Origin of the sequence: Pseudomaricurvus sp. HS19, from assembly GCF_009857815.1 — a bacterium.
Lineage (GTDB): Bacteria > Pseudomonadota > Gammaproteobacteria > Pseudomonadales > Cellvibrionaceae > Pseudomaricurvus.
The window spans coordinates 1-115,343 of the sequence record NZ_WVVW01000010.1 but is presented as its reverse complement, the minus strand read 5'-3'; the positions used below and the strand labels follow the sequence as shown (position 1 = coordinate 115,343).

Sequence of the window (115,343 nt, the reverse complement as noted above, 5' to 3'; positions counted from 1 at the left end):
TGCTTACTCGACACCGAACTTGTCGTGGTATTCTTCTTTCACATCTTTCAGCTGCGGAAACAGAGCCTTGGCAGCCGCTGCATCACCGGCTTCCAGTGCCGCCTTCACCTGCAGAGCCAGCTCTTCCACCTCTTTCAGGCCCTCTTCAAAGGTGGCCTGGTCTTCGGGATTGACCACCTGGCTTTTGGCTTTTTCCAGCGCCACAAAGAAGGCATCGGTCTGGGCCTTCATCTCATCCAGAGATTCGGTCTGGTAGATCGCCTTCAGCGAACCGCCCATATCCTCCATGGCGACATGCAGTTCGCTTTTGGAGCACCCCAGCAGGGCCGCGGACAGAGCGATGGCGGCAATCATTGGTAACTTTTTCATACGACTTCCCTTAAGTTAATGGTCATGGTTGATTCAGAATTCGATCAGGACACAGGCGCCCGGTGTTTACGGGCCGTGCGAGATGGCAGCAGGCGGTATCCCAGTAACAACAGCGTCAGCAGCGCATAAACCAGCGCCTCGGCGTAGTTGGAACGCACCAGCCAGACCACATGCACCACCCCTAAAATGGCGATAACGTACACCAGCTTGTGCAGTTTGTTCCAGCGCTGGCGCAGGTGCCGCAGCGACCACTGGTTGGATGTGGCGATCAATGGCAACAACAACAGCCAGGCGAGGATACCAACTGCCATATAGGGGCGTTCGCTGAACTCCTCGAGAAAGCGACCCCAGTTCCAGCCGACAACATAGGTCATCACCGCGGTGAAGTGCAACATGGCGTAGAAGCCGGTAAACAGCCCCAGCATACGGCGATAGGCCAGCAACTGCGGTTTGTGCAGCAGGCGCCGGGCCGGCGTCACAGCGAGGGTAATCAGCAGCATGCGTATGGTCCAGTCACCGGTGAGGAGCACCAGATCCTTACCCGGATCCGGGCCGCCACCGCTCACCAGCTGCTGCACCACAAAGCCCAACAACGGCAACAGTGACGCGCCAAACAGCAGTTGTTTTTTACGGGTGAGTGAGAGAGTCATCGCCATTGCCATCAGTAGTATTTGCGCAGGTCCATTCCCTGGTAGAGATGGGCCACCTGCTCGCCATAGCCATTAAACAGCTGCGTATCAATGCGATTGGGATTGAACAGGGTGGAGGGCAGCCGACGCTCGGTCTTCTGGCTCCAGCGCGGGTGATCCACCTGGGGATTAACGTTTGCGTAGAAACCGTACTCCCGCGGCGCGATCTGCGCCCAGGTGGTCTGCGGCTGCTTTTCGGTAAAGCGGATACTGACGATGGACTTGATGCTCTTGAAACCGTACTTCCAGGGCACTACCAGACGCAGCGGGGCGCCGTTCTGGTTGGGCAGGCTGCGGCCGTAGAGGCCGGTAGCCATAAGGGTCAGCGGATGCATAGCCTCATCCATGCGCAGCCCCTCCACATAGGGCCAGTCGATGGTGCTGAAGGCCGAGCGCTGCCCGCGCATCTGTTTGGGACGGTAGAGGGTCTTGAACTCCACGTAGCGGGCCCTGGAGGTGGGGCCCAGCTGCCTGATGAGGTCCGCCAGCGGAAAGCCCACCCAGGGAATCACCATGGACCAGGCCTCGACGCAGCGCAGCCGGTAGATTCGCTCCTCCAGCTGCACTTTGGCCAGCAGGTCTTCCAGCGCATAGGCGCCCGGCTTCTCCACCTCACCACTCACCTCCACGGACCAGGGGTCGGTGACCAGACTACCGGCATACTGGGCCGGGTCCGATTTATCCATGCCAAATTCGTAGAAGTTGTTGTAGCCGGTAACGTGTTCGTAGGGGGTTCGCGCCTCGCGGGTGTCAAATCCCTGATCGGTGGCGTCTGCCGCCACCGGTGAATACGTCAGTGCCTGCCCCGCTGGCGCCGTCGAGTCTTCAGCCATCAGGCTGCCGGGCAGCAACCCGGCGGCGATGCCGGCCAGGGAGCCACGCATAAAGTCGCGGCGACGCAGGTAGATGGCCTCCGGGGTAATTTCAGAGGACGGGATGTCAGTTGGGCGCTTGATAATCATAACCAGTCTCGCAATGGGGTCAGGCCTCTGCCGCTTTGTGACCCGGCAGCAGGCGGAAAATTCCTCTCTTTTTCCCTTTGTCGCCCGAGGTTAGCAAAACCTTACACCCGGGTCTTTAAATGCTCCCGGTGCCGCGGCCAGCGTTGCAAGTCAGGGGCAAAACCGGTAGCCTTCCACCCGCTTCTTAGGGGAGTAGTCTCTCAGCCTGACTGAGATGGCCGTCAACAGTCTCCGAACCCTCCGGTTCGTGGCGGTCATGTCCTGGTAGTACCGGATTGACAAGACCTAAGGCACTGCACTGGCGCGGGGTGGCGTTGGCGCGTGCCTTGGTATTGGCCAACCACCCCAGCGGACATGATCGTGCACCACTCGCTTCTCCAATACTTCGCCGATCCTGCCCGTACCGCACGGCTGCGTCCTGTGTCCCTGACCGCCCTGCACAACATACATTGATGAGGTGAATATGATTCTGGCTTTAATTGCCATCCTGGTTGGCTTTGCCATTCTGGTCTGGAGCGCCGACCGTTTTGTGGATGGCGCCGCGGCTACCGCGTTGCACGCCGGCATGCCATCGCTGCTGGTGGGTATGGTGATTGTGGGCTTCGGCACCTCTGCGCCGGAGATGGTGGTCTCCGCCATGGCGGCACTGGACGGCAATCCCGAGCTGGCTCTGGGTAACGCCCTGGGCTCCAACATCGTCAACACCGGCCTGATCCTCGGCGCTACCGCCATGGTCACACCACTGGTGGTGCACTCGAAAATCGTTCGCCGCGAACTGCCGCTGCTGCTGGGCATTGGCGCCCTGTTCGGCGCCCTGCTGTGGAACGGCTCCCTCAGCCGCACCGAATCCCTGTTGCTGCTGGCGGGCTTTTTCGCCCTCATCGGCTGGTCCATCTACTCCGCCCTCAGTGGCCGCGGTGACGCCCTGGAGCAGGAGACAGAGCAGGAGCTGGCCGAACCCTCCATGTCATTGGGAAAAGCCATTTTCTGGTTGCTGGCGGGACTGCTGTTACTGGTAGTCAGCTCCCGTATCCTGGTGTGGGGAGCGGTTGAGATTGCCACGGCGCTGGGTGTCAGCGACCTGATTATCGGCCTCACCATTGTCGCTCTCGGCACCTCCCTGCCGGAACTGGCGGCCACTGTAGTGGCCGCGCGCAAGGGCGAATTCGACATCGCCATCGGCAATGTGGTGGGCTCGAACATGTTTAATATTCTGGCGGTCGCCGGTATCGCCGGCTCCATCATGCCCATGCCGGAGCTGCTGCCGGAAGTGCTGACCCGCGACTGGCCTATGATGATGGGACTGACCGCTGCCCTCTTCCTGATGGCCTACGGATTCCGCAATAAGGGTCGTATTACCCGCCTTAACGGGGCCCTGCTGGTAGTGGCCTTCACCATCTACAACGTCTGGCTGGTGCTGGATGTGATGGCCAGCCGCATCGCCTGAGGCCGGCCACTTTTACCCTGTACGCAGGGGCTCAACTGAGCTCCTGCAACATCTCCTTGGCGTAAGCCTGCAACTGATCCGTCTCCCCCTCACGCACCTTGCGGGCCCAGTCCGGGTTGGCAATCAGGGCCCGGCCTACCGCCACCAGGTCAAACTCTCCACGATCCAGCCGCTCCAGCAAAGTGTCCAGGCTGGCAGGCGCCGCATCCTTGAAGTCACTGGAGCCCTCCGGCAGGAAGTCATCGTTTAGTCCCACACTGCCAACAGAGATGGTGGGCTTACCGGTGAGTTTTTTCGTCCAACCCGCCAGGTTGAGATCACTGCCCTCAAACTCCGGCTGCCAGAAACGCCGTGTTGAGCAGTGGAAAATATCCACGCCGGCATCGCAGAGCGGCTGCAGGAAACTCTCCATTTGCTGTGGCGTTGTCGCCAGGCGCGCGTTGTAGTCGTGCAGTTTCCACTGTGACCAGCGCAGGATAATGGCAAAATCCGGTCCCACCCGGCGGCGCATGGCACTGACAATTTCCGTGGCAAAACGGGTGCGCTGCACCAGGTCTCCACCATACTCATCGGTGCGCTGGTTGAGCTGGTCCCAGAAAAACTGATCGATCAGGTAACCGTGGGCGCCATGAATCTCCACTGCGTCAAACCCCACCTTTTGGGCATCCGCCGCCGCGTCGGCAAAGGCGTTAACCACGGCTTCGATATCGTCGAGAGTCATGGCATGACCGTTCACCTTGCCCGGCATGGACATACCTGAAGGGCTGTAGCCCGGTGTGTCGCCGCCAGGCAGGTTAGCGCCCTTAGCGGGACGACGCACACCACCCACGTGCCAGAGTTGCGGGGCAATTTTGCCACCGGCACCGTGCACGGCATCCACTACCTCGCGCCACCCCTCCAGCGCCTGCTCGCCATAAAAATTGGGTACATCCGGATAGCCGTGGGCAGCCACATGATTTACACAAGTGCCTTCGGTAATGATCAAACCCACATCGCCTTCGGCACGGCGACGGTAGTACTCGGCCACAGCCGGGCCGGGAATGTTGCCCGGCGACGCGCTGCGCGTCATGGGAGCCATCACCACGCGATTGGAGAGGGAGAGGTTGCGACTGGTGAAAGGGGTAAACAGACAATCTGCAGAACTCATGGCGATGCCTCGCTGCCGTTAAAAGTGCCGCCTACCTTACTGCGTGACAATTTCAGAATTCAAGCGCGAAATGCAAAGCCGACGCCGCCGGACAAATTCGTAAATCCTTCTGATCGGATTTGCCATTGTGCCCGGCGGACACTGTTTTAAGCTGTTTACCTGCGATTCCTGCGTAAGTTGTGGCACTTGTTGTGTCCGGCTTGTGCCGCTCCGAACCGGACCGGTTGGTCTTCACACGTTGATCCTGCGCAGCGCAATCTCCGTCACAATAACAATATCGCGGGGCCAGACATGCAGCCGTTTACTTTTTCCAGCGTGCGTCAACTCATCAGTGAAATTGGCGCCCTGCGCCGGATAGGCGAGATCTGTCGCCACTACAACATCCACAAGCCTCTGGTAGTGACCGACCCCGGTATTGTCTCCCTGGGCCTGCTGCAACCACTGCGCAACGCCTTGCATAACGCCGGCCTGCCCTTACTGGTCTACGACCAGGTCTGCGCCGATCCGCCCGACACTGTGGTGGAGGAAGCACTGCAGGTAGCACTGGAGAGTGGCGCTGACGGCGTCATCGGTTTTGGTGGTGGCAGCTCCATGGACACGGCCAAACTGGTGGCACTGCTGGCACGTTCCGGCGAGCGTCTGGAACAGATCTATGGTGTGGAGCAGGCCCGCGGTCCGCGCCTGCCCCTGATCATGATTCCCACCACCGCCGGCACCGGCTCCGAAGTAACCGCGGTGGCCATTGTCACCACCGGCGCCACCACCAAAATGGGCGTGGTCTCTTCACACCTGTTCGCCGACTGCGCCCTGCTGGATGCCGAACTGACCCTGGGATTGCCGCCACACATCACCGCTATGACCGGCATCGATGCCATGGTGCACGCGGTGGAAGCCTATACCAGCATTCACAAAAAAAACGCCTACACTGATATGTTGGCGCGAGAAGCGCTACGCCTGTTGGCGGCAAACCTGCTGAAAGCAACACGTCATGGTGAAGACATCAACGCCCGCCAGGCCATGTTGCTCGGCGCCTGCCTGGCGGGGCAGGCGTTTGCCAATGCACCGGTGGCGGCAGTTCATGCCCTGGCTTATCCCCTTGGGGGCCATTACCACATCCCCCACGGACTGAGTAACTCGCTGGTGCTGCCGGAAGTGCTGCGTTTTAACCGGCCGGCGGCCCAATTCTGGTATGCAGAGCTCGCCGCGCTGCTGCTGGAGCCTGCACGACTGCATCCCGGCGAGGCTACCCGCAGCGAGCAGCTGATCGACTATTTCGAAACGCTGATTGCACAGCTGTCACTGCCAGCGCGGCTCCGCACCGCCGGTGTCCAGGAACAGGATTTGCCCATGCTGGCCGCGGCCGCCATGCAACAGCAACGATTACTGGTCAACAATCCGCGCCCCCTGCAGGAGAGCGATGCACTGGCCATTTATCGCAGCGCATTCTGAAGGATTCATCGCTCCTGTGACTTCTTGCCCCAATCATTTTCTTGTCCCTTGCCCGGAGCCAGGCTTATGACACAGAACAGCTCAAGCACTAATAACTCTGAAAAAAGCCCGGGAAACAACCCGGCAAATGATCCGGCAAATTTGTCGCGACAGAACTATCGCTGGTTTCTGCCCATCACCACCCGCTGGATGGACAACGACATCTACGGCCACGTCAACAACGTGCACTACTACTCCTACTTTGACAGTGTCGCCAACACCTTCCTGATTCAGGAGTGCGGACTGGATATACATCAGGGTGAAGTGATCGGCTACATCGTTCACTCACAATGCCACTACAAACACGCCATTGCCTTTCCCGACCAACTCGAAGGTGGCTTCCGCGTTAACCGGCTGGGCAACAGCTCGGTGGAATACGGTATCGCCATCTTCCGGCAGGGGGAGGAGCAGGCCGCCGCCTGCGGCACCTTTACCCATGTATTTGTCGACCGTCACAGTGAACGTCCGGTACCCATACCCGGGCCACTGCGCCAGCGACTGCAGCAGGTGCTTGTCGGTTAAACAGCCAAAAGCGCCTTAAAAAGAATCACTCAGAGAGAACACAGACATGAAAGCCGATGCCATTCCCCGCAACAAAGATAATGATTACAGCCGCGAAGCCGCGGCTGAACGCCGCCGCTTTGTGGAAGAAGCCACTGGCGCCAGCCTTGAACACACCGGACGCTTCTCGTTTGATCCCGCCATCCTGCCAGGTAATATCGAGAACTTTTCCGGTGTCGTGCAAATGCCACTAGGCTTCGCCGGTCCCCTGAGGGTTAACGGTGAATATGCCCAGGGGGATTTTTACGTGCCCATGGCCACGACCGAAGGCACCCTGTTGGCCAGCTACAGCCGCGGCATGAACATCACCCGCGCCGCCGGCGGCATCACTACCACGGTAGTCAACGACGCCATGCAACGGGCGCCGGTCTTTGCCTTTGACAACGCCCGCGATGCCCGCGCCTTCAGCCACTGGGTCACCGACAATTTCGAAGCCATCAAGAGTGCCGCGGAAACCACTACCCGTATCGGCAAACTGCGTAACATTGAACAGTATGCCGCCAGTCGCATGCAGTACCTGCGCTTCAACTTCACCACCGGCGATGCCGCCGGCCAGAACATGACCGGCAAAGCCACCTACGCCGCCTGCCAATGGATCAGCAATAACTACCCTGGCCCCATCGGCTACCACTTCCTGTCCGGCAATATGGACACTGATAAAAAACATTCACAGCTCAACACCCTCAATGGACGCGGCAAGCGGGTGATTGCTGAAGTCACCCTGCCCCGGCAGCTGATCATCGAGCGCCTGCGGACCTCACCTGAAGCCATGTACGCCGCGCGCCGCACTTCCCAACTGGGCGGCCTGATGGCCGGCGCCGTGCACAACGGCGTACACCCGGCCAACGGCATCGCCTCGGTATTTATCGCCACCGGCCAGGACGAAGCCAATGTGGCCGAGTCCCACGCCAGCCTGGTCTACGCCGAAGTGACTCCGGATGGTGACTACTACTACTCCGTCACGCTGCCCTCACTGATTGTCGCCAGTTACGGTGGTGGCACGGGGCTGGCGACCCAGCGCGAATGCCTGGAAGTGCTCGGCTGCTACGGCGAGGGCAAGGCCAAAAAGCTGGCCGAGATTATTGCCGCCACCGTGCTCTGTGGCGAGATCTCACTGGGGGCCGCGGTGGTCTCTGAAGAGTGGGTCAGCAGCCACGATGAACTGGGACGCAATCGCCCCTGAACCAACGCGAGGAGTGAAACCTATGGGACGTATCGATAAACAACGACTGATCTTCGGCGCCTTTCTGATTGTTCTGATCATCGCGGTGGAACTGTTACTGCACCAATGGCACCTGCCGGGGTGGCCACTGTTTCTGCTGATGATCTTCTTTTTTGAGATGCACATGGATCGCAGTCGGGCTCACCACCTGATCTGCGGCGGTGCCGTTGGTATTCTCTGTTATGTGGCGACGGTGGCGTTTGTGGGAGCTGCGCAGGAGTGGCTGCCGGTAAGCAGCGCGCGGCTGTTGTTCATCTGCCTGGTGGTTTACGCCATCGTTGCCTTTGGCACCGTGATTCCCGCGGTGTTTAACAACTACGCCTTTATGTTCTACCTGATCAGCGGCGTTGCCGCCAGCGCCGGCAATCCCGCGCCCTGGTTATGGCTGGGTATGGTAGTGGTCGGAGGACCGCTGTTGCTGCTGGCTATCATGGCCATTCCCAAGCTGATGCAGTTGCTGTTAGCTCCCACTGCTCCGGCGGAAGATCACCCGTCCAACTGATTACAGAAAGATAATCCCCTGCGGCCACGGCAGGATAATGTGGTCCGGGGCTGTGCCACACCCGAAAAGATCGCTCACAGAGTGAGCTCCTACAAGGGAACGCGGACAACCCGTAGGAGCGCACTGGCCCAGACCATCCTCTCTTTCGGCACAGCCAAAATTCACCTTATCCCGTGCGCGATCTTTTTCGGCTTCATATTGAAAGGCAAAAAAAAGGCCGGCACCAGGTACCGGCCAAGCGCCTGACTCCGAGCGTTATCGCAGCGGAGGAGTGAGGTAGAGAGAGGTTTCAGCCAACTGACCGGCGCTGTTCTTCAGTTCCAGCCTGGCAATGGTTTGCAGGTGTACTTCGTCCGGGCCGTCAGCAAAGCGCAGGGCACGGCCAGTGATAAAGATGTCTGCCAGCGGGGTATCCGGGGTCAGCCCCATGGCACCAAACACCTGAATGGCCCGGTCTGCCACGGCCGTGTGCACGGTCGGCACCACCGCCTTGATCATGGAGATCTCCTTGCGCGCGGCCCGGGCACCGTATTTGTCGATCAGCCAGGCCGCCTTCAACACCAGCAGCCGCGCCTGCTCAATCTCCATGCGCGAGCGGGCAATCCACTCACCCACAGTGCCATGCTGGTGCAGGTATTTGCCAAATGCCTTGCGCTCCTGGGCGCGGGCCGTCATCAGTTCCAGCGCCAGCTCCGCGGCACCGATGGAACGCATGCAATGGTGTATGCGACCAGGTCCGAGACGAGCCTGCGCCAGTTCAAAGCCGCTGCCCTCCTCACCCAGGCGATTGCTGACAGGAACCCGTACATTGCGGAACAGAATCTCGCAGTGGCCTTCGGGGGCAGTGTGATGGAATACGGTGGGATTGCGCACCACCTCCACACCGGGCGTACCGACCGGCACCAGTACCATGGTCTGCTGGTGATGGGTGTCGGCTTCGGGATCGGTCTTGCCCATCACAATGTAGAGCTTGCAGTTGGGATGAGCGGCATTGGTGATAAACCACTTGCGCCCGTTGATCACATAGTCATCACCGTCGCGGGTGATGGAGGTGGTGATGTTGGTGGCATCGGAGGAAGAGACGTCCGGCTCCGTCATACAGAATGCGGAGCGAATCTCGCCATTCAGCAGTGGTACCAGCCACTGCTGGCGCTGCTGCTCGTTGGCAAACATGTGCAGCAGTTCCATATTGCCGGTGTCCGGCGCATTGCAGTTAAACACTTCGGAGGACCAGCTCACCCGACCCATTATTTCTGCCAGCGGTGCATACTCGAGGTTGGTCAGCGCCGTGCCCGGCTCGTCATCGCGCAGGTGAGGCAGGAACATGTTCCACAGGCCCTGCTCCCGGGCCAACTGTTTCAGGTCTTCCATAAAGGGCACAGGCAAGTGCCCGTCATGTACGGCATCGTTGTACTCGCGAATACGGGGCACGATGTACTGGTCCATAAACCGCGTCAGCTGCTGACACAGCGCCTCGGTTTTGGGGGAATAGGAAAAATCCATAAAGGGCTCCGGAATCAAAATGCCGATACACCACCATCCACCGCAATGGCCTGGCCATTGAGGTAGCTGTTGGCGGGATCAATCATGGTGAGCATGGCGTGAACTATCTCTTGTGGTTCTCCCAGACGCTTCAGCGGTGAGGCAGAGGCGAACACCTCCTGACGCTCTTCAATAGGGCTGTTGGCGATCAGCGGCGTGGGGCTGAAGTAGGGGCAGATGGCGTTGCAGCGAATGTTCTTGCTGCCGTACTCAATGGCGGCGGTTTTGGTGAGACCTACCACCGCGTGTTTGGCCGCGCAGTAGGGCGCAATTTTCGGAGCACCACCCAAACCGGCCATGGAAGAGACGTTGAGGATAATCCCTCCCTGCTGAGTCAGCATCTGCCGGATCTGGTACTTCATCCCGAACAGGACACCTTTGGTATTGACCGCAAAGTTAATGTCCATGTCTGCTTCGGTGGTTTCGATCAGCGGCTTCATGGCAGAGGAGATACCGGCGTTGTTAACAGCGATATCCAGGCGACCAAAGTTTTCCACCGCGGCATTGACCAGCGCCTTGCAGTCCTCCTCCACTGTAACGTCCAGCGCCTGGGCCACCACCTCTGCCGAGTACTGATCACGCAGCTGTTGTGCCAGTGCTTCCAGCCCGGTCAGGTTGCGATCTCCCAGCGCCAGCTTGGCCCCCTGTTGTGCCAGCGCTTCAGCCAGCAATTTACCGAAGCCGCTGGCGGCCCCGGTGATCAGTACTACCTGTTGATCAAATGGGTTCATGTCTGCACATCCTTACAGGGTGAGTCCGCCATCCACCACCAGGCACTCGCCGTTGGTGTAGGAGGCTGCGTCCGAAACCAGATAGAGCACCGCACCGGCCATCTCTTGCGGCAGCGCGTGACGGCGCAGTGGCACCTGACCAATGACCTGATCGTAGATCGCCTGTTGTTCAAACAGGGCTCCCGCCAGTTTGGTTTTGGTGAGGCCAGGCAGCAGGGCGTTAACCCGAATACCCAGAGGCCCGCACTCCCGGGCAAACGCCTTGGTCATGTTGATCACCGCGGCTTTGCTGATGGAGTAAATGCCCTGCCCCTCTGCCGGGTGCAACCCGTTCACCGACGCGGTATTGACGATCACGCCGCGCCCCTGCTCCCGCATCAGCTTGCCGGCCTCAACGGACATAAAGAAATAGCCGCGCAGGTTAACGTCCACGGTTTTCTGGAAGGCAGCGAGGTCCGTTTCAAGAATGTGACCAAAATAGGGATTGGTGGCGGCGTTATTCACCAGGATATCCAACCGACGGTGCTGCTCCCGCAGGTGGCTGAACAGCGCGTCGATATCATCCATATTGCCGACGTGGCAGGCGAAGGCCTCCGCCTTGCCGCCACCTGCAACAATACTTTCGGCAACCTTCCGGCAATCCTCCAGTTTGCGACTGGAAACAATCACGTGAGCACCCTGCTCTGCCAACAGGCGGGCAATGGCCTCACCGATACCGCGGCTGGCACCGGTGACTACGGCGATACGGCCGCTCAGATCAAACAGTTGTGTAGCCACGACAGTGACCTCCTCATTACTTCTCTTCTTGTGTTCAGGGAATCAGCACCAGCTTGCCTTTCACGTCGCGATCCATTAATCGCGCCAGCGCCGTGGGCGCTTCAGCTAACGGCATGGACGCATCGGTTACGACAGTGACCTGGCCTTGCAGGTACCACTGGAACAGCTCCTTCAGGTTGTCGGCGTAGACCGCTGGTTCATGCTGGGTGAAATTGCCCCAGAAAACGCCAGTCACGCTGTATTCCTTCACCAGTGTCATATTGACCGGCAGGGTCGGGATTTTGCCGCTGGCAAAGCCGATCACCAGCAGGCGACCGTTGCGCGCCATACTGCGGGTACAGGCATCAAACGCCTCACCACCCACCGGGTCGTAAACCACATCCACCCCTTTGCCGGCAGTGGCCTCTTTCAATGCCTGGCGCAAATCCTGATCGCGATAATTAATCAGAACGTCGGCACCGTTCTCTTTAGCCACCGCCAGTTTTTCCGCGCTGGAGCATGCTGCGATCACAGTCGCTCCCATGGCCTTGCCGATTTGCACCGCCGCAATACCGGTACCACCTGCCGCGCCCAGCACCAGCAAGGTTTCGCCTGACTGCAGTTGGGCACGCTGCTTCAGCGCGTGGTGCGCAGTGCCGTGGGCGCAGGCCAGGTTGGCAGCGTCCGCATAGCTCATATCGTCCGGAATAGGAATTACCGCCAGGGCCGGAACCGCAATTTTTTCTGCATAGGCACCATAGGCAGGCGACAAGCCCATCACCCGGGCGCCCACCGGCAAACCCTGCACCCCGGCACCGACAGCGGTGACATCTCCGGCAAACTCGAAACCGGGAATAAACGGCCGCGGCGGCTTCGCCTGATAGAGCCCCTGCACCACCAGTGCGTCGGGGTAGTTAACCCCGGCGGCCTTCACACTAACCACTACCTCATTGGCGCCGGCTTCGGGATCCGGCACATCCATATAGGCCAGTTGATCGAGCGGAGCGAATTCGTTACAGACAATTGCTTTCATGATTTCAGTTCTCTTGTTGTGCTATGACGCCCAGAGCCATATCCGCCAACACGTCCACCAGGCGACCGATCTCCAGAGCATTTTTATTCGACGCGTTGCCCGCCAGGGCGCGCTTATAGACACCCTGTACAATGGACGCCAGGCGGAAGAAGCTGAACGCCAGGTAGAAATGCCAGTGCTCAATGGTGTCGATGCCCCGCAGTTTGCAGTAGTGGGCAACGATCTCACTCTCCGCAGGAATACCAAGCCCCTGCCGGTCAAGCCCGCCGAGACCGGCGCCGTGCTGGCTGGGCGGCAGGCGCAGGCACATACAGAAGTAAGCCAGGTCAGCCAGCGGGTGCCCCAGGGTGGAGAGTTCCCAATCCAGCACCGCCTGCCCCCGTGCCTCGCCGTGATGAAAGATCACGTTATCCAGGCGAAAATCGCCGTGCACCAGCGCCACCGTGCCGTCGTCTTCCGGGCAGTGCGCCTGCAGCCATTGCATCAATTGCTCCATGGCTGGCTTGTTACCGGTTTCCGCAGCCCGGTACTGCTGCTGCCAGCGCTCCAGCTGACGCTGGAAGTAATTTCCCGGACGACCAAAGTCAGCCAGCCCGACCCTGGACACATCGACACTGTGAATCGCCGCCAGGATACGGATCATCTCGCGGTAGTAGCCGGCACGTTCAGCCGGCGGCACGTCGGGCAGCGCAGGGTCCCAGAAGATATCCCCCTGCTCATAACTCATAAGGTAAAACATGGAACCGATGACACCTGGGTCTTCACACAGGTGCCAAACCCTGGCCACCGGCACTTCGGTTGGAGCCAGCGTCTGTAACACCCGGAACTCCCGGTCGACGGCGTGGGCAGACCGCAGTAGCTGGCCCGGTGGCTGACGACGCAGTACATAGCTGCCGCTATCAGCCTGTAATAAAAAGGTGGGATTGGATTGCCCGCCGGAAAATTTTGTTGCCGACTGCAGACCGTGAAAGCCGGCCACATGGCTCTCCAGATAGCGCCCCAACAGGGGCACATCCAGTTCGGCAATGGTGTTGGACGTCATGACTAGGGAACTCCGGACTTAAGGCTGGCGGAGATGTTATTGATCTCTTTTGACCACCAGCGATTTCTGTACACTTACCAACACATCACAGTTACCGTTCGCCTGTCCCAAAAAAGTGCGCATCCTTGCGCCTCAACCCTCTTGAGCACAAACTCGTTTAGACCTGTCCGGAAACTGTCTGAATGGTTTCGATACTTTGACGCTGAGACGCGCTGCTCTCAATAACCAAACAAACCAATCCCATTGGCAATTCGCCTGCAGTATTGGCCAACTCAGCGCAACTCACGACGCAGGATCTTGCCGACATTACTTTTCGGCAGAGCATCGATCTGCTCTATAAACTTTGGAATCTTGTAGCCGGTCAACTGTGTGCGCAGATAGGTTTTCAGTTCGTCGGCATTCAGACCACCGGGTTCAGCCACAACATATAACTTCACAGCCTCACCTGAATCTTCGTCCGCCACACCAATGGCCGCACACTCCACCACCTGAGGATGCTGGCACGCTACGTCTTCCACTTCATTGGGGTAAACGTTAAAGCCGGAGACTACAATCATGTCTTTCTTGCGATCGACAATGCGCACATAGCCATCCGTTTGAATCAGTGCCATGTCGCCGGTGCGCAACCAGCCATCCACACTCAACACTTCGGCAGTGGCTTCCGGTCGCTGCCAGTAACCTTTCATCACCTGGGGGCCGCGCACACAGAGTTCGCCAACGGCCTCGAGGCCGAGATCAACACCGGCTTCATCGATTACTTTTAACTCCGTGCCTGGCACGGCCAATCCCACAGTGCCAGGGTGTACCCGTCCGGGCGGATTGCTCAGCACCACCGGCGCTGTTTCGGTCAAGCCGTAACCTTCCGCGATCTGGATGCCGGTCAGCTCTTTCCAGGCGCGGGCAATCTCGGTATTGAGCGCCATACCACCGGACGTGGTGCTGTTCAGGCTGGAGAGATCCAGGTTACGGAACTCCTCGTTATGCAACAGGGCATTAAACAAGGTGTTGATACCGACAAAACCGGTAATCGGGTAAGGCCTGATCTCCCGCACCAGAGACGGAAGATCCCGCGGGTTGGCAATCAGCACGCTGTGGCATCCCCGGGAAACCATGGCCAGGCAAGTCACTGTGAATGCATAGATGTGATAGAGCGGCAACGGGCAGACGGTGATCTCCTGCCCTTCACGAAAAATTTTGGCACAGTGCTCCACCACCTGATGGCGATTGGCCACCAGATTGGCGTGGGTCAGCATGGCCCCCTTGGCCACACCGGTTGTGCCACCGGTATACTGCAGCATGGCCAAGTCGTGGGCAGCAATGGCAACGGGCTGCCAAGGCAGGTCGGCACCACGACGCAACGCCTCATCAAAGTTAAACCATTCAATAGTGTTATCGGCAGCCATGACCGATGAGACGGAAGCGGAGACAGCCCCACCGTGTCCTTCGCTTAACAACGGCTGCAATTCCAGAGGTGTGGCGACCACCACCTTGCGAATACCACTCTCCGCAATGACTTCCCGGGTAGACGCCAGCAGACCATCCACCACCACCAGTGCGCTGACGCCGGCATCGGTAAACTGATGCCGTAACTCCCTCGGCGTATAGAGCGGATTGGTATTGACCACCACCAGGCCGGCCCGCAGGGCGCCAAAGATTGCGATCGGATACTGCAAGAGGTTCGGCATCTGCATGGCAATGCGCTCACCGGGTTGCAGGCCCTGACTTTGCAGGAACCTGGCGAAATCCATGCTCAGGCGCTGCAGGTCAGCGTAGATCAACTCCTGTCCCAGTCCCGAAAAGGCAATATTGCCGGGGTAGCTGTTACAGGCGTTATCAAAAAGCTGCAGGATATGTTCAGAGGTTTTCATAGAGCACCGGGTCCGGGCAGATTAGTCTGGGAATGACGGGCACAGGCCCGCCAACCGACCGCCAGGCGGCGGCTTGTATTACAGATAACGAAGGGAAGAACGGAGCCGACGGGCGACAGCCCTGCAAACACAGGCACTGCCACCGCCGGCTGATACATCAGAAGTTGTACTGAACTTCGGCGCCGTAGACACGGCCCTTGGACAACGGCGCGAAGGTACCGGAGCCAACCGTCGCCGACAGCTGGGTATCACCGCCGTGCTTAACCTCGTTCAACAGGTTGCGGCCATAGATTCCAAACTGCCAATGACCGTCGTTGCTGTAGAAATCAATACCGGCATTAACGATATCCTGCTCCATAATGTAGCCCAGATTATCGTCTGTGTAGGCTGATTCATCGCGGTAAGCGTAACTGACCCGGGTGGCCATGGAACCCCAATCCCCGATTTCCAGCTCATGGGTCATGCCGACGCTGTAGGTCCACTCCGGTGCACGGGGCAGGTCCAGCGACTTGTCTTCGGAGTCGATATTGCCGTCACCGCTGATGTCGTACTGGATGCTGGTGTACTCGGCATTGAGCCAGCCAACAGAGGCATTCAGCACCAGGTTATCGGTAATGGAGAGCACACCATCCATCTCAATACCCCAGATATCCGCATCGGCGGTATTACGTACCACCTGAATTACACCCAGAGGGCCAACACCGCGGTTGATTTCCCGCTGCATATCAGAGACATCGTTGTAGAAGACGGCGGCATTCAGACGGCCCCTTTCAAAGTCAGCCTTGAAGCCCACTTCGTAGTTATCCACCTGCTCCTCATCAAACGGCCCGGGCACATCGGCTGGATCCGGAGAGGTGTTACGCAGGTTATAACCCCCGGAGCGGAAACCGCGGGTCCAGTGGGTATAGAGCAACGTGGTGTCACCCAGCTGATAGGTAAAGCCCAACTTGGGAGAGACACTGGTCCAGCTGTCGTCATCCTCGAAATCCGTATTACACTTGCTTTCACCGGAGGACGGGGAGACCAGGTTACAGCTGCTGCCTGGCAAGCCTACGCCGGACACATTGGCAATCATGGAGGCAATCTGCGCCTCTTTCTCCTCGCGGGTGTAGCGCAAGCCGGTAGTCAATGTCAGCCGGTCGGTCAGTTGATAATCCACCGCCCCGAACACAGCCATGGTCTCTACCGAGTAGTAGCCACCACCATCAGCCACCCGGAAGGGGACTGCATTGCCGGTGAGAGCGCCCAACAGGTTACGTCGCTCGTGGTAATCCGCATCCATATTGAAGTAGTAGACACCGGTGGTTACCGTGGCATTGCCGAAGGTGCCGGTGTAGCGCAGCTCTTCACTAAACTGCTCGGACTCCAGCCAGGTGGAGGAGTGGAACAGCCAGGCCGGCTGGGAATCGATATCCCCGAGGGTATCCGCGTCGTAAGCGCGCCAGCCAATGATATTGGTAATGGTGCCATCGCCAAAACCTACATCCAGATTGACTTCCATGCTGGCAGAGTTGGTTTCGGTTTCCGAAAAGCCATGCTCGTCGATGGAGAAATCAAAACTGTCACGGTCATTGTTGACCGGTGTGCCCGGCACACCGCTGCCGTTGGTATGGGACTGGGCGGCCGGTCCGTCACCATCGGTCTCGCTGTGTTCGGCGCGCAGGATAATTTCCAGATCGTCGGTTGGTGTCCAGACACCGACACCGCGATACATGGTCTGCCGCAGCTCACCAAAGTCTTCACCGTTGTAGTCGTTTTCAAACCAACCGTCATCTTCGTTCAGGTAAGCGGTAAATTTGGCAGCGAAAGTGTCGGTCAGGGGTCCGCCCACAGAAGCCATGGCGTAGCGGTTCAGGCCGCCTCCTTCGTCACCGCCATCCACAGCGGCACGCACGGACATCTCGAATTCATCACCAGGCTTTTTGGTATTGAGGAGGACCGCACCACCGGTGACGTTGCGCCCGAACAGGATACCCTGGGGTCCGCGCAGCACTTCCACGCTCTCGATATCGAACATGTCAAACACCAGGCCGGAGGAGAGTCCCATGTAGACGCCGTCCACAAAGACACCCACGGTCGGGTCGATGGAGATAATGGAGCTGTTAATACCCAGCCCGCGGATGGAGAAGTTGGCGTAGCCCTTGGCCGACCCGGCATCGTCCAGTGAGACGTTGGGCATGGCCACGGACAGGTTACTGAGGTCACGAACCTTTAATGCTTCCAGCTGGTCAGAGCCGTACGCACTTACCGCCAACGGAACATCCTGGATGCTCTCTTCGCGCTTACGCGCACTTACTACAACCTCTTCCATCAGCGCCTGCGACGCGCTGCGTTTGGCCGGGGCCTGCTCCTGAGCCTGTGCCGCAGGTGCCGCGGAGACAGCAACCAGACCACTGGTGATGACGGCGGCAACAGCACTGCGCAATGAAAACGATGGGTGTCTTTGATGTACCAGAGAGACGTTATTGTTTGAGGTACTCTCCATGAATTGCTCCTGTTTATTATTATGGAACTTATTTTTTCATGCCTATGGCACAGTCAGCAGCTGTTGTCATTGAACAGCTGTGAGCGGCCGAACCGATCATGATTGCTGCTGCGACCCAAAACCACACAGCCCCTTTTGACAGCAGCGATCAGTGTGACTCAGTCTATAAAATACGCCCCGGCCAACAATAACAATTTCTGCCATAGTAAATGGCAAAATTAATCGCCCGCCCGCCGTCGGCAACAGCCTGGCCGGGGCGCAAAAATTCTCTTCCTGGCATCACCCCCGCTGCCGTTTCAATAGGTAACACACAGTCTTCGTTGCGCCGCTTTTTGTTACCGATATTGCAACAAGACACGGTTACCCGTCACTGATACCAAGGCTCGCAATTTGAAATTTACCCGATGGTGTACCCCGTGTTCTGTGGTAGGCTTAACCGTTCTGCCACACCCAATAACATAACACTAACGGGCAGTACGGGATCGAGCTCCAGATCGGCCACAGCGCCAGACCAGCTCCCCGTAATCACGACGAGGCCAGCGCTTTATGGGAACGGAAATGATTGGTGCCGAAGAGATCACCATTCCGGCCAGCTATATATCCAATCTTCTGCGACAGGTGGAACAGAGCGGCTACGATCCGGAAAAACTGTTTGCCGACCTCACCATTAGCCGCGAGCAACTCACCAGCGAACGCTACTGCTCAGCTCCCCTGTACGGAAAACTTTATCAACGTGCCATGCTCGCCATGCAGGACGAGTGGTTCGGGATGCTCAGCGGCGGCAAAATCCGCTCCGGGTCATTCCGCATGCTCTGCCTGCTGATGGTGCAGTGTAAAAACCTGCGCCAGGCGCTGATGCGTGCCTGGGAGTTTGGACGCATCTGCCGGGGCTTTAAAATCAGCCAGAAACTGGAAGTCGAGGGCGATGTAGCCCGGATTCGGCTGGCACCACTGGAAGGCGTCAGCGAAGCGGAGTTTCGCGCGCTGCTGCAACAGGCCGAGCCGGTCAAGGTACGCACTACGCTCGCCGCCTCCCAGCACCACTGGAGCTGGCTGATTGGCAGTGAAATAAAGATTATCCGCACCTGTTACGACTTCCCCAAACCGGATCAGGATTGGGAGATGGCGCAGATCAACGTCGACACCGAAGAGTTCGACCAGCCCTTCAGCGGCTTTGAATTCCCGGCAAAATACCTGGACTACTCCATTATCCAGACCGAAGAGACGATGGAGAACTTTATCCGTACCGCTCCTTTCGGCCTGCTGATTAACCTGGACAGCGGCAACAGCACCAAGGCGCGAGTCAAATCCATTCTCAACCAGAATGTGGGCCGCACCATGCTCGGTGCCGAGCGGGTGGCCGACCGTCTCAACATGTCAGTCACTACCCTGCGCCGGCACCTGCAGATTGAAGGCACATCGTTTCAACGACTGAAGGATGAATGCCGCATGGAGGCTGCCTTCCACTACCTGGCCTGCCCCGACTTCAGCAACCGCGATATTGCTGACCGCCTGGGTTTCGACGAGCTGAGTGTTTTCTTCCGCGCTTTCAAGAAGTGGACCGGCGTTACCCCCGGCCAGTACCGTGCCTCGCTGACAGGCGCGCCCGCCACCGACAACTGATTCTGCAGCCATAAAAAAGGCCGGGGATCTCTCCCCGGCCACAGGCTGCACCGATCGTCGGACAATTACAGTCCGAACACACCCTCACCCATATCCATCAGATTGTCTGCGCCGGAGCGAATGCTGCTCGCCAACGCCTGCGCCCTTGGCAGCAGGCGCTCACAGTAGAAACGGGCATTGGCAATCTTGGCGCGGTAGAAGTCGCCGTCACCGGAGCCCTGCTCCAGGGCCTGCGCCGCCACCGCGGCGCCACGCACCAGGAAGTAAGCCAGGGTGGCGTAACCGGCGATCATGAGATAGTCATAGGCGGCTGCGCCGATGGCGTTTTTATCGCCCGCCATCGCTTTGGCCCCCACCTCTTCCGTAACGCTCTGCCACAGCTGCAAACTCTGCTGCACGCTCACCACCAGCGGTGCTACGGCATCGGGCTGGCCCTGCTGGCAGAAGGCTGTCACCTGCTTCATAAACGACTCCGCCACCTTGCCACCGGAGGCGAGGATCTTGCGCCCCAGCAGATCCAGACCCTGGATGCCGTTGGTGCCTTCATAGATAGCAGTAATACGGGTATCGCGATACTCCTGCTCCATGCCCCACTCGGCAATGTAGCCGTGACCTCCCAGCACCTGCACGCCGTTAGAAGTGGCCTCCATACTCATCTCGGTGATGAAGCCCTTGGCAATCGGCGTCAGCAGCGCCAGCTCGGTCTCGGCCCGCTCACGTTCGGCGGCGTCGGCGCTGTCGTGACTGATGTCCACCAGTTGCGCGCAGTAGTAGTTGAGCAAACGCGCGCCCTCGGCCAGCGACTTCTGGGTCAGTAACATGCGCCGTACATCGGGGTGGGCAATGATGGGGTCCGCCGGCTTGTCCGGCAGTACCCGCACCGGTGCGCGCATCTGTACCCGTTCTTTGGCGTAAGCCAGGGCGCCCTGGAACGACGACTCAATATGCGCCTGGCCCTGCTGAGCCACACCCAGTCGCGATTCGTTGATAAAGGTGAACATGGCGCTCATGCCTTTGTGCGGGGCACTGATAAGGTAGCCCCTGGCACTGTCAAAGTTGAGCACACAGGTGGCATTACCGTGAATACCCATCTTGTGCTCAATGGAGCCGCAGGTAACGCCGTTGCTGTCACCCGCATTGCCTGACTCATCGATCCAAAACTTTGGCACCAGAAACAGGGAGATACCGCCGACGCCCTCGGGCGCATCCGGCAGTCGCGCCAGTACGATATGGACGATGTTTTCGGTCAGGTCGTGGTCGCCAGCGGAGATAAAAATCTTGCTGCCGCTGATGTTGTAAGTGCCATCATCGTTAGGCGTGGCTTTGGTACGCAGCAGGCCAAGGTCGGAACCGCAGTGGGATTCGGTCAGGCACATGGTGCCGGACCAGTGACCGCTGATCAGCTTGGGCAGGTAGCGCTGCTGCAACTCCTCGCTGGCGTGGGCGGCGACCGTCTTGATTGCACCCCAGGAGAGACTGGGATACATGGACCAGGCGTGACTGGCGCTGGCCAGCATCTCGTAGACAAAGGCGTTGACGGAGGATGGCAGGCCCTGCCCGCCCAACTCCACTTTCTGCGACAGGCCCGGCCAGCCACTCTCGATAAACTGATCGTATGCGGCCTTGAAGCCTGTAGGCGTGGATACCTTGCCATCCTGCCAGCGACAACCTTCACGGTCGCCCACCGGATTCAGGGGGCTGACCACCTGCTCGCAGAATTTGGCCGCCTCGTCCAGAATCGCCGCCACGGTATCCGGGGTGGCATCTTCCGCGCCTGGCAGGTTCTGGTAGTGCTGGTCGAATTTTAAAACTTCGTTTATCGCAAACTGCATATCGCGCAACGGCGCCTTGTACTCAGGCATTTTCTTTCTCCATAAATCTGTTAATAGGTGCTGACCGGTTTGGTCGTCAGGCCACTCGGGCACCAGTTAATTCAGGCATCGGGCGCTGCCATCAGCGTCAGGGTTCAATCACCATCAACAGGGATTGCGCCACCAGTGCCGGTTTCTCCGCACCCTCGATCTCAACGGTGGTATTCAGTCGCACCAGGGTACGCCCCGGTCCCTTCTCCTCCACCGACGCCACACTGGCGCTGAGTCGCACCCGGTCGTTGCTGCGCACCGGTTGCAGGTAACGCAGGTTGTCAGTGCCATAGTTAACCGTCGTCACCTGCTCGCTGGTATGCGGGGCCAGCAGTGGATAGAGCCAGTGAGGGATCAGCGACAGCGTCAGCAGGCCATGGGCGATGGTGCCGCCGAAGGGTGTTTGCGCAGCCGCTTCCGGATCCACATGAATAAACTGGTGATCACCGGTGGCATCAGCGAAGGCGTTAATACGCTGCTGATCCATCTGCAACCAGTCACTGACACCCAGCGACTCTCCCACCAATTGCTGCCAGCAAGTCATGGCGCAGCTCCCGGCCCTCAGGCCACTTCAAACAGGCCAGCGGCACCCATGCCGCCACCAATACACATGGTCACCACCACATAGCGGGCACCACGACGCTGACCTTCGATCAGGGCGTGACCCACCAGTCGGGAGCCGGTCATGCCATAGGGGTGGCCAATTGAGATACCACCGCCGTTGACGTTGTAGATCTCCGGGTCAATGCCCAGGGTGTCGCGGCAGTAGAGCGCCTGACAGGCAAAGGCTTCGTTCAGCTCCCACAAGCCGATATCGTTGATGGTGAGGCCATGCTGTTTCAGCAGTTTGGGAATCGCATAGACAGGACCGATACCCATCTCCTCCGGCGCGTTGCCCACCACAGTCATGCCACGATAGATGCCCAGTGGAGCCAGGCCACGCTGTTCTGCCAGCTTGCGCTCCATCAGCACACAGGCAGAAGCACCATCGGAGAGCTGGCTGGCGTTGCCGGCGGTAATACAACCACCTTCAACAACCGGCTCCAGCGCTTGCAGGCTGGCCAGGGTGGTGGAGGGGCGATTGCCTTCATCCTTCGCCAGGGTGACCTGCTGGTAACTCACCTCTTTGGTCTCCTTGTTGAACAGCGCCTGGGTGGCCGTGATCGGTACGATCTCGCGATCAAAGCGACCCGCCTCCTGGGCTGCTGCCGTACGCATCTGCGAGGAGAGTGCATACTCGTCCTGCGCGTCACGACTGACACCGAACTTCTTCGCCACAAACTCCGCGGTCATCAGCATGGGCATATAAGCGTGTTCGGCGCGGGCGATGACATTGGGGTCGGCTTGCGGACCACAGGCACCGAAGTAGGCTTCCTGACACGCCGAGATATTGTCCTGACCGCCGGCCACCACCACATTCATGCCATCCACCATGATCTGCTTGGCGGCAGTCGCAATGGCCATCAAGCCGGACGAGCATTGGCGATCGATGGTCTGGCCGGAAACGGTAACCGGCAATCCCGCCGCCAACGCCGACAGGCGACCGACGTTGATGCCGGCAGTGCCGGTGTTGAGTACCGAACCGATGATCACATCTTCAATTTCACCCGGGTCCACACCGGCGCGCTGCACAGCGTGGCTGATAGCGTGGCCCTGCAGGGTTGGCGACTTGATGTTATTCAGGGCACCTTTAAACGCACGACCAATGGGTGTGCGGGCGGTAGAGACTATCACTGCTTCTTTCATGGTTTTTTCCTTGCTGAATTCCGGTTAATGCTCAAACTTTCCTGAACGCGCGAAACGATTTTCCCCCGGCGGCCAACTGCTGCAACAGCGGCGCCGGACGGAACCACATCTCGCCGTACTCACCCAACTGCTGGCGATACTTGTTAATACCGTCTACCACGGTTTGCAGTCCGATCTCGTCGGCGTACTGCATGGGGCCACCACGCCAGGCGGGGAAGCCGTAGCCGTTGACGTAGATAAGATCACAATCGCTGGAGCGGGCCGCGATGCCCTCCTCCAGAATCAGGGCGCCTTCGTTGATCAGCGGGTAGAGGCAGCGCTCGAGGATTTCCTGGTCGGAGATCTCACGCTGCTCCACACCGAGTCGTGCCGCTTCGGCCCTGGCAATGGTGAGCACATCCGGGTTGGGGGATTTTTCACGGCCGTTGTAAATGTAGAAACCGCGGCCGGTTTTCTGGCCGCAGTCGCCCTGCTCATAGAGACGGTCACACACCACCGCGTAGCTGGGGTCGTGGGCGATGGCAGCGCGATGGGCCTGGCGCGTGAGGTAACTGATATCAATACCCGCCAGGTCACTCATGGAGCAGAGTCCCATGGCCAGGCCGAATTCGGTCAGCACCCGGTCGATCTGTTCCGGCGCAGCACCCTCCAGTACCAGGCGGGTAGCCTCGCGACCGTAGGGCTCCAGCATGCGGTTGCCCACAAAACCGAAACAGACACCCACCACCACGGGCAGTTTTTTGATGCGCTGGCCGAGTTTCAGAACCGTGACGATCACATCGTCGGCGGTTTTGTCAGCGCGTACGACTTCCAGCAGGCGCATGACATTGGCCGGACTGAAGAAGTGCAGACCAATCACATCCTGTGGCCGACGGGTCACCGCGGCGATCTCGTTCACATCCAGGGTGGAGGTGTTGGAGGCGAGGATAGCGCCTGGCTTGCACACTTCATCCAGGGTTTTGAAGACGGCGTGTTTGACTTCCATCTTTTCAAACACCGCCTCGATCACCAGGTCCACATCGCGCAGGTCATCGTAGCTGGTGGTGGGTTGCAGCAGCGCCATGCGCTGTTCAACCTGCTCCGCGGTGAGCTTGCCCTTCTTCGCACTGATCTCGTAGTTGGTACGAATAACACCGATACCCCGCTCCAGCGCCTCGCCATTCAGGTCCAGCATCAGGGTGGGAATACCGGCGTTGATAAAGTTCATGGCGATGCCACCACCCATGGTGCCAGAACCGATAATGGCCACCTTCTCCACCTTGCGCGGCGGTGTTTTCGGATCCACTCCCGGTACCTTGCCGGCAGCACGCTCGGCAAAAAAGAGGTGCTGCTGGGCGCGGGCCTGAGGTGTATTCATGCACTCAACGAACAGCTCCGCCTCACGCTGCAAGCCAACCTCCAGTGGTTGATTGCAAGCAATCTCCACCGCCTGGATACAGCGCTCCGGCGCGTAGAAGCCGCGACTGCGGCGGGCAATGGCCTGACGGTAGTCGGCAAAAAAGCTGTCACCGAGCGCCCCGGTTTTGGCCGGCATCTGTGCGCAATCCCGCAGCGGTGCCTTGCTGTCCACCAGCTCGTTGGCGTAGGCAATGGCGGCGTCCAACAGAGTGGCCGCATCACCGTGGACACGGTCAATCAGGCCAGCTTCCTGCGCCTGTGCGGCGGCCACCGGCACCCCGGAGACAATCATATCCAGCGCCAGGTCGACGTTGATCAGTCGCGGCAAACGCTGGGTACCACCGGCACCGGGAATAATGCCCAGGCTCACTTCCGGCAGCCCCACACGGGCTTTGGCATCGGCAATGCGATAGTCGCACACCAGCGCCAGCTCCAGGCCTCCGCCCAGGGCCATGCCATTGATGGCCGCCACCACGGGCTTGTGACTCAGCTCAATGGCTCGTAACACGCCGGGCAGGTTCGGCTCGGCGCCAAAGTTGCCACTGCCAAATTCGACAATGTCAGCACCACCACAGAAGATGGGTGATGACGAAGCGATCACTACCGCACGCACACTGTCGTCAGTACTGGCGCGGGCAAAGGTCTCCTGAATGCCGGCGCGCAGCGCCTGCCCCAGGCCGTTGACCGGTGGCGCGTTCAAGGTAATCAACGCGATACCATCGCGAATTTCGTAGAGCACCGGAGCTGTCATCTGTGCCTCCCTGATGAGTGATTGTTGGTAAAAAGGATTTATTGGAACCACTCGTCGCGCATGGCGAGCGGCGTGACATTGAGGCTCTGCAGCAACTGCAGTTGCGGCTGGATCTGGGGCAGTTCCCACTCCAGGTAGTAGCGTGCCGCCTGCAGCTTGCCGAGATAGAAATTCTGTTCGTCGAGGTGCAGGTCAGCATCCTGCAAATGGCGTGCAGCGATCACTGCCTGCCGCAGCCAGATCCAGCTGACAGTGACCCGACCGAATACATCGAGATAGAGACTGGCGTTGGCCAACCCGGTATCGGGATCGCTGCGCAGCAGGGGTAACAGCCGCTCGGTGATGGCCTGCAGCGCGTCGCAGGCAGCTGCCAGCGGCTGGGCCAGTTCACGGGTATCGCTGAACACCTTGGCCTGCGCCACCGTGTGAGCCATCTGTCGCTGCAGCAAGCGCAGCCCCGCCATCTGTTGTGCCGGCACCTTGCGTCCCAGCAGGTCGATCGCCTGTATACCTTCCGTGCCTTCGTGAATGGGGTTGAGGCGCTGATCACGGTAGTACTGCTCCACCGGGTATTCACGGATATAACCGGAACCCCCCAGCACCTGTATCGCCAGCTCGTTGGCCAGCAGGCCGTAGCGCGACGGCCAGGACTTCACCACCGGCGTCAGCAGGTCCAGCAGTAATGCCGCCTCACTGCGCTGCAACTCACTCTGCGCCGTGCGCGCATCCTCCACCAGGGAGCTGGCGTAAAGGCAAAGCGCCAGCGCGCCTTCGGCGTAGGCCTTCTGCGCCAGCAACATGCGTTTGACATCGGCGTGCTCAACAATAGGCACCTGTTTGCTGTCGCTGTCCTTACAGGAGGGCAGACGCCCCTGAGGGCGACCACGGGCGTATTCGAGGGAAGCATTAAAACCCTGGTACGCCAGTGAGGCAGCGCCGGTACCGACGCTGATGCGGGCCTCGTTCATCATCTGGAACATGTAGGCCAATCCCTTGTGGGGCTCACCCACCAGGTAACCCACGGCACCACCCTGCTCCCCAAACGACAACACGGTGGAGGTGGTGTTGCGATATCCCATCTTGTGCAGCAGGCCTGCCAGCGCCACATCGTTACGCTCTGTGGGGTTACCGTCGGCGTCCATCAGGAACTTGGGCACGATAAACAGGGAGATGCCTTTCACCCCGGCCGGCGCGCCTTTGATGCGCGCCAGAACCATATGCACGATGTTGTCGGTCAGCGCCTGGTCGCCACCGGAGATAAACATCTTCTGGCCGCTGATGCGGTAACTGCCATCCTCCGCCGGCACTGCCGTGGTGGTGATATCCGCCAGCGCCGAGCCCTGGGCTGGCTCCGTCAGGGCCATGGTGCCGGCACAGCGACCGTCGCGCATGGCCGGAAGGTAGCACTGCTTCTGATCCGCACTGCCAAAACTGTCGATCAGGTTGGCGGCGCCAATACTCAACATGGGATAGGCGGCGCTGCTGACATTGGCAGCGCTGAAACAGGCCATAGCGGCACGCAGCACCACCTCCGGCAGCTGCATGCCGCCCTCGTCAAACGGGCAGTGGGCAGCGAGAAAGCCGGCGTCGGCAAACGCCTGCCACGCCACTTTCGTCTGTGGAATCTGATGTACCACCCCATCCACAAACTGTGGTTCGCTGGCGTCACCCTGCTGGTTGTGATTGGCAAAACAATCGGCGGCGATACCGCGGGCGATTGCCAACGCGGCATTAAAGGTTTCCACCGAATGTTCGCGATAGGCGTCGCGGCTCAACAGTTTTTCGACTTGCAAAAACTCATAGAGCAGAAAATTCAGGTCGCGCTCGTTCAGTAATTTCGCGGACATAACGACTCTCTTCCGGCACGGAGTGACAATGAAGCGGACGCGGAGCTGTTATGGATTTATTTCCCCGGCCGTTATCGTGCAGCACCAGTGTCTGGTCTGCTGCACAGCATGGGGGAAGTGTATGTAGGGGGGGGAGCGGCTCTCAATGGCAATTCCTGCCAATGTGAATTACCAAATTGCACCAGCGGGGACCCGCTCCTGCAGGAGCGCGGTCCCCTGCGCGATCTTTTGGCTAGGAGCTAGGAGCTAGGAGCTAGGAGCTAGGAGCTAGGAGCTAGGAGCTAGGAGCTAGGAGCTAGGAGCGTCAGGGTAATACGATAGCGGGGTGACGCAAGAGGGTGTGGGTGTGGGTGTGGCTGTGACTGCGGCTTAACCGCAGCCGCCACAACCACCGCCCACCTGGCAGGGCGGCACGGAATTCTTCAGGGAGTTGGACTTCACCACCTGACCGCCATTGGCCAGTCGCTCCACCGGCGTATCGGCGGGTGTGTCGCCGGCATCAATCCCGGCCATCCGGGACAGTTCACCCCAGGAGGTAAGTTTGATTTGCATACTGTGCTGCACTTCCACTACTCGCTCGTTGGCCGCACAGAAATAGTCGTAGGTTGGCATAGGGGGTCGACTCCACAAGCCGCTGGACACAGGGGATGGCCAGCGGTTTTCCAATAATCCGGCGCCAGATTATGCAATCCGGCGGCGACGGCTGTACAGCACCGCTGCCTTGGCTGCCTGCGGTTCGTGGGCCTTGCTTGATCTGCATCAGTATTCCTTGATCACCACGCTTGCGGCACTGTCGCAGCGGGAGCTCCGTGTACACGGAAATTGGACTCTCAATCCGGCCTGTCTCGTGAATCGCCTTTCCTCTCGTCGTCTTTGCCGTCGCCACCATTTTCCGATGCGTCTTTCCCCGAATCATGTTGGCGCGATCTATCCTCCAGTGCCCGCTCGCTGTGATGCTCCAGCGACTCACGGATGGCGCGTTCATAACCCAGCAGCTCCCCCGGCGAACCCGGGTGAATATGCACGCCGCTGAGGGTAATCCCCGCCTGCTCCCGTCGCCCCTGCAACCAGCTCAGCAACCAGACACAAAAGACTGCCAGCGCCACAGAGCCGACGGCAATGTACAAGCTCAAGCGTCCGTAATCAGGCCAGACCCGACTGGCGCTGGAGGGGTCGGCAATCACGGTCACCTGTGCCTGTCGGTCAAACTGACGGGCCTCCAGCTGCGCCCGGCGCGCCAGGGTATCGCGATGCAACTGTTCCAGCCTGGCCAGGTCGGTCACCAGTGCCTCATGCTCGGCAAATACGGCCGTTACCTCTCTCGCCTCCGCCTTGCCCGCGGCAAACTCTGTCTTCAGGTTTTGCACCACGCGCTGCGCCCGCTCGTACTCCTGCTGCGTTTCTTCCAGGGCGCGCCTGTCACCAGCGGCCTCGATGGTCTGCAACTCCCGCTGCAGCGCCGCCACCTCTTCGGGGATCTGCCGTAACTCAGGCTGCAAATTGATGTAGTCGCGGGTGTAGCGCTGCCTCAGCACTGCCAGTTTGGCTTGCCCGGCGTTGAGGCGATTACGCAAGTCATTCACATACTCCAGCTGACTGGGCGCGATCACGGTTTTACCTTCGCGCTGCGCCGCCTGCGCCTCCTGCAGCTGCGACCGGGCTTTTACCTCCGCCTCCATGGCGGCATTCAGGGACGCATTGAGGCCGCGCAATCGTGACAGCACCTCATTTTCCTCGCGCTCGGCAGAGACGATATTGTGGGTTTCCCGGAAGCTGTCCAGCCGTTCACGCGCCCCCCGGACCTGCGCTGAAATCTGTGCCAGCTGACGATCAAGATCAATTTTGGTCTGTCCCACATTGCGTGTGACATCATCAGCCCGCATCGCCTGGTACTCCGTTACCCAACTGCTGACCAGCACGGGAAGCATAAGCGGATCGCTGCCCTCGGCAATGAGGTTAAGGAGATTTGTCCCCTCTACCGGCTGTGCCTGCAGCAGGGCACGAATATCGCTGACCGGGAGTCCGGCGCCACCGCTCGACTGCCCCATCCGCGCGGAAGTAAGCGCCAGCAGTTTTTGCCCCAGCAGGATTTCCCGTTGAATGGCCACCTGCTGCACATCCGCGTCTCCACTCTCCTGGTCGATGGCGACCGGCGCGGAAATCAGTAACGTCGCGCTGCTGCGATAAAGCGGGTTAAGTAACAGCAGTACGGAGAAGCCAATTACCAGGCACAGCCCCAGCACCACTGCAAACACCCTGAAGCGGGGCGTACGCCAAACGTCCCGCTCGCCCGGGAGAACAGCGCCGGCATAAAGGCCCTGCCGGTAAGATGCATACTGCTCCATAGATTTGCCCTGACCCGCTCTGCAGAGATGGTGAGCCGGGAAAATATCATCCGACACAGATTCCCGGCCTGTAACCCGGATACTGTTGAGTGTAGTCAAAGATACTGCTGCAAGGCCCTGGCCCCGCCGGAAGCTGCGCTGACCGGGAAGAGAGTCACAACTCCGGCGCGGGGATTTACCTGCATAACACAATCCCGGCTGCCGCGGCGGTGGTTTAGCGCAGGCATCCAGGGTCCAGCCCCAGCGTCTCCACCAATGCCAGCGCGGTGGTGCGATCCTTGTCGATAAATGCCCCTGCCGACTGCTGCAGTCGCGCCACCGAACCACTGCGCTGCGCCATGCGTAACACGGCGCTGTCACCACTGCAGTGGGTGATCGCCGCCAGGCTGGCATTCACATCGGCTCCCAGCTCCTGCAGCAAACGGCTGGCATCGGCGGCCAGTTTCACCTGGGCAGCAAACAGCAGGTTGTTTACCAGTTTGGTTTTCTGTCCGGCACCTAATGGCCCGACGTGGAGGATGGGACTGGCGTAGGCGCCCAGCACCTCGCGGCAGCGATCCAGCGCGGCCGCCTCCCCGCCCACCAGCAAGGTCAGTTCACCGGCAGCGATATTGTGGGGGCCACCGCTGACCGGCGCATCCAGCACCTGCACCTGCCGCGCCGCCGCCCGGGCAGCGATGTCGGTGGCGGTTTGCGGGCTGCCGGTGGTGTGCAGCACCAGCACGCTGCCGGGGCGCAACTGATCCACCAGCGCCGCCTCCCCCAGCAACAGCTCACGAACCTGTTCATCACTGTACAGGCAGACAATCAACAGATCGGCCTCTGCCGCCAGTGCCGCGGCCGAGTCCACAGCAGAGGCTCCCAACTGGCCGGCCGCCTCACCCACCTCCCGACGGCGGGCGAATACCGATACCTGATGACCACTGCCGCACAAGCGCTGCAGCATAGGCATCCCCATCACACCGAGTCCTATCATTCCAACTTTCATCGCTGTCCTCTGTTACCGCTATCGTCGGCGGTATGACCCACACCCGGCGGGCGTCACTGCACTGCCCGCGTCAATCGGTTAGGCTATCATCAATCTTCCCATCATGATCGTTGCCATCATGATTGACCTTGCAACGCTGAATCACCGGACCACTCCCATGACGCTTCCCACCCGCACCCTGCTGTTATCCATACTGCTTGTCGCCAGCGTGGTGCTGGCCTGTACCACCCGTATAAGCCAGGCTGACAGCGACTCCGTCACCGAAGTCGCACGCGACCTGGGGATTCCCTGGGGCATGGCGTGGGTCGCCCCCGGACAGCTGATCGTCACCGACCGCAACGGCCGTGCCGCGCTGGTCAACAGCGATTCCGGTGACGTTGCATGGTTGAGCGGATTGCCACCGGTTTATGCCCGTGGTCAGGGCGGGCTGCTGGACGTGGCCGTGCCCCCCGCCGGCGAGGCCGGGGGCTGGATCTACTTCACTTACAGCAAGCCGCAAGCAGCCGGTGCCGTGACCACCCTGGCCCGCGCAAGGCTGTCTGAGCGCCAGCTCACAGACTGGCAGGAGCTGCTGGTCACCCGCTCCGCCTCCGGCACCAGCCGCCACTTCGGCAGCCGTATCGCCTTTGATGGCCAGGGGCACCTGTTCTTCTCTGTCGGCGATCGTGGCCACCGCCCCAATGGCCAGGACCTGATGACCCACGCCGGCACCATCCTGCGTCTTAACCTGGACGGCAGCCTGCCCGCCGACAACCCCTTTGCCGGTCGCAGTGACGCCCTGCCGGAGATTTACAGCTACGGCCATCGCAACCCGCAGGGACTCTGCTACGACCACAGCCGCGGCGGTCTCTGGGCCAGTGAACACGGCCCCCGCGGCGGCGATGAGATCAACTGGATTACGGCGGGCAGCAACTACGGCTGGGCCACCGTCTCCCGGGGCAAGGAGTACAGCAGCCCCGCCTGGGTGGGCGACTACCGCCACAAGGCCGGTATGGAAGAGCCGCGCAAGGTCTATATCCCCTCCATCGCCCCCGGCAGCCTGCTCTGTTACAGCGGTGGCCATCAGCCATGGCGTGACAGCCTGTTTCTCGGTGCCCTCAAGCTCACCCACCTGAACCGGGTCACCATCGGCAAGGAAGGAGATCTGACCGCCGAGGAGCGGCTGCTGGAGAAGCAGGGGTTGCGCATCCGCGCCCTGTTGCAGGGGCCGGCGGGCGAACTCTACCTCACCACCGATGATGGCCGCCTGCTGCGCATGAAACCAAACTGACAGGGAAGAACCCCGGAAGGACGCTGACGCCAACTGCCGGCAATAACCCTGTATAATGTGCGTCAATTATTCACCACTTACCCACGTTTATCACGGAGACACCCATGATCTCGCAGGCAATGCAAAGCGCGCTGTCACAGCAGCTCAACGATGAGTTCTATTCCGCTTACCTCTACCTGGCCATGTCCGCCTACTGCAACCACACCGACTTCAATGGCGCCGCCAGCTGGTTGAAGGTGCAGTACGAGGAAGAACATATCCACGCCACCCTGATCTACAACTACCTCATCGAACAGGGCGTGCATGTGGAGCTGCAGAGCATCCCCAAACCGCCGTCGGAGTTTGGCGCCCTGCTGGACGTGTTCCAGTCGTCCCTGAAACACGAACAATTGATGACCCAGAAGCTGAATGAGCTGAGCGACCTGGCGCTGAAGGAAAAGGACCACGCCACCTACAACCTGTTGCAGTGGTTTGTGAAGGAGCAGGTGGAAGAGGAAGCCACCGTCAGCGGCATTATCTCCAAACTGAAACTGGTGAAGAACGATGGCTATGGCCTGCTGATGATCGACAACGAGCTGGGCAGCCGCACCGTCGCCACCACGGCTACTCCTGCTCCCTGAGTCACAGCACCCTGAAGCGGCTATTCCGCGGACTGTAACTCCCAGGCCTGGCTGAGGATCTGCCAGGCCTCTTCATGGGAATCGACGATGTGGAACAGGTCCAGGTCCTCTTCGTCGATGGCCCCCTGCTCCACCAGAAAGTCAAAGTCGATCAAGCGCGTCCAGTACTCCCTTCCCAGCAGGATTACCGGCAGATGCCCTACCCGGCCGGTCTGGATCAGGGTCAGGGTTTCAAACAGCTCATCCAGTGTGCCAAAGCCGCCGGGGCAGGCGATCAGGCCGACGGCCCGCAGCAGGAAATGCATCTTGCGGATGGCAAAGTAGTGAAACTGGAAACAGAATTCGGGGGTGATGTAGGGGTTGGGTTCCTGCTCGTGTGGCAGCACGATATTAAGCCCGATACTCTTGCCGCCGGCCTCCTCGGCACCGCGATTGGCGGCCTCCATAACGCCGGGCCCGCCACCGGTAACCACCACATACTCCTTGCTGCCGTGACTCATGGAGACTTCGGTAATGCGCCGCGCCAGCAACCGCGCTTCATCGTAGTAGCGGCTGTTGCGCAACACCCGCTGGGCACGACTGAGTTTGCGCATCAGGGTTTCGTTACCCGGGTCGCCCAGCAACTGCTGCTCCAGGTCCGCCAGTTGCTGCAATGCCTTCTCCTTATCCTGGAAACGGGCGCCACCAAATACCACCACGGTGGACTCGATGCCGTGCTCCTGCTGCACCATATCCGGCTTCAGCCACTCCAGCTGCAGGCGCACAGCGCGCAGCTCATCGCGCAGCAGGAAATCCTGGTCGGTGAAAGCGAGCCGGTAAGAGGTACTGCGCGGGTAATCGCAGGCCAGCTGCATGTCATCCCTCGCCGAGGGAAAAATATTGCGGCGTTTCTTATGTTTTTTCATTCTCGCCCTCCAGGGCAACAGCCTCGTCACTCTCCCCGGGGTCGGCAGTCTCCTGCCCGGGTTGATCCCGGCTATCTGTGAGCTTGTCGGTAATGCCGGTAACGTCATGCAGGCGCTGCAGGTAGCGCATGGCCTTCAGCCACTGCCGCGCCAGATGCAACTGCAACGCCGCCAGCTCTACCTGCACCAGCATCTCTTCAAACGGTAATTGATGTTCGGTGGTCACCACCAGCAGTCGCGCCTTGAGCATATCGTGCTCGGTCTGCAACTGCGTCTGGGCCTGCTCGAAATCCTGCTGCAGCAGTTCGGCGTGGGAGATATCGCTCTCCAGCACCCCGCAGAAACGCTGCCGAAAACGCTCCAGCTCGGTTCGCACGGCCAGCGGCAGCTGGCCATCCAGCGACACATTCAGCGTGTAGAGCTGATTGATCTCGTGCAGACAGCTGAGCAGGTACTGATCCACCCGCAGCAGCGACGCCAGCTGCTGGGTACTCTCTTCAGACAGGGGTTCGCGGGATACCTCCATCAGGAAATGCGACACGGCAGCGGCCAGCTGACGGATGTGGGTGGATTCAGTGTGCAGGCCATTGCCATCCAGCTGCTGCCGGCTTACCGCCAGCGCCAGCTGCGCAGTGCGCCCCGCCAGCGCCTCCAGCTCCTGTACCAGGGCGTTGACCGCCAGCGCCGGTGTGGCCGCCACCGTGCTGTCGATAAAACGGGGCAGCGCCGGCGCCGCCTCACGACTGCGGAAACGCTGTTCCAGCCAGCTCGCGAGGCGATTGTTAAAGGGCAGCACCAGCAATACCCCCAGCACATTGAACACGGTATGAAACAACGCCAGTGTCACGGCCGGCTCGGCATCCAGCTCCAGCAGGCGACCGAGCGCGTCCAGCAACAGAAACAGCAGCGGCAGCAACAGCAACGCCACCACACCCGTACCGACATTAAAGATCACCTGGGCCAGGGCAACACGACGGGAGTTGGAGGTGGCGCCAATAGAAGCCAGCAAAGCGGTGGAGGTGGTACCGACATTGGCACCGATAATCATGGCCGCCGCGGCGTTGAGGGAGACCAGGCCGGAGGAAGCGGCGGCAATGGTAATGGCAATGGAGGCGCTGGAGGATTGCGCCAGTACGGTCATGGCGATACCCGCCAACAGGAACAGCAATACACTGCGCAACCCGGTGGTCGCCAGTGTGCTCACATCAAACGTCGCCACCAACCCTTCAAAAGCTCCCTTGAGCAGGTCGATACCAACAAAGAACAGGCCAAAGCCCACCAGCGCCAGGCCATAGGCAGCGGCACGACCGTCGGGACGCAGCAGGCGTATCACCATGCCGACACCGATCATGGGCAGGGCGAAGGCCTGCACGTCGAGCTTGAAGCCCACCGCCGCCACCAGCCAGGCGGTGATGGTGGTGCCGATATTGGAACCGTACACCACCCCCAGCGCCTGCCGCATACTGAGCAGGCCGGCGTTGACGAAGCCTACGGTGGCCACAGTCACCGCACTGGAGGACTGCACCAGCGCGGTAATCAGGAAACCGGAAGCGATACCGCGCAGGTCAGTCTGGGTCCAGTTGGCCAGTATGGTGCGGAGGGAATTGCCGGCCGCCTGTTTCAGGCCGTCGGTCATCAGACCCACCGCCAGCAGGAACAGGCCCAGGCCTCCGAGCAGGGTACCCGCAACAGTCAGCATGGCGCCGGTCTCACCGATGCATGCCCATGATCAGTTGAGACTGCGACTGTTCACAGTGCTTACCAGAGAGCGCCCAGCGCCCCGGCCAGTTCACTGGCACCGGTGTTGGCGACCGCCGACTCCAGCAGCGGGGTAAAACTGCTCACCATACTGCTGTCCATACCCAGGGTTTCGAAACCACTGTTGACGTCCGCCATGCTCTTGACGCTGCCGGTAAGCTGGCTGCCCAGACCGCTCAGCATGCTGCTGCCGGAAGAGGATGAGGTGGGTAACAGCGCCTTGAGCTGGCTGGCGTAGCTCTCCGGCAGGTTATTGCTGGCGTAACTTACCAGCAGGCCGAGGCCGGCGGTCGCCTGGGACTTACTGATGCCCAGCTTGTCCGTCAGCTGCCCCACCAGCATATCGGTCAACCCACCTGAGCCGCTGCCTCCGGTGCTGCCGCCCGCGGCCGTAGGCTCCGAGGCGGCTCCGCCCAGCAGATCCCCAAGCCCCAGTGCCTGCGCCGGGCCACCCGCCAGGGAGAACAACATTGTCGCCAGCAATGCGCAACCGGTTACTTTCCTGAATTCCATAACAGCTTTCCTTGTAGTGTCAGTACCCGTGTTATCGGCACCGGCGTTATTCAGTTACTGCAGTATACGTCAGCCGCCACAACTTGTGGCCACCCCCCGCCCCGTACTACCCTTCTGGCCGCTGTCTTTTATCACTGCGGAGCCCTTGCCCATGCGCCACCTGTTTGTTGCCACACTGTGGTCCCTGCTGTTGAGCCACCCACTCACCGCCAGCGCCACCGGTGCACCGCCAGTGCCGGATTTCAACGCCCTGGAAAACCAGTTCGGCGCCGCCTGGCAAGCCGGGCAAACACCGTTACAGCTGCTGTTTGTGGACGACATGGGCGGCAATAAAATGCTGCGCCGCGCGCTGGAGGTAAGTGATCACACGTGCCTCAGCGATGGCCGTCTTGTCTATGTGGCTGACATCAGTGGCATGCCGGGCCTGATCGCCCGCGCCATTGCCCTGCCGCGCATGCGCAAACTTGATTACCCGATTTGGCTGGATCGCAACGGTGACGCCACCGCAATGCTGCCACGCCAGGAAGAGGGTGTAATCCTGCAGAACACTGGCGGCGGCGATGTCGAGCGCTTCAGCGACGGCGCCCTGCTACTGGCCAGATTACTGGAACTTTGTGGCACTGCTGTGGCGGAGGAAGCCGGGGCAGAGCCATAACCCATACCCTGGACAGTTCGATTTTTGCCCGCGCGCTGGTTATGCTTGCAGGCTGCAATTGTGAAACGTGGTAGCTGTAACTGATGACAACTGACTCCCCTGTGGCAGGCGCGACCCCGTTTGTCCCGCCTGCCGATGCCCCCTCCTGGTTTCTCGACAACCTTAACCACCCCGGCGAATCCCGCTATGCCACAGTCAACGGCAAGCGGGTGCATTTCCTCTGCTGGAACTGGCAGCGCACGGAACTGCCGGTGCTGGTACTGGTGCATGGTTTCTGTGGCAACGCCCACTGGTGGGCCTATCTGGCACCGTTCTTTACCGACCGCTACCGGGTGATTGCCATCGACCTGCCGGCCATGGGTGACAGCGATCACCTGGACCGCTACGAGGATGACAACTGTTACGCCGACGGCATTGTGGGAGTGATCCGTGAACACAACCTGGGGCCGGTCACCATCGCCGGTCACAGCTTCGGCGGTGTGCAGACCATCCGCGCCCTGGCGCTGGCGCCGGAACTGTTCCGGCAGGGACTGATCATCGACAGCATCGTGCGCTTTCCACCGGAGGAGACCATCCCCCTGATCAAGCCCCGCGATCACCTGCGCAGCCGTGCCACGCAGCTGGAGTGCCAGCGTGAATTCCGCCTGGCACCACCGCAACCGGATTACATCGAGGCACTGGTGCAGTACATCGGCTACCACTCCTGCCGGGTGACGGCAGAGGGCTGGAGCTGGAAATTTGACCCCAGGGCCATCAATGTTGGTGAGCTGCGCCAGCTGGAGTTGCTGCAGAAGGTAACCACCCCGATCAGCACCATTTATGGAGAGCTGAGCCTGTTCAGCGACAACGGTCGTCCGCAGCGAATTCTGGAGAGTTTCCTCTGCGGTGAGCGACTGATCGTCATCCCCAAAGCGCACCACCACCTGATGACCGATCACCCCCTGCAACTGGTGGAAGCCATGAACGCACTGCTGCACCCTCTCTGAGGTGCAGCTCTGAGGTGCAGCGCCGAACCCCGGCCCTCCTCCGCGGTCATAGAGGGAGCGCAACTGGCCAACCATCCGGAGGAACGCCTATGTACCACCCCACCCTGCTGCAGGCAGTGATCACCCTGACCCTGCTGGGCGCCACCCTTGCCTCCACTGTGCGTGCCGAAGAGGAGCGTCATGATACGACTCCCATCCACGAGGAGGTCGCCGGGACGGCAACCGTGGATAGCCTGCCGATCAACCGCATTGACCGCATAGACGTGGTTGATCGCCAGACCCTGCTGTTCTACCTGAACAACAGCGAGGTTTACCTTAACCGCCTGCCCAGGCCGTGCATCGGCCTGAACAAGCACAGCGCGGTGCTCTACAAGACGTCACAGCCGCGCTTGTCAGCGCTGGATATCATCACCGTGTTGCGCTCCGGGGGCAGCGATATGGAACGAGGTGCCAGCTGTGGCCTGGGTAAGTTTGAAATGATCAGCGCCGAGGACGCCAAGGCGCTGAAAAAATCCACCTCCTGAAGACGGCTGTAATCCCCCCGATCAAGGCTCGCTGCGATCGCGGGGCAGATGAGATGGGTTGTGTTTGGTGCCAAACAGGTGATCGAACAGCGGAAAGGTAATGTTGAAGTTAACCTTGCTCATCAATTCCCGGCGGTGGTGAATCAGGTGATTCACCCCCAGGCTCTTGCTGAAAGGTACAAAGCGGAACAGCGAGTCATCGCGGCAGTGGTAGGAGTAGTGCAGTACCTCATACAGCAGGTAATAGACCGCACACACAAACAGGAAGAAATACCCCTCACTGCTACCGAACAGAATAAACAGTGGCAGTGAACCCACCACAGCACCGGCGGAAATCGAGAACAGGTACAGGATCGGCAGGAACACGCCCATCAGGTCGCGGTCATCCTCAATCAGGTTTTTATCCCGGTCAAAGATAGCGTGGTGGATGGTGACGTGTTCAAACATAAACCCCAGCAACGGCATCTTGCGGTGCATGGGGTAACGGTGAATCCAGTACTCCACCAGATTGGCGATCACAAAGTAGAGAAAAAACAGCGGCAGGTGGTGAGGCCTGAAGTCCACCTGGCTGGCAAGGCCGACGCAGAGCGTGAGAATAATGGCGAACACCACCCGGATATAGAGCCTGCCGTTGGTGATATACAGAAACCTGGGCCCCGCATCCCTGGGCACATACTCTTCCCGGAAATATTTGCGAAAGCTCTCTGTTTTGTCCATCACCACACCCCGCATCCGTACTTTGGCCCTGTAGTATTATGGATTTACCCGTCACAGGAAAGCCGGGCAGGGTGCTGATTGCGCCAAACTGATACCTGTGCAACAGGAAGAGCACTGACAACAATCAAAACAGGAGTGGGGAATGACACTGGATCTGCCGGCAGCCATGATGCTGGGCCTGATTGGCCTGTTGGGCTTTGGCTGCCAATGGCTGGCCTGGCGCATCAAGGTACCTGCCATCCTGTTCCTGCTGATCACCGGTATCCTGCTCGGACCTGCCCTGCAGCTGTTGCGACCCGATGAACTGTTCGGCGACCTGCTGTTTCCCTTTGTCAGCCTGTGCGTCGCCATCATCCTGTTTGAGGGCAGCCTCACCCTCAAGTATGTGGAGCTGCGGGAGATCGGCCCCACAGTGCGCAACCTGGTGGCTCACGGCGCCCTGATAAATGCCCTGGTCACCACCCTCGCCGCCCACTGGCTGGTGGGGCTCAGTTGGCCACTGGCCGCCCTGTTTGGAGTGATTATGGTGGTCACCGGGCCGACCGTGATTGTGCCCATGCTGCGCACAGTGAAGCCCAACAGCCGCATCGCCAACACCCTGCGCTGGGAGGGTATCGTTATCGATCCCCTGGGCGCCCTGCTGGCGGTGCTGGTGTTCGAAGCGATTCTGGCCCAGAGCGCCGGTCGTGACTGGGGCCACGCCCTGCTGATCTTTGCCGAGACCCTGGCCACCGGCTTGCTGGTGGGCGCCCTGGCCGGCTACCTGTTCGGCCTGCTGCTGCGCCATCACTGGATTCCCGCCTACCTGCAGAACTTCGCCGCCATCGCCTTTGTCACCGGTGCATTCGCCTTTTCCAACACCTATATGCACGAATCCGGGCTGCTCACCGTCACCGTGATGGGGATCTGGCTGGCCAACATGCCCCGCGTCCACACCCGCGACATCCTCAACTTCAAGGAGAGTCTTACGGTGGTGTTTGTCTCGGTGCTGTTTATCCTGCTGTCAGCACGGCTGGATGTGTCCGAGCTGCTGGGCATCGGCTGGGCGGCGCTGGCAGTGTTATTGACCGTACAGTTGCTGGCGCGACCACTGAAGGTGCTTATCTCTACCCTGGGCAGTGATTTCAGCTGGCAGGAGCGACTGTTTCTCGCCTGGATCGGCCCCCGCGGTATCGTTGCCGCTGCTGTCTCGGCGGTGTTTGCCCTCAAGCTGGAGGCCGCCAATATCGCCGAGGCGCGGTTGCTGGTGCCGCTGGCCTTCAGCGTTATTATCGGCACAGTGCTGATCCAGAGCCTCACTGCCAAACCGCTGGCCCGGGCCCTGGGCGTGAGCGCCGCCGACCGCCGCGGCTACCTGATCATCGGCGCCAATCGGGTCGCCATTGCCATTGCCAAGGCCCTGCGCGAGGCCGGCGTTAACACCCTCCTCTGCGACCGCAACTGGCGTCACCTGGCCCGCGCGCGGATGGAGGGGCTGGAGACCTACTTCGGCAATCCCATCTCGGAGCACGCCGAACTGTACCTGGACCTGAGCAGCCTCAACGGTATGCTGGGCCTGTCGCCACAACCGTCCACCAACACCAGCGCCGCATTGCGTTTTCGCGAGGATTTCGGCGGCGGTAATATCTTTTTACTCTCCGTCCCCGATGAGGAGCGTGGCAGCGGCAAGAACCGTATCAGCCCGCTCTACAGCGGTCGGCGCCTGTTCGGCGAGGAGGTCAACTACTATACCCTCTCGGAGCAACTCGACAGCGGCGCCAGAATCAAGGCCACACAGCTCAGTGACAGTTACGGCTTCAGTGACTGGCAGGCCGAAAGCGACAACGCCACCGCGACGCCGCTGTTTGCCCTGGACAGCCGAAACAAACTACACTGGGCCACCCTGGATCGGCCCCTGCAGCCCAAAAGCGGCTGGCAGATTTTTGCCCTGGCAGACAGCTGATCCGCCCCCGACAGCCCCCTGTGTAGCACCATTGCCAACCTGCGCAGACTGAACTGCGACGACAGGTGAGACCAGACACCGGAATACAGCCAGACACCGCGGAATCCCCTGCCGGATGGACCAGAACGAATTCAGCCAGCTCGACAATCACTATCGCCGCCTGGCTCGCCTGCACAACCCCCTGATCGCCTGGATTGTGCTGGGCCTGTCACTGCTGCTCACCATTGCCGCCTACCTGATTGCCGACCGCAGCATTCACCTGCGGGCCCAGGAGCAATTCCACTTCCGCACCGGCGAAATTGTCGCCGCTATCCAGGAGCGCCACGCCCACTACCTGCGCGCCCTGCAGGCCGGGGTAGGCTTCTTCGCCGCCAGCAAGGGAGTCTCCCGCGAGGAGTGGCGCACCTTTGTTGCCGCACTGCGCCTGAATGATCAGCTGCCGGGGATCCAGGGTATGGGCTACGCGGTGCCACTGACAGCTGCCGATGTGCCCACCCATGAGCAGGCGATGCGCGCGCAGGGCTATAGCGACTATCGGGTCAAACCCGCCACGCCGCGGGAGGAGTACTCCGCCATTGTCTTCCTGGAGCCGTTTGACTGGCGCAACCAGCGCGCTTTCGGCTACGACATGTGGTCCGACGCCACCCGTCGCGAAGCCATGCGCGCCGCCCGCGACCGGGATGAGCCAGCCAGCTCCGGGCTGATCACCCTGGTGCAGGAGACGGATACCGACGTGCAGCGCGGCTTTCTCACCTACCTGCCGGTCTACAAGGTCAATCCCGCCCCAGGCACCGTGACAGAGCGCCGCCAGCAGTTTGCCGGCTGGGTCTACGCCCCGTTCCGCGCTGGCGACCTGATGCAGGGCATACTCGGCGACAACAACCCCAACCTGGTGTTCGAGATCTACGACGGCAACCGGGTAAATACAGAGGACCTGCTCTATCGCTCCTCCGGCGAACAGGTGCCAACCAACGCCACCTTCACCACTGACCGTACCCTGCTTCTCGGCGGCCACCCCTGGACCATGCGTTTTTACGCCACCGGGTTGGGAGTCAGCGGCGCGCAGCAACCGGTCTACATTCTGGTGGCCGGGGTACTGGTGGACCTGCTGCTGTTCTACGTGGTTTTCTCACTTCACTATCTCAATCATCGCGCCACCAGGCTGTCACAGAAAATCGCCTCCGAGTACCATCGTGCCAAGGCCCGTATCGACAGCCAGCAGCAGGAGGTGGCACTGACCCGCAGTGAGGCGGAGCTGTTTTTCCTGCGCGCCCCGGATGCGTTTATCGAGGTCAACACCAGTGGCCGTATCGTCAAGGCCAATCCCCGCGCCCACCAGATGTTCGAGTACCCCGACAACGCCCTGATTGGCATGCCCATCGAACAACTGGTGCCGGAGAACTACCGCCAGCAGCACTACCAGCAGCGCCACCAATTCAATCATCAGCCCACACCGCGGCTGATGACCAGCCGCGGCACCATCCCCGCACGTAAATCCAGCGGCAAGGTGTTTGAGGTACTGATCGACCTCACGCCCATTGAAGAGGGGCACGAGCACCGCACCCTGGCCGTGGTGCGGGACATCTCCATGCAGAAGGCGATTGAAAAGAACCTGCAGGAGGCCAAGGAGCAGGCTGAACTGGCGAGTCGCGCCAAGAGTGAGTTCCTCGCCAACATGAGCCACGAGATCCGCACACCGTTGAACGCAGTGCTGGGGGCGGGCCAGCTGCTGGCCAAAACCCGCCTCAATCACGAGCAGGTCAACTACCTCGATATGATCCAGCGCTCCGGCCAGGCGCTGTCTGGCATCATCAATGACATCCTCGACTTCTCCAAAATCGAGGCCGGCAAACTGGATCTGGTGGAACAGGTGTTCGCGCTGGAGGACCTGCTGGCAGGCGTCGCCAGCATGATGGCCACCAACAGCAGCGACAAATGGGTTGAGCCTGTGATCCGGGTGCAGCCCGACCTGCCTACCCACTGGCGTGGAGACCTGTTGCGACTGCAACAGATCCTGCTCAACATTGCCCACAACGCGCTGAAATTTACCGCCAGCGGCGAAGTGGTGGTCAGCCTCAGCGGTACGCCCCTGCAAGGCCAGCGCTGGCAGCTGCAGATGAGTATCCGCGACACCGGCATGGGCATGTCCTCCAAACAGCAGCAGCGCATCTTTAACGCCTTTTCCCAGGCGGACAACTCCATCACCCGCCGCTTCGGCGGGACCGGACTGGGGCTGGTGATCTGCAGCCGCCTGGTAACGCTGATGGGTGGTGACATCAGCTTCCACAGTGAAGAGGGGCGCGGCACCGAGTTTACGGTCTCCATGCCGCTGGAAACCGCCACCGCCCTGCCCGCCTCCCCGGCGGCCGCCAGCGACGGTAACCAGCCTCCACGACGGGCACTGCTGATGGCCAGCCACCCCTCCACCCGACTGGCCCTGGACGCCGCCCTGCAGGCACTGGGCTGGCAAGTGGATAACTGCAATGCCGAAGAGCTGTTGCCACGCCTGGCGGCAGCACCGGACCAGTTCCAGGTACTGCTGTGGGCGCCGGATAACCTCTGCCCGCTGCTGGCGGACCTGCTGCTGGCGGAGCAGCTGCCCGCCGGCTGCACGGTGCCGCCAATCCTGTCTGTGCAACACCCCAGTGCAGCGGAGTACGACAGTGGCTGGCCGCAGCTGACAGTGATCAAACCGGTAACCCGCGCCTCACTGGAGACGGCCCTGCAACAGCTGCTGGAAGGCAGCGGGGCCCCGGTCCTGAACACCGAACAGCAGCAGGCGCCACTGCAGGGACTGGAACTGCTGCTGGTGGAGGACAACCCCATGAACCAGGCAGTAGCCTCCGGGCTGCTGCAGGATATGGGCGCCAGGGTCACCATCGCCGCCCACGGCGCCGAAGGGGTGGCCCTGCTGGAACGGGAGCCACAGCGCTGGCAGGCGGTGGTAATGGATATCCAGATGCCGGTGATGGATGGTCTCAGTGCCACCCGGGAAATTCGCGAGCGGCTGCGGCTCGACATTCCGGTGATTGCCATGAGCGCCGGCGTGCTACCGTCCGAACAGTACCAGTGCCTGCAGGCAGGAATGAACGAATTTGTCGCCAAGCCGGTGGACCAGGCCGCCCTGCTGCAGGCCCTGCTCAACGTGCTGCAGAGGCAGGATCACGACCCCGCCTCTCAACGGAGCAATGCCAACCCTGACGAGGTGGATGAGAGCGCTCTGTTTGACGGCAGTAATGTGGAAGCCCTGATTGCCCGCAAGTCGGAGCGTACCAACTATTTCCGCAAAGCCCTGAACAGCCTTTGCGACAGCGCCGCCAGCCAGCTGGAGGAGGCCCGGGAGGCCTGGGAGCGGGGCGACAGTGACGATGCCCGCTTCCGCCTGCACGCGCTCAAGGGCAGCGTCGGCGTTTACGGCGCCCAGCCGCTGCGGGACCTGTTGCAACAACTGGAACATTCAGTGGACACCACAGCTTCCAGCCCGCGGGTGCAGGGGTTGTTCAAGGAGGCGGCGCAGATGCTGGCGCATTTCGTGCGCCTGGCGCGCAACTGGCTGCAACAGCTGGACTAAAACGGCCAGGCCAGATCAACGCGGCGGATCAACCCGCTGGTTGGTGGAGCTGTTGACCCGGAACCAGCCGGCGATGGAGTAGCGATCGCGCCGCGCCGGCAACACCTCATGGGGAAACTCCTCGCTCAGGAACACCGCCACCGTGCCAAACGCCGGCGTCACCCGCAGCCCCTCACTCTCCTGCTCATCGCGATAGAGCACCAGCTCCCCCCCGTCGTCCGGCAACCAGCCGGGATTGAGATACACCACCAGTGACAGCACCCGGTTGGCCTCGCCCTTGAAGGCATCCAGATGACGCTTGTAGAAATCGCCGCAGCCATAGTGGGCGAAGTGGCTTTCAAACGAGAACAGCCCCAGGAACAGGCGCCGGTTGAGATAGGTCTGCAGCGATTGCGCCCACTGCAGCCACTGACCGCCGGCCTCCGAAGAGCCGTCGATCCAGCACACCTCGTCGGTACGCACAAAGCCGTTAAGCTGGTGATCCTGCTCGCGACCGATACCGGCGCGATCGAATTCAGCGGCATTCATCTGCTGCAACTGCTGCCACAGCGCCTCTCCCAGTGCCGGCGGTAACGCCGAGTGGTTAATGCTGTAACCCTGCTGCTGCAGGTCCTGGGCAATGCGCTCAAACAGGGATTCATTGTAGTCACTGCCATCAAGGCAGTGGGCGACCGGCATGGGCACCATGGACGCTTTCTCCAAAAGGGACTGATCAATCGCCGTCCACACTGCTGGCCGGGGAGACGTATATAGGGCAGAACCCCGGCCACAGCAACTCTTTTTTGCTTACCCCCCGTCATTGCAGGCCTTCCCGGCAACAGGCTATAGTTTCGGGCTTTGGGGAATCAGTGCTCCGGCAATCACATTCGCGCCCGGGCCGCTGTCAAAACAACAACGGATCTGCATGCCGGCCACCCGCTCTGGCCCGACCTGCAGCGATTCAGTCCTGGATGAAGAAGATGGATTTTAAACAAGCATGGAGCACGCTCTGGCGTGGTCTGCGGGGAATCATTGTGGCCACGCTCAGCTGGCTGTGGCGCTTTCTGAAACAGCTGCTCTGCGGCAGCTGGCAACGCCTGAAGGCCATCGGCCACGCCCTGTGGCAGATCTGGCTCTCCCTCGGCACTCCGTGGATGCGACGCATCGCCATTGTGCTGCTTGTGCTGGTGGTGGGCTACCAGCAATTGCAGCAGTTCCTGCAGCCCAACCTGACCCGTGAAGAGATCACCGCGCTGCACTACCTCAACGATGGCTGGGACAGCCAGGATCGTGAGAACTACTACTACTCGCCCCAGGGTACCGAGCTGCTGGGCATCGACTACGACTGGTACGTCAACCTGGAACTGCCCATGTCGACGCGCATGCTCAACGATCCGGATAACATGCGCGGCTGGGGCTTTATCGTCGATCCAGGCCAGCAGGCCAGCAGCGCCAACCCCGGCAACCTGGCGGTGGGCCTGACCCGCCATATCAATCCCGACAACCAGAAAGTGCGGCTGGACATCACCTGCGCCGCCTGCCACACCGGCGAGCTGCATTACAAGGGCACCGCCCTGCGGGTGGATGGTGGTCAGGCGGTACAGAGTATCGCCACCCCCAAACCCGGTGAGTTCATTACCACCCTGGCCGCCGCCACCATTGAAACCTACATCAACCCCGCCAAATGGGACCGCTTTGCCGACCGTGTCGCCGGCCCCGGTGACGACGCCGCGCGCGATCAGCTGCGCAAGGATGTGCGGGAATTTATCGGCAATATCATCGCCTTTGTACGCGGCCCCGGCGCCATCTCTCTCTACCCGGTGGAAGAGGGTCGTGGCCGCACCGATGCCGTAGCCCGTATCGGCAACGTGGTTTTTGGCTACGACATCAAGCAACCGCAGAACTACCAGATTGCCAACGCCCCGGTGAGCTACCCCTTCATGTGGGATATCTGGCGCTTTGACTGGGTACAGTACTCCGGTTTCACCAATCAGCCGATGGCGCGCAACCTGGGCGAGGCCCTGGGCGTGCTGGCCCCCATCAAACTGGTGGACGAAGATGGCAAACTGCTCACTGACGACAGTTTCGGTGACACCGCCATCGACCTCACCGGTATGCACTGCATCGAGACCACACTGCGCAAACTGAAGCCACCCGCCTGGCCGGAGGAGATTCTCGGTCGCGTGGATATCGACAAGGCGCGGCACGGCAAGGCCCTGTTTGCCGACCAGTGTGCCTTCTGCCACGGGCCCCACGTCTCCAAACCCTACGACTGGCCGCTGGCCACCAAGGCAGGCGAACTGCTGCCGGGACAGGCCAGCAGCAACCCCGAGTGGGACCTGGCCGGCGACCTGGTTTACAAGGATGGCAAGCCCTACCGTCGTGACTGGCGCGAGACCATCTGGTCAGTGCCATGGATTGATGTGGATGTGGTGGGCACCGACCCCAACACCGTCGACAACTTCAACCGTCCCCGTTACGACGCCACCCTGCTGGCACCGGGCTCAGGCCCGGTCAACGCCGGACAGGGACTGCAGGTGTTGCTCAACATCCTGGTGCCACGCATCTACGAGAAGGAGGGCATCACCGGCGAGCTGATCCCGGATTACGACGGCACCAATGTTCCCTTCCGCATCAGCGACCGTCGCGCCTACAAATCGCGTCCGCTGCACGGTGTCTGGGCGACACCGCCGTTCCTGCACAACGGCTCCGTACCAACCATCTACGACCTGCTGTCGCCGCTGGAGGAACGCCCCACCAGGTTCGCCGTGGGCAATCGCGACTACGACCCGGTGAAACTGGGTTACGTCACCGCAGCCGGCCCCGGCAGTTTTGTGCATGACACCAGCGTCGACGGCAACAGCAACCAGGGACACCTGTTTACCGACGTGGCCATGCCCGGCCGCATTGGTGATCGGCTGTCGGCGTCTGATCGCCTGGCACTGATCGAATACCTGAAAGTGATGGGCAACCCCAAGTTCAGTGACGCCCTCGGTGGCGACCCGATGAACTGGGACAACTACTCACCACCGCCGGAGGACACCACCGGTCCGGCAGCCTGCGAAAAGACCATCCACCGTTTTGACCTGCAGGCCCGGGCGGAGGTGCAGCCATGAAACTGACGATATTGCGCCCCCTGGGTGGCCTGTTGCTCAGCACCCTGCTGCCCATAGTCGCTGCAGCCGATGATGCCGCCGGTACCACCAGCGTACCGGAGTGGGTTCAACAACTGGACCTGAGCCTGCCCGCCGGCGAGCAGAAGGCCATTGTCTCCGCCATGCACTCCTCCATGACCATCTCCAACCGCGCAGAGGAAACCAACGGCCTGCCCTACCGCCGCGACGCCCACGCCAAGGCCACCGCCTGCGTGCGCGCTACCTTCACGGTGAACGGTGATATCCCCGCCCGCTACCGCCACAGCGTGCTCAGCGAACCGGGCCGCGAGTACAAGGCGTGGGTGCGTTTCTCCAACGGCGACTTCCTGGTGCGTCCCGACAACACGCCGGATGCACGGGGGATGGCAGTGAAAGTGATGGGGGTAGAGGGCGATCCCATTGCCCCGGAATTCAGCGGGCCGCCAACCCAGGACTTCATCATGACCAACTCGCCGGCATTCTTTAACCGCAACGTGTTCGACTACGCCGACACCGCCACCTACCTGGCAAAGTTTGATCGTACCGGCGGTTTCATCGGGCTGTTGCCACCGCGCCTGCACTGGCCGCAGTTGCTGCGCGCCAAGCAAACCGTCTCCACCCGCATCGACAACCCGCTGGGTACCCGGTACTACTCCATGCTGCCCTATCAGCTCGGCAACACCGTGCTGAAGTTCTCCAGCCGTCCCTGCAGCGGCAGTCACTACCCGCCGGCGGAGAACAAGGACCACCCGGATTTCCTCACCACCCAGGTGAAGCAGTCACTGGAAAACGGTGCCGCCTGTTTCGAGTTTATGGTGCAGCCGAAAGTGACCGCCGCCGATATGCCGGTGGACGACGCCACCACCATCTGGTCCGAGCAGGATTCACCGTTTATTCCCGTAGCGCGCCTGCACATCCCCCCGCAACAGCTGGGCGGCCTGCCGCAGCAGGAGTTCTGTGAGAACCTCTCCATGAACCCCTGGCACGGCGTTGGCGACTGGCAACCACTGAGCAGCCTCAACCGCGCCCGCCGCGTGGTCTACAACGCTGTATCGCAGTTCCGTCATGGCAAGAATCAGGTGGCGGTGACCCAGCCTGACAGCTGGTGTGTGCCCGGAGCCGAAGAGCCTTGCAGCGACCAGCAGGGATTGATTATCCATAAACCCAAATGGCCACTGCCACGCTGCTTCGATCACCTCGCCCAGCCAGTGGATGGCAGCACGCTGGAGAGTGAGTGTGGCAGCGAAGGGTACGGTGCGCAGGGCGACAAGAGTTATGCAGAGAGTGACGGCAAGTCTACGCAATAACGACAAAGCGATGTAACTGGCACTGATAGCTCACCCGGCTGCCAGCCCTCGCAGTGGTAGTGCTCACTCGCTGAATCGCTGCTGACCCAGCCTGTGGATCCCCGCCTGTGGATCCCCGCCTGCGCGGGGATGACAATCCCTGGATTGGAACACGACCCGTATTGCCGACAACACCCAGAACCGTCATCGCGAGCGCAGCGCGGCGATCCATGTCTACTGCGGAGCACCGGATACCGTGCGAGACATGGATGGCGTCATCGCTGAAAAGCGCTCGCCATGACGGGGAAGTAAGGCTTGTGCCGGAAACTGCCTGACGCGAGCAGATCAATCCGCCAGGTGCACGCAGTTGCGGCCCGCTTCCTTGGCATCGTAGAGCGCCACATCGGCCTTGTAGATCAGGTCTTCGATATTGCGTTCGCCGCGGTAGTGGGCCACACCCACGCTGGTGGTAAAGCGAATCTCTGCCTCACCGGCAATCACCCGCAGGCGCTCCACCACCTGTCGCAGGCGTTCGGCAGTCTGCATGGCAGCGTCATTACTGCCTGGCAACAGCAGGGCAAATTCCTCACCCCCCAGGCGACCAAAAATATCGGTATCGCGAATCTCGATCTGTACGGTTTTGGCAAACAGTCGCAGCGCCTGGTCACCCACCTTGTGACCGTGGGTATCGTTGATCACCTTGAAGTGGTCCAGGTCAAATACCAGGATGCTGAAGGAGGCACTGCGGTGGCGACTGCGCTCCAGCAGCTGGGACGCCTTGCGGAAAAAACTGCGGCGATTGTCGGCACCCGTCAGCACGTCAGTAAGCGCTTCCTGTTCCGCGGCGGCCTTGGCCTTCTCCAGTTCACGGGTGCGTTCCAGTACCAGCGCTTCCAGTTCGGTCTTGGTGTTCTCCAGCTGGATCAGGTAGCGCTGCTCGGCGGCATCCTTTTCGGTACGCAGGCGGTTGAGACTCATGCCCATGGCAATCAGGATCACCACCATCTCGGTGTAGGAGCCCACCGCCGGCCAGTAATAGTTAACGAAATTGTGCTCCACATAGCCCAGGTCGCGCAGCGCCTGTGCCACCAGCCCGGCCACCAGGAAAGCCCAGGCCAGGGCAAACACACCAGCCTCTTTTACCCCCTGCAGCCAGCGCAGCACACCACCCAGGCACACCAGCGGGTACATAAACAGCAGCAGCGTAATAAGGATCACCGCCATCGCCTGCAACTGGAACATAGCCGCCACCACCAGTACCACCGCCAGCCACATCATGCTCTGCAGCAGGTAGTCGAGTTTCGGCGTGTAGCGATTGGATTGCAGGAAGTGGCGTGCAAACCAGAGTCCGGTGGCAATCACCAGCGCTCCGGTAATGGAGATATAGCTCCAGTGGTAGTTTTCCGACAGCACAAACTGATGGGTGAAACCCGCCATGGTCCACCACAGCGCGATCTTGGTCAGGGCATAGAGGCTGTAGGCAAAAAAGAGACGTTCACCGGTGGCCACGCCTACGGTTACCGACACCAGCGCCATTAACAGCAGTCCGCCCGCAAGGAAGGCGACCAGCATCAACTCAGCCAGCTGCGCCTGACGCAGGTTGTCCGGCGACCAGATACGCAGGCTGGGAAAGAAAAAGCCTTTCTCCGGGAAGCGCATCTGCATCAACAGCTCCCGGGTTTCCCCCGGCTCGAGAACTACCGGCACCACCAGCCGGTGGTGGGGCACCAGGCGCTCATAAAACGGGGCGTCCATCGCCAGGCTGGCGAGGGGTTGAAAACGGGTCTGTGCATCATCGTGTAGCCGACGCTCATAAGCGTCCAGGTTCACCAGCTGGTGATCCACATACTCAAGCTGCACTTCGCGGCGCTGGGTGGAGGGATTTTCCAGTCGCATGTAGGTCCACAGGTGACCGGACAGCAGGCCGCTGGACCGGGTATGCCGCAACGGCTCAAACCGGTAGCGGGCAAGAGCCCGCTCGGCATCGGCGAGCTCTGCGGTGGCCATCTCGTCGTGCCACACCAGTACCTGCCCCACCAGGCGCTCACCGTTTTCCTGCCCCGAGACCTGCCACGGGCGCAGCTCATCAGGCACCAGCACATCCTGCGCGGCCTCACCAATGGCAACGCTGGCCAGCAACATCCAGCAACAGAACCACCACAGATTTTTGATAGTTTTTCTCGACATGTTATCGATTAGCGCGATGCGCCATCCACAGCGGCTCACAAGTTGATACTATATCCGACGGAGAGAATAAATGTCGCCAGTGTCCCTGTCCACCAACCCATAACTGTCAAGCCGACAATGTCATCGTCCCGCCATCACCAACCGCCCTGCAGCGGCAATGGATTTGCGGCCACAAGATCACCCACAAAGGATTGCCACACCCGCCATGACGCCCGTAATTAATGCACTTCGTAAACTGCGCCTGTACACCTCTGCTTCGACATGCAAGCAGCTCGCTGTACTTTTATCGCTCGTCAGCCTGCCAATCCTGTGCCCACCGGCTATCGCAGCTGACGTCGATTTTGGTCAGGTATTGTGGTTTGCAGAGCGGGCCTCGGCCGCCTATCAGCCGGCAACAGAGATTCAGCAGCGGTTTCCGCAGGTGGTTCGTGTGGCAACCCCCGCAGGCACCGATGTGCAATATTTTCTGGAGCGTGACGACGCGTCGAAACGGCAGATCATCAGCGTGCGCGGCACCGACAACCTCACCAACGTCAAGGAGGACGCGGACTATCTCACTTCCCGCAATCCCAGACTCGGTATCTTTGTGCACAGCGGCTTTGATGCCGACACGCTGGCCCTCTACCAGGACATCAAGCCATTCCTTGAGCCAGGTTACGACACCGTTGTTACCGGCCACTCCCTGGGAGCCGCCATCAGCACCCTGCTGATGCTCTACCTGCACGAGGACGGTTACCGGCTGCTGCCGTCAATGAATTTTGGCCAGCCCAAAGTGACCAATGGAGCGGGAGCGGAGAAGTACGACTTCCTGCCGCTGACCAGGGTGGTGGATGAGAACGATGTGGTGCCGGACCTGCCGCCAGTGGATCTGCTGGACTCGGTACATGGACGCTATGAACACTTTGGCCGCGAAGTGGTGTTACTGCCAGGCCCCTTTTACGCTTACCTGCAACAGCATCAGGCAATGAGGGAATCACTGGATTCCTTCTGGGACAACATCGGCGAGGAGAGTGTCACCGAACACTATATGGTGCACTACCTCGCCCACATCCGCCCCAAATTGCAGCGTGAGCAGCAGATCAACTACAACGATCGGGAGCGCTACCTCAAGCCTGCGCCGTAACCGCTCGCGGGCGACGGAGAATGGCGGGCAGCAACACCAGCAGTCCCGCCAGCACACCCGGCAGCCCTTCGTAGACGTGGGCATGCCAGCCCAACTGACGCCAGCCAATGGCGACTGCCAGTCCCGCCACCAGTGCCAACAGACTCAGCCCCTGGCCGGGGCGCGCCCCGAGACACAGCGCCAGCAGCAGCGGCGCAAAGGCACTGCCCAGGCCGGACCAGGCGAGAATCACCATACTGAAGACACTCTGGCTGCCTGACAGGGCCAGCAACAGGGCCACACCGGTGACCGCTACGGTTACCAGCTTTAACAACAGCGGGCGTTCAATCCGGTGCGGCACCAGGTCATGGGTAATGGCCGCCGAGCAACTCAGCACCAGGGAGTCTGCCGTGGACATGGTGGCGGCGAAGATACCGGCCAGGATCAACCCCACCAGCGCCGCCGGCAGCAACTCCATAGCCAGGGTCGGCAGCGCCAGCTCGGCATCGAAACTACCGGTATCGGCAAGGAAGAGCCGGGACAACATCCCCACTGCCGTGGCCATGGCATAAAAGATAGTGAACCAGAGGTAGTACCAGACGCGGGCGCGGTTCATGCCGTGGTTATCGTCGAGGGTCATAAAACGCACCATGACATGGGGCTGCCCGATCACTGACCAGCCCGCCACCAACCAACTTAGCGCAAACATCAACCCGCCAACCCAACCGGGAAACGGCAAGTCCCGGGGCACCCAGTTCATAAAGCCGTCGATCTGCTGCCACTGCTGCAGCACCTCACTGCCGCCACCGAGGTGTTGCACCGCCGTAAACAGCAACAACCCCATGGCCAGCATCATCACCACCGACTGCGCTGCATCCGTCCAGATGGACGCACGGATACCGCCGGCGAAACAGTAGGCGCACACCATCACCGCCCCCATTACCGCCCCCGACCACAGGGGCCAGTGAAACAGCACGTGCAACGCCTTGCTGCCGGCCAGCAACTGCGCAGAGGCATAGGTGATCAGAAACAGCAGGGATACCAGTCCGATCACCCGCTGTAACTGTGAGTGATTCTGCCCATACCAGTTGGCCAGCACCGCCGAGTAACTGACCTCACCACTGCTCTGGGTGGCGTCGCGCAGACGTCTGTGTACGTAGAGCGACGCCAGGTAATCACCCAGCAGCCAGCCCACCATCAACCACACCGACGCCAGGCCGGTGACATAGGTGTAGCCGATAACACCAATAAACATGTAACCGCTGTTGTTGGTGGCCACCGCACTGAGCCCCACCAGCCAGGGACGCACACTGGAGCTGGCCAGATAGTAATCGGCCTTGGTTCCGCGGCTACTGATCACCGACGAGATGCCAATCAGTGCGAACACCGCAAGACAGATAATAAAAGAGATAACCATGGTTACGCGGGCTCAGCCTCCATTGTTTTTATTGTTTCCGACCCGGCACCCGGCTCCCTGTCCCGCAAGCCCAGCAGGAGCCGGGCAGCGGCATGTTCATGCAGAGGCTGCAGGGCCGGATCCACCAGCACCTGTTCGCGGTAGTCATCGCGCAATTCAATTGCCTGCTGCAGGTAGTTCAGCGCCTCTTCCGGCTGTTGCAGCACCGTGCAGGCGCAAGCCAGTTGATAGAAGGCGTGAGCGTTATCCGGGTCGATATCCAGCGCCTGGCGACACAGGTTCACCGCCCACTGCGGTTCGTGCAGCTCCAGTACCGCGTCCGCCTTGTAGGTCAGGGCCTCACAATCGCGGGGTTTGCGCTGCAGGATATCGTCGTAGATTTTGATCTTGGTGGCCGGAGAACTCTCCTGCTGCGCCCGCAGCCACATGGACTGCACCTCCTGGGTCAGCTCGATCTCTTCGCGGTTCTCTTCGATGTGGCGGGATTTCTGCTGCAGCTGCTGCTCGATATTCTCCAGTCGCTGCTCGTACTCGTTAATCAGGCGGGAGATCTCTTCGTCAGCCAGGCTGTGCACACGTTCCTTGATGTCGCGGATCGAACTCCAGCCCACCACCACCAGAATCGAGCTGGCGGCAGCGATCAGGTAGAAGAAGTAGGTTACGGTATCCGTAGCGTAGGAGACGGCGCGATCCACCGCCCGGTGTTCGCGATCCACAATCTGCTGCAGCAGCTCCTGCTTGGCCTGTGCCTGCTCGGAGCGCAACTGCCGCAACTCGTCGAGCATGTAGCGCTCAACAAACGGGGAGTAGAGAGGCTCCTGCAAGCCATCGACTGTGGCCTGCAGGTGCTCTTCATTGGCGGTCGCTGGTGCACTCTCTTGTGCCGCCACCAGCAGCGGCATCAATATCAATAAACCCAGAGTTAACAGGCGAGGCATATGGCTCTTCCGTGATCGTGCACCTCAACCAGTGACTGGTGCAGCGCCCTGACCGTCTGGTCGTAGTCGCTCTCATCCACCACCAACTGCATATCTACCTGACGCATGGACTGGTGAATGGCCAGGACGCTGACATTCTCCTGCGCCACCGCCTGCACGGTTTTAGCGAGGATGCCGGGGATCTTCATATCGCTGCCAATAGCAGACACGATGGCCACCTTGCGCACATCCAGCTCCGCATCCGGGTAACGCTTCTCCAGCAGGGCACGAATGCGCTTCACCGTCTTCAGGTTGGTCTTGAGGAAGTGGGTGATGGTATTGGCATTGATATCCTTGGAAATCACATGCCCCTTGAAGCGCTTGATGGCCGCGAGGATTTCACGATCATAGTCGTGGATGTTACCCGCCATGTCCTGGTCAAACAGCTCCAGCGCGTAGACACCGGTGCAACCGGCGATGATCTCTACGCAAGGCTCATCACTGACGTAGTCACCGGTAATCAGGGTACCGGTATGCTCAGGTTCAAAAGTGTTTTTGACCCGCAGGGGAATACTGTCCTGGCGCAGTCCCTTGGCCGCTTTCGGGTGAATGGCCTCCATACCGAGGTTGGCCAGCTGGTCCGCAACATCGTAGTTGGTGCGACCAATAGGCACGGCCTTGTCGGCGCCGACGAGACGCGGGTCAGCACTGCTGAGGTGGAACTCCTTGTGGATCACCGCCTCACGGGCGCGGGTGATAACCGCCAGGCGACTGAAGGTCATCTCGCTGTAACCGCGGTCAAAGGTGGACATCAGCCCCTCATCGGTGTGGGCATAGCCGGTGACGATAGGTACCTGCGTCTGCAGGTCCACCGCCGCCATTGCCTTCTGGATGTGCTCATCCAGCGGCAGGTGCTCGGCACTATTCCATCCGGAGAGATCCACAAAACAGGCATTGATGCCGTCGCGACGCAGCAGCGTGGCAGTATTCCAGGCGCTGTGGGCCTCACCGATACTGGCCAGCATTTCCCGCACAGTGGCGAGGTGGGAAGCCAGGGCGAAGTGACCATGGGAACAGAGGCTCTGCAGATCCTGCAGGCACTGGCGCGCCTGCTGCAGCCGCGCATCGATAAAGGTGTTGGCCTCCGCCAGCAGCTCACCTTCACCAAACAGGCGTCCGTTGATGGCCTGCAGCTCTTCGCGCAGCTCATCAAAGGCCCGCAACCAGCCACTGTCCTCTGTAGCGCTGGCAAACAACGCATAGATACCTGGCTGGCCATTCTTCTTGTGCTCCAGCAAACGGTCGGTAATACCACCGTAGGCTGACACCACAAAAATACGGGGAATGCGGTTGCCCTCTTCATCCAGCAGCGGTCGCGCAATGATGTTGTCCCGCACGGACCCATAGTCGGACATGGACGTACCGCCGATTTTTTCTACCGTGTGCTGCAAAGTCTGTTGTTCAGTCACCTCAAATCTCCTGTAGTCAGTCTCTGATTGCCATTACCCGGTGGCGCCACGCCCTGCGGCGCCCGCCACCCTGCCAGCAGACTCAGGATTCGATGCTCTCCGCGTCCAGCTCGTAAGCACCATCCTTGTTGTGGACTTCGGTACCGTGCAGTGGCGGGTTAAAGACACAGGCCATGGTCATCTCTTCGAACGCGCGCAGGATATGGCGGTCGTGCTTATCCAGCAGGTACAGCGTACCGGCCTCGATGGGGTAAACCTTGCCGTCTTCCAGGGATTCAATTTCGCCTTTACCGGCAACGCAGTACACAGACTCCAGGTGGTTCTGGTAGTGCATGCGGAAATCGGCACCCTTGTAGATGGTGGTGATGTGAAAGGAAAAGCCCATGCCGTCGTTTTTCAGCGCCATGCGCGTGCTCTCCCAGTTACCGTCCGGGGAGACAATACGACGGGAGGATTTATTGGCTTCTTGCAGGGTACGAACAATCATAATTTACTCCGGAATAAAGATAGCAGTCGGCCGCGCAGCGCCTATGGCGCTGCGACGGCAGAAACAAAAGGGTCAAGGCGCGATTCAGCCGGCCTGGGGAAAGTACTCTTTCTCCTCGGGAATCACGTCAGCGCGGGCACACACCTCACGGATGGACTCTTCGACAATGTCGATACCGGCCTTGAGATTGTCGTCGCTGATGGTGAGCGGACAGAGGAACTTCACTACCTGGTCGTCGGCACCACTGGTCTCGATAATCAGGCCCTTTTTGAAGGCGGCGCTGGTAATCTTGTCCGCCAGCTCGCCGCTGACACAGTTGATACCCTGGAACATGCCGCGACCGCGGGCGGTGAAGTTGCCTTCGCCGTACTTGCTGACAATGTCGTTGAGGCGGCCGGTCATGTACTCACCCTTGCGTTTCACGTCGTTGGCAAACTTGTCATCGGACCAGAACTGATCCAGCGCCGCCTTGGCCGTTACAAAGGCGAGGTTGTTACCACGGAAAGTACCGTTGTGCTCACCGGGCTTCCACTGATCCAGGTCGGGACGAATCAGAACCACAGCGAACGGCAGGCCGTAACCGCTCAGGGATTTGGACAGGGTAATAATGTCCGGCTGGATGCCCGCCTCTTCAAAACTGAAGAAGCTGCCGGTGCGACCACAACCCGCCTGAATGTCATCAACGATAAACAACAGGCCGTGCTTGCGACACACCGCCTGCAGGTTACGCAACCACTCAAAGGAAGCGGCGTTGATACCGCCCTCACCCTGCACGGTTTCCACAATCACCGCTGCCGGCGAGTTGATTCCACTGCTGGAGTCAGACAGCACCTTATCAAGGTAAACGGTGGTATCAATGTCCTCACCCAGGTAGCCGTCGTACGGCATGCGATGGGTACCACTGAGGGTGACACCGGCAGCGTTGCGGTGATGGGAGTTACCGGTGGCCGACAAGGCACCGAGGCTGACGCCGTGGAAACCGTTGGTAAAGGTGACAATGTTGCGCTGGCCGGTGACGTTGCGGGCAATTTTCATGGCCGCTTCCACCGCGTTGGTGCCGGTAGGGCCGGTAAACTGCACCATGTACTCCATGCCGCGGGGCTTGAGAATTTTCTCGTTGAGGGATTCCAGGAATTCACCCTTGGCCTTGGTGTGCAGGTCGAGACCGTGGGTCACACCATCGCTGGCGATGTAATCCAGCAGCGGCAGCTTGAACAGGTCGTTGTTGTGACCGTAATTGAGGGTGCCGGCACCGGCGAGGAAGTCGAGGTACTTGTTGCCATCCTCGTCCCACATAAACTCGCCCTTGGAGCGGGTAAAGATACGCGGAAAAGAGCGCGCATAGCTCATTACTTCGGATTCAATTTCCTCAAAAATTTTCATAATCAGTAGTCCTGTCTTGAATTCATAACTCGTGAGCCGGGAGCTGCCACACAGGACAGCACCGGGTGATTAGTTCCTGGCCAGCGCGCCAAACGGGCCGATGCAGACCAGCTCCTCGCTGTCGTGCAGGCCCTCAAAGTGGCGCTCGCGGTCCAGCCATACCGCTGCCTCCACCGGCGCCTCGCGGCGCTCGGCGAAACGCTCAAACAGCGCCCAGGAGGCCTGGTTATCCGGGGTGATGGTGGTCTCCATGTGGGTCAGGTCCTCATGGCGATCCACGATGTGGTGCAACATCCGCGATGCCAGCCCACAGCCCCGCGCTGCCTCAGAGACCGCCACCTGCCAGATAAACAGCGTCTGTGGCGCGTCCGGCCTGCGGTAACCGGAGATAAACCCCACCAGCTCACCATCACGCTCGGCGGCGACCGAGGTGGCGGCAAAGTGCCCGCACTGGAGGAAATTGCAGTAGCTGGAGTTGGGATCCAGCGGCGGGCACTGTGCGATCAGGCGATGCACCGCCATACCATCGGCGCGCTGCGGCGGCCGCAATTCAATTCCGTCATTCATTGCAGTTCTTTGAACTCTCTGGGATATATTCTTTAAGTTAGTTTTACATCTAAATGAATATTTAACGACAAAACCCGATTAAACACGCCAAAACCGTGAAATACAGCAAAATCAGGAGTCATATTTATTTAGACATCTAAACATAGTACACTAAATATTATTACAGATCCAATCGCCCCATCCCCCCGGATAGGCCAGAGGGCAGGCAACAGGCCGCAGCCGGTTATGAGGCATGACAGACCAAGGCGCCGCCGCGAGCGGCTGCCACAGGACAACTACACGACAACTACAGAGAGTCCGGGCAGCCGTGAGGCGCACCGGGAAGATCAGTATGGGAGATATGAAAAGCAGTAGAGATATAGACCCCCACCGCTATAATGTGCCGCTGCAACTGAACGGCGGAGAGCTGATTTTGAACAGCATTGAAGAGGTGCTGGTGGCACTGAGGCGGGTGATCCGGGCGACCGACCTGCACTCCAAGCACCTGGCCAAGACCACAGGCCTGACCGCGCCGCAGATCCTTCTGCTGCAGACCATTCGCGACAAGGGTGAAGTGACTATTGGCGAGCTGGCGACAGAGATGAGCCTCAGCCAGGCCACCGTCACCACCATTCTCGATCGCCTGGAGAAACGGGAGCTGGTCTACCGGGAGCGTTCACGGGAAGACAAGCGCAAGGTGCACGCCCACCTCACGGACGCCGCCCTGGAAACCCTGAAAGACGCCCCCATGCCGCTGCAGGATCAGTTCGCACGGCAGTTTGCCGACCTGCAGCCCTGGGAACAGACCATGATCATCTCCTCCCTGCAGCGGGTGGCGCAGATGATGGATGCCCAGCACATCGACGCCTCACCGGTACTGGATATCGGCACCCTCGACCGCCACGACACCCATTACGAAACCAACGACGCCTACCGCGACGACACCTGAGCCGGCCGCAACCGCCAATCTCAGCCCAGCACCACCGCCGCGCGCAGGCGTCCGGCACCAAACGCCGTCATGCGATCAAAGTCATCGCGGGCGATGGGCAGATACTGACAATCGATAGCCTGCTGCTCGGTGGCCAGCTCCGGATCATGGAGATAGAAGCAGTGCTCGTCCATGCCGGTCAGCGTCACCCAGTGGGGCGCCTTTTTGCCATCCAGGCGATAGGTGCTGATCAACATCAACACCGCCCGCCCTGACTGCAACAGCTCCGCCAGATCCTTCTGACCAATATCGCAATAGTGGACAGGCACCTGCTGCTGCACCGCCCGCGCCACAAACTGTTCGTGCACCAGGGTAATAATGTCTTTCTTGTGGGCGGTACGCACCCCATCGATAAACAGCGGACCATGGGTATTGAGATAGACCTCAGCGCGACAGCCACGCTGTTGCGCCGACAGTGCCAGCCCCACCGGGTGGCAGCCGCCATGACCGGAGGTCATGAAGATGGTGGTGGCCTCGCGCCACAAATCCAGCTCCAGGCCGCGATCCATCACCAGGTCGGAGCCGAGGCTGGCCATGGCCATCATCAGCGCCGCCGGACCACAGGTAAATTCGGTGGTCTGGGCGTACCAGGGTGTCAGCCGCTGTTGCGGATCCCGCATGCGCTGAATCTTTTTCTGCATGCGCAGCGCATCGTCGTGATCTTCGTAGTAGTCGAAGTATTCACCAAACACCTGATAACCGCAGGCCTGGTAGAGATCAATGGCACGCTGGTTGCGTTTGGCTACTTCCAATCGCATATAGAGCCGCCCACGGGCAGCCGCCCCCTTCTCCAGCGCTTCCATCAACTGCCGCGCCACACCGAGACCGCGGGCCGCCGGTAATACCGCCAGCGAATAGAGTCGCGCCAGGCGGGTGCCCTTGTGCAACCAGGCCAGGCCATATCCCAAAAGGTCTCCGCCCGCTTCAGACTCACTGCGCTGCGCCACCAGCAGCAGCGCATGACGGGCCTTGAGCCAGCGCCGGAAACTGCGCCGACTGAGGCGGTCACTGCTGAAGCACTGCTGCTCGATGGCCAGCAACTGGTCGACATCCTCCTCCGTGGCCGCCCGCAGCTGCAGTGGCGCAGACTGTGCTTCGGGCTTTACCTCCTTACTGGTCATGCCACGCTGCACGCTCAACGTCCCCGCGCCTCCAGCCGGCGCTGGAATTCAGCCATGATCTGCATGTACAGCTCGTTGCCCAGGTAGGCGTCCTCCACCTTGTAGTCGATGCTGGGGTTGTCATTTACCTCCAGCACATAGGCCTTGCCATCCAGCTCCTTCACATCGACACCGTAGAGACCATCACCAATAATGCGCGCTGCCTTCAGGGCCGCATCCAGCACACACTTGGGCACCTCAAACGTCGGCAGGGTTTCAAAACCGCCGGAAGAGAAGCGCTTGGAGTCGTGGTTGTAGATCTGCCAGTGGTTGCGTGCCATCAAATAGCGACAGGCGTAGATCGCCCGGCCATTGAGCACGCCGATGCGCCAGTCATAGTCGGTGAACAGATACTCCTGTGCCAGCACCAGCGCACTCTGCTGCAGCAGCTCCTGCAGCTTGTCCACCAGCTGGCCGCGATCCTTCACCTTGAACACACCCCGGGAAAACGATCCCTCCGGCATCTTCAGTACCAGCGGGTAGCCAAAAGCCTGCTCCAGCATCTCCACACTCCGCTCACCGGCATCATCCACCACCAGGGTTTTCAGGCTCGGCACCTTCTGGTAGCTGAAAGCATCGTGCAGGTAGACCTTGTTGCAGCAGCGCAGGATCGACACCGGATCATCAATCACCACCAGGCCCTTCTGCTCCGCCTTGGATGCCAGCCGATAGGTGTGGTGGTCAATGGCGGTTGTCTCACGGATAAACAGCGCGTCGTAATAGGCGATGTTTTCGATTTGAGAGATCTCTAACGGCTCGGCATTGATACCGTGTTTTTCCGCCGCCTTTACAAAACGACTGATGGCCTCGCGACTACTGGGCGGTACTTTTTCCTGGCTGTTCACCAGGATCGCCATATCCCAACGTAAACGCTTGCGCTTGCCGCCGATGCGCCAGGAGTTCTGCATAAACTCCCACAGGTCGGCGAGAAACTGCTCCCGCTCCCGCCCTTCCAGCGAAGAGTAGGAGTGACAGCTGACCCGCAGGCGAATACCACTGCCGGCCGGCTCCAGGGTCAGCTTCAGTACCGGCGCCGGGAACTGCTGAAACACCTTGCGCGCCAGTTTGCGCAGCGGCTCTGATGCGGTGCGCCCGAAGCAGACCAGATGCTCCTGTGCGGCCGCAATGGACCCCATGGCTGCCAGTTCAGTTTTGAACTGCGCACTGACATCGCCTTCATCACCGGCGCGCAGGCCGTTAATGGTTTTGACACTGGGCAACACCTGGTGATCGCGAGCCTCCGCCAGCAGCGAACAATAGTAGCCCTTGCTGAGGTAGGTCTCGGTATCGCACAGGTTGATAATCCGGGTTTTGGGCTCGTTCAGTTTCGGGTACTGATGCAGGTAATCCTGGAAACTGATGGCGGTTACGGCTTTGTCAGCGGGCAACTCCAGCTCGCCATCGAGCACAATCAAGGTCTTGAACATGGGTTACGCCTTATCTGTCTGTGGCCCGCAGGAGAGCCGTTTTAAAACTTCAATAAATGCCGCCACGGCTGCCAGCGGAGCCGTCTCCGACATGGTGTGATAGCCGGAGGTGGGGATCTGCAGGGTGGTGCCATCCACCAGGCCGTTGGAGGCCTTGATAATGCGCCCCATCTCCGTAGACCCCAGTGACATGGGATCAAGCCCCTTGTTCTTCAACTCCTGGTTATTCTGTTTGACGTACTCATCCTTGTACTGGGTTACCACCCCCAGTTCGGCACACAGCCCCGCCAGCACCCGGGTCAGGGGCGCACTGAAGCCGGCATTGGCGTCCTGGTTGCGCAGCACCAGCTGTTGCTGGCTGGCGGCCTCAAACGTGGGAAAGGGACTGGTATCCACCACGATCAGCTGGTTGGTGGAACCACCAAAGCGGCGGAACCACTCCAGCAGGTAGCGCCAGCTCTTGCCCGCCTCTTCCTGAGCGGTAAAGAACGCCGTGCCCTCAAACCCCAGCTCAAACAGGTAGACCAGCACCGCCGCCGTCAGCACATTGTCCAGCTGACCAATCAGCGCCTCATCGGTGACCCGCAGGTTATCGAGAAACGCCACCGGCGTGCCGGCCACCAGATGATCCATCCCCTCCAGGGTAAAGATCAGGTTGTTGCGGAACTCGCAGATGTGCGCCTCGCGAATAGCGCCCTTGCCGCGATAGGCCCCGGACCAGGGTTCATAGGCGTAGACTTGCTCGCCACTGAAGCGATCCACGATCTTGCGCATCAGCTGCTCATCTACCGAGTTCCCCAGCAGGTCAGAGCGGGCACCGGCGACGAAGGCCGCGTACTGGAACTCATTGGGGCCGGTACAGATAAGACCGTGGCGATCAATGTGCGCGGACAGGAACAGGCGCTCGGCATTGCCGCGCTGGGCCACCAGCAACCCTTCGTACCAGGTAACGGTCGCGCCGCGCTCTTCCAGCTCGCGCTGCAGCACACGGAAAAAGGAGTGTTCGGCCCCCACCACGGACGGGTGGCGCAAAAGATTGGAAAGCAGGTTGAGAAAATCCACCGGCAGACCTGCGCGGGTGGCGGCGTAAAAACGATCGGCGATAAGAGAGGAATCGTTCATTGGCGAGAAGTGCGTTACCTCCGGAAGGTATCAGCAAGTGTAGTGCGATATGGGGAAAACAGGGAACCGCAGAGCGGGTGAGCGCGGCGGACGAGCGTCGCCGCGGGCACAGATGTTAGCGGCCAACACGCGCCTCTGCTAACAAGGATTTTTTGTAGCCAGGAACAGTGTTGCTTGTGAAAACCCGGGGCCTCCCCTCTCCATCGGGGGAAGGGAGTACCCCGGGACAAGCGGGCGTCAGTCGCGATTGCGCTGCACAATCCCCATCATCTTGTAGGTCAGCAGGGCGGCGGAGAATTCGTAGGCATGAAAGCCGTCGATGGGCGCCAGCTCCATGATGTCGAAACCGATAATATCCCGCTGCTGGGCCACCGCCTCAAACAGCGACAGGGTCTGGTACCAGCTCAAGCCACCCGGTACCGGGGTACCGGTGGCAGGAAAGACGGAGGGGTCGAGCCCGTCCACGTCCAGGGTAAAGAAGACCTTGCTGGGAAAATCTTCCGGCAGCTCAAAACTGGTGACGTTTTTCGGTACCAGCACCTCCGCATCCAGGTGTTTTACACCGTAGACCTTGCGGGTCTTCGACTCCTCCTCGCAGAAGGCGCGGATACCCAGCTGGAACAGGGGGATATCCTCATCCACGATGCGTTTCATTACCGAGGCGTGACTGTAGGGGTTGCCCTCGTAGGCGTCGCGCAGGTCAGCGTGGGCGTCGATCTGCACCACTCCAAAGTCCTCCACACCGGCCGCCAGCAGGCCGCGAATCACACCGATAGTGACAGTGTGCTCGCCGCCCAGCACCACCGGGAACTTACCCGCACGAACAATGGCCTCGGTAGCCGCAGCAATGCGCTCCACTACCGCTTCCGGCGTGCCATCGGTATCCACCGGCGGCAGGGTGTGAATGCCCTCGCGGCAGGGATGCCCCTTGCCGTCCCAGGTCTCCAGCTGCCAGGAGGCCTGCAGGATGGCCGCCGGCCCTTTGGCAGTGCCGCCACCGTAGGAGACCGACTCTTCATAAGGTACCGGCAACACATGAAAGGCAGCCGCATCCGCTGCCGGGTGCTCAAACTCGGAGCCGAGGAAGACCGGATAACCGGGCGCTACCAACTGATCAAACTCTTCCATCTTCTGTTCCTCTACGGCTTGTCACGCCTTGAATATTGCCTGTGCCGCGCCTCTGTCAGGCAGCGGAACGCCGCTTATCCGGCCATCTGTAAAACTGCTCAAAGGCCGCCATGTTTATGATTCAGATCAATGAATTGCTGTGGACGGCCATCACTTATGACGCCAAAATTGCCCTCACAGATAATATGGATATTGCTGTTTAACGACTAAAAATAACAGGCAACACCACACCATTGCAGGAAGGTAATCATGGCTAAAATGTCTTGGGATGACTCACTGAACACCGGAATCAACATCATTGACCACCAACACCGGGGGATAGTGGACTATATCAATCAGCTGCACGATGCTGCCGTGGCTGAAGACCGCGAGCAGATCACCGAAGTCTTTCAGGGGCTGATCAACTACACCACCTCACACTTCGCCTTTGAGGAGGACCTGCTGGAGCAGAACAGCTACCCGCTGCTCGGCGCCCACAAAAAAGTGCACGCCAGCTTCGTCAACCGCATCCAGAAGTACTACCAGGCTCACCAGGCCGGCAAAAACGTCGCCAAGGCCCTGTCCGGCGAGCTGCAGATCTGGCTCACCACCCACATTAAAAATGAGGATGGCGACTATGCCAGGAACGTTCAGATCAAGGCGCCCACCGGCTCCCTGCTGAGCCGCATGGTATCCCGCTTCTTCTGATCCCCCTCCGCGGCCGCTGTCCTGCCAACAGCTGCACCATCAGGGATAAACCACAGGCGCTGGCCGCAAAAACCAGGCCCGAAGTATCAGGACAAGCGCTCCTTAAACGCCTCGTATCCAAACTCCCGCACCACCCTCAAGCTGTCATTGCCAGAGTTCCAGACAGCGATCGCCGGCAAGCCAATACCATTAAATGTAGTCGTCTTGACCATAGTGTAGTGCGCCATGTCATCAAACATCAGGCGCTGGCCAATCGTCAGCGGGCTGTCAAAGCTGTAATCACCCATCACATCCCCGGCAAGACAGGTCTGCCCACCCAGGCGATAGGTATGCGCCTTCTCCCCGGCTTCGCCGGCACCCCAGATCTGCGCCCGATATGGCATCTCCATGGTGTCAGGCATATGGCAGGTGGCGGAGGTATCGAGGATGGCCAGGTCCATCTGGTTGCAGGCCAGGTCCAGCACCTCGCTCACCAACACGCCGGAGTGGATGGCCACCGCTTCGCCGGGCTCGAGGTAGACCTGCACATCGTAGCGCTGCTGGAACTCGCGGATGCGGGCAATCAACCCGTCCACATCGTAATCCGGTTTGGTGATGTGGTGACCACCGCCAAAATTAACCCACTTCAGTGTTGGCAGGATATGACCAAACTGCTCTTCCACCGCCGCCAGGGTGCGATCCAGCGGACCGAAGCCCTGCTCACAGAGGGTGTGGAAGTGAATGCCGGACAACCCTTCCAGGCTCTGCCCGTCAAAGGCGTCGCGCACAATGCCCAGGCGACTGCCCGGGGCACAGGGGTTGTAGATATCAGCAGCACCCTCGGAATGCATGGGATTCACCCGCACACCAAACTCCAGCTCCGGACGCAGTGCTTTCGCCTCCTGAATCAAAGGCTGGAAACGCTGCCACTGGCCAAAGGAGTTAAACACCACATGGTGTGAGATTTTCAGGATCTCGCGCAGGTCTGCCTCGGTGTAGGCGGCGCTGAAGGTGTGCACCTCGCCACCAAACTCTTCAGCCCCCAAACGAGCTTCATAGAGCCCGCTGGCGCAGGTACCGGTGAGATAGCGACTCACCAGCGGCGCCAGGCTGAACATGGAAAAAGCCTTCAGCGCCAACAGCACCTTGGCACCGGACTCTTTCTGCACCCGGTCGAGAATTTTCAGGTTGCGCTCGATCGCCACCTCGTCCACCACATAACAGGGGGACGGTACCCGGGTCGGGTCAAAGGTGGCGAAGGTGTCGCAGTTGATCTGGCCGTGAATATCCATGCTCAATCCAATCCCGCGACTTAAACCAGCTCGTAGCCAGGCTCTTCAATAACTTGCCAGGGCAGGCCGTGACTGTTGAGGTCAGCCATAAAGGCGTCGGGATCCAGCTGTTCCATGTTCCACACACCATCCTGCATCCACTTGCCTTCGATCATCATCTTGGCACCGATCATGGCGGGTACACCGGTGGTGTAGGAGATGGCCTGGGACTGCACTTCTTTGTAGCAGTCCTGGTGATCTTTCACCTGGTAGACGTAAACCGTCTTCGGCTTGCCATCCTTGATGCCGGTAACCACACAGCCGATACAGGTCTTGCCCACGGTACGGGGACCGAGGGTGGACGGGTCGGGCAGCAGGAACTTGAGGAACTGGATCGGTACGATTTCGGTACCGTTGAAGTTCACCGGCTCGATACCGGTCATACCCACGTTGCCCAGCACCTCCAGGTGCTTCAGGTAGCTTTCGCCAAAGCTCATCCAGAACTGCGCTTTTTTCAGGGTCGGGAAGTGCTTGACCAGCGACTCCAGCTCTTCGTGGTACATGCGGTAGATGTTGTAGGTACCCACCTCATCCGGACAGGTGAAGCTCTGGTGCAGGGACATGGCCGGAGTGGTAACGAATTCGCCATTCTCCCAGTGACGGCACTCGGCGGTCACTTCGCGGATATTGATCTCCGGGTTGAAGTTGGTGGCGAAGGGGTAGCCGTGGTTGCCACCATTCACATCGATGATATCCAGCGTGTGGATCTCGTCGAAGTAGTGCTTGGCGATATAGGCGGTAAAGACGTTGGTGGCGCCGGGATCAAAGCCGGAACCCAGCAGCGCCATCAGGCCCGCCTGTTTGAATTTGTCCTGATAGGCCCACTGCCAGCTGTACTCGAATTTGGCGGTGTCCAACGGCTCGTAGTTGGCGGTATCCAGGTAATGCACGCCCGCTTCCAGACAGGCATCCATAATGGTCAGATCCTGGTAGGGCAGCGCCACGTTGATCACCATAAACGGCTTCAGCTCATTCAGCAGTGCCACCAGCTCCGGCACATTGTCGGCGTCCACCTGGGCGGTTTTGATCTCGCGCCCCTGGGTTTCCTTAATCTGTGCAGCAATAGCATCGCACTTGGATTTGGTACGACTGGCCAGGGTGATGTCCGTAAAAACGTCCGGCAACTGCGCACACTTGTGTGCCACTACCTGCCCAACGCCACCGGCGCCAATGATCAATACTTTAGCCATAGCGGTTCCCCTTAACTTAATAAACTTCTTTTTCGTAGTAAGTGTAGCCTTGCAGGCTCTCGCTGAAGCGCTTCACGATCTGCTGGCGCTCGCGCACGGTGATGCGCCCTTCGCGCACCGCGCGCTCGGCGGTGTTGCGATAACGCAACAACACATCCTTGGGATCGTACTCCACGTAACTCAGTACATCGGCGACGGTATCACCGTGAATCTCCTTGACGAATTCGTAACTGCCGTCGCGATTCAGGCGCACGCTGACCACGTTGGTATCGCCAAACAGGTTGTGCAGGTCACCCAGGGTCTCCTGATAGGCGCCCACCAGGAACACACCCAGGTAGTACTCCTCGCCATCCTTCAGGGCGTGCAGGGAGAGCGTCTTGTTGCTGCTCTCCACCGGATCAATAAAGCGATCGATCTTGCCGTCACAGTCACAGGTGATATCCGCCAGCACCGCCTGACGGGTGGGCACCTCCTCAAGACGGTGAATGGGCATAATGGGGAACAGCTGGTCGATGGCCCAGATATCCGGCAGCGACTGGAACAGGCTGAAGTTGCCGTAGTAGATATCCGCCAGCGAGGTTTTCAAACCCTCCAGGTCGGTGGGTACGCGATCCATGGTTTCGGTCTGCGCCACCACGCCGTGGAGGATCTCCAGGAACAGGTTCTCGGCCACCGCGCGGGTGCGCAGGTCGATCTGGCCGCGACGGAACAGCTCCCGCACCTCCTGGCGATGGAAGTGGGCGTCGTTGAAGCACTCCTGGGCGCTCTCCTGGCTGAGGTACTCCAGCACCTCCCGCATCTGCGAGATCTGCGGGTGCTCATCCTCGCGGAAAGGCTCGCTCTGGGTAGGCTCAAACAGGTTGACGTCGAGGATGTTGAACAGCAGCACCGAGGAGTAGGCCACGGTAGCGCGACCGGATTCAGTCACGATAGTGGGGTGCGGCACGCCATACTCGTCGAGGGTATCGCGGATGGTCTCCACCACGTCGGCGCAATACTCTTCCAGCGAGTAGTTACGACTCTGCTCGCCACTGTTGCTGGCGCCGGTGTAGTCCACCGCCAGGCCGCCACCCAGGTCGATATAGGAGAGCGCCGCGCCCTCGCGACGCAGGTCGGCGTAGTAGCGACACGCCTCCACGATACCACCACGGATATCACGGATATTGGGAATCTGGGAGCCCAGGTGGCAGTGCAGCAGCTGCAGGCAGTCGAGCATATCCTCTCGCTTGAGCTGGTCCACCACGTCAATCAGCTGACTGGTGGTGAGACCAAACACACTGCGATCGCCGCTGGTGGTGTTCCAGTGACCGCTGACGCGGGTGGTCATCTTCACCCGCACGCCAATGCAGGGCGAAACACCCAGCGCCCGGCTGCGCTCAATAATAATGGGCAGCTCGGTAGGGGTTTCGATGACGAAAATACAGATAAAGCCGAGCTTGCTGGCCTGCAAACCCAGTTCAATGAATTCGGAATCCTTGTAGCCGTTGCAGATAATCAGGCTGCCGGGCTCTTCCAGCGCCGACAGTGCCGCAATCAGTTCCGGCTTGCTGCCCACCTCAAAGCCGTGCTGGTAGCGCTTGCCGAAGTCGGCAATCTCCTCCACTACCTGCGCCTGCTGGTTGACCTTGACCGGATAGACCCCGCGGTAGATATTCTGGTAACCGGCACCCTTGATGGCTTCGCGAAAGGCGTTGTTGAGGCGGAACAACTGGGCGTCCAGGATGTTCTCGATCCGCAGCAGCACCGGCATATGCAGGTCCCGCTCTGCCAGCCCCTTGACGATGTCCAGGATAGGCACATCGGCATTCAGGGTCTTGGCGACCACCAAACCATCGTCGTTCAGGGCAAAGTAGTCGTTGCCCCAGCGGTCGATGCCGTACAGTTCCGCGGCCTGTGCCACGTCCCATTGAATATCATCCAACTCTTCCGATCCTCCCGGTATTTCACCAGTAAACATAGGGAATTGCCCGACCCCCGGCCGAGCAGGCGCGCAATTCTGCATGAAAAACAGGCAGCGCACCACAGAAAATTTGAGCCCTCCGCGGCCCACTTCCGGGGTGCCTGTTGACCCCTTTTCAGGGTAGTTGAAACCTGTGACAAAGTGACTGCAGCCAGCAGAACGCCAACCTCGCTGGCCGCCGTCCCACCCCCGCTTCCTGAGGGCGCAGAGCGACCATTAAACGGCAAAAACCACCACCATGCAAAACCGGCCACAGGCACCGCCGGCATGACAGTTATCCCCCTTTTCATTGACAATTGCGCCGCAGCTGGGACACTACACTCCTCAGGAAAAGCAGTCCGCAGGATAACAAGAGCCCTCTATGCAAATGACCAAGACTCTCGGCGAATTCATCATTGATTGTCAGGCCGAGTACCCGGAAGCCACCGGCGCCCTCACCAACATCTTCTCCGCCATCCGCCTTGCCGCCAAAATCGTCCATCGTGAGATCAATAAAGCCGGCCTGGTCGACATCACCGGTGCCGCAGGACTGGAGAACGTCCAGGGCGAACAACAGCAGAAGCTGGACGTCTACGCCAATGACAAATTCAAGGCTGCCCTGGCCGCCCGCGGCGACGTCTGCGGCATTGCCTCCGAAGAAGAAGAGGAGTACGTCTATTTTGAGGAGGGCCACAGCCCGGACGGTCGCTACGTGGTGCTGATGGACCCGCTGGACGGCTCCTCCAATATCGACGTTAACGTCTCCGTAGGCACCATCTTCTCCATTTACCGTCGCGTCTCCCCGGTGGGCCAGCCAGTGACCGCCGAGGACTTCCTGCAGCCCGGCGATCAGCAGGTAGCCGCCGGTTATGTGATCTACGGCTCCTCCACCATGCTGGTCTACACCACCGGCAATGGCGTCAACGGCTTCACCTTCGACCCGAGCCTGGGCGTGTTCTACCTGTCACACCCCAATATGCGCATTCCCCAGGAAGGCAAGATCTACTCTATTAATGAAGGCAACTACATCAACTTCCCGGCGGGCGTGAAGAAGTACATCAAGTACTGCCAGGAGAAGGATGCGGCCACCAACCGCCCCTACACCTCGCGCTACATCGGCTCACTGGTGTCCGACTTCCACCGCAACATGATCAAGGGTGGCATCTACCTCTACCCGCCCACCCACAGCCACCCCAACGGCAAGCTGCGCCTGCTGTATGAGTGCAACCCCATGGCGTTCCTGGCGGAGCAGGCCGGTGGCAAGGCGGTGGCCGGACCGGACCAGCGCATCCTCTCCCTGCAACCTACCGAACTGCACCAGCGGGTACCGCTGGTGGTGGGCTCTACCACCATGGTGGAGAAAGTGGAGAGTTTCCTGCGCGAAGACCAGTAAACCTGGCAACCTGTCAGTGACCGGCTACCGCCGGTCACTGACACCGCCCGTTCAGGCCCGGTACCACTCCAGCCCCAGAGACGGCAGACCGGCTTTCATTTTGGCAAACGCCTCCTTGGCCAGCAGTTGCGGCCCCTTCACCCCCAGTTCAATACGCGGATTCTCATCCATCACCGGCAGGCTGAAGACCTTGACGCCGGCGTACTCCGCCATCAGCTGCTCCATCAACGGAATGATGCGACTCTCATTGGCCCCCTTCACAAACAGGGAATACTCGCGATAGCCAACATCGCCCATATCGGCGTAGTGGGTATCCAGCACCCACTCCAGCATGGGCCAGGCCATCTGCGGAAAACCGGGGACAAAGTGGTGATGCTGAATGCTGAAGCCGGGAATCTTGTTCACCGGGTTGGGGATAATGTCGCAGCCTTTGGGAAATTCGATCAGGCGGTAGCGCTCGGCGGTCAACTCCTTGCCGGTATCGCGGGAAAACTGCTCCATCAATTCCACGCCAAAAGGGTGACGCTCGGTCACGGTACCCAGGGCCTCCGCTACCGCCTCACGGGTAAGGTCGTCCGGCGTAGCGCCGATACCGCCCGTGCTCAACACCACATCGCCGCGGGCGAAGGAGTCCCGGTAGCAGTTGACCAGGTCCTCGCGATCATCACCCATCACCCGCGCCCAGCTGAGACACAGGCCGCGACTGGTGAGCATCTTCACCACCCGCGACAGATGCTGGTCCTCGCGACGACCTGAGAGGATTTCGTCCCCGACTATAACCAGACCAATTTTCATAGAGCAGGCTTTCCCCCTGGTAAATTCACTGACAGCCAACGCGCTGCCGGGCTCTGGTTACGGAGTATATGCCAAGATGGTTGCCTCGCTCAGCTTCCGCTTCCGCCGGTGCCCCCAAATCCCTTGCCGGCAGACATAAAAAAAGGCGGCCCCGGAAGAGGCCGCCTTTCAACAGTGAAACAATAACCCCAACTTACTTGAGGGAGGCGTAATAAGCCGACACGTTGGCAATATCGGCATCGCTCAGGGGCGCGGCCATACCGGTCATAATCGGCGCCTGACCACCGGTACGCTGACCATTCTTGTATGCCTTGATGGCCATCTCGAGGTACTGGGCATTCTGGCCCGCGAGATTGGGGTACATGGGAATCATGGCCTTGCCATCAGCACCGTGACAGGCGGCACACACGGTGGTGGCTTTCTGCTTACCGGCTTCCAGGTCTGCAGCCTGGGCCATAACGGGCAACGCGGCCAAAGCCAGGGTGGAAATCATCAGGGACAGTTTCATCTTCTCTCTCCAGCGGTTGTTTTAATATACAGGCGTTCGAATTCTTCTGCGGCACAGCGGCCTTTTTTCAATGTCCGGCAGAATAGCAAAAAGTATACGGCGACAACCACCAGCAACCCCTGCCCGCCTTTGATATGGATCAGGGATATGGATCAGACCAGGGCCCTCAATCCCGCCTAGCGCCGCACGTAGACCCAGTTGCTCTCCTTCTGGTCACACACCCACAACAGCTCTCCCAGCGGACTGCACCAGCTGATATCCCGCGGCAGGGCCGAGCCATAGCGGTTCTGCACCGCCAGCCGCTGCTTGTCGCTCTTCAGGTACTCGAACATACGGGCAAAACGCCGGGAGGGGCTTTCACCCCGCTCTGCGGCGCTGCGCCAGACGTGGTGAAACTTGGTGTAACTCATGGTCGAGGCCCCCAGCCCTATGGAGAGCATGGCCTCAATATAGCGCCGGTAGTTGTCGATCATGTCCGCGCGATCGCTACTGGCCACCTCCTCCAGCAACAGCTGGTTACCCGTCTCCAGCGCCCCCTCTTCAAGGCGGCTGTTGGGCAGGTTGCCACTGAGCTTGAACTCCTGGTCACCACACAACAGGGAGTATCGTTGCAAGCGGCAGTTCTTCTGTGGCACCACCGCAGGCGCCGCCTCTCTGACAGTCTCCTGCGTTACAATCGGCGGTGCAGCCGGGTGCTCCGGCAACCCGGAGACAGGCTCCGCATCCGGCAACTGCAGGCCGGCACGGTGTGCGGGGCGGCTCAGCAACAGGCGCTGGGTGGACGGCGGATTGCGGCGAAAATCGGCCCAGGCGGGCAGCGTCTCACCCCGGGCCTGCAACTGACAATAGACCTGCTCCAGTGACGTGCGCGGCTCGCAGGCCATGGCCGGCAAAGCTACCCACAGCCCCAGCAATAACCCCGGCAGCAGCGTCCGGCGATTGAGCATCAGCAAATCTCCCCCAACAGATGTATTTCCGGCCGCAGCATCCCCCAGCCGTGAGCGGGTTACAAGTGTGTAAGACGATTGAACTGCGGCCGCAGGTAAGCCACCTGGTCCTCGCGGATGCGGCTGCCGTTGACCAGGGCCAGGTATTCGGCCGGATTGGGGCGATAAGGCAGGGCAATCAGTTCCATATCCGTCTCCTGCAACAGGCGATTACCCTTGCGCTGGTTGCAGCGGCGGCAGGCGGCCACCACATTTTCCCAGCGATCCCTGCCGCCACGGCTGCGGGGCATGACATGATCCCGGGAAAGCTCCCGGCGATGAAAATAGCCGCCGCAATAGAGACATTGGTGATTGTCGCGGGCAAACAGCGCCGGATTGTTCAGCGCCGGTGCGCTGCGATGGGGGGCCAGACGGCTGCCACCACAGGCGATAATGGCCGGCAGCTGCATCGTACTCAGGCGCCCGGTAAAGCGGTTGTGCCCGCCCCTGACGGAGCGCACCACCCCGCCAAGGCTCCAGAGCACCAGCTCGCGGGCGTAAAGACAGGCTGCCATCTGCCACTCCACCCACTCCAGGGGCTGACCGGCGGCATTGAGGCGAAGGATACGGGCATCACTCATACTCGGCATTCTCCTGGGAACGGGATGACCAGAAAAAAGATCACGAAGCTGAATCGGCGGGGGAGATGGGCTGTTGCCCGGTGACGGCTACTGCCGCGACGACAATCCGAAAGCGACCCGGTGGCCGCGAGCCGGCCTGAACAGCCAACCCTTATCGGGGTATTGCAGAAGAAGGCGAGCCCTCCATCTGAACAGGTTTTAAACAGTCCGATGCAATATCCGCCAGCCACTGGCAACTGTCAAGCGTCTCTCCGGACGGTGGCCGGTTGTGCACAGGGGCGCCCTGTCAAACCGCTATCACCCGGGCATAAAAAAGCCCCGCCGGCATCCTGCCGACGGGGCCTCATACTCACAGGTGCTTTGCCTATGCGTTACCCTAAGTCCCTTGTGTTTGCAGCTACGTTCCTTTCCCTGCCGCTGGCGTCCCTCTATCCCTGTAACCGGTCTGTACCGGGCATCCCTGTGTTGCTTCCTGCAACACTGATAATGATAGACCAATTTAAAAGAAGTAAAAGGCGACATTCACTTTCTGTTTTGTGAGACATGTCTCACAAAACCGGCCTTACCAATTGGCGCATAACCCAGCATAGGCCGCCCGCCCAGCGCCGGCCCCCAAAGCCCGGGAGCGTTGACCTGCCATGCGCCCTTCGGTAGGGTTCGCACTTCCCAATCTGTCGACGAGGTCCCCCTGTGGCCACCAAGAAAAAAGCCGCCGATTTTGAGCAGTCTCTGCAGCAGCTGGAAGCGCTGGTGACAGAAATGGAGAAAGGCGAGCTGAGCCTGGAAGAGAGCCTGGCCGCCTTCGAAGCCGGTATCCGCCTGACCCGCGAATGCCAGACCCGCCTGACCGAGGCTGAGCAGAAAGTACAACTGCTGCTGGAAGAACAGGGGCAGCTTACCGCCCTGCCCCTTGATGACGAGCAGGATCCCGCCTGACCTGCACCGACCTGTCCAGTCGCTACTGACCTGACCGATCGCTACTGAGTAGACCCACCCCGATGAATCCGGCTTTTAACGAGTTTCTGCAGAGCAGCCAGCAGCGCTGCGATACCGCCCTGACCGAGTGGATGGAGCGCGATCACTGCGGCGCTCCGCAGCTGCTGGCCGCCATGAAGTACAGCCTTCTCAGCGGCGGCAAACGGGTGCGCCCACTGCTGACCTACGCCGCCGCCATGGCGGTGGGCGGCATCAACACCGCCACCGATGCCGCGGCCTGTGCCCTGGAGGCCATCCACGCCTACAGTCTGATCCACGACGACCTGCCGGCCATGGACGATGACGACCTGCGCCGCGGCCAGCCCACCTGCCACATCGCCTTTGACGAAGCCACCGCCATTCTCGCCGGCGACGGCCTGCAGGCACTGGCGTTTGAGCTGCTGGCCACCGCACCCGGTATTGAGGCCGCCACCCGCGCCCAGCTTATGGCACAGCTGGCTACCGCCGCCGGCCCCGCTGGCATGGTGGGAGGCCAGGCCATTGACCTGGCGGCGGTAAACCAGCAACTGACGCTGGAGCAGCTGCAACACATGCACAACCTCAAAACCGGCGCCCTGATCAAGGCCGCCGTGCTGATGGGGGCCATCAGCGCCGGCGCCAGCGAGCAACAGCTGACCAGCCTCGCCCGTTACGCCGATGCCATCGGCCTCGCCTTCCAGGTGCAGGATGACATTCTGGATGTGGTGGCTGACACCTCCACCCTGGGCAAACCCCAGGGCTCCGATATCTCCCACAACAAGCCCACCTATGTATCTCTGCTGGGGCTGGATGGTGCCCGCGCCAAGGCCCGGGACCTGCTGAACCAGGCCCTGGCCGCTTGCGATGCCCTTGGCAACGAGGCAGAGCAGCTGCGTCAGCTGGCCCGCTATATTGTCGAGCGGGGCAAGTGACGCGACCGGCCGCTTGCCCCCATAAGTGGCATTAGCACTAGGCAAGTGGGGCCTATCCCCCTAGAATTCCCCCTCTATCAGCCCGAAAGCAGCCTGCCAACCTGATGTTTAAAGAGATCCCCCTGTCCCGGCCAGTTACCCCACTTCTGGATACCGTTACCACTCCGGAAGATTTGCGCCGCCTGGAGGAAAAGCAGCTGCCGGAGCTGGCGCGGGAACTGCGCGAATACCTGCTCTACAGCGTCGGCCAGACCGGCGGCCATTTCGGTGCAGGCCTGGGTGTGGTGGAGCTCACCATCGCCCTGCACTACTGCTACAACACCCCGGAAGACCGCATCGTCTGGGACGTGGGTCACCAGACCTACCCCCACAAGATTCTCACCGGTCGCCGCGAGCAGATGCACAGCATGCGCCAGCAGGGCGGGCTGGCCGGCTTTCCCAAGCGTAGCGAGAGCGACTACGACACCTTTGGCGTGGGCCACTCCAGCACCTCCATCAGTGCCGCCCTGGGCATGGCACTGGGATCGGAGATGGCCGGCAGCGACCGCAAGCATGTGGCAGTGATTGGCGACGGCGCCATGACCGCCGGCATGGCCTTTGAGGCCCTCAACCACGCAGCGCACACAGAAACCGACCTGCTGGTGGTGCTAAACGACAACAACATGTCCATCTCCCGCAACGTCGGTGGGCTGGCCAACTACTTCTCCAAGATCTGGGCCAGCAAGTTCTACACCGGCCTGCGGGAGAACAGCAAGCGTGTGCTCTCCAAGATTCCACAAGCCTGGGAGCTGGCCCGTAAAACCGAAGAACACATGAAAGGCATGGTGTCCCCCGGCACCCTGTTTGAAGAACTGGGCTTCTATTACATTGGCGCCATCGACGGCCACGACCTGGATCGTCTCACCCACGACCTGCGCAACCTGCGCGAGCTGCCCGGCCCGAAACTGCTGCACATTATCACCCGCAAGGGCAAAGGCTTTGTACCGGCCGAAGAAGATCCGGTGGGCTATCACGCGCTTAACAAAATCGAGCCCAAGCCCAAGGTTCAGGTGGCGGTACCAGTGGCGAAAAAGCCCAAGTACCAGGATATTTTTGGTCAGTGGCTGTGCGATATGGCGGCCGCGGACGACAAGCTGGTGGCCGTTACTCCCGCCATGTGTGAAGGCTCCGGCATGGTGGATTTTGCCGAGCGTTACGCCGACCGTTTCTACGACGTCGCCATTGCCGAGCAGCACGCGGTAACCCTGGCCGCAGGCATTGCTTGCGAGGGGCAGAAGCCGGTGGTGGCCATCTACTCCACTTTCCTGCAGCGCGCCTACGACCAGCTGGTGCACGACGTTGCCATCCAGAACCTGGATGTGACCTTTGCCATCGATCGCGCCGGCCTGGTGGGCGAAGACGGCCCCACCCACGCGGGCAGCTTCGACCTCAGCTTCCTGCGCTGCATCCCCAACCTGGTGATCGCCGCCCCCAGCGACGAAAATGAGTGCCGCCTGCTGCTCTCCACCGCTTACCAATTCGCCGGTCCCGCCGCCATTCGCTATCCCCGCGGCACCGGGCCCGGCACAGTGATCGACACCGGCCTGGCCACCGTGGAGATCGGCAAAGGCCTGCTGCGCCGTCATGGCGAGCGGGTCGCCATCCTCAACTTTGGCACCCTGCTGCCGGCCGCCCTGGAAGCCGCCGAGACGCTGAACGCCACGGTCTGCGACATGCGTTTTGTGAAGCCACTGGATCGCGAGCTCATCAGTCAGATGGCCGCCAGCCACGAACTGCTGGTCACGCTGGAAGAGAACAGTACCGCCGGTGGCGCAGGCTCCGCAGTCATGGAGTACCTGGCCGAACAGGGGTTCAACACGCCGGTGATGCCTTTTGGCCTGCCGGACCGCTTTGTGGATCACGGCAAACATCAGGCGCTGCTGGATGAAGTGGGCCTCAACGCCGCTGCCATCATCGAACGGGTACGTACCCGCCTGGCGCCAATGGGTAGCCGCGCGTCCGCCTCCTGAGCCCCAGAAAAAGCCCAATCCCGCACGTTATCCCCAAGGAGTTGCCATGCCCTGGCTGCAATTGCGAGTCGATACCAGCCGCCAACAGGCCGAAGCGGTCGAAGATGCCCTGCTGGCCGCCGGCGCGGTTTCCGTTACCCTGCAGGATAACGCCGACCAACCCATTCTGGAGCCGGCACTGGGTGAGACGCCACTGTGGGACCAGACCCGGGTGACGGCGTTGTTCGACGCCAGCATCGATACCGACATCGCTACCCACATCGCCAGCAGCGTGCTCGGCACAGCCCTGCCCCAGCACCAGTGGGAGCAGCTGGAAGATCGTGACTGGGAGCGGGAATGGATGCAGAACTACCACCCCATCCACTGCGGCGGCGACCTCTGGATCTGCCCCAGCTGGCTGGAGCCTCCGGAGCCGCAAGCGGTCAACCTGATGCTGGACCCGGGACTGGCCTTCGGTACCGGCACCCACCCCACCACCTTCATGTGCCTGCAGTGGCTGGCACAGCAGTCCGACCTGCAGAACACCAGCGTGATCGACTTTGGCTGCGGCTCCGGCATCCTCGGTATTGCCGCCCTGCTGCTGGGATCCGACAAGGTCACCGGCACCGACATCGATCCCCAGGCGCTGATCGCCAGCGAGGAAAATGCCCGCCGCAACGGCATTGCCCCGGAGCGCTTTCCGGTCTGTTTGCCACAGGACTGCCCTCCGGCACCGGCGGATATTGTGCTGGCCAACATCCTGGCCGGCCCGCTGGTAGAACTGGCCCCCACCCTCAGCGACCTGACCGCCGCCGGCGGCCGACTCTGCCTGTCCGGCATTCTCGCCACCCAGGCGGAGACAGTGATGGCAGCCTATCGCCCCTGGTTCGAATTTGATGCCCCGCGCCTGCAGGATGAGTGGGTCTGTCTCAGCGCCCGTAAACGCGCAGCGGCCGAATAAGAGCGGAAACAGGCTACCAGATCATAGATCGCGGCAGCCGCCAGCGGCATCTGTTTACCCCCGTCAGAGGAAGGACTAAACTCTGCCGCTGCCGATAATCTCCAGGGAACCTTCAAGCGCATGGCCGAGCGGATCACCTGCTGCCCCCATTGCAGCACCTCCTTTCGCGTTACCGATGCCCAGCTGCAAACCGCCAAGGGCGCGGTGCGCTGCGGCTCCTGCCTGCAAATTTTTCGCGCCCTGGATCACCTGGAAGAGGCTGCCGCGGCCACACCGGACGCAGCCCCCGCAGCGGCAACCTCGCCTTTCGACTCCGACGACGTCTTCGCCCCCGACAACAGCGAAGAGGGGTTCAGCAGATCAGGCGGCGACCGTTTTGACCCCCATCGCTGGGATGATGCCTACGAAGACTCCGGCGCAGACGACCATCCGGACCTGGATGACAATGAGCTGATTTCGGACGACATGGACAAGGATGACGGCGACGACCTCCACCTCGGTGAGCTGAGCGACGCCTTCCTCGAGGAAGCGCAGGGGCGGAAAGGCTCCCTGTTTGATCGTCCGGCCAGAATGCGTGAAACCCGCAACGATGACCACTCGGACGAATCATGGGCCCTCAACCTGCTGGAGGAGATCGAAGGGGAAGAGCAGAGCCCGAATTCAGAGTCAGGGTCAGACCCTGATGACGACATGCAGTCGCTGCAGCACCAGTTCCGCGACACCGACGACCTGGACAGCTCCCTCAGCCCGACAGATTTCGGTGAGCTCACCTCATTCGGCACAGAAGCTGGGGACAATGACCAGCTCCACAACTACGACCGCAATGACGCCGGCAGCTTTCACGTCGAAGAAGAGCAAGAGGATGACGATCACCTGCTGCAGGAGCTGGGAGAGTCACATCACAATGACGAACCCCTCTTCCGCCTCGCCGGCGATCCCGAACCGCGTCCCGCCACCGCCGAACGCACATCGTTTGTTGACGCTATTGCACCGGCACCGGTGGAGATGGACTGGCACCCGCCGGCCTCGCCCTGGCCGAAGCGGCTACTGTGGGGCAGCCTGAGCCTGCTGGCTCTGCTGGTGCTGGCCGCTCAGTACGGCTGGTATCGCTTTGACGACCTCAGCCGCCAGCAACCCTGGCGCAACGTCTACGCTCAGGTCTGCCCGCTGATCGGTTGCCAGCTGCCTTCGCTCTACGCTCCCGAGAAGGTCAAGGCCTACAACCTGGTGGTACGCAGCCATCCACGCACCCAGGGCGCCCTGGTGGTGGACAGCATCCTGCTGAATACCGCCGGCTTTGAACAGCCTTTCCCCGATTTCGTGCTTGCCTTCAGCAGCCTGCATGGCGAGCAGCTGGCCGCCCGTCGCTTCACACCACGGGAGTACCTGGGCGGCGAACTGGCCGGCGCCACCATGATGCCACCGGGACAACCGGTGCACATTTCCCTGGAGCTGGTTGACCCGGGCGCCGATGCGGTCAACTACACGGCACACATCCCCACCGACACACCCTGAACCACACCAAAAACCGTACTCAACAGGACCGAAATTGCCCTGTCGGCAAGCCCCTGCAAGGCTCTTCCGGCAGGGGCAAGGAATGTCTATTTTCCCGCCCCTGTCAACGCCTATTTTTTCAGCAATCTGTGCAAATTGTGCTTTTAAAGCAGCGCTTATCGCGGGTATCATAGCCCCCCTTTCTGAACCGCCCCGGCTCGCAACAGCGCCCCGGCGGTCAGTCAGACGGTTCGAAAAAGCGGCTCACACCGCACTGGTTACACTTGGGGTGCATCTTGTTTCATATCGGTCCTTACCACATTGAAAAGCAGGTGGTATTGGCGCCCATGGCGGGCGTAACCGATCGCCCTTTCCGCCAGTTGTGTCGACAGCAAGGAGCCGGACTGGTGGTCTCCGAGATGGTCACCAGCGACACCAGCCTCTGGCACAGCCGCAAATCGCAGACCCGACTCAACCACAGTGGCGAGGCCGAGCCCCGCTCCGTACAGATCGCCGGTGGTGATCCGTTCATGATGGCCGAGGCCGCGCGCATGAACGTCGAGCGTGGCGCCCAGATTATCGACATCAATATGGGCTGCCCGGCGAAAAAGGTCTGCAAGAAAGCCGCCGGCTCGGCGCTGCTGCGTGACGAACAACTGGTGGCCGATATCCTCGGTGCGGTTACCGCCGCCGTGGACGTACCGGTGACCCTGAAGATTCGCACCGGCTGGAGCCCGGACCAACGCAACGGTGTACGCATTGCCCGCATTGCCGAGGAGAACGGTATTGCCGCCCTCGCCGTGCACGGTCGCACCCGCGCCTGCGCCTATAAGGGCGAAGCCGAATACGACACTATTGCCGCCATTGTCGATGCCGTGACCATTCCGGTGATTGCCAACGGTGATATCGATTCACCCATGAAGGCCCGCGAGGTGCTGCAACGCACTGGTGCGCAGGCGGTCATGGTGGGGCGTGCCGCTCAGGGCAGGCCCTGGATTTTCAGGGAAATTACCCATTTCCTGACGACCGGAGAAACTCTGCAACCGCCAACGGCTGACGAGGTCCGGTCAATTTTGCTGGCTCATCTGCGTGAGCTGCACCACTTCTACGGTGACTTTATGGGCGCAAGAATTGCCCGCAAGCACGTCGGGTGGTACCTGAAAACCCTCGCCGGAAGCGAGGATTTTCGCCAGACATTCAATCACATTGAAAATGCTCAAGAGCAATACGCCAGCGTTCAGAATTTTTTTGAACAGCTGATAACGAAAGAGGATAAAGCGGCATGAACACTGCTGAAGCGCTAATGGCTGATGCGCCAATTGAACTGACCAGCCCTATCACCGAACCCACTCCCGCTGCCAGCCAGAACCAGTCGCTGCGTGACTGTGTGGAACAGGCCATGAGCAACTACTTCAAGCACCTGGACGGCCAGTCTGTCAGTGCTGTCTACGACCTGGTGATGGCGGAAGTGGAAGCGCCGATGCTGGAAGTGGTCATGAAGTACACCCGTCACAACCAGACCAAGGCGGCACAGGTACTGGGCCTCAACCGTGGCACCCTGCGCAAGAAACTCAAGCAGTACGGCCTGCTGTAAGACAGCAACGCGCCAATTTGCGGAAAGGGTGAGCATGTCTCGCCCTTCTTCGTTTAAAACACAAGCGTAAAGCAGTAACGAATTCCCAAAGAGGTCTGATGTTCGATAAGGGCCGCTCGCTGAGCCACACTTATTCAACATCCGCCTTCGACTCTGTAACTTTCGACAACGGAAGCACCCATGACTCAACTTGTTAAGGTTCAGCGCGCTCTCATCAGTGTCTCTGACAAAACCGGCATCGTGGAATTTGCCCAGGCCCTGAATGGCTTCGGCGTGGAAATCCTCTCCACTGGTGGCACCTACCGACTGCTCAAGGACAACGGCGTCCCGGCAGTGGAAGTGTCCGACTACACCGGATTCCCGGAAATGATGGACGGCCGCGTCAAAACCCTGCACCCGAAAGTGCACGGCGGCATCCTCGGCCGTCGCGGCACCGATGACGCCGTCATGGGCGAGCACGGCATCAAGCCCATCGACATGGTTGTGGTCAACCTCTACCCCTTCAAGGCCACTGTTGCCGACCCCAACTGTGACCTGCCCACCGCCATCGAAAACATCGACATCGGCGGTCCAACCATGGTGCGCTCCGCCGCCAAGAACCACAAAGATGTGGCCATCGTCGTCAACGCCCACAGCTACGACACAGTGCTGGAAGAGATGAACGCCAACGACGGCGCCCTCGGTTACGAGACCCGTTACGACCTGATGGTGCAGGCATTTGAGCACACCGCCCAGTACGACGGCATGATTGCCAACCACTTCGGCGCCCGCAACACCAGCAACGAAGCCCGCAGTTTCCCCAACACCTACAACGTGCAGTACGAGCTGGCGCAGGAAATGCGTTACGGCGAAAACCCGCACCAGCAGGCCGCCTTCTACGTCGAAGCCGACGCGCCGGAAGCCTCTGTTGCCACCGCCACCCAGATCCAGGGCAAGGAGCTGTCGTTCAACAACGTGGCCGATACCGACGCGGCACTGGAAACCGTCAAGCTGTTCGACGAGCCCGCCTGTGTCATCGTCAAGCACGCCAACCCCTGTGGTGTTGCCGTAGCGGCCGATATCAAGACCGCCTACGAACTGGCCTTTGCCACCGACCCTGAATCCGCCTTCGGTGGGATCATCGCCTTCAACCGCGAGCTGGATGCCGAGACCGCTCAGCTGATCGTCAACAAGCAGTTCTCCGAAGTGATCATCGCCCCGAAAGTTTCCGCCGCAGCCGCCGAAGCAGTGTCTGCCAAGAAAAACGTACGCCTGCTGGAGTGTGGCGAGTGGGGCGCCGAGCGCCCCACCGCGTTCGACTACAAGCGCGTGAACGGCGGCCTGCTGATCCAGGAAAAAGACAACGGCATGGTCAACAAGGCCGACCTGAAAGTGGTCACCAAAGCACAGCCAAGCGCTGAGCAAATGGACGAACTGCTGTTCGCCTGGAAGGTGGCGAAGATGGTCAAGTCCAACGCCATTATCTACGCCAAAGACGGCCGCACCATCGGTGTGGGCGCCGGCCAGATGAGCCGCGTGAACTCCGCCCGCATCGCCGCCATCAAGGCCGAGCATGCCGGTCTGGAAGTGAAAGGTGCGGTTATGGCATCCGACGCCTTCTTCCCCTTCCGCGACGGTATCGACAATGCCGCCAAGGTGGGCATCAGTGCGGTGATCCAGCCTGGCGGCTCCATGCGCGATGACGAAGTGATCGCGGCTGCGGACGAGCACGGCATGGCGATGGTGTTCACCGGCATGCGTCACTTCCGTCACTGAGTTACCGAGGGGGCTGCAAGAGCCCCCTTTTGTTTGTTTTTTGAGTTGTGTTGTTGCGCTCTCAAGGGCGTAACAGCAACCAGCAGATTACTGCACATCCCAGCGTATAAGGGAAAACACTATGAACGTATTAGTCATCGGTAACGGCGGTCGCGAACACGCCCTGGCCTGGAAAGCTGCCCGCAACCCGGCCGTAGAAACCGTCTTCGTCGCCCCCGGCAATGCCGGCACCGCCACCGAGCCCGGTCTGCAGAACGTCGCCATCGACGTTATGGACTTTGCCAAGCTGGCGGAGTTTGCCCGCGCCAACGATTGCGGCCTCACCATTGTCGGCCCCGAAGCGCCACTGGTGGGTGGTGTAGTGAACTACTTCACCGAGCAGGGCCTGCGCTGCTTTGGCCCCTCCAAAGGCGCCGCGCAACTGGAGGGCTCCAAGGCCTTTACCAAGGACTTCCTCGCCCGCCACAACATCCCCACGGCCGAGTACCAGAACTTCACCGAGGTGGAGCCGGCCCTGGCCTACCTGCGTGAAAAAGGTGCCCCTATCGTAGTGAAAGCCGACGGTCTGGCCGCCGGCAAAGGCGTGATTGTGGCTGAAACCCTGCAGCAGGCCGAAGAAGCGGTTACCGATATGCTCTCCGGCAATGCCTTCGGCGACGCCGGCTGTCGCGTGGTGATCGAGGAGTTCCTCGATGGCGAAGAAGCCAGCTTCATTGTGGTGGTGGATGGCAAGAACGTCGTGGCCATGGCCACCAGCCAGGACCACAAGCGCGTTGGCGACCAGGACAGCGGCCCCAACACCGGTGGCATGGGTGCTTACTCCCCGGCTCCGGTAGTCACTGCCGAGATCCATCAGCGAGTGATGGACGAGGTGATCTACCCCACCGTCAACGGCATGGCCGCTGAAGGTAATGACTACACCGGCTTTTTGTATGCGGGCCTGATGATCATGGCCGACGGCACCCCCAAAGTGATCGAGTACAACTGCCGCTTCGGCGATCCGGAGACCCAGCCCATCATGCTGCGCCTGCAGTCCGACCTGGTGGACCTCTGCAACGCCGCCATCGATGGCAAGCTGGCCGACAAGACCACCGAGTGGGATCCGCGCTGCGCCGTGGGCGTGGTACTGGCCGCCGGCGGCTACCCGGGCGACTACCGCAAGGGTGATGTTATCTCCGGCATTCCGGCGGAGAGTGAAGGCAAGAAAGTGTTCCACGCCGGCACCAAGCTGGTGGACGGCGAGGTGGTGACCAACGGCGGCCGCGTGCTCTGCGCCACAGCCCTGGGCACCAGCGTTACCGAAGCCCAGCAGAAAGCCTACGAACTGGTGCAACAGATCCAGTGGGCTGACGTCTACTTCCGCAACGATATCGGCTATCGCGCCATCGCTCGCGAACAGCAGGACTGATACCGCGCTCCCCCCAGCTGCCCGGCATTACGTCGGGCAGCTGCCCTCTTATTGCAAAACCATCTAAAAACCCGGTTCACAGCCCCGGGCTGGCAAGCTAGCATCCGCCTCTGGATTCGACCCCCTCCCTATAACAATAACCGAGACGGTCGCTATGCTCCCCACGCCCCCGCGCTACGCCGGTGCAAGCCGCCTGTTGCTCATTCTGCTGACGTGTACAGTCGCGCACAGCGCCAACGCATCCGATACCTTTCAGTACCTGTTCGACAACACGGTCAACACCGTCACTGATACATCCACCGCGGCACTGCTGGGTGCGCTGGTGATGCTGGTAGTGATTAACCTGGCCCAGGCCTGGTCACAGAAAGAGAAACTCAACCTGTGGCTGGCGCTGCAGATTGCCAGCATCAGTCTGCTGATCGGCGCCAGCTGGGTGGAGTCTCACGGCCAGCTGAACCTGGCACCACACTGGCTGAACCCCCGTACCTTTATGCTGCTGGCCATTAGCACCCAGCTCTGCCTGGTGTTGCGCTGGCCTGCAGACACAGCACCGCCCCACCGTTATCAGCAGCTGTTTGTTGGCGTCCAGCTGATTCTGCTGGCAGCCCTGGCGCTGCTGCCGGGCCGGCAGGAGGCACACCTGTTTGACAGTCATTGGCTGTTCTTCGCCAGCATGACACTGTCCGCTCTCTACCTGCTACAGCTGGGCCTGCAGGGAGCCCCGCTCGCCACCCAGACCGGGCGCCTGAAACTGGCACTGATCACCGTCGCCAGCGTCTGCTACTGGTGGTTCCCCCAAGCGGAGACAACACAACCCCTGGCGGCTTACTGGCTGAGCCTGTTGCTGGCCATCATCGATGCCACCTTCTGTACCTATGCGGTAATCCGCATCTCCATTAATTCAGCCCAGCGTCGCCTGCAACAGCACTACCAGCGCGCCCTGCACGCGCGCCTGCGCCGGCAGTACACCAACACGCTGAAACAGGCCGAGCGGGAACTGCGGACCCCCTTGAGCGGCATGGTGGGCACCGCCGAGCTGCTGCTGGAGAGTCCGCTCAGCCGCTCCCAGATGGAACAGGTCAACACCCTGCGGCGCGCCGGAGAAGGGCTGCTGAAATGGCTCAACCGCATTCACGACTGGCGCTCGCTGGAGAAGGGCAGCCTGTCACCCAATGTGGTGCCCTTCGACTTCGAGCACCTGCTCAACACCCTCTGCGAAGATGCCCGCCTGCGGGCCGAAGAACGTAAAATCCGCTTTATCTACCATCACAACCCCAAGACACCGACCCTCACCAAAGGCGATCCCGAGCGATTGAAGCAGATCCTCGGTACCGTTCTGGAGGTGGTGCTATGGTTCAGTCAACGGGGCGAAATTGACCTGCAGCTGGTACGCGCCGACGGGAGGCACCAATGGCTGCTGCAGATCCGCGATAACAACAGCACCCTGGACGAAGCGGAAATCCGCCTGTTGCAGGAGCACTACGACGAGCGCGACGCTGCCGACAGCGATACCCTGCACCGCAACTGGCGTATGGCATGCGCACTGGCGCGATTGCTGGAGGGCGACATCACCATCACACCCGAGACGGGGAGCACCGTGCTGTATGAATGCCAGCTGGTGCTGCCGCGCTACTCCCTGCTGCAACACCATGAACATCACTACGATCGCCTGCTGCAGAAAAAGCGTCTGCTGGTGGTGGATGGCAACCGCTCCAGTCGCCTGCTGCTGAGCCAGCGCGCCGGCAACTGGGGCATGCAGGTGTCGGCGGCGCCCAGCGCCGAGGAGGCCCTCAACCTGCTGGCCCAAACCACCCGCGAAGGCGAATGTTTCGATGCCGTGGTACTGGATTTCGACCTCCCCGCCATGAACGGGCTGCAGTTGGCGGAACAGCTGCAGCGGGCCGGGGCACCGGTGATCGTCATGCTTACCGGCGTCAACGATGGTCCCGGTGAGCTGCGTGCCCGTCAGGCCGGTATCAGCCGCCAGCTGCACAAACCCATCAGTGAAAAGAGCCTCAAGATTTGCCTGGCGGAAGAGCTGACCCTGCGTCAGGCCATGACCCGGCAGGTGCCGGTGGCGGACAGTGCCAGCATCGTCGCCGGTAACGCAGCGCTGTAGCACAGGTCGCGGAGTCCCTGGCGGCTGGAAACCCAATTTGCGTTCTGTCAATTTCAGACGTCGCCCAAGTTGGTTACAATGGCCCTTCATGCACCCGCAGGTTGAAGCCCATGTCCCAGCGCCAACTCTCCGTCCTCGACGAACTGCTCTCGCAGGCAGACAAGGCCTTGCGCACCCTGGCGCCGGGCAAGGTGAGCCACACCCGCCCCTCCCCCGCCACGGCCCACGCCGAAGCGGAGCTTAGCGCTGCCGAACGCCGACACGCTGCCGGCCTGATGCGGGTGAATCACTCCGGAGAAGTCTGCGCCCAGGCGCTCTATCAGGGTCAGGCTCTCACCGCCAAACTGCCGGCAGTACGACGTGAAATGGAGCAGGCGGCCGACGAAGAGGTGGATCACCTGGCCTGGTGCCAGGAGCGCATTCACAACCTCGGCAGCCACACCTCGGTACTCAACCCCCTGTGGTACGGCCTCTCCTTTGGTATCGGTGCTACCGCGGGCCTGCTGTCAGACCGTATCAGCCTGGGTTTCGTCGCCGCTACCGAAGATCAGGTATGTCGCCACCTGCAGAGTCACCTGCAGGAGCTGCCCGCCGACGACCAGAAGAGCCGGGCGGTGGTGGAAGTGATGCTTGATGACGAGGCCCGTCACGCCCACACCGCCCTGCAGGCGGGTGGTGTGCGCTTTCCGAAGCCGGTAAAAGGGTTGATGAGCCTGGTCTCCAGGGCCATGACCAAGACCAGTTACCGCGTCTGACCTCAGGCCACGACCTCAGGCCGCGGGGCAGAGGCTGCCGGGCGGCCGCCTCCGACAGGAGTCACTCAGAGCTCCGCCTCGACAATTTCATAACCGTGAGTCACGGCCACGCCAGCCGCTTCCATCATAATGGTGGCAGAACAGTATTTGGTGGCTGACAGCTCCACCGCGCGCTTCACCTGAGCCTCCTTGAGGCCTACACCGGTCACGACGAACTTCATATCGATGCGGGTAAACGGCGACGGCACACCCTCGGCACGCTCGGCTTCCAGCTCTACCCGGCAATCCAGCACTTTCTGGCGGGCCTTGGAGAGAATGCTCATGACATCAAAAGAGGCGCAGCCTCCCATGCCCAGCAACAGCATCTCCATGGGACGCACACCCAGGTTGCGACCGCCTTTATCCGGTGGGCCATCCATCACTACTGCGTGGCCGCTGCCGGACTCCCCCAGAAACATGGCGTTATCAACCCACTTAACCGTTGCCTTCATACCTCTTCCTCTATATCAGTAAGTGCCTGCCCCGACTTTATGTGTAGGCCGCACCGCAGTGCCCGGGCCGGGGCCGGCCTCAAAATCCGGATGCGCAAGCCTACCACAAAGCCCTGCCGGAGCGCAGGACTGGCACGCCCGGAGATCATTGTTTGACCAGATTTGCAAACCCCCAATGGCGCTGGACAGATAACGGGTTCACAAAGAGAATGAACAGAGGTACGCAAGTCTGGCCTGTCGTTTCGATAACCGACATAATGCGTCGGCATTATGTTAAGCCGTCAGAGCTTTGAGACCGGCGGTTGGCAAGTAAAATAAAAGCGATTAGGGTATAAAACTTCGGGCCTGTGGCCCCGCACTTCACTGAGGATAATCCATTGGTTGCCGTTTCATTGACACCGCACATCAAGAACGTGGACGAATTTCTCAGCCACTGTCACCGCCGTCGCTACCCGGCCAAAAGCACACTGATCTACGCCGGCGACAAGAGTGACTCGCTTTATTACATCATCAAGGGCTCCGTCACCGTTCTGATTGAAGACGACGAAGGCCGTGAGATGATTGTCGCCTACCTGAATGACGGCGACTTTTTTGGGGAAATGGGGCTGTTTGAACAGCAGGACTCTCGCAGTGCCTGGGTTCGCGCCAAAACCGAATGCGAAGTGGCCGAGATCAGTTACAGCAAATTCCAGGAACTGACGGAAGATCATCCCGAATTCCTCTTTGCCCTGGGCAAGCAGATGGCCAAGCGCCTGCGCAACACCACACGCAAGGTCGGCGACCTGGCGTTCCTGGATGTTACCGGTCGCGTCGCCCGCACCCTGCTGGATCTCTGCAAAGAGCCCGACGCCATGACCCACCCTGACGGCATGCAGATCAAGATCACCCGCCAGGAGATCGGCCGTATCGTCGGCTGCTCCCGGGAGATGGTGGGACGGGTACTGAAAACCCTGGAGGATCAGGGGCTGGTATCGGTCAAGGGCAAGACCATGGTGGTGTTCGGCACCCGCTAAGGGCAGCCGCTACACCGCCTGTAATCAGGGCAGTCTCTGTCGTGACTGCCCCGTCACCTTCAGGGGAGCATGCCTGTGGCAGGTTCACGGAGTTACGGGGTTTTCGCTATCACCGCGCTGGGCGTAGCCGCTGTCATGCTGCTGGCCCTGTCGCTGGTCAAACCGCAAGCCGTCGACCTGCACGGCATGCCACTGCAGCGCAGCGCCGCTGAATTCACCGCCAACGCCTACGACGGCACCCCGGTCAGCCTCTCCGGACTGCAGGACAAACCCACCTATCTCTCCTTCGGCTATCGCCACTGCAGCGAAACCTGCCCCGCCCAACTGGCCACCCTCAAACAGCTTTACGGGCAACTGGGTGATCAGGTGAATTACGTCTGGATCAGCCTCGACCCCGCCAGCGACCGCGAACTGCCACCGCTGCGGGACAAACAGGACTTCCCCGCCCTGCTGGAACTGTTCCCCGCCGATAATGCCGCCGCCGACACCCTGGCCGCCAGCTACCTGGCGTCGGTAAAGCGTATCCCCGGGGCCGAAACCAACGGCATTGCCCACAGCAGCCATATCTACCTGATCGACACCCAGGGCAAGTTGCGGGTGATCTACCAGGGCACACAGGTCACCGCCGCCATGATGCAGCAGGATGCCGAGCGGCTGCGGCTGCTTTAAGACCCAAACGACCCACGTGCGAGCTCTTGGCGATGTCATCGACAGGCATAAAAAAACGGAGCCCATAGCTCCGTTTTTTTGTCTTACCCGATCGGCCATCGTGATCAGTTAAACATCTCCAGCAACTTCACACCCGGGTCATCACAACGCATAAACGCCTCCCCCACCAGGAAGGTGTTGACGTTGTGGCCGCGCATGGCCATGACATCATCAATGGTGTGAATACCGGACTCGGTCACCACAATACGGCTGTCGTCGATGCGACTCAGCAGCGAAAAGGTGTGCTCGAGACTGGTCTCGAAATTGTGCAGGTTGCGGTTGTTGATACCGATCAGGCGGTTGGGCAGCTTCAGCGCATCCTCCAGTTCGTCGGCGTTATGCACCTCCACCAGCACATCCATCCCCAGTTCATGGGCCAGGCTGTTAAGGTGTTGCAGCTGGTCGAACTCCAGCACCGCTACAATCAGCAGGATGCAATCGGCACCGATGGCACGGGCCTCATACACCTGATAGTCGTCGACAATAAAATCCTTGCGGATCACCGGCAGCGAGGAAGCCGCGCGGGCCTCCTGCAGATAGCAGTCAGCGCCCTGAAAGAAATCCACATCCGTGAGCACCGACAGGCAGGCGGCGCCACCCTTCTCGTAACTGATGGCAATTTCCGAAGGATAAAAATTCTCCCGGATGACGCCCTTGCTCGGCGAGGCCTTTTTAATCTCGGCAATCACTGCCGCCTGACCGGCCTCCAGCTTGCGCTCGATGGAGGCCACAAAGCCCCGCGCCGGCGGCTGCTCAGCGGCCAGTGCTTTAACCTCTTCCAGACTGCGCTGCGCCGAGCGCTCGGCAATCTCTTCGCGCTTGCGCGCAATAATCTTTTCCAGGACCGTGGGGATCTTGTTCATACTGCAACCACTTTAACTATAGGGTTAGCCGTGCTCTTTCTGGCACAGGGTAAAGGCGGCTAATTCGGCAATCTTCTCTTTCGCCAGGCCACTGCCAATGGCGTCCTGCGCCATGGCCACGCCAGCCTTGAGGCTGTCGGCCACACCGCTGACGTAGATAGCGGCACCGGCGTTCAGGGCAATAATATCGGCAGCTTTCTGCGCCCGGGCGTCACTGCGCTTGCCCAGTGCGTCGCGGATCAGCGCCAGCGACTCAGCCGCACTCTCCACCGTCAGTCCCACCAGCGACTGCGATGCCACGCCGAGGTCTTCCGGCAAAATTTTATAGACCTGCACCGCGCCATCTTTCAGTTCCGCGACGGTGGTTTCAGTAGCCAGGCTGATCTCATCCAGGCCATCCTTCGCATGCACCACCAGTACATGCTCGGCACCGAGACGCGCCAGCACTTTGGCCAGCGGCTCGCACAGGTCACCGTTAAACACGCCGATCACCTGCCGCTTGACGCCGGCGGGGTTGGTGAGCGGGCCAAGGATATTAAAGATGGTGCGCATGCCCAGCTCGCGACGCGGGCCGACGGCGTACTTCATGGCACTGTGGTGAGCGGGGGCAAACATAAAGCCGATGCCCAACTCTTCCACACAGCGGGCCACCTGCGGTGGCGTGATATCCAGCTGCACACCGGCCGCTTCCAGCACATCGGCACTGCCGGTGGAACTGGAGACGGAACGGCCACCGTGCTTGGCCACCTTGGCACCAGCGGCAGCGGCGACAAAACAGGCGGCGGTGGAGACATTAAACAGGTTGGCACCGTCACCGCCGGTGCCAACCAGGTCCACCAGATGTTCACCACCGAGATCCACCCTAGACGCCAACTCACGCATCACGGTAGCGGCACCGGTGATCTCATCGATACTTTCGCCCTTCATGCGCAGGCCCACCAGCAGCGCACCAATCTGCGCCTCGGTGGCCTGTCCGGTCATCACCTGACGCATGACTGCACTCATCTCACCCTGGGTCAGGTCCTGACGCTCAACCACTTTGGCCAGTGCTTGTTTGATATCCATCCGCAGAACCCTCCTTTCAGCGCGCCAAAAAATTGCGCAGCAGATCGTGACCGTGCTCGGTGAGAATCGACTCCGGGTGGAACTGTACCCCTTCCACATCCAGGGTCTTGTGGCGCACCCCCATAATCTCATCCACCTGACCATCTTCGGTCTGGGTCCAGGCGGTGATCTCCAGGCACTCCGGCAGGCTCTCTTTCTCAATCACCAGCGAGTGGTAACGGGTGGCCTGATAGGGGTTTTTCAGCCCCTTAAACACCCCCACGTCGGCGTGGTAGATGGGCGACAGCTTGCCATGCATTACCTGGCGGGCGCGCACGATGTTGCCACCAAACGCCTGGCCAATGCTCTGGTGACCGAGACAGATACCCAGCAGCGGGATGCGGCCGGCAAAGGTCCTGATGGTCTCCACCGAGATACCCGCCTCATTGGGCGTGCAGGGGCCGGGGGAGATAACAATCTTCTCCGGCGCCATGGCCTCGATATCGGCAACGGTGATCTCATCGTTGCGCACCACCTTCACGTCGGCGTTCAGTTCCGCCAGGTACTGGACGACGTTGTAAGTGAAGGAGTCGTAGTTATCAATCATCAAAATCACGGGCAGCTCCTCCTTACAACACCATATCCACGGCGCGGAAAATCGCCCGGGCTTTGTTCATGGTCTCTTTCCACTCCAGCGCCGGCACGGAATCCGCCACCACGCCGGCACCCGCCTGTACATAGAGGGTCTGGTCCTTGATCACCGCCGTGCGAATGGCGATGGCGGTGTCCATGTTGCCGTTCCAGGAGAGATAGCCCACCGCGCCGCCATAGATACCGCGCTTCTCGCTTTCCAGCTCGTCGATAATCTCCATGGCGCGAATCTTCGGCGCCCCGGAGAGGGTGCCCGCCGGCAGTGCCGCGCGCAACACATCCATCGCCCTCAAACCACTCTTCAGCTGACCGGTGACATTGGAGGTGATGTGCATGACGTGGGAGTAGCGCTCCACCACCATCTTGTCGGTGAGCTTCACGCTGCCCACCTGCGCCACCCGGCCTACATCGTTGCGGCCCAGATCAATCAGCATCAGGTGCTCGGCGATCTCTTTCGGGTCGCTGACCAGCTCCTGCTCCAGTGCCAGGTCCTCTTCCGCGGTGTGGCCGCGACGCCGGGTACCGGCGATGGGACGCACCGTGACCTCGCCATCTTCCAGACGCGCCAGGATTTCCGGGCTGGAACCCACCACATGGTGATCCCCCAGGTCGAGGAAATACATATAGGGCGACGGATTCAGGCAGCGCAGGGCGCGATAGAGATTGAGGGGCTCGGCGGCAAACGGCAGCGACAGGCGCTGGGAGATCACCACCTGCATGGTGTCGCCGGCCAGCACATACTCCTTAATGGCATCCACCGCCTGATGAAAGTTCTGCTCGCCAAAACTGGAGGTAAAGTTACCCTCCTGGTGCGACTCCGGGTGCAGCTTCATGGGCGCGGTATCCGGGGTGATGGCATGCAGCTGTTGCGCCAGCTGGTCGAGACGGGCCTGGGCCTGCTCGTAGGCTTCCGCGTGCGCCGGATCGGCGTGCACAATCAGCGTCAGGGTGCCCGCCAGATTGTCGAACACCAGCACCTCGTCGGAGACCATCAGCAGGATATCCGGTGTACCAATCACATCCTGCGGTTGCGAGGCTTTCAGTTTCGGCTCCACGTAGCGCACGCAGTCGTAGCCGAAATAGCCCACCAGGCCGCCGTTAAAGCGTGGCAAGCCCTCCACTTCCGGCACCCGGTAGCGGTTCTGGAACTCTTCCACAAAGGTGAGCGGGTCGGCGCAGCGCAGCTCTTCCACCACCTGGCCATCGGTTTCCACAGTGACCAGGTCACCGCAGGCTTTCAACACGGTACGCGCCGGCAGGCCGATCATGGAGAAACGCCCCCATTTTTCGCCGCCCTGCACCGATTCAAACAGATAGGAGTATTGCCCCTGGGCCAGCTTCAGGTAGCTGGAGAGGGGCGTATCGAGGTCAGCCAGCACTTCCCGGTACAACGGGATACGGTTATAGCCCTGATCGGCCAACTGACAAAATAATTCCGGAGACATGGTGAGTCCTTCCTGGCTTTGTGTTTACGAACAAACAAACGACGGGCGCAGAGGCACCCCAACGGCCTGAGCGATGCTCAGCAGAGACTCAGGGACGCCATCGCCCCCGGCAGAAGGAAGAGAAACTTGCCAACACAGAAATACTCATGGGTACGCTGTTGCCTGTTGTATCACCGGAGCCATGGGCAATCCGGCAACCTGACTCACATCCGGTCAGCCACGCCCAAGTGGCGCGATCAGCCGGTCAAAAAACAGGCGCTAGTTTATCCCCTCACAGACGGACTGTACAGGCACAGCGCCAGTCAGCGCCTGTGCAAAGAGAAAAAATCCTGTGACAATGGTCGAGCCCCATGAAAATGTCCGTCAAAGCCCCATAAGACGAGCAAAATTCGAACAAGACCAGGCAGGCGATGAAGCTTTTTCACCACCACTGACTGCCGGAGGCCGACAGTCAGGCACCCGCTGTACCCACTACTGCACAACTGGCGCTACCCCTCCCCGGCGCACCGGTACTGCGGCTCCGTCTCATCCTCGGCCAGCTGCCCCTGCCACACCTGCTGCAACTGTGATCCATCCCAGTAGAAATAGACACTCTGCATACGCGCCGGCGCACGGGCACCCGGATTGACGATCAGCAGGTTACTGTCGGCCCGGTGACAGAGCCCGTAGGACGCCGACCAGTCCTCGTTCATAAACACCCGGCCATTGGTGACGTCCACAATGGCAAACTGCTGGCAGCCACTGCCGCAGCCCCAGTACTGCACACTGTAGTGACCGGCGAAGTTGGCTGGCCGCCCCTCCAGCGCCTGCAGGCGACTGCGGAATGTGGGCGCCTGCGGATGGCTCTGCAGATCCACCTGTTGCAGGGTTGCCCCGGAAACGGCAGCCGGATACTGCTCAAAGGCGGGCATGGCTGGCTGGCCGGCATCGGCGCCGACTGCCAGCAGACACAGCAGTGCCACTATCGATGCGTGTTTAATAGTCTTATCTCCTCGGTGGTTGAATATGGATCCGCAGCTCTTCGCCGCTGTGCCGGTCCCGCGCCAGATACCATGCGCCGTTGCCATCACGGCCCAGCAGCTGCAGGATCTCGTAACGCAGGGCGTAGCGTTGACCCGGCTGCAGTTGCAGGTCCCCATCCTGCTGCGCTGTCACCGCAACCGTGCGCAGCGACTCGCTATTCATGAGGACCTCGCTGCTCCTCCATACGCTGCTGCAGCCAGCTGCGCATGGGCTCCCGGGGCTGAACAGTGCCATCACTGGCCGCCTCGCATTCGTACACCCGATGCAGAAATCCCAACAGCCGATCGCTGCCAAAGTCTTCCGGGGCAGCCCCGTCCAGTAAAATGGTGAAGCGACTGGAAGGATCATTGGCCAGAGCATATTCCAGCCGGTAGTGAGGTACCCCTTGTGCCCCATCCCGCGCCTCAGCGGTGAAGGCCAGCTGATCGCCACGCTGCGACACCCTGTCGCGATCGTCCTGCAATCGCCCGTCAGCATCGTAGGCCACCGCCAGCAGGCGATCATTCTCTGCGAGATAGGATCGCTCGCAGCTGACAAAACCCGGTTCCGACAGCGCCAGCCAGTCGTAGATCATCTCCCGCTGACCCACCCGCCGCTGGCGGTAAAACTCCAGGCCCACGCGCTGCAGGGGAAGCAGGCGGAACTCCGCCTGCCTTCGGGCAGAAGGCCGCTCCATCTGCATAAAGTACTCACCATCGCGATAGATCAGCTCGAACTCCGTGTCATCGTTCTTGCGGGCCATAGCGCGAAAGCGGTAACCATCATCCATCGACTCCATCCAGGTCGCGCCATCACTGCCTGCGCCCAGACGGTGTTTCAGATCGAACAACTCCACCCGTTTCATATCGTCCGGTGTGAGCTGTTGAGGATCGACGCCGGTGTAGACCAGCAGGTAGGCGTCATAGCGATCCAGTTCCGGCACACTCGCCGCCCCGGCCAATCCGCCCAGCATCAATCCCGTCACAGTGCCGATCACTGCCGACCACCGTGACCGCTTTGACTTTGCCATATCACACTCCTTACACCCTTGCTGCGGGTTACCACCCTCCCACTACCACAGAGGACCGCACCGAAAAGTTTACTGTTTTTCCTGTTGTGCCTGCAGTCGTTGCTGCAGCCAATTGCCCAGCGGCTCAGGCGGCTGGAAATTGCCATCCGCATCCGCTTTGCATTCATAAATCCGGTCGAGAGAAGCGTGCAGGCTCTCATCACCGTGATTGGCCGGCGTGGCGCCGTCCAGCCACATGGCAAAACGGATCCGCTGGTTGCCCACCAGTGCATACTCCATCGAGTACAGCGTCGGCAACCCTCGCTCCGGTTGCGGGGTGAAGACCAGTACATCGCCCTGATCACTGTCGGCCAGCACCCCCAGGGTTCTGCGCTTGCCGGTAAGATCCGAGCGCACCGTCACGGCCTTGTCCCCCGCCGGAGCATAACTGAGGCTGCAGTGGACAAATCCAGCGTCCATCTTGCCGCGCCGGCTGTAAAACATATCCCGCTGCAGCAAGCGCTGCCCGTGGTAATAAGTGAGGTCGACCCGCTTCAAGGGGTACAGCCGGTACTCCACGCTCTTGCCCGAGCTGAGCTGTTCAATACGCCCCCGGTAGCTGCCGTCCCGATAGAGCAAGGTCAGCTCTGCGTCAGTGTTTTGGTCGCCGGAGAGGCGATAGCGGATACCATCGCCAACCGAGTGCAACCAGACCGAGCTACTGGCGCCGGCCGCCAGACCGTACTTCAGGTCCAGCAGCTGCATCTGACCCAGCTCGTCCGGTGTCATCTGTGCCGGGGTCGCCTCGCCCATCACCATCAGATAGGCCTCATGGCGATCAAGCGCCGCCTGTGACGGATCGACCGCCACGGTCGCCTGTACCAACCCTGCCAGCAGTATTGAAGCCAAACCCGCGAGGACAATCTGCCACTGCCATGTGCGTCGCCCTACCCTGTTCATGTCATTCCCTCCTGCCAACCAGAGCTGGCAATGCCCCGCCGGCGACCGCACTTACAGTTTGCGATTCTGGCTCGCCTGCCGCAGCATCTGGATAAAGCCCGCCCGGTAACCGAACTCATCGTCACCTTTACTCTGTTGCGCCAGAGTAATGGCATCTTCCAGTGTCCAGTTGCCGCTGTACTTGCCGCCACGCAGTATCTCCGCTGCACCAGCCACGGCAACGGCAAAATCCACATCCTGTTGCGTTGTTACCGACAGCGCCGTGCTATTACCCGCAGCCACCGGCACTTCCAGCAACTGCGACTGTTTCTCCCCCGGCCGCTTGTAGCGCAGTTTGACAAAGGCGCATTCATCGCCGTGACTGGCCGTTGCTACGTTGGCGCCGGCTGCGGCTTCATAGCGACCGGGCTCAATCCGCGGCGCGGTACCCGCCGGGGTGAATTCGTAGATGGCGGTTACCGTGTGACCGGCACCGATCTCGCCGGCATCCACCGCATCGTTGTTGAAATCCTCCCGCTCCAGGGCGCGGGTCTCGTAGCCAATCAGGCGGTACTCCTGCACCGTGGCCGGGTTGAATTCCACCTGGATCTTCACATCCTCGGCGATGGTAAACAGCGAGGCGCTGGCCTCGGTCACCAGTACCTTGCGGGCCTCGCTGAGGGTGTCGATGTAGGCCGCCACGCCGTTGCCGTTCTGCGCCAGGGTCTGCATCAGCTGATCGTTGTAGTTGCCCTGCCCCACTCCCAGCACCGACAGATAGATTCCCTGCTCACGCTGGCGGCTGATCATTGCCTTGAGCGAGGCGTCGTCACTCACACCCAGGTTAAAGTCTCCATCGGTGGCGAGGATCACGCGGTTCACGGCGGTCTTGTCGAAGTGCTCCCGGGCCAACTGGTAGGCCAGTTCAATGCCCTCGGCTCCAGCCGTGCCTCCGCCAGCCTGCAGGCTGTCCAGCGCCTGCAGAATGCGGGTCTTCTCACGCACCTCTGTGGGTGGCAGCACCACTCCGGAAGCGCCGGCGTAGACCACCAGCGCGACCCGGTCATCCGGATTCATTTCCGTCAGCATCATGCGCAGGGCCCGGGTCACCAGCGGCAGTTTGTCCGGCGCCGTCATACTGCCGGAGACGTCCACCAGAAACACCAGGTTGGCTTTCGGTCGCTGCTCCGGTGTGATCTCATAACCCTTGATGCCGATGTGCAGCAACTTACTGCCCTCGTGCCAGGGGGAGTCGGTTACCGTCACCTGGGTATTGAAAGGCACACCGGCATTTTCCGGCACCGGGTAGGTGTAGTCGAAGTAGTTGAGCCACTCCTCCACACGCACCATATCGGGTTTGGGCAGGCGCCCGTAATTAATCCAGCGACGGGAAGCCGAATAGGAGGCGGTATCCACATCAATGGAGAAAGTGGAGACCGGCGCATCCACCACCCGCTGCAGGGGATTCTGCAGCAGCGGCGCAAAACGATCCCGCTCCTCAGCCTGTGGCCCCGGGTAAAAAGGAGATGGACCAGGCGGCACCACAGCCGCCACCATCTTTCTCTGCGGCTCGGCCGCGGCACGTTCACGCAGTGCCAGTTCCCGGTCCCGCATAGCAATCGCCTGGGCACGGGCCTCCTCCTCGGGAGCGGAGTCCGATACGCTGCAGGCGCCGAGCGCCAGCGTCAGAACCGCCAGCCCCAATCTCAGGGACGGACGGTTAAAAAACAGGGAAGACACAGGGCACCTCCTGGGTGATGTTGTGGGTTCCCTGGCTTAGACGGACAGACCCGGCACTTACTGCACCGCCGGCGCCAAAAAATGTGGCCCACTTACTGTCAGGGGCAATCCTGCATCTGCATGGAGACGACAGTTAACGTCTCGCCCTGCCCATCCAGATAGATGAACTCATAGACAAACTCGTCCCTGTAGAACGCCCGGGTTTCGGGTTGGGTTTCAACCATACTGCAAATGCCATTGACGACATTGGCACTCACCTCCATACCCAACTGCTCCAGGTCAAAATCTGCCGCACGGGTTCCTAACAGGGTGTAGTAATGTCCGATCGTGCGGCCATCGCGACTCACGCGATCCGCCCGTACCCCGTCCCCCATCTCTTTGGGCAAATCTTTATTACCCAGGGCAATCTCCTCATCCATCTGCTCCAACAGCGGATCTTTGGCCGCCGGCGCCTGTTCCCTGGCCATGTCATACATCATGCGATTGAACTCGGCTTGCTGCTCCGCATCACGACGCTGTTTTTGGGCAAAGGCCATAAACAGGATGACCGCCAACAGCAACACCCCAAGGGTGATCAGAAGGACCTTGCCCCGGGTTTGCACCTGCGGCCCGGGTTGCAGCTCGGTCGTGGTATCCGGCTCTTCTACAGCTAAAGGCTCTCTTTCGGCTGAAGGCTCTACTACGACTGACGACGGATCAGGCGCAAGCAGTATCGCTTCCGCCTGCTGCAACCGCTGCAAAAAAGTGTCGAAGACCCCCGCCAGAGCTTCGCTGGCAGAGCTGGCTTTTTTAGCCTCGACCTCCGCTTGTTTGGTCTCCAGCGCCGAGGCGATCTGCGCGGGCGTTGCACCTTCCTGTAGCCCGAGGAGTTCGAGAGCCTCTTGTCTGTTCATGGTTCCCCCAATAAAAATCCAATGTGCAGAGCATTCGCAGCCGCTGCAGCCGTGCTAAAAATCCCGCACCAGACGGAAACCGTGTAACGGGATACGCAGGTCGACGGGAGCGCTGTGGCGGTCGGCTGCACGCAGGCTGTCCGCCAGATCATGCCAGGATCCACCCCGCTGTACCCGCCGCTCACACTCCCCATCCCCAATCCAGGCTGTGCCATCGTGCGGCGCTTCCACGTAAGAATCGTGCCAACAGTCCTGCACCCACTCGCGCAAATTGCCGTGCATGTCATACAGCCCCCAGGCGTTGGGGGCGAAGGATTTTACCGGCACTGTTTTGGGATCGTAGATGCACTCGCCCTTGAAGTTGTCATAGCGGGCCTGCGCGCAACTGATGCGGTTGCCCCAGCTGTATTCCGTGGAGCTTCCGGCCCGGGCGGCGTACTCCCACTCCGCTTCGCTGGGCAGGCGGAAGCGCTGCCCGGTCTTGATGTTCAACCAATCGATATAGAGCTGAACATCATTCCAGCTGACGTTGGTCACCGGTTGCCGGCCGCGCCCCCAGCCCATGTCTTCAGCATCCGGGCACACGCCGTCATCAATACAGGGCTGGTACTGGTTCCAGGTGACTTCGTGCTCCTGCATAAAGAAGCTTTGCAAGGTCACCTGATGCAGTGGCCGCTCTGAATCCAGTCCATCACTGGAACCCATCTGAAAACTGCCGCCGGTAATTTTCACCAGCGTGCCGATGTAGTCGTTGGCCGGAACCGTCTCTCCGGACTCATGCCGCTTTTGCAGATTGGCGGCAAGGGCCGGATTGGCGAGCAGCGTTAACAGCGCAGTCCCTGCAACCGTTCGGGACAGCATCGATAGCAGTGCCCTTGCTGTAGTCACCTTTATACCGGTCCGCACACTACGCTCCATCAACAAGGCCGACGGTTTGCTCCAGCAGTCTCGCAGCACCCGCCAGACGGTTAATCATTCTGCCAGCTACCATCGACGAAACGCCCCCTGTAGCGCTCACCAGATGCGCTGTAATAGATACCGGCACCGGGAGCATCATTTTTGTAGTCACCCACAAAGCGGTCGCCGCTTTGATAATGGTAAGTGCCCTTGCCGGATTTGTTACCACTCGCCCACGCCCCCTCGTAGTGATCGCCATCGGCGAAGTAGTAACTGCCTTGCCCGTGCCTGAGCCCACCGCTGAACGCGCCGATGTACTTATCTCCGGAGCTGTAGACGTACGTACCGCTGCCGTTGTAACAGTTACCCGACTTACAATTTGCCGACGGGGTATATTTGGTCATGGGGATTCTTGCGGTGGACGCCGGCTCACCGATGTTGCGCAAGGTGACCGTGCCATTCCAGTCTTGATAACCATCGGCCCGCACCAGAATCTTGTACTCGCCTGGCTCCAGCAGTATGCCCGGCTCGTATTTGGGCTTGATATTGAGGATATAAATAGTGGCATTGGGCACCGTATCTATGGTCAGCGCGATCTTGCCACCCTGCTTTTCCAGCAGGCCCTGCTTGTCGCTCTTCGCCAGTTTGGTGTCCCACCAGCTGCGGAAAGGCTCAACCAGGTGATAGCTGCCATCCACGGCCTGCCGGCAACCGGCTGTCAATTGCAGCTGCCCCATATCGCCCGCCTCACTCAGGTCTGCAGACAACGTATCAAGGTACAGCCTGAAGCCGGAACTGGTGTCGAACACGTACTCCAGGCCATACAGGGAGTCTTCACCCTCCTCATTCGGGATAAAGGCTACGGTGTCCCCATCCTGAACCATTTTGCCGTCCACATTGCGGCTGCCATCCGCCTCATACCAGAGTGAAATGACTTCTCCCTTGTCCAGCTCATAGGAAATTTCACAGGGGTAAGAGCTGGCGTCGAGTACCAGCTCCTCGACCAGGAAACTCTCGCGCTGGCCTATCAGGTGATCCTTGTAATAATCGATATCGACCCGACTCATCGGGTACATTGGCCACTCATAGACAGTTTCCGTTTTGCCCGCCTCGACCCGGACGAAGTAACTGCCGTCTTGATAGTGCAGCTCGATCTTGGTATCGATTGAATCGCCAGTCAAAAACTGGTTGTACTTCTCCCCCGGAACCAGTGCTCCGGTGCCGGTCGCAGAAGCCATGATCAGCAGCTCAGTATCCACAAGGACGACCTGATCCATTGTGTCCGGGGCAATTCCTTCCGGCGTTAAATCCGGCTCCCGCATCACCGCATAGACCTGGTGGCGACTCACCATCAGCCGTTCCAGAAACAGGCCCGTCATCACTGCTGCAACCAGCAACAGCGCCAACGCCCCGCCGACCCACCACCACTTGCGCTCGACGACAGGTTGCTGGTGCACCGCGGCACCGGCGCCGGTTGCTTGCTGCCCTTGCGGTGCCGGTTGCCATGCCTCAGGTTCAACTGCCTCTGGCGCTACTGCCATGCAGTCTTCGGCAAGTACACGTTCGGCCAGCTCCAAACGCTGCAGGAAAGTGTCAAATACGGCCGCCAGGGCGTCAGAGGAGGCACCGGCCTTTTTAGCAGCGATCTCAGCTTTTTTAGCTGCCACGGCAGCCGTAATATCCGCTGCAGTTGCCCCCTCTCGCAGACCGAGAATTTCGAGTGCTTGTTGTTTGTTCATCTGTCCCCCGGGACAAAGTGACGCAGTGCCATGAAGGCTCACGTCACAAGATCAATACTGCTGTCAGCCTGTGGTTTCCCGGACCGCTGACGGGTTGCCATCAATCACCTGACGGCGCACCCGCGATTCAAAAGCAATCCGCAGGTGATCCTGCCCACCCGGCTCAAGGTTGTATCTGTTGTTCGTCTTCCGCCTTACTCTCAAGGTCGTGCTGATCTATGACGGCCCGATAGGCGAAACGCCTCAGTTTTGGCCCAAGCTCACACCAGTCGGCCTTGCTAACCGGCACAAAAGATTCCAGCGCTTGCGGATAGCGGGCATGAATATCGGCAAAGGTGCTGGCAGCCTCCGCCGCGACATCACGATTTTCCGGCAACCATTGGGAATCGTTCATATCTTCGCTGATGCACCGCTCTGCCAGCCTTGAATGGGCAGCTGCGGCCATGGCAAACGGCATATAAATGCCACCCGGGCTCTCGGTCCAACCCAGGTAAACAGAAACATACATCTCCCAGGCTGCCACCGGCACAGTCTCTGCTGTATCTGCAGAGAGCTCCCGGGGAGCGGGTTCCAGGGTCTCGTCCCGGGCCTCTCTGGCGTAACGCTGCTCGATAGCCTCTGGTGGCGGTTTCATACGTTTGGCTTGCGGTTCCGGCCTCTGGCCGGCAGATCCCACGTTGACGATGGCACGCTCCTCCAGCTGAGGTGCGGACATCTCCGGTGCCGGGGGCACTTGCAAGGTCACCAGCAGCGCCACCACCACGCTCGCCGCCAATCCCAAGCCTCCGGCGAAGCGCCGCCGGCGCGCCTGCTGCTGACGTGTGGCAGCGGCGCTGGCGTTGATGACGTCAATCGCTTCGCGACAAGCGATCCACTGCTGGCGCAGGCGCGGATTGCCTGCCAGTGCAGCCTGGACACAACGGCTCTGATCCGGTGTCAGCGAACCATCGACAAAAGCGGCGAGTATTTCATCCTCCGAAGCAAACCCGGCCAACGGCGGGTAGGCGCGCATATCGCCAACGGGTGCTTCCCGGCTGATGGCCAGCAGCAACTCGGTAATCTGTTGGTCGTTCATGGGTATTCCACCTCAGTGGATGGTGTCTCGTCGCCGGCACCGGCCAGCAGCCCGGCCAGCTGATCCCGCACACGCTGCAGGCGCCTCTGCACACTACCGGCACTGGTGCCCAGCAAACTGGCGATCTTGCGGCTGGAGAGTCCGTCTTCGTAAGTCAGGCGCAGCAGCAAACGATCCTCGCTGTCCAGATCCAGCGCCCTCCGCCATTCAGCAATGACTTCTGCATCAGACGGACAGGCGGAGTGATTGCCGGGGTTATCGCTGAGGAGCTGACCCAACAGCGCCAGCAGCGTCTGCTGGCGGGCCTGGTCCAGGGACACATCAAGACTGTGGCCGGAGTCGTCCGGCAGGGTTTCCAACCCCAGCTCGGTCACGCAACACTCACTGAAACCGGGTTCACCACAGCGCGGTATACGCTGCTTGATGGTGCGCATGGCCTGCTCCAGCAAACCCGGCTGAAACTCCTCTGCCAGTTTCTGGCGAATCAACTCCGGCCACTGACGCTCCAGGCAGAGCATCTGCCAGAGCCGCACCCAGGCGTTACCCAGCGCCTGTAACCAGGCCGGGGGCCGGGGACGACCAAAGCGTTTGCGGGCAAAATCCTCCATGGCACGACTGGCCACGGCATAGGCAAAGGTGGAGGGTTGGCTGTTGCCGGAAAAGTGAGAGAGTTTCTGCCAGTTATCCGCTGACAGCGCCTCGATCATGGCGGTGACCGCCTCTTCCGCCAACACCGGCTGCACGAAACGACGGGCCGCCATGGCATCAAGGCTGGACATAAACGCGGGAGCAAAGATCAACGAGGGCCAATCAATGGCTGTTATTTCTTCCTGGGACATCGTCAAGGCGCAAGCTTTCTAATGTGTTATAAAAACACCACTTCTTAGAGAAATTGGCATGAGATTCTACGTTTTACCCAATTTCACCCGTGAATGCCACTTAAAGCAGGGTGTCGTTGCCCACGTGATGGCCCGACACCCGCGACCGGTCGCCACCCAGGAGATATGGACATGCCCCTGAATTCAGCCTTTACCTCCGTTCGCCTGCGCAGCGGCCTCCTGCTGCTGACACTCCTGACCAGCCTGCCACTGCAAGCCGCCACGCTCAGCCATGTGGTGATGATCTGGATGAAAGCTGACGCCAGCACCAGTGATATTGAAGCCGCCATGGCCCACAGCGCGGACCTCACCGCAATCCCCGGCGTGGTGGCTGTGAAAGCCGGCCCGCCACTGCCCAGTGAACGCCCGGTGGTGGACGACAGTTTTACCTTTGGTGTGCATATCGAGCTGCAGGACAGCAGTGTGCTGCCCGGCTATCTGCAGCACCCGCTGCATGTGGAGTATGTGGATCGCTACCTGAAAGGGAAGATGGAGAAGTTGCTGATTTATGATTTCTGATAAGCCCGGCCGGCGGCCGATTTCCGATCAGCGCAGCCCTGGCATTCAGCAGGGCTCGGCCTGCAGCGCGGCAGACAGGAATTCATTGAGGTTATCGGTGAGCCAGTCCGGCCGCTCCTGCTCTACCGGGCGGCCGTGGTTGTAGCCGTAGGTCACCGCCAGCACCGGCACACCGGCGGCGCGGGCGGCACCGATGTCGTTGACCGAGTCTCCCACCATCAAGGCATCCTGCGGTTCCACACCACACAGTTGCAGCAGGTGGTTGAGGGGGGCCGGATCGGGCTTTTTAACCGGCAGGCTGTCTCCGCCCAGCCAGCGTTCGAAGTAGCCATCGATACCCAGATCGGCCAGCAGGTCGGGCACAAACTGCGCCGGCTTGTTGGTCACCACCGTCTGCACGCAACCCTGCTGTTGCAACAGCTGCAGTGCCTCCGCTACACCGGGATAGAGGCGGGAGTGCTCACCACTGCTGCGGGCGTAGTGATGCAGGAAACGCTGCAGGCCATGACCCACATCCCGCTGCGCCACCGACTCTGCCGCCACACCCTGGCCGTGGGCCAGGGCGCGACGCATCAGCATCTCCGCACCGTTACCCACCCAGCCGCGGGCTGCCTGTTCGCCAGCCGAGGCAAAACCCAGCTCCAGCAAGGTGGCATCCACCGCGGCAGCCAGGTCCGGCACGCTGTCCACCAGGGTGCCGTCGAGGTCATACATCACCAGGCGCGGGGGGTGAGGGAAACGGCTGCGAAACTCCATCGTATTTACTTTGCCTGCGCCAGCTCGGCACGCATAGCGGAGATAGCGGCAGCGTAGTCGTCCTTGCCGAAGATGGCAGAGCCGGCCACAAAGGTGTCGGCACCAGCGGCGGCGATTTCACGGATATTATCGGCGGTCACACCACCGTCAATTTCCAGGCGAATGGGTTTGCCGATGGCATCGATGGCGGCGCGGGCCTCGCGCAGCTTGTCGAGGGTGTAGGGGATAAATTTCTGACCACCGAAGCCGGGGTTCACCGACATCAGCAGCACCATGTCCAGTTGCGGCAGCACGTGCTTGATGGTCTCCAGCGGCGTCGCGGGGTTGAGCACCAGCCCCGCCTCGCAACCGGCCTGTTTGATCAGCTGGATGGAGCGGTCTACATGGCGGGAGGCTTCCGGGTGGAAGGTAATAATAGAGGCACCGGCATCGGCAAACTGGCCGATCATATCGTCCACCGGCTCCACCATCAGGTGCACGTCGATGGGCGCCTCAATACCGTAGTTGCGCAGCGCCTTGCACACCATGGGACCAATGGTGAGATTGGGCACGTAGTGATTGTCCATCACATCGAAATGCACGATGTCGGCACCGGCGGCCAGCACTGCGCTCACCTCCTCTCCCAGGCGCGCAAAGTCTGCGGCCAGAATGGATGGGGCGATTTTGAATTCCTGTTGCATAGACTCTACCTGCGGTTAAATCTGGGGAGTAGGGAATAACCCGAAGCCGGGCACGGGGCGCGGGTGTCACGGCCACCAAAGCGGCGCATTGTACCGGAAGCCGCCAGCGGCTCCCAGCAACACCGGTCAGGAATCAACCAGTGCGCAGTTGCTGGTCCAGGGCCTGCAGCCGCTCGGGGGTACCGATGTCCCACCACTGGCCACGGAATACCTCACCACCCAGCGCCTGCTGTTCGATGGCGTAATCAAACACCTCCCGCAGTGGGAAGTTATCCCGCCGCCGGGGATAGCCGGTGAGCAGTGCCGGATGCAGCAGGCTGATGCCACTGAAGGTGTAGCCGCCACCGGGTTTGTGATTGCGGATCAGGCGACCTTCGCGCAGGTCAAAATCGCCGCCACTGTTATGACCGGGATTGGGCACCAGCAGCAGGTGCCCCAACTGGCCTTCCGCCAGGGTCATGCCCAGCAGCGGCGCAAACGGGCAGTCACTCCAGACATCGCCGTTCACCAGCAGGAACGGTTCCTCACCCAGCAGTGGCAGGGCGCGGCAGATACCGCCGGCAGTTTCCAGCGGCTCCGGTTCCCGGCTGTAGTGGATAGTGATACCCCAGCGACTGCCATCGCCCAGGTGAGCCTCTACCAGATGCCCCAGGTAAGCGAGGTTAATCACCAGTTCCCGCACACCGGCCGCGACCAGACGCTCGATGTGATAGTCGATCAGCGGCTTGTCCGCCACCGGCAGCAGCGGCTTGGGCAGCGTGTCGGTGAGCGGGCGCATGCGCTTGCCCAGACCCGCCGCCAGGATCATTGCCTTCAAACCTGTGACTCCCCGGCGCAGGTGTAGTCGCTGTACCACTCCTGCTGTTCACACAGGGGCAGCAGTTTCTCCTTAAACCAGTAGGTGAAGTCGCGCAGCTCCGGATAACCCTCTGCTACCTCCAGGGTGTAGCGCATCACCAGAGGCAGGTCGCGCAGGTAGCCGGCCTTGCCGTCGCGCAGCCACAGGCGGGCAAAGATACCCAGCACCTTGAGGTGACGCTGCAGCCCCATCAGGTCGAACCAGCGCAGGAAACCGCGCTGGGTCACCGGCGCCATCAGGCCAGCGGAGACAGCCATGTCACCATAGGCCAGCGCCCACTTCTCCACCTGCTGCCGCGGCCAGCGGATGTAGCAGTCGCGCAACAGGGAGACCAGGTCATAGGTAATCGGGCCGCGCACCGCGTCCTGGAAATCGATCACCCCCGGCGCCTGACCGTCGCGATAGATGAGGTTGCGGCTGTGGTAGTCGCGGTGCACCCACACCTGCGGTTGTTGCAGGGCGGCGCTTTCCAGTTGCAGGTAGACCGCATCCAGCAATTCGCGCTCGTCGGCGGAGAGCTGGTAACCCAGCAGCTGCGGCACAAACCACTCATGGAACAGAGCCATCTCGCTGTTGAGCCGGGCGGAGTCGTACCTTGGCAGGGTGTGCATGCCATCGCCATCAGCGGCCGGCATGGTAATGGTGGGGCACTGCTGCAGCCGCAGCAGGGTCATCAGCGCATCACCGTACATCTGCTCAACCAAGTCCCGCTCCTCCAGCAATACTTCACTGAAGAGACGCTGGCCCAGCTCCTCCACCAGCAACCAGCCATGTTGCAGGTCGACCGCCGGGATCTTCGGGGTCATCACCCCCTGGGAGCGCAGGTAGCGGGCAATGGCCACAAACGCTGCGGAGTCCTCGGTCTCCGGCGGCGCCAGTACCGCCAGTAGCGGCTGTTGGGTATTGAGACGGAAATAGCGGCGGAAACCGGCATCGCCGTTGAGGGGCGTCAGCACCAGGGCACCGTCGGTCCCGATGCCCAATTGCTCCAGCCGTTGTTCTGCCCACTGCTGCAAAGCGTTGATCTGTTCTGTGTTCAAGTCTGTACCTTAAGCGGTGATTGGGGGCGGTGAATTGAAGAAACCGCGGCCATTGTAAACGAAGCGCGAGCAGATGCTCACCTGTCGCCGCACAACACCCGGCAAAGGCTATTTTGAGCGCCGGGCCGCGGTAGCCTATTGTGAGCATCCCAAGTAGAATCGCCCCCTTAATTTCGAATAATGCGATAAAACTCACAGGATTGTCCCGCCAATGGCCCGACGGACGCCGCTGTTACGGCAACAGATTCAACGCGCACTCAGACCCCATCAGACTCCGCGACTGCTGGCGTTGGGCGTGCTGGCAAGCCTGCCTGTTACTCCGCTGCAGGCCGCCGAGCAGAATATGCAGTGGCACTGCAAGCCGGCCGGTGACAGCTGGGCCTGTGATGAGAAGCCTGCCCCGGGCCCCGCCTACAAGCGCCCGCCTCACAGCACCCCGCCCCCTCAGTCCGGCCCCCGCAGCACCCGCGGCCTGAGCGCCGCCGAGATCGACTGGGTGGCGGAAGAAGACCTGACCCCCGAGCAGCTGGCCGCGATGCCCGCCGGCTGCTGCGGCAGTTACATCGCCCCCGAGCGCAGCGACAGTGAAGCCACCCTCGATCCGGAGGCAGCGCCCCTGCGGGCGGAGGCTGACAGCTCCCGCTGGCTGCAGCAGAACACCGCCGTGCTGCAGGGCGATGTCAAACTGACCCAGGGCTACCGCCAACTGCAGGCCGATCGCGCCGAACTGGATAAAGCCAGCAACACCGGCACCCTCAGCGGCAATATACTGCTGCGCGAGCCAGGTGTGCTGATCACCAGTGAGCGCGCGGCCATGGATATGGACACCGGCGCGGCGGAACTGGAAGACGCCTCTTACCTGTTGCACGAGGCTCACCTGCGCGGCGCTTCCGCCAGAGTACAGATGACACCGGAGAAGGTGCTGACCCTCGAAGACGGCAGCTTTACCCGCTGTGAGCCGGACGGCAACGCCTGGTCGCTGCACAGCGCCGAACTCACCCTCGATCCCAATATCGGCGAGGGCTGGGGCAAGCACGTGCGCCTGCACGTGGCCGGCGTGCCCGTGTTCTACACGCCCTACCTGCGGTTTCCCATTGGCGACCAGCGCAAATCAGGCTTTCTGTTCCCCTCCATCAGCTCCTCTGACAATGGTGGCGTGGATCTGTCGGTGCCCTACTACCTTAACCTGGCACCCAACTATGACATGACCCTGACCCCGCGTTTCATCAGTGACCGCGGCGAGATGCTGGAGACTGAACTACGCCACATGTCGACCCATTTCGATACCGTGGTCAGTGCTGCCTGGCTCGCCGATGACTCCGGCGGTGACGACCAGGACCTTGAGGACCTGATCGACGACGGTGTCATTACCGAGGAAGAGGCCTACCCCTTCCGCGGCCAGGATCGCTGGCTGCTGGGCGTGGAGCAGCAGGGAGGCCGCCAGGCGCGCTGGTTTACCGAAATTGACTACACCGCGGTCAGCGACGTGGACTACTTCCGCGACCTGGGCACCACCTCGCTGGAGGTCAACAGCACCAGCCAGCTGAAGAAATACGGCACCGCCGGTTATCGTGGCGAGCACTGGCTGCTGCAGGCCGAAGCCACCGAATACCAGAAGCTGTGGGACGATGCCGAACAGCAGTACAAGCAGCTGCCGCGCCTCACCCTGGATGGCCACTACCGTATGCCGTCGGATTTTGAGCTGCAGCTGGATCACGACTTCACCGCCTTCGATCACCGCGACAAGGACCGCGACGGTCTCATCACCGGTGAACGGCTGCGGGTGGATTACGCCCTCACCTGGGACCAGCGCTGGATGTGGGGCTTCTTCCGCCCCGGCGTCAAGCTGAAGCACCTCAGCTACAGCCTGGATGACGAATACCTGCAGGCCGGCGCCAACGACACGCCGTCGTTCACCGTACCCCAGGGCAGCCTGGACACAGGGTTGTTCTTCGAGCGCGAAGGTGACTTGTTCGGCAATGGCTATGTACAGACTTTTGAACCTCGGCTGTTCTACTTTTACAGCGACCGGGAAAACCAGGACGAGCTGATCAATGTCGGCACCGGGCGCTTGCGCACCGTGGACTTCGACACCAACGACCTCACCTTTGGCTACAGCCAGCTGTTCCGCGACAGCCGCTTCTCCGGCAGCGACCGTATCGACGATGACAACCGCCTGTCGGTGGGGCTGACCTCCCGCTTCATCGACAGCAGCACAGGTATTGAGCGCCTGAGCGCCAGCGTCGGCCAGGTCTTCTACCACGATGACCGCGCCATCGCCATCGACCTCACCGAGGCACAGGCGTTGGCGCAGGCGGAGAACCAGCGCAGCAATTCGGACTACGCCGCCCAGATCAGCGCCCGCCTGGGCAAGTACCTGCGCTTCAACTCCGAAGTGATGTGGGACGCCGACAACAGCGACCGGGTCAGCCGCGGTAACGTCAGCCTGCGCTATCTGGACGAGCAATACCGCATTTTCAACCTCAGCTACCGCTACGACCGCATCCCGCCCCTGCCCAGCGACCCCACGGACCTGGATGGTGATGGTATCCTCAATGAAGAGATTGAGCAGAGCATTGAACAGGGCGACTTCTCCTTTGTCTGGCCCATCGCCGGCGACTGGAACGCCATTGGCCGGGCCAACTACGACTTTACCCATCAGCGTGAACTGGAGACGCTGATCGGCGTCGAATACAACGACTGCTGCTATCGTGTGCGCCTGGTGGCCCGTAAATGGCTGGATAACGCCAATGCCAATGTGCTTGAGTCACTGGACCTGGAAGAGGACCGCGGCATCTTCCTGGAATTCCAGCTGAAGGGCATGGGCAGCATCGGCAGCAAAGTGAGCGGCATCCTCAGTGACGGGATTGTCGGCTACGAACAACGAGATAACGGAATCCAATGATGATACGAACACTGACCCAATCCTGCCGACGCCTGCTGGGCGTGGCGCTTCTCGCCGGCAGCTCGGCCCTGCAGGCGGCCATGGTGCCGCTGGATTCGGTGGTGGCAGTGGTGGACAACGACGTCATCATGGCCAGCGAACTGCAACAGCGCACCCAGATGATCGTGAACCAGCTGCGCTCCAAACAGCAGACCAACCTGCCCCCGGCAGAGGTGCTGCAGCAGCAGATCCTGGAGCAGTTGATTGTGGAGTCCCTGCAGCTGCAAATGGCGCGTCGCGCCGGCATCACTATAAGCGAGGCCGAGCTGGACGATGCCATCAATGGCATGCAGCAGGCCAACAACCTCAGCCGCGCCCAGCTGCTGCAACGGCTGCAAGCGGACGGTATGACTCTGGACTTACTGCGCGACCAGATCCGTCGCGACATGCTCATCGAGCGGGTGCAGCGCGGTTCGGTTAACCGCCGTATCCAGGTGTCGGACCAGGAGGTCAACAACTTCCTGCGCTCCAAGCAGGGCCAGTTCTGGTCCTCCCCCAGCTACAACCTGGGCCACATCCTGGTGCCGGTTCCTGCCGGCGCCAGCGTCAGCGAAGTCGCCGCGGCCGAAGCGAAAGCCAACCAGCTCTACCAGCAGCTGCAGGGCGGCGCCGACTTCCGCCAGGCCGCCATTCGTGAATCCCGCGGCCAGGACGCCCTCAGCGGTGGCGATATGGGCTGGCGCAAGAGCTCGGAGATGCCGGACCTGTTCGCCGCTGCCCTCGAACCCCTGCGTCCGGGGCAGGTCAGCAAACCGCTGCGCAGCGCCGCCGGTTTCCACCTGCTCAAGCTCTACGACAGGAAAGGTGCCGAAGAGAAGATTGTCGAGCAGTCGCTGGTACGCCACATCCTGATCAAGCCCTCCGCTATCCTCAGCGAGGAGGAGACCGAGAGTAAACTGGCGGATCTTCGCAAGCAGATTATCAACGGCGCCGACTTCGGCGAGCTGGCCCGCCAATATTCGGAGGACGTAGGCTCCAAACTCAGTGGTGGCGACCTGGGCTGGTCACTGCCTGGCAAGTTTGTGCCGGAATTTGAAAAGACCATCGATGCCACACCGGTGGGACAGGTCAGCCCTCCCTTCCGCTCCCAGTTCGGCTGGCACATCCTGCAGGTACAGGAGCGCCGCCAACAGGACATGAGCGAAACCGTGCGCCGCAACCAGGCCACCATGCTGCTGCGCAACCAGCGCTACGAGGAAGAGCTGTTTAACTGGCTGCGGGAGATCCGCGACGAAGCCTACGTCGAGATCAAGCTGCCACAGCCATGACCCTGCGCCTGGCACTGACCCCCGGAGAACCGGCCGGTATCGGCCCCGACCTCACCATCGCCCTGGCACAACAGGCCAGCGAGCATGAGGTGGTGGCGGTGGCCGACCCGGACCTGCTGCTGGCCCGCGCCCGCCAGCTGGGCCTGCCGCTGCGCTTACGTGAACTGGACAGCTCACTGGCACCACAACCCCTGCAGGCCGGTGAGCTGTGCGTGCTGCCGGTACCACTGCAGGCGCCCTGCGTGGCCGGCACCCTCAACCCCGCCAACGCCGGCTATGTGCTGCGCACCCTTGAGACCGCCATCGACAGCTGTGTCGACGGCGCCTGCCACGCCTACGTCACCGGGCCGGTGCATAAAGGTGTGATCAACGAAGCCGGTATCCCCTTCAGCGGCCACACCGAGTTTCTGGCCGAACGCACCCACACCGATGAGGTGGTGATGATGCTGGCCTGTGAAGGCCTGCGTGTAGCCCTTGTCACCACTCACCTGCCACTCAAGGACGTACCGGCGGCCATTACACCGGCCAAACTGGAACGGGTGATCCGTATCCTGGATGCGGACTTGCGATCGAAGTTCGGGGCGGATACGCCACGCATCCTGGTGTGCGGTCTCAACCCCCACGCCGGCGAAGGCGGCCATATGGGGCGCGAAGAGGTGGACGTCATTGAGCCGCTGCTGGCGCACCTGCGCGGCGAGGGCATGAACCTGATCGGTCCCCTGCCCGCCGACACCCTGTTTACCCCCAGGGTACTCACCGGCGCCGATGCGGTGCTGGCCATGTATCACGATCAGGGCCTGCCCGTGTTAAAATTCAAGGGCTTCGGCGAGGCGGTCAACATTACCCTGGGGCTGCCCATCATCCGCACCTCGGTGGATCATGGTACAGCACTGGACCTGGCCGGCAGCGGCGGCGCCGACCTCGGCAGCCTGCTGACCGCCATCAATTACGCCGGCCATATGGCTCGCCAGCGGTCATTCTGACCTCCGGCCCCAGCCATACCAGCCACCCAATAAGTCCGGTGGCGCCGCAGGCGCTACCCAACTCCCTGTGAGCACCATGAAGATTGCTAGTGAACACCGCGCCCGCAAGCGCTTCGGCCAGAATTTCCTGGAAGATGACGGCATCATCCGCCGCATCGTCAAGGCCATCCACCCCCAGGCCGACGACAACCTGGTGGAGATCGGCCCCGGCAAGGGCGCCATCACCTCGCAGCTGCTGGCCGCCTGCCCCACGCTCAATGTGGTGGAACTGGATCGCGACCTGATCCCCATGCTGCTGGCGCAGTTCATCGCCAACTACCCGCAGTTCACCATCCACCAGAGCGACGCCCTGAAATTCGATTTCAGCCAGCTGCTGCAGGACAAAGATGGCAACCCCAAAGGCCCGCTGCGGGTGGTGGGCAACCTGCCCTACAACATCTCCACGCCGCTGATCTTCCACCTGCTCAGCTACCACGACCGCATTCGTGACATGCACTTTATGCTGCAGAAAGAAGTGGTACAGCGGATGGCCGCGCAGCCGGGGGAGAAAGCCTACGGTCGCCTCGGCATCATGGTGCAGTACTACTGCCAGGTGGAGAACCTGTTCGAGGTGCCACCGGAAGCCTTTGATCCACGCCCCAAGGTGGATTCGGCCATTGTGCGCCTGCGCCCCTACCAGCAACTGCCGCACCCGGCCCGTAACGTCAAACTGCTGGAACAGCTGGTGAATACCGCCTTCCAGCAGCGTCGCAAAACCCTGCGCAACGCCCTCAAACAGCTGCTGCCAGCGGAGGCTATTGAGTCACTGCAAATTGATACCGGCGTGCGACCGGAAAATCTCACCCTTGCCGAGTTCGTGGCTCTGAGTGATACACTGGACGAGCTGAAGAGGAATTCGCCGCCCACGGGCGAGGCACAGACTGAGACGTAAATGACCAATCCTGCCGATATCCGTATCTCCGTAAAAACCCGCTACCTGCCCGAACAGTCGGACATTGCGGAAGAGCGTTATGTGTTCGCCTACACCATCACCATCCGCAACGATTCCGGTGAGCCCTGCCAGCTGCTGAGCCGGCGCTGGGTGATCACCGACGCCAATGGCGAGGTGCAGGAGGTGGCCGGCAAAGGGGTAGTGGGTGAACAACCGCAACTGGCACCCGGGCAGGAGTACACCTACACCAGTGGCTCCCTGCTGAAGACCCCCACCGGCACCATGCAGGGTACCTACACCATGTGCACTGACACCGGTGACGAATTCGACGCTACCATCCCCACCTTTGCGCTGGTGCCCCCGCACCTGCTGCACTGAATTCTGACGCCGGAACGCTATGGCCACCTACGCTGTCGGCGACCTGCAGGGCTGCCTCGACCCGCTGCAACAGCTGCTGCGACAAGTGCAGTTCAATGAGGATCGCGACCAGCTGTGGCTGTTGGGCGACCTGATTAATCGCGGCCCGCAATCACTGGAAACCCTGCAATACCTCTACCCGCGGCGGGACAACGTCGTCGCGGTACTGGGCAATCACGACCTGCACCTGCTGGCCTGTGCCTACGGCCATCGCCTGCCGGGCAAGGGCGACACCCTCGACGCCATCCTCGCGACCAGCGATAGCCAGCCCTGGTACCAGTGGCTGCGCCACTGTCCACTGGTACACCACGACCCACAGCTCGGTTTTGCCATGGTTCATGCCGGCATCCCCCCCGGTTGGAGCCTGGAGGAGGCCCTGCGCCACTCCGCTGAACTGGAGAGCGTGCTGCAGGGACCGAAGCTGGACAGCTACCTGGGCAATATGTACGGCAACCAGCCGGATCTCTGGGATGAGTCACTTGAGGGCCCGGAGCGCTGGCGCCTGATCACCAACTACTTCACCCGTATGCGGGTCTGTGACGCCGAGGGACGACTGGAGTTGAAGTACAAGGAGGGACTGGAGTCGCTGCCGGCGGGCTACGCCCCCTGGTTCCGCCATCCCCACCGCCAGACCCGCCATGACCGCATCCTCTTCGGTCACTGGGCCGCCCTGCAGGGAGTCAGCAACACCCCCAATGTCTACGCCCTCGACAGCGGCTGTGTCTGGGGCGGCTGCCTGACCATGATGCGACTGGAAGACGAGGCACGGTTTACCTGCGACTGCTGAGCCCGCCGACCTCTCCGGCCCCCCACATGACCTCCTCCACCTTAGCCTTCCGTCGTAATTGAGGGGCGGATCATTTGTGTTAGAATCGCCGTCCTTAATTCACTCACCAGACCACGGAAGCCCGATCATGAGCTACGATCAAGTCTCTGCCGGTAAAGACCTGCCCAACGACATCAATGTCATCATTGAGATCCCTCTCAATGGCGACCCTATCAAGTACGAAGTGGACAAAGACTCCGGCGAGATTTTTGTCGATCGCATGCTCGGTACCGCCATGCACTACCCCTGCAACTACGGCTACGTGCCACACACCCTGTGTGGTGACGGCGATCCCGTAGACGTTATGGTAGTTATGCCTCTGGCCGTCATCCCCGGCGCCGTGATCCGCTGCCGCCCTGTGGGCGTGCTGAAAATGACCGACGATGGCGGCGAAGATGCGAAGATCATTGCCGTTCCACACGACAAGGTCACCCCGCTCTACAAAGACGTGCAGGACATCAGCGACCTGCCACAGCTGACCCTCGACCAGATTGCTCACTTCTTCCAGCATTACAAGGATCTGGAGCCAGGCAAGTGGGTGAAAATCGATGGCTGGGGCAACGCCGACGACGCGCGCAAGGAGATCTCCGACGCCGCCGCCACTTTTGCTGCCCAGGCAGACAAGCCGCACTTCTGATCTTTGCATCAGAGGCGCAGCCCATAACAAAGCCGCAGTAGCTGCGACTCAGACCGCCGAAAAATCCACCATCGTCATCGCGAGCGCAGCGTGGCGATCCATGTTTACCACAGGCCAGCCTATACGCTGCCTAACATGGATTGCCGCGGA

The 115,343-nt window shown here is 60.6% G+C and carries 102 protein-coding genes; 40 read left to right on the top strand and 62 right to left on the bottom strand.

Translation table 11 applies throughout. The annotated features are described in order from the left end of the window. Nucleotides 1-3: 3 nt before the first annotated feature. The 3 genes from GSF27_RS13705 to msrP are packed head-to-tail and all read right to left on the bottom strand — an operon-like array spanning nt 4 to nt 2,020. Nucleotides 4-369 carry a cytochrome b562 gene (locus GSF27_RS13705; protein WP_160970053.1) on the bottom strand — a complete coding sequence of 122 codons (366 nt, stop codon included), beginning with the start codon at nt 367-369 and terminating at the stop codon, nt 4-6. A gap of 44 nt (nt 370-413) precedes the next feature. Then, the gene (locus GSF27_RS13700; RefSeq protein ID WP_160970051.1) at nt 414-1,019 is read right to left on the bottom strand and encodes a sulfite oxidase heme-binding subunit YedZ; all 606 of its coding nucleotides are present in this window, start codon (nt 1,017-1,019) and stop codon (nt 414-416) included. A gap of 11 nt (nt 1,020-1,030) precedes the next feature. Beyond that, nucleotides 1,031-2,020 carry a protein-methionine-sulfoxide reductase catalytic subunit MsrP gene (gene msrP / locus GSF27_RS13695; protein ID WP_160970049.1) on the bottom strand — a complete coding sequence of 330 codons (990 nt, stop codon included), beginning with the start codon at nt 2,018-2,020 and terminating at the stop codon, nt 1,031-1,033. Nucleotides 2,021-2,483: 463 nt separating this feature from the next. Between msrP and GSF27_RS13690 the strand changes: the two genes are divergently transcribed. Continuing rightward, nucleotides 2,484-3,467: a calcium/sodium antiporter gene (locus GSF27_RS13690; protein ID WP_160970047.1), complete on the top strand. Its 984-nt coding sequence runs from the start codon at nt 2,484-2,486 to the stop codon at nt 3,465-3,467. Nucleotides 3,468-3,498: 31 nt separating this feature from the next. Here the strand turns inward: GSF27_RS13690 and GSF27_RS13685 are convergent, their stop codons facing one another. Next, a complete protein-coding gene (locus GSF27_RS13685) occupies nt 3,499-4,614 on the bottom strand; it encodes an NADH:flavin oxidoreductase (RefSeq protein WP_160970045.1) in 1,116 nt (371 codons plus the stop codon). 52 nt (nt 4,615-4,666) lie between these two features. Beyond that, nucleotides 4,667-4,849: a hypothetical protein gene (locus GSF27_RS13680; RefSeq protein ID WP_160970043.1), complete on the bottom strand. Its 183-nt coding sequence runs from the start codon at nt 4,847-4,849 to the stop codon at nt 4,667-4,669. Nucleotides 4,850-4,905: 56 nt separating this feature from the next. Between GSF27_RS13680 and GSF27_RS13675 the strand changes: the two genes are divergently transcribed. The 4 genes from GSF27_RS13675 (at nt 4,906) to GSF27_RS13660 (ending at nt 8,387) form a co-directional block, all read left to right on the top strand. Next, nucleotides 4,906-6,063 carry an iron-containing alcohol dehydrogenase gene (locus GSF27_RS13675; protein WP_160970041.1) on the top strand — a complete coding sequence of 386 codons (1,158 nt, stop codon included), beginning with the start codon at nt 4,906-4,908 and terminating at the stop codon, nt 6,061-6,063. 141 nt (nt 6,064-6,204) lie between these two features. Then, nucleotides 6,205-6,624 (top strand): thioesterase family protein, encoded by a 420-nt coding sequence (locus tag GSF27_RS13670; RefSeq protein WP_237457560.1) that lies wholly within the window; start codon nt 6,205-6,207, stop codon nt 6,622-6,624. Between the two features lie 46 nt (nt 6,625-6,670). Then, nucleotides 6,671-7,846, top strand: a complete 1,176-nt coding sequence (locus GSF27_RS13665; protein ID WP_160970037.1) for a hydroxymethylglutaryl-CoA reductase — start codon at nt 6,671-6,673, stop codon at nt 7,844-7,846. 22 nt (nt 7,847-7,868) lie between these two features. Further along, complete coding sequence (locus GSF27_RS13660; protein ID WP_160970035.1) at nt 7,869-8,387, top strand: hypothetical protein; 519 nt, start codon at nt 7,869-7,871, stop codon at nt 8,385-8,387. Nucleotides 8,388-8,642: 255 nt separating this feature from the next. Here the strand turns inward: GSF27_RS13660 and GSF27_RS13655 are convergent, their stop codons facing one another. The 7 genes from GSF27_RS13655 to GSF27_RS13625 form a co-directional block, all read right to left on the bottom strand. Next, nucleotides 8,643-9,890: an acyl-CoA dehydrogenase family protein gene (locus GSF27_RS13655; protein WP_160970033.1), complete on the bottom strand. Its 1,248-nt coding sequence runs from the start codon at nt 9,888-9,890 to the stop codon at nt 8,643-8,645. A 14-nt stretch (nt 9,891-9,904) separates the two neighbouring features. Beyond that, nucleotides 9,905-10,660 (bottom strand): SDR family NAD(P)-dependent oxidoreductase, encoded by a 756-nt coding sequence (locus tag GSF27_RS13650; protein WP_160970031.1) that lies wholly within the window; start codon nt 10,658-10,660, stop codon nt 9,905-9,907. Nucleotides 10,661-10,672: 12 nt separating this feature from the next. Then, nucleotides 10,673-11,437: an SDR family oxidoreductase gene (locus GSF27_RS13645; protein ID WP_160970029.1), complete on the bottom strand. Its 765-nt coding sequence runs from the start codon at nt 11,435-11,437 to the stop codon at nt 10,673-10,675. Nucleotides 11,438-11,471: 34 nt separating this feature from the next. Further along, a complete protein-coding gene (locus GSF27_RS13640) occupies nt 11,472-12,449 on the bottom strand; it encodes an NADPH:quinone oxidoreductase family protein (RefSeq protein ID WP_160970027.1) in 978 nt (325 codons plus the stop codon). Between the two features lie 4 nt (nt 12,450-12,453). After that, a complete protein-coding gene (locus GSF27_RS13635) occupies nt 12,454-13,491 on the bottom strand; it encodes a phosphotransferase (protein ID WP_160970025.1) in 1,038 nt (345 codons plus the stop codon). Between the two features lie 272 nt (nt 13,492-13,763). Next, nucleotides 13,764-15,359: an AMP-binding protein gene (locus GSF27_RS13630; RefSeq protein ID WP_160970023.1), complete on the bottom strand. Its 1,596-nt coding sequence runs from the start codon at nt 15,357-15,359 to the stop codon at nt 13,764-13,766. Between the two features lie 157 nt (nt 15,360-15,516). Continuing rightward, nucleotides 15,517-17,844, bottom strand: a complete 2,328-nt coding sequence (locus tag GSF27_RS13625) for a TonB-dependent receptor (RefSeq protein WP_160970021.1) — start codon at nt 17,842-17,844, stop codon at nt 15,517-15,519. Nucleotides 17,845-18,390: 546 nt separating this feature from the next. Here GSF27_RS13625 and GSF27_RS13620 point away from each other — a divergent pair. Further along, nucleotides 18,391-19,467 carry an AraC family transcriptional regulator gene (locus tag GSF27_RS13620; RefSeq protein WP_237457559.1) on the top strand — a complete coding sequence of 359 codons (1,077 nt, stop codon included), beginning with the start codon at nt 18,391-18,393 and terminating at the stop codon, nt 19,465-19,467. A gap of 65 nt (nt 19,468-19,532) precedes the next feature. Here the strand turns inward: GSF27_RS13620 and GSF27_RS13615 are convergent, their stop codons facing one another. The 8 genes from GSF27_RS13615 to GSF27_RS13580 form a co-directional block, all read right to left on the bottom strand. Beyond that, nucleotides 19,533-21,329, bottom strand: coding sequence for an acyl-CoA dehydrogenase C-terminal domain-containing protein (locus tag GSF27_RS13615; RefSeq protein ID WP_160970019.1), 1,797 nt, complete (start codon nt 21,327-21,329; stop codon nt 19,533-19,535). A gap of 97 nt (nt 21,330-21,426) precedes the next feature. Beyond that, the gene (locus GSF27_RS13610) at nt 21,427-21,873 is read right to left on the bottom strand and encodes a MaoC family dehydratase (protein WP_160970017.1); all 447 of its coding nucleotides are present in this window, start codon (nt 21,871-21,873) and stop codon (nt 21,427-21,429) included. Nucleotides 21,874-21,890: 17 nt separating this feature from the next. Beyond that, complete coding sequence (locus tag GSF27_RS13605) at nt 21,891-23,075, bottom strand: acetyl-CoA C-acyltransferase (RefSeq protein ID WP_160970015.1); 1,185 nt, start codon at nt 23,073-23,075, stop codon at nt 21,891-21,893. A gap of 31 nt (nt 23,076-23,106) precedes the next feature. Further along, nucleotides 23,107-25,224: a 3-hydroxyacyl-CoA dehydrogenase NAD-binding domain-containing protein gene (locus GSF27_RS13600; RefSeq protein WP_160970013.1), complete on the bottom strand. Its 2,118-nt coding sequence runs from the start codon at nt 25,222-25,224 to the stop codon at nt 23,107-23,109. Between the two features lie 38 nt (nt 25,225-25,262). Further along, nucleotides 25,263-27,071: an acyl-CoA dehydrogenase gene (locus GSF27_RS13595; protein ID WP_160970011.1), complete on the bottom strand. Its 1,809-nt coding sequence runs from the start codon at nt 27,069-27,071 to the stop codon at nt 25,263-25,265. 369 nt (nt 27,072-27,440) lie between these two features. Then, entirely contained in the window at nt 27,441-27,683 is a 243-nt protein-coding gene (locus tag GSF27_RS13590; protein WP_160970009.1) for a zinc ribbon domain-containing protein, read from the bottom strand. Between the two features lie 218 nt (nt 27,684-27,901). Continuing rightward, nucleotides 27,902-29,416, bottom strand: coding sequence for a hypothetical protein (locus GSF27_RS13585; protein WP_160970007.1), 1,515 nt, complete (start codon nt 29,414-29,416; stop codon nt 27,902-27,904). Nucleotides 29,417-29,630: 214 nt separating this feature from the next. Further along, nucleotides 29,631-30,404, bottom strand: coding sequence for an NAD(P)-dependent oxidoreductase (locus tag GSF27_RS13580; protein ID WP_304627211.1), 774 nt, complete (start codon nt 30,402-30,404; stop codon nt 29,631-29,633). A gap of 157 nt (nt 30,405-30,561) precedes the next feature. Here GSF27_RS13580 and GSF27_RS13575 point away from each other — a divergent pair, with 157 nt between their 5' ends. Beyond that, nucleotides 30,562-31,674 carry a PQQ-dependent sugar dehydrogenase gene (locus GSF27_RS13575; RefSeq protein ID WP_160970003.1) on the top strand — a complete coding sequence of 371 codons (1,113 nt, stop codon included), beginning with the start codon at nt 30,562-30,564 and terminating at the stop codon, nt 31,672-31,674. A 104-nt stretch (nt 31,675-31,778) separates the two neighbouring features. Continuing rightward, entirely contained in the window at nt 31,779-32,294 is a 516-nt protein-coding gene (locus tag GSF27_RS13570; RefSeq protein ID WP_160970001.1) for a ferritin, read from the top strand. Between the two features lie 20 nt (nt 32,295-32,314). Here GSF27_RS13570 and GSF27_RS13565 read toward each other — a convergent pair whose 3' ends face one another. The 3 genes from GSF27_RS13565 to GSF27_RS13555 are packed head-to-tail and all read right to left on the bottom strand — an operon-like array spanning nt 32,315 to nt 35,470. Next, a complete protein-coding gene (locus GSF27_RS13565) occupies nt 32,315-33,199 on the bottom strand; it encodes an LOG family protein (RefSeq protein ID WP_160969999.1) in 885 nt (294 codons plus the stop codon). After that, nucleotides 33,186-34,898: a Na/Pi cotransporter family protein gene (locus tag GSF27_RS13560; RefSeq protein WP_160969997.1), complete on the bottom strand. Its 1,713-nt coding sequence runs from the start codon at nt 34,896-34,898 to the stop codon at nt 33,186-33,188. Before GSF27_RS13560 ends, GSF27_RS13565 begins: the two co-directional genes overlap by 14 nt. 59 nt (nt 34,899-34,957) lie before the next feature. Beyond that, nucleotides 34,958-35,470, bottom strand: coding sequence for a DUF2780 domain-containing protein (locus tag GSF27_RS13555; RefSeq protein ID WP_160969995.1), 513 nt, complete (start codon nt 35,468-35,470; stop codon nt 34,958-34,960). Between the two features lie 151 nt (nt 35,471-35,621). Between GSF27_RS13555 and GSF27_RS13550 the strand changes: the two genes are divergently transcribed. From GSF27_RS13550 to GSF27_RS13540, 3 genes are all read left to right on the top strand, one after another. Continuing rightward, nucleotides 35,622-36,125 (top strand): hypothetical protein, encoded by a 504-nt coding sequence (locus tag GSF27_RS13550; RefSeq protein WP_160969993.1) that lies wholly within the window; start codon nt 35,622-35,624, stop codon nt 36,123-36,125. Nucleotides 36,126-36,208: 83 nt separating this feature from the next. Next, nucleotides 36,209-37,111 (top strand): alpha/beta fold hydrolase, encoded by a 903-nt coding sequence (locus tag GSF27_RS13545; protein WP_160969991.1) that lies wholly within the window; start codon nt 36,209-36,211, stop codon nt 37,109-37,111. A gap of 89 nt (nt 37,112-37,200) precedes the next feature. Further along, nucleotides 37,201-37,635: a DUF6491 family protein gene (locus GSF27_RS13540; protein WP_160969989.1), complete on the top strand. Its 435-nt coding sequence runs from the start codon at nt 37,201-37,203 to the stop codon at nt 37,633-37,635. A 21-nt stretch (nt 37,636-37,656) separates the two neighbouring features. Here the strand turns inward: GSF27_RS13540 and GSF27_RS13535 are convergent, their stop codons facing one another. Then, nucleotides 37,657-38,352 (bottom strand): sterol desaturase family protein, encoded by a 696-nt coding sequence (locus GSF27_RS13535; protein ID WP_160969987.1) that lies wholly within the window; start codon nt 38,350-38,352, stop codon nt 37,657-37,659. A 142-nt stretch (nt 38,353-38,494) separates the two neighbouring features. On the opposite strand from GSF27_RS13535, the gene GSF27_RS13530 reads away from it, so the two are divergent. Then, nucleotides 38,495-40,294: a sodium:proton antiporter gene (locus GSF27_RS13530; RefSeq protein ID WP_202410451.1), complete on the top strand. Its 1,800-nt coding sequence runs from the start codon at nt 38,495-38,497 to the stop codon at nt 40,292-40,294. 115 nt (nt 40,295-40,409) lie between these two features. Next, nucleotides 40,410-43,865 carry a CHASE domain-containing protein gene (locus GSF27_RS13525; RefSeq protein ID WP_160969985.1) on the top strand — a complete coding sequence of 1,152 codons (3,456 nt, stop codon included), beginning with the start codon at nt 40,410-40,412 and terminating at the stop codon, nt 43,863-43,865. Nucleotides 43,866-43,880: 15 nt separating this feature from the next. Here the strand turns inward: GSF27_RS13525 and GSF27_RS13520 are convergent, their stop codons facing one another. After that, nucleotides 43,881-44,567: a 2OG-Fe(II) oxygenase gene (locus tag GSF27_RS13520; RefSeq protein ID WP_237457558.1), complete on the bottom strand. Its 687-nt coding sequence runs from the start codon at nt 44,565-44,567 to the stop codon at nt 43,881-43,883. Nucleotides 44,568-44,824: 257 nt separating this feature from the next. On the opposite strand from GSF27_RS13520, the gene GSF27_RS13515 reads away from it, so the two are divergent. Beyond that, nucleotides 44,825-46,960: a di-heme-cytochrome C peroxidase gene (locus tag GSF27_RS13515; RefSeq protein ID WP_160969983.1), complete on the top strand. Its 2,136-nt coding sequence runs from the start codon at nt 44,825-44,827 to the stop codon at nt 46,958-46,960. Continuing rightward, nucleotides 46,957-48,285, top strand: a complete 1,329-nt coding sequence (locus GSF27_RS13510) for a catalase family protein (protein ID WP_160969981.1) — start codon at nt 46,957-46,959, stop codon at nt 48,283-48,285. The genes GSF27_RS13515 and GSF27_RS13510 overlap by 4 nt, the downstream gene beginning before the upstream one ends. Nucleotides 48,286-48,609: 324 nt before the next feature. On the opposite strand, the gene GSF27_RS13505 is transcribed toward GSF27_RS13510, so the two are convergent. Then, nucleotides 48,610-50,451, bottom strand: coding sequence for a diguanylate cyclase (locus GSF27_RS13505; protein ID WP_160969979.1), 1,842 nt, complete (start codon nt 50,449-50,451; stop codon nt 48,610-48,612). A 430-nt stretch (nt 50,452-50,881) separates the two neighbouring features. Here GSF27_RS13505 and GSF27_RS13500 point away from each other — a divergent pair, with 430 nt between their 5' ends. After that, nucleotides 50,882-51,574 (top strand): lipase family protein, encoded by a 693-nt coding sequence (locus GSF27_RS13500; RefSeq protein WP_370462609.1) that lies wholly within the window; start codon nt 50,882-50,884, stop codon nt 51,572-51,574. On the opposite strand, the gene GSF27_RS13495 is transcribed toward GSF27_RS13500, so the two are convergent. The 6 genes from GSF27_RS13495 to ectA form a co-directional block, all read right to left on the bottom strand. Beyond that, complete coding sequence (locus GSF27_RS13495; RefSeq protein ID WP_160969975.1) at nt 51,558-52,970, bottom strand: sodium/proline symporter; 1,413 nt, start codon at nt 52,968-52,970, stop codon at nt 51,558-51,560. The genes GSF27_RS13500 and GSF27_RS13495 overlap by 17 nt on opposite strands. 2 nt (nt 52,971-52,972) lie before the next feature. Continuing rightward, a complete protein-coding gene (locus GSF27_RS13490; RefSeq protein ID WP_160969973.1) occupies nt 52,973-53,908 on the bottom strand; it encodes a tetratricopeptide repeat protein in 936 nt (311 codons plus the stop codon). Continuing rightward, complete coding sequence (locus GSF27_RS13485; protein ID WP_370462608.1) at nt 53,893-55,356, bottom strand: aspartate kinase; 1,464 nt, start codon at nt 55,354-55,356, stop codon at nt 53,893-53,895. The genes GSF27_RS13490 and GSF27_RS13485 overlap by 16 nt, the downstream gene beginning before the upstream one ends. 82 nt (nt 55,357-55,438) lie before the next feature. Next, nucleotides 55,439-55,843 (bottom strand): ectoine synthase, encoded by a 405-nt coding sequence (locus tag GSF27_RS13480; RefSeq protein WP_160969971.1) that lies wholly within the window; start codon nt 55,841-55,843, stop codon nt 55,439-55,441. Between the two features lie 84 nt (nt 55,844-55,927). Then, nucleotides 55,928-57,226: a diaminobutyrate--2-oxoglutarate transaminase gene (ectB, locus tag GSF27_RS13475; RefSeq protein ID WP_160969969.1), complete on the bottom strand. Its 1,299-nt coding sequence runs from the start codon at nt 57,224-57,226 to the stop codon at nt 55,928-55,930. A 69-nt stretch (nt 57,227-57,295) separates the two neighbouring features. Continuing rightward, the gene (gene ectA / locus GSF27_RS13470) at nt 57,296-57,793 is read right to left on the bottom strand and encodes a diaminobutyrate acetyltransferase (RefSeq protein ID WP_160969967.1); all 498 of its coding nucleotides are present in this window, start codon (nt 57,791-57,793) and stop codon (nt 57,296-57,298) included. 412 nt (nt 57,794-58,205) lie between these two features. On the opposite strand from ectA, the gene GSF27_RS13465 reads away from it, so the two are divergent. Continuing rightward, complete coding sequence (locus GSF27_RS13465) at nt 58,206-58,721, top strand: MarR family winged helix-turn-helix transcriptional regulator (protein WP_237457567.1); 516 nt, start codon at nt 58,206-58,208, stop codon at nt 58,719-58,721. Nucleotides 58,722-58,741: 20 nt separating this feature from the next. On the opposite strand, the gene GSF27_RS13460 is transcribed toward GSF27_RS13465, so the two are convergent. From GSF27_RS13460 to speB, 4 genes are all read right to left on the bottom strand, one after another. Next, entirely contained in the window at nt 58,742-59,881 is a 1,140-nt protein-coding gene (locus GSF27_RS13460) for a GNAT family N-acetyltransferase/peptidase C39 family protein (RefSeq protein WP_160969963.1), read from the bottom strand. A 14-nt stretch (nt 59,882-59,895) separates the two neighbouring features. Continuing rightward, on the bottom strand, nt 59,896-61,347 hold the full coding sequence (locus GSF27_RS13455) for a RimK family protein (RefSeq protein ID WP_160969961.1): 1,452 nt from the start codon (nt 61,345-61,347) through the stop codon (nt 59,896-59,898). A 3-nt stretch (nt 61,348-61,350) separates the two neighbouring features. Then, complete coding sequence (locus tag GSF27_RS13450) at nt 61,351-62,469, bottom strand: peptidase M42 (RefSeq protein WP_160969959.1); 1,119 nt, start codon at nt 62,467-62,469, stop codon at nt 61,351-61,353. Between the two features lie 237 nt (nt 62,470-62,706). After that, nucleotides 62,707-63,597, bottom strand: coding sequence for an agmatinase (speB, locus tag GSF27_RS13445; RefSeq protein WP_160969957.1), 891 nt, complete (start codon nt 63,595-63,597; stop codon nt 62,707-62,709). Between the two features lie 249 nt (nt 63,598-63,846). Between speB and GSF27_RS13440 the strand changes: the two genes are divergently transcribed. Continuing rightward, nucleotides 63,847-64,284: a bacteriohemerythrin gene (locus GSF27_RS13440; protein WP_160969955.1), complete on the top strand. Its 438-nt coding sequence runs from the start codon at nt 63,847-63,849 to the stop codon at nt 64,282-64,284. 86 nt (nt 64,285-64,370) lie between these two features. On the opposite strand, the gene nspC is transcribed toward GSF27_RS13440, so the two are convergent. The 3 genes from nspC to speA are packed head-to-tail and all read right to left on the bottom strand — an operon-like array spanning nt 64,371 to nt 68,741. Further along, nucleotides 64,371-65,555 carry a carboxynorspermidine decarboxylase gene (gene nspC, locus GSF27_RS13435; RefSeq protein ID WP_160969953.1) on the bottom strand — a complete coding sequence of 395 codons (1,185 nt, stop codon included), beginning with the start codon at nt 65,553-65,555 and terminating at the stop codon, nt 64,371-64,373. A gap of 20 nt (nt 65,556-65,575) precedes the next feature. Next, nucleotides 65,576-66,784, bottom strand: a complete 1,209-nt coding sequence (locus GSF27_RS13430) for a saccharopine dehydrogenase family protein (protein WP_160969951.1) — start codon at nt 66,782-66,784, stop codon at nt 65,576-65,578. 16 nt (nt 66,785-66,800) lie between these two features. Further along, nucleotides 66,801-68,741, bottom strand: coding sequence for a biosynthetic arginine decarboxylase (gene speA / locus GSF27_RS13425; protein WP_160969949.1), 1,941 nt, complete (start codon nt 68,739-68,741; stop codon nt 66,801-66,803). Nucleotides 68,742-69,105: 364 nt separating this feature from the next. Between speA and fbp the strand changes: the two genes are divergently transcribed. Continuing rightward, entirely contained in the window at nt 69,106-70,116 is a 1,011-nt protein-coding gene (fbp, locus tag GSF27_RS13420) for a class 1 fructose-bisphosphatase (RefSeq protein ID WP_160969947.1), read from the top strand. A gap of 51 nt (nt 70,117-70,167) precedes the next feature. On the opposite strand, the gene GSF27_RS13415 is transcribed toward fbp, so the two are convergent. The 4 genes from GSF27_RS13415 to GSF27_RS13400 all read right to left on the bottom strand — a co-directional run bounded on the left by GSF27_RS13415 (nt 70,168) and on the right by GSF27_RS13400 (nt 72,986). Further along, nucleotides 70,168-70,911, bottom strand: coding sequence for a molybdopterin-binding protein (locus GSF27_RS13415; RefSeq protein ID WP_160969945.1), 744 nt, complete (start codon nt 70,909-70,911; stop codon nt 70,168-70,170). 193 nt (nt 70,912-71,104) lie between these two features. After that, the gene (locus GSF27_RS13410; protein WP_160969943.1) at nt 71,105-71,419 is read right to left on the bottom strand and encodes a cytochrome c; all 315 of its coding nucleotides are present in this window, start codon (nt 71,417-71,419) and stop codon (nt 71,105-71,107) included. Nucleotides 71,420-71,595: 176 nt separating this feature from the next. Next, complete coding sequence (locus GSF27_RS13405) at nt 71,596-72,366, bottom strand: hypothetical protein (RefSeq protein WP_160969941.1); 771 nt, start codon at nt 72,364-72,366, stop codon at nt 71,596-71,598. A 59-nt stretch (nt 72,367-72,425) separates the two neighbouring features. Then, complete coding sequence (locus tag GSF27_RS13400; protein WP_160969939.1) at nt 72,426-72,986, bottom strand: HNH endonuclease; 561 nt, start codon at nt 72,984-72,986, stop codon at nt 72,426-72,428. A 690-nt stretch (nt 72,987-73,676) separates the two neighbouring features. Between GSF27_RS13400 and GSF27_RS13395 the strand changes: the two genes are divergently transcribed. The 11 genes from GSF27_RS13395 (at nt 73,677) to coq7 (ending at nt 86,946) form a co-directional block, all read left to right on the top strand. Then, nucleotides 73,677-73,922: an exodeoxyribonuclease VII small subunit gene (locus GSF27_RS13395; RefSeq protein ID WP_160969937.1), complete on the top strand. Its 246-nt coding sequence runs from the start codon at nt 73,677-73,679 to the stop codon at nt 73,920-73,922. A 62-nt stretch (nt 73,923-73,984) separates the two neighbouring features. Next, nucleotides 73,985-74,872, top strand: a complete 888-nt coding sequence (gene ispA / locus GSF27_RS13390; protein ID WP_160969935.1) for a (2E,6E)-farnesyl diphosphate synthase — start codon at nt 73,985-73,987, stop codon at nt 74,870-74,872. Nucleotides 74,873-74,976: 104 nt separating this feature from the next. Beyond that, on the top strand, nt 74,977-76,881 hold the full coding sequence (gene dxs / locus GSF27_RS13385; protein WP_160969933.1) for a 1-deoxy-D-xylulose-5-phosphate synthase: 1,905 nt from the start codon (nt 74,977-74,979) through the stop codon (nt 76,879-76,881). Between the two features lie 46 nt (nt 76,882-76,927). Next, entirely contained in the window at nt 76,928-77,821 is an 894-nt protein-coding gene (prmA, locus tag GSF27_RS13380; protein ID WP_160969931.1) for a 50S ribosomal protein L11 methyltransferase, read from the top strand. Nucleotides 77,822-77,941: 120 nt separating this feature from the next. Further along, a complete protein-coding gene (locus GSF27_RS13375) occupies nt 77,942-79,336 on the top strand; it encodes a DUF3426 domain-containing protein (protein ID WP_160969929.1) in 1,395 nt (464 codons plus the stop codon). A gap of 275 nt (nt 79,337-79,611) precedes the next feature. After that, the gene (gene dusB, locus GSF27_RS13370) at nt 79,612-80,601 is read left to right on the top strand and encodes a tRNA dihydrouridine synthase DusB (protein ID WP_160969927.1); all 990 of its coding nucleotides are present in this window, start codon (nt 79,612-79,614) and stop codon (nt 80,599-80,601) included. After that, nucleotides 80,598-80,909, top strand: coding sequence for a DNA-binding transcriptional regulator Fis (fis, locus tag GSF27_RS13365; RefSeq protein ID WP_160969925.1), 312 nt, complete (start codon nt 80,598-80,600; stop codon nt 80,907-80,909). The genes dusB and fis overlap by 4 nt, the downstream gene beginning before the upstream one ends. Nucleotides 80,910-81,089: 180 nt before the next feature. Next, nucleotides 81,090-82,664 carry a bifunctional phosphoribosylaminoimidazolecarboxamide formyltransferase/IMP cyclohydrolase gene (gene purH, locus GSF27_RS13360; protein ID WP_160969923.1) on the top strand — a complete coding sequence of 525 codons (1,575 nt, stop codon included), beginning with the start codon at nt 81,090-81,092 and terminating at the stop codon, nt 82,662-82,664. 121 nt (nt 82,665-82,785) lie between these two features. After that, complete coding sequence (gene purD, locus GSF27_RS13355; RefSeq protein ID WP_160969921.1) at nt 82,786-84,072, top strand: phosphoribosylamine--glycine ligase; 1,287 nt, start codon at nt 82,786-82,788, stop codon at nt 84,070-84,072. Nucleotides 84,073-84,226: 154 nt separating this feature from the next. Beyond that, nucleotides 84,227-86,191, top strand: a complete 1,965-nt coding sequence (locus GSF27_RS13350) for a response regulator (protein WP_160969919.1) — start codon at nt 84,227-84,229, stop codon at nt 86,189-86,191. Nucleotides 86,192-86,301: 110 nt separating this feature from the next. After that, nucleotides 86,302-86,946, top strand: a complete 645-nt coding sequence (gene coq7 / locus GSF27_RS13345) for a 2-polyprenyl-3-methyl-6-methoxy-1,4-benzoquinone monooxygenase (protein WP_160969917.1) — start codon at nt 86,302-86,304, stop codon at nt 86,944-86,946. A gap of 65 nt (nt 86,947-87,011) precedes the next feature. Here the strand turns inward: coq7 and GSF27_RS13340 are convergent, their stop codons facing one another. Beyond that, nucleotides 87,012-87,437 (bottom strand): OsmC family protein, encoded by a 426-nt coding sequence (locus GSF27_RS13340; protein WP_160969915.1) that lies wholly within the window; start codon nt 87,435-87,437, stop codon nt 87,012-87,014. A 377-nt stretch (nt 87,438-87,814) separates the two neighbouring features. On the opposite strand from GSF27_RS13340, the gene crp reads away from it, so the two are divergent. Both crp and GSF27_RS13330 read left to right on the top strand, forming a co-directional pair. Continuing rightward, nucleotides 87,815-88,450, top strand: coding sequence for a cAMP-activated global transcriptional regulator CRP (crp, locus tag GSF27_RS13335; protein WP_160969913.1), 636 nt, complete (start codon nt 87,815-87,817; stop codon nt 88,448-88,450). Nucleotides 88,451-88,525: 75 nt separating this feature from the next. After that, nucleotides 88,526-89,119 carry an SCO family protein gene (locus GSF27_RS13330; protein ID WP_160969911.1) on the top strand — a complete coding sequence of 198 codons (594 nt, stop codon included), beginning with the start codon at nt 88,526-88,528 and terminating at the stop codon, nt 89,117-89,119. A gap of 104 nt (nt 89,120-89,223) precedes the next feature. Here the strand turns inward: GSF27_RS13330 and trpC are convergent, their stop codons facing one another. The 14 genes from trpC to GSF27_RS13260 form a co-directional block, all read right to left on the bottom strand. Further along, nucleotides 89,224-90,021 (bottom strand): indole-3-glycerol phosphate synthase TrpC, encoded by a 798-nt coding sequence (gene trpC / locus GSF27_RS13325; RefSeq protein ID WP_160969909.1) that lies wholly within the window; start codon nt 90,019-90,021, stop codon nt 89,224-89,226. A gap of 24 nt (nt 90,022-90,045) precedes the next feature. Next, complete coding sequence (gene trpD, locus GSF27_RS13320; protein ID WP_160969907.1) at nt 90,046-91,086, bottom strand: anthranilate phosphoribosyltransferase; 1,041 nt, start codon at nt 91,084-91,086, stop codon at nt 90,046-90,048. Between the two features lie 16 nt (nt 91,087-91,102). Beyond that, the gene (locus tag GSF27_RS13315; protein ID WP_160969905.1) at nt 91,103-91,681 is read right to left on the bottom strand and encodes an aminodeoxychorismate/anthranilate synthase component II; all 579 of its coding nucleotides are present in this window, start codon (nt 91,679-91,681) and stop codon (nt 91,103-91,105) included. 13 nt (nt 91,682-91,694) lie between these two features. Further along, entirely contained in the window at nt 91,695-93,161 is a 1,467-nt protein-coding gene (trpE, locus tag GSF27_RS13310) for an anthranilate synthase component I (RefSeq protein WP_160969903.1), read from the bottom strand. Nucleotides 93,162-93,649: 488 nt separating this feature from the next. Then, on the bottom strand, nt 93,650-94,123 hold the full coding sequence (locus GSF27_RS13305; protein ID WP_160969901.1) for a hypothetical protein: 474 nt from the start codon (nt 94,121-94,123) through the stop codon (nt 93,650-93,652). A gap of 22 nt (nt 94,124-94,145) precedes the next feature. Next, nucleotides 94,146-94,346, bottom strand: a complete 201-nt coding sequence (locus GSF27_RS13300) for a hypothetical protein (RefSeq protein WP_160969899.1) — start codon at nt 94,344-94,346, stop codon at nt 94,146-94,148. After that, the gene (locus GSF27_RS13295; RefSeq protein WP_160969897.1) at nt 94,339-95,193 is read right to left on the bottom strand and encodes a hypothetical protein; all 855 of its coding nucleotides are present in this window, start codon (nt 95,191-95,193) and stop codon (nt 94,339-94,341) included. The genes GSF27_RS13300 and GSF27_RS13295 overlap by 8 nt, the downstream gene beginning before the upstream one ends. Nucleotides 95,194-95,262: 69 nt before the next feature. Next, nucleotides 95,263-96,132 carry a hypothetical protein gene (locus GSF27_RS13290; RefSeq protein ID WP_160969895.1) on the bottom strand — a complete coding sequence of 290 codons (870 nt, stop codon included), beginning with the start codon at nt 96,130-96,132 and terminating at the stop codon, nt 95,263-95,265. Between the two features lie 51 nt (nt 96,133-96,183). Then, nucleotides 96,184-97,851, bottom strand: coding sequence for a von Willebrand factor type A domain-containing protein (locus GSF27_RS13285; RefSeq protein WP_370462606.1), 1,668 nt, complete (start codon nt 97,849-97,851; stop codon nt 96,184-96,186). Nucleotides 97,852-97,949: 98 nt separating this feature from the next. After that, nucleotides 97,950-98,744, bottom strand: coding sequence for a hypothetical protein (locus tag GSF27_RS13280; RefSeq protein WP_160969893.1), 795 nt, complete (start codon nt 98,742-98,744; stop codon nt 97,950-97,952). A gap of 54 nt (nt 98,745-98,798) precedes the next feature. Then, the gene (locus tag GSF27_RS13275; protein WP_160969891.1) at nt 98,799-99,605 is read right to left on the bottom strand and encodes a formylglycine-generating enzyme family protein; all 807 of its coding nucleotides are present in this window, start codon (nt 99,603-99,605) and stop codon (nt 98,799-98,801) included. A 107-nt stretch (nt 99,606-99,712) separates the two neighbouring features. Then, entirely contained in the window at nt 99,713-101,380 is a 1,668-nt protein-coding gene (locus tag GSF27_RS13270) for a hypothetical protein (protein ID WP_160969889.1), read from the bottom strand. 163 nt (nt 101,381-101,543) lie between these two features. Next, on the bottom strand, nt 101,544-102,455 hold the full coding sequence (locus tag GSF27_RS13265) for a hypothetical protein (protein ID WP_160969887.1): 912 nt from the start codon (nt 102,453-102,455) through the stop codon (nt 101,544-101,546). Beyond that, nucleotides 102,452-103,294, bottom strand: a complete 843-nt coding sequence (locus GSF27_RS13260) for a sigma-70 family RNA polymerase sigma factor (RefSeq protein WP_160969885.1) — start codon at nt 103,292-103,294, stop codon at nt 102,452-102,454. Before GSF27_RS13260 ends, GSF27_RS13265 begins: the two co-directional genes overlap by 4 nt. Nucleotides 103,295-103,465: 171 nt before the next feature. Here GSF27_RS13260 and GSF27_RS13255 point away from each other — a divergent pair, with 171 nt between their 5' ends. Further along, nucleotides 103,466-103,852 carry a Dabb family protein gene (locus GSF27_RS13255; RefSeq protein ID WP_160969883.1) on the top strand — a complete coding sequence of 129 codons (387 nt, stop codon included), beginning with the start codon at nt 103,466-103,468 and terminating at the stop codon, nt 103,850-103,852. A 45-nt stretch (nt 103,853-103,897) separates the two neighbouring features. On the opposite strand, the gene GSF27_RS13250 is transcribed toward GSF27_RS13255, so the two are convergent. From GSF27_RS13250 to GSF27_RS13235, 4 genes are all read right to left on the bottom strand, one after another. Then, nucleotides 103,898-104,608, bottom strand: a complete 711-nt coding sequence (locus tag GSF27_RS13250; RefSeq protein ID WP_160969881.1) for a phosphoglycolate phosphatase — start codon at nt 104,606-104,608, stop codon at nt 103,898-103,900. Between the two features lie 5 nt (nt 104,609-104,613). After that, nucleotides 104,614-105,288 carry a ribulose-phosphate 3-epimerase gene (gene rpe / locus GSF27_RS13245; RefSeq protein WP_160969879.1) on the bottom strand — a complete coding sequence of 225 codons (675 nt, stop codon included), beginning with the start codon at nt 105,286-105,288 and terminating at the stop codon, nt 104,614-104,616. A 133-nt stretch (nt 105,289-105,421) separates the two neighbouring features. Further along, nucleotides 105,422-106,096 carry an N-acetylmuramate alpha-1-phosphate uridylyltransferase MurU gene (murU, locus tag GSF27_RS13240; protein ID WP_160970230.1) on the bottom strand — a complete coding sequence of 225 codons (675 nt, stop codon included), beginning with the start codon at nt 106,094-106,096 and terminating at the stop codon, nt 105,422-105,424. A 5-nt stretch (nt 106,097-106,101) separates the two neighbouring features. Beyond that, entirely contained in the window at nt 106,102-107,187 is a 1,086-nt protein-coding gene (locus GSF27_RS13235; protein ID WP_160969877.1) for an aminoglycoside phosphotransferase family protein, read from the bottom strand. Nucleotides 107,188-107,398: 211 nt separating this feature from the next. Between GSF27_RS13235 and GSF27_RS13230 the strand changes: the two genes are divergently transcribed. From GSF27_RS13230 to ppa, 7 genes are all read left to right on the top strand, one after another. Further along, nucleotides 107,399-110,092, top strand: coding sequence for an LPS-assembly protein LptD (locus GSF27_RS13230; RefSeq protein ID WP_160969875.1), 2,694 nt, complete (start codon nt 107,399-107,401; stop codon nt 110,090-110,092). After that, complete coding sequence (locus tag GSF27_RS13225; RefSeq protein WP_160969873.1) at nt 110,089-111,399, top strand: peptidylprolyl isomerase; 1,311 nt, start codon at nt 110,089-110,091, stop codon at nt 111,397-111,399. The genes GSF27_RS13230 and GSF27_RS13225 overlap by 4 nt, the downstream gene beginning before the upstream one ends. Next, a complete protein-coding gene (pdxA, locus tag GSF27_RS13220) occupies nt 111,396-112,382 on the top strand; it encodes a 4-hydroxythreonine-4-phosphate dehydrogenase PdxA (RefSeq protein ID WP_160969871.1) in 987 nt (328 codons plus the stop codon). Before GSF27_RS13225 ends, pdxA begins: the two co-directional genes overlap by 4 nt. 76 nt (nt 112,383-112,458) lie before the next feature. Further along, nucleotides 112,459-113,313: a 16S rRNA (adenine(1518)-N(6)/adenine(1519)-N(6))-dimethyltransferase RsmA gene (gene rsmA, locus GSF27_RS13215; RefSeq protein ID WP_160969869.1), complete on the top strand. Its 855-nt coding sequence runs from the start codon at nt 112,459-112,461 to the stop codon at nt 113,311-113,313. Continuing rightward, a complete protein-coding gene (apaG, locus tag GSF27_RS13210) occupies nt 113,314-113,691 on the top strand; it encodes a Co2+/Mg2+ efflux protein ApaG (RefSeq protein ID WP_160969867.1) in 378 nt (125 codons plus the stop codon). A gap of 19 nt (nt 113,692-113,710) precedes the next feature. Continuing rightward, entirely contained in the window at nt 113,711-114,517 is an 807-nt protein-coding gene (locus GSF27_RS13205) for a symmetrical bis(5'-nucleosyl)-tetraphosphatase (RefSeq protein ID WP_160969865.1), read from the top strand. 127 nt (nt 114,518-114,644) lie between these two features. Next, complete coding sequence (ppa, locus tag GSF27_RS13200) at nt 114,645-115,193, top strand: inorganic diphosphatase (protein ID WP_160969863.1); 549 nt, start codon at nt 114,645-114,647, stop codon at nt 115,191-115,193. The last annotated feature ends 150 nt before the right edge of the window (nt 115,194-115,343 follow it).

Bases quoted from the DNA above. Each gene is read 5' to 3' on its own strand.
- GSF27_RS13650 (WP_160970031.1), bottom strand. From the start codon at position 10,660: ATGAACCCATTTGATCAACAGGTAGTACTGATCACCGGGGCCGCCAGC.
- ectB (WP_160969969.1), bottom strand. From the start codon at position 57,226: ATGAAAATTTTTGAGGAAATTGAATCCGAAGTAATGAGCTATGCGCGC.
- GSF27_RS13405 (WP_160969941.1), bottom strand. From the start codon at position 72,366: ATGCTCAATCGCCGGACGCTGCTGCCGGGGTTATTGCTGGGGCTGTGG.
- GSF27_RS13665 (WP_160970037.1), top strand. From the start codon at position 6,671: ATGAAAGCCGATGCCATTCCCCGCAACAAAGATAATGATTACAGCCGC.
- GSF27_RS13545 (WP_160969991.1), top strand. From the start codon at position 36,209: ATGACAACTGACTCCCCTGTGGCAGGCGCGACCCCGTTTGTCCCGCCT.
- GSF27_RS13490 (WP_160969973.1), bottom strand. From the start codon at position 53,908: ATGCCTCGCCTGTTAACTCTGGGTTTATTGATATTGATGCCGCTGCTG.
- GSF27_RS13270 (WP_160969889.1), bottom strand. From the start codon at position 101,380: ATGAACAAACAACAAGCACTCGAAATTCTCGGTCTGCGAGAGGGGGCA.
- GSF27_RS13230 (WP_160969875.1), top strand. From the start codon at position 107,399: ATGGCCCGACGGACGCCGCTGTTACGGCAACAGATTCAACGCGCACTC.
- murU (WP_160970230.1), bottom strand. From the start codon at position 106,096: ATGATCCTGGCGGCGGGTCTGGGCAAGCGCATGCGCCCGCTCACCGAC.
- trpD (WP_160969907.1), bottom strand. From the start codon at position 91,086: ATGGATATCAAACAAGCACTGGCCAAAGTGGTTGAGCGTCAGGACCTG.
- GSF27_RS13290 (WP_160969895.1), bottom strand. From the start codon at position 96,132: ATGAACAGGGTAGGGCGACGCACATGGCAGTGGCAGATTGTCCTCGCG.
- GSF27_RS13705 (WP_160970053.1), bottom strand. From the start codon at position 369: ATGAAAAAGTTACCAATGATTGCCGCCATCGCTCTGTCCGCGGCCCTG.
- GSF27_RS13530 (WP_202410451.1), top strand. From the start codon at position 38,495: ATGACACTGGATCTGCCGGCAGCCATGATGCTGGGCCTGATTGGCCTG.
- GSF27_RS13495 (WP_160969975.1), bottom strand. From the start codon at position 52,970: ATGGTTATCTCTTTTATTATCTGTCTTGCGGTGTTCGCACTGATTGGC.
- GSF27_RS13535 (WP_160969987.1), bottom strand. From the start codon at position 38,352: ATGGACAAAACAGAGAGCTTTCGCAAATATTTCCGGGAAGAGTATGTG.
- GSF27_RS13575 (WP_160970003.1), top strand. From the start codon at position 30,562: ATGACGCTTCCCACCCGCACCCTGCTGTTATCCATACTGCTTGTCGCC.
- GSF27_RS13255 (WP_160969883.1), top strand. From the start codon at position 103,466: ATGCCCCTGAATTCAGCCTTTACCTCCGTTCGCCTGCGCAGCGGCCTC.
- GSF27_RS13585 (WP_160970007.1), bottom strand. From the start codon at position 29,416: ATGGAGCAGTATGCATCTTACCGGCAGGGCCTTTATGCCGGCGCTGTT.
- GSF27_RS13625 (WP_160970021.1), bottom strand. From the start codon at position 17,844: ATGGAGAGTACCTCAAACAATAACGTCTCTCTGGTACATCAAAGACAC.
- GSF27_RS13690 (WP_160970047.1), top strand. From the start codon at position 2,484: ATGATTCTGGCTTTAATTGCCATCCTGGTTGGCTTTGCCATTCTGGTC.
- speB (WP_160969957.1), bottom strand. From the start codon at position 63,597: ATGGAAGAGTTTGATCAGTTGGTAGCGCCCGGTTATCCGGTCTTCCTC.
- msrP (WP_160970049.1), bottom strand. From the start codon at position 2,020: ATGATTATCAAGCGCCCAACTGACATCCCGTCCTCTGAAATTACCCCG.
- GSF27_RS13660 (WP_160970035.1), top strand. From the start codon at position 7,869: ATGGGACGTATCGATAAACAACGACTGATCTTCGGCGCCTTTCTGATT.
- GSF27_RS13630 (WP_160970023.1), bottom strand. From the start codon at position 15,359: ATGAAAACCTCTGAACATATCCTGCAGCTTTTTGATAACGCCTGTAAC.
- GSF27_RS13505 (WP_160969979.1), bottom strand. From the start codon at position 50,451: ATGTCGAGAAAAACTATCAAAAATCTGTGGTGGTTCTGTTGCTGGATG.
- GSF27_RS13700 (WP_160970051.1), bottom strand. From the start codon at position 1,019: ATGACTCTCTCACTCACCCGTAAAAAACAACTGCTGTTTGGCGCGTCA.
- trpE (WP_160969903.1), bottom strand. From the start codon at position 93,161: ATGTCTCCGGAATTATTTTGTCAGTTGGCCGATCAGGGCTATAACCGT.
- GSF27_RS13295 (WP_160969897.1), bottom strand. From the start codon at position 95,193: ATGGCAAAGTCAAAGCGGTCACGGTGGTCGGCAGTGATCGGCACTGTG.
- GSF27_RS13675 (WP_160970041.1), top strand. From the start codon at position 4,906: ATGCAGCCGTTTACTTTTTCCAGCGTGCGTCAACTCATCAGTGAAATT.
- GSF27_RS13555 (WP_160969995.1), bottom strand. From the start codon at position 35,470: ATGGAATTCAGGAAAGTAACCGGTTGCGCATTGCTGGCGACAATGTTG.
- GSF27_RS13280 (WP_160969893.1), bottom strand. From the start codon at position 98,744: ATGAACAGACAAGAGGCTCTCGAACTCCTCGGGCTACAGGAAGGTGCA.
- GSF27_RS13415 (WP_160969945.1), bottom strand. From the start codon at position 70,911: ATGAAAATTGGTCTGGTTATAGTCGGGGACGAAATCCTCTCAGGTCGT.
- purH (WP_160969923.1), top strand. From the start codon at position 81,090: ATGACTCAACTTGTTAAGGTTCAGCGCGCTCTCATCAGTGTCTCTGAC.
- GSF27_RS13275 (WP_160969891.1), bottom strand. From the start codon at position 99,605: ATGCTGTCCCGAACGGTTGCAGGGACTGCGCTGTTAACGCTGCTCGCC.
- GSF27_RS13410 (WP_160969943.1), bottom strand. From the start codon at position 71,419: ATGAAACTGTCCCTGATGATTTCCACCCTGGCTTTGGCCGCGTTGCCC.
- GSF27_RS13440 (WP_160969955.1), top strand. From the start codon at position 63,847: ATGGCTAAAATGTCTTGGGATGACTCACTGAACACCGGAATCAACATC.
- fis (WP_160969925.1), top strand. From the start codon at position 80,598: ATGAACACTGCTGAAGCGCTAATGGCTGATGCGCCAATTGAACTGACC.
- GSF27_RS13635 (WP_160970025.1), bottom strand. From the start codon at position 13,491: ATGACGTCCAACACCATTGCCGAACTGGATGTGCCCCTGTTGGGGCGC.
- coq7 (WP_160969917.1), top strand. From the start codon at position 86,302: ATGTCCCAGCGCCAACTCTCCGTCCTCGACGAACTGCTCTCGCAGGCA.
- apaG (WP_160969867.1), top strand. From the start codon at position 113,314: ATGACCAATCCTGCCGATATCCGTATCTCCGTAAAAACCCGCTACCTG.
- GSF27_RS13260 (WP_160969885.1), bottom strand. From the start codon at position 103,294: ATGTCCCAGGAAGAAATAACAGCCATTGATTGGCCCTCGTTGATCTTT.
- GSF27_RS13620 (WP_237457559.1), top strand. From the start codon at position 18,391: ATGGGAACGGAAATGATTGGTGCCGAAGAGATCACCATTCCGGCCAGC.
- rsmA (WP_160969869.1), top strand. From the start codon at position 112,459: ATGAAGATTGCTAGTGAACACCGCGCCCGCAAGCGCTTCGGCCAGAAT.
- GSF27_RS13580 (WP_304627211.1), bottom strand. From the start codon at position 30,404: ATGAAAGTTGGAATGATAGGACTCGGTGTGATGGGGATGCCTATGCTG.
- GSF27_RS13480 (WP_160969971.1), bottom strand. From the start codon at position 55,843: ATGATTGTTCGTACCCTGCAAGAAGCCAATAAATCCTCCCGTCGTATT.
- GSF27_RS13640 (WP_160970027.1), bottom strand. From the start codon at position 12,449: ATGAAAGCAATTGTCTGTAACGAATTCGCTCCGCTCGATCAACTGGCC.
- GSF27_RS13225 (WP_160969873.1), top strand. From the start codon at position 110,089: ATGATGATACGAACACTGACCCAATCCTGCCGACGCCTGCTGGGCGTG.
- GSF27_RS13655 (WP_160970033.1), bottom strand. From the start codon at position 9,890: ATGGATTTTTCCTATTCCCCCAAAACCGAGGCGCTGTGTCAGCAGCTG.
- GSF27_RS13685 (WP_160970045.1), bottom strand. From the start codon at position 4,614: ATGAGTTCTGCAGATTGTCTGTTTACCCCTTTCACCAGTCGCAACCTC.
- fbp (WP_160969947.1), top strand. From the start codon at position 69,106: ATGCAAATGACCAAGACTCTCGGCGAATTCATCATTGATTGTCAGGCC.
- speA (WP_160969949.1), bottom strand. From the start codon at position 68,741: ATGTTTACTGGTGAAATACCGGGAGGATCGGAAGAGTTGGATGATATT.
- GSF27_RS13570 (WP_160970001.1), top strand. From the start codon at position 31,779: ATGATCTCGCAGGCAATGCAAAGCGCGCTGTCACAGCAGCTCAACGAT.
- ectA (WP_160969967.1), bottom strand. From the start codon at position 57,793: ATGAATGACGGAATTGAATTGCGGCCGCCGCAGCGCGCCGATGGTATG.
- ispA (WP_160969935.1), top strand. From the start codon at position 73,985: ATGAATCCGGCTTTTAACGAGTTTCTGCAGAGCAGCCAGCAGCGCTGC.
- nspC (WP_160969953.1), bottom strand. From the start codon at position 65,555: ATGGATATTCACGGCCAGATCAACTGCGACACCTTCGCCACCTTTGAC.
- GSF27_RS13400 (WP_160969939.1), bottom strand. From the start codon at position 72,986: ATGAGTGATGCCCGTATCCTTCGCCTCAATGCCGCCGGTCAGCCCCTG.
- GSF27_RS13605 (WP_160970015.1), bottom strand. From the start codon at position 23,075: ATGAAAGAAGCAGTGATAGTCTCTACCGCCCGCACACCCATTGGTCGT.
- GSF27_RS13590 (WP_160970009.1), bottom strand. From the start codon at position 27,683: ATGCCAACCTACGACTATTTCTGTGCGGCCAACGAGCGAGTAGTGGAA.
- ppa (WP_160969863.1), top strand. From the start codon at position 114,645: ATGAGCTACGATCAAGTCTCTGCCGGTAAAGACCTGCCCAACGACATC.
- GSF27_RS13460 (WP_160969963.1), bottom strand. From the start codon at position 59,881: ATGACCAGTAAGGAGGTAAAGCCCGAAGCACAGTCTGCGCCACTGCAG.
- GSF27_RS13375 (WP_160969929.1), top strand. From the start codon at position 77,942: ATGGCCGAGCGGATCACCTGCTGCCCCCATTGCAGCACCTCCTTTCGC.
- GSF27_RS13450 (WP_160969959.1), bottom strand. From the start codon at position 62,469: ATGAACGATTCCTCTCTTATCGCCGATCGTTTTTACGCCGCCACCCGC.
- GSF27_RS13510 (WP_160969981.1), top strand. From the start codon at position 46,957: ATGAAACTGACGATATTGCGCCCCCTGGGTGGCCTGTTGCTCAGCACC.
- GSF27_RS13600 (WP_160970013.1), bottom strand. From the start codon at position 25,224: ATGACAGCTCCGGTGCTCTACGAAATTCGCGATGGTATCGCGTTGATT.
- GSF27_RS13340 (WP_160969915.1), bottom strand. From the start codon at position 87,437: ATGAAGGCAACGGTTAAGTGGGTTGATAACGCCATGTTTCTGGGGGAG.
- GSF27_RS13350 (WP_160969919.1), top strand. From the start codon at position 84,227: ATGCTCCCCACGCCCCCGCGCTACGCCGGTGCAAGCCGCCTGTTGCTC.
- GSF27_RS13205 (WP_160969865.1), top strand. From the start codon at position 113,711: ATGGCCACCTACGCTGTCGGCGACCTGCAGGGCTGCCTCGACCCGCTG.
- GSF27_RS13550 (WP_160969993.1), top strand. From the start codon at position 35,622: ATGCGCCACCTGTTTGTTGCCACACTGTGGTCCCTGCTGTTGAGCCAC.
- pdxA (WP_160969871.1), top strand. From the start codon at position 111,396: ATGACCCTGCGCCTGGCACTGACCCCCGGAGAACCGGCCGGTATCGGC.
- GSF27_RS13430 (WP_160969951.1), bottom strand. From the start codon at position 66,784: ATGGCTAAAGTATTGATCATTGGCGCCGGTGGCGTTGGGCAGGTAGTG.
- trpC (WP_160969909.1), bottom strand. From the start codon at position 90,021: ATGAACAAGATCCCCACGGTCCTGGAAAAGATTATTGCGCGCAAGCGC.
- dxs (WP_160969933.1), top strand. From the start codon at position 74,977: ATGTTTAAAGAGATCCCCCTGTCCCGGCCAGTTACCCCACTTCTGGAT.
- GSF27_RS13515 (WP_160969983.1), top strand. From the start codon at position 44,825: ATGGATTTTAAACAAGCATGGAGCACGCTCTGGCGTGGTCTGCGGGGA.
- GSF27_RS13265 (WP_160969887.1), bottom strand. From the start codon at position 102,455: ATGAACGACCAACAGATTACCGAGTTGCTGCTGGCCATCAGCCGGGAA.
- GSF27_RS13565 (WP_160969999.1), bottom strand. From the start codon at position 33,199: ATGAAAAAACATAAGAAACGCCGCAATATTTTTCCCTCGGCGAGGGAT.
- GSF27_RS13300 (WP_160969899.1), bottom strand. From the start codon at position 94,346: ATGAATAGCGAGTCGCTGCGCACGGTTGCGGTGACAGCGCAGCAGGAT.
- GSF27_RS13560 (WP_160969997.1), bottom strand. From the start codon at position 34,898: ATGCTGACTGTTGCGGGTACCCTGCTCGGAGGCCTGGGCCTGTTCCTG.
- GSF27_RS13615 (WP_160970019.1), bottom strand. From the start codon at position 21,329: ATGCCTGAGTACAAGGCGCCGTTGCGCGATATGCAGTTTGCGATAAAC.
- GSF27_RS13540 (WP_160969989.1), top strand. From the start codon at position 37,201: ATGTACCACCCCACCCTGCTGCAGGCAGTGATCACCCTGACCCTGCTG.
- GSF27_RS13455 (WP_160969961.1), bottom strand. From the start codon at position 61,347: ATGTTCAAGACCTTGATTGTGCTCGATGGCGAGCTGGAGTTGCCCGCT.
- purD (WP_160969921.1), top strand. From the start codon at position 82,786: ATGAACGTATTAGTCATCGGTAACGGCGGTCGCGAACACGCCCTGGCC.
- GSF27_RS13250 (WP_160969881.1), bottom strand. From the start codon at position 104,608: ATGGAGTTTCGCAGCCGTTTCCCTCACCCCCCGCGCCTGGTGATGTAT.
- GSF27_RS13595 (WP_160970011.1), bottom strand. From the start codon at position 27,071: ATGTCCGCGAAATTACTGAACGAGCGCGACCTGAATTTTCTGCTCTAT.
- rpe (WP_160969879.1), bottom strand. From the start codon at position 105,288: ATGCAACAGGAATTCAAAATCGCCCCATCCATTCTGGCCGCAGACTTT.
- GSF27_RS13610 (WP_160970017.1), bottom strand. From the start codon at position 21,873: ATGACTTGCTGGCAGCAATTGGTGGGAGAGTCGCTGGGTGTCAGTGAC.
- prmA (WP_160969931.1), top strand. From the start codon at position 76,928: ATGCCCTGGCTGCAATTGCGAGTCGATACCAGCCGCCAACAGGCCGAA.
- GSF27_RS13525 (WP_160969985.1), top strand. From the start codon at position 40,410: ATGGACCAGAACGAATTCAGCCAGCTCGACAATCACTATCGCCGCCTG.